A 114,325-nucleotide genomic window follows, 5' to 3' on the forward strand; every position below is an offset into this window, starting at 1 on the left:
TCGTCGGCGCAGCTGCCCTCAGCGGCTGCCAATCGACCTCGCAGATGAAGGCTACGCCTGCGCTAACCGAAACCGCGACCGCCGCCGGCAGCGATGCCGGCTTCACCTTGCCGCTGCCCGATACGGTTTCGGTGCTACCGCAATCCTCGGGCATAACACCCGTCCAGGCGGCCGAAGCGACGCCGGCCACGCCAGCGCTCGATGCCGCTGCGCAGCCGGTTGCCGCGACGGCGGCCTTTGCCGGCGCGACGCCCACGGCCCCGGCCGTGCCTGCGGTGATGGCCGCCAATGCCTGGCAGGCGCCTGCGCCCGCCAAGGCCGGACAGCCGGTCGCGGCGCAATATACGGCCGCCAGCCTTGTCATGCCGGCGACCGCCAAGGGCGGCCAGAACGCCATGCCCGGCGTGCAGCAGGTAGCCTATGTCGTGCCGCAGAATCCGGCTTCCCTGGGCCAGTTTCCCGCCGCGCCGCTCGGTCTCCCGGAAGAAGAGCATGCGACCGGCATGCGCGGCGACGTCGACCGGCTGATCCAGAAATACGCTGCTCTCTACGAGGTGCCGGTCGATCTGGTGCGCCACGTCGTCAACCGCGAAAGCACCTACAATCCCAAGGCTTACAATAACGGCCATTGGGGGCTGATGCAGATCAAGCACGCGACGGCGCGCGGCATGGGCTATGACGGGCCGGCCAAGGGCTTGTTCGACGCCGAAACCAATCTGAAATACGCGGTCAAATATCTGCGTGGCGCCTGGCTGGTGGCGGGTGGCAACGCCAAGAAGGCCGATTGGCTCTACCAGACAGGCTATTATTTCGACGCCAAGCGCAAAGGCCTGCTCGCGGCGACCGGCCTCGGTGTCGACCGCAAGCGCCGCCGGCTGCAGCCCGACGCCTGAGCGCGATGCCTGAACCGCGCCCGCCGGCTCCAAACGACATCCGGCTGCGCAAGATCCTCGACGAGACGCTCGTTGCACCGCACTGGCCGGACGGCTTTACCATGCGCTGCTTCGAACATGGTGACGCGCAGCCGTTGCATGCGCTTTTGACCGAGGTGTTCGAGGACGGCGCTGACGGCCCATTCGACGAATGGTGGCCGCGCATATCCAGCGATGCCGAATTCGACCCGGCGCTGTGTTTCCTCGTCATCGACGCCAAGGGACGGCTGGCGGCGGCAGCGCTGTGCTGGACGAGGGCCTTCGTCAAGGACCTCGCGGTCCATCCCGAAGCGCGCGGCAAAGGCATTGGCGAAGCGCTGATGTGGCAGGCTTTCAACGCCTTTCGGGATCGGGGCGCGGCCCATGTCGACCTCAAGACCAACACGGTCGAGAACGCCGCCGCGCTCCGGCTCTACGAGCGGCTGGGAATGATGCCTGTCGCCTGGGAAGGGTAAGGGCTTTTTTCTTGCCGCAATTCCCTGAGGAAAACGCTACGCGCTTTTCCCGGGAAAACCGGTTCCCACCTTTCCTGGAATTGCTCGAGCGCTGTTGAAAACCTCCGGATTGTGAACTGCTTCACATTGGCCGCCGCAACCGGATGCTACCTCACCATCCATGCCTTTCGACCGATGGCGGATCGACGACTGGCAGATGTGGGGCGGCTGCACCGGCATGTGTTCAGCCACTCCTTGGCGGGTCCCAGGCGGGGGTTTGGGGCCCGCCAGTCGTTTTACGGCAGCCCTCAGATATCGGGCGCATTGCCGATCTTCTTTTTGAGCTCAAGCGCCCAGGCGCGGCCCTCGTCGCCGCCCCACAGCAGCCAGGCGATATGGCCGGCCGATGGATTGTCCTCATTGCCGTAATTCTTGCCGCGCTTGTCGACCTCGTGGCGGGCGAAATAGCTGACCATGCGGCGGATAGTGGATGGCGCCAGCTTTTCGCGGTTCTTGAGTTCCGTCGCCCGCGCCACGCCGATCTCGGTGCCGCCCCGGCCGAATTCTCTTCGCAGCCTCAACCCCCTGGCGGCGTTGTCGGCCACCACTTGCGGGCAGCGCAGATCGATCTCTTCATCCTCTTGCATGTGTCTCCCCAGCTCCGGAAACCTAACCTGCAGACGCAATACAGGGAAGTGCAACCGGCTCCCAATGCAGCGCCGTCCATCGGGACCAGGATCAGCGCGCCATCGGCATCTGCGAGATCCTGTGGAACCTTATGGATTTCACGCCTGAGGGTCGGCCGAACTGGAACGAACAGCTGCAATATGGCGAGGCGTGCTGTCCTGAGGTTTGTCCGCCAGGGGCTCGGGACGGCTCTTCGGCAGATCGTCGCTGACGAATAGCTCTCCGGACGCAACCCTGCCGCCAATGCCGCGTTTGATTAGCCGAGGGAAATTTTCAAATCGGAGACCTCAGATGAAAACGCTTCTCACCATTGCCGCCGTCGCCTTGTTCGCCGGTGCCCCTGCCGCCTTTGCGGCCAACTCGACTGCGGTCGCGCCTGCCATGGCCGCCAGCAAGATCGATACCCCAACCTTCGTCAAGACCGTGCCTAGCTCCAACGAATTCGAAATCCAGTCGAGCAAGCTCGCCGAGGAGAAATCCAAGGCTGCTGACGTCAAGAAATTCGCCAAGCAGATGGTCAAGGACCACACCAAAGCCGGAAAGGAGTTCAAGGCGGCGCTGAGCCAGGGCCAGACCACCGGTTCAACCAAAGCCGCGGGACCGGCCCTGCAGCCGAAGGAGCAGGCAATGCTCGACGAGTTGAAGAGCGCAAGCGGCAAGGATTTTGACGCCAAGTACATCCAGATGCAGACGGACGCGCACAAGGAGGCAGTTGCCCTTTTCAGCAGCTATGCCAACTCGGGCGACGACCCGGCGCTGAAGGAATTCGCCAAGAAGACGCTGCCGACGCTGCAGATGCACGAGAAGCACGTGAAGGAACTCGCGGCGGCGCATCAGGGTTGAGGGCTGGTGACTGGCCAGCAATAGCATTCTACGGCGCCCCCCTCTGTCCTGCCGGACATCTCCCCCACGAGTGGGGAGATCAGCAGCGTCGGCGCCGTGCTTTTCTTGCGACGGTGAAAATTGGCGAAGGCTGAGGCGAGCCAATCTCCCTCCTTGCGGGGGATATGTCCGGCAGGACAGAGGGGGGCGCCGTAGAGTGCGACGGCCGATGCCAGCCGTTGGCAAGGCATTGCGGCAAAGTGGCTCTGTGGCTGCGCCGGCAGTGACATACACTGCCGCCACCAATTCAATGGAGCTCCCATGCCCAAGATCGACCTGTCCACCGTGCCTGTCCGCAAGGGCTCCGGCTACCCCGCACCCTTCGACGCCCCTTGCGCCGAGCGCACACGCCACCGCCTCGGCGATGCCGGCGGCCTGACCGATTTCGGAGTCAACTTGATGACCCTGCCATCAGGCGGCTGGTCGAGCCAGCGCCACTGGCACAGCCATGAGGATGAGTTCGTCTATGTGCTGGAAGGCGAACTGGTGCTGGTCGAGGATGGCGGCGAGACGCTGCTCAAGGCCGGCGATAGTACTGCCTTCGCCAAGAACAGCGGCAACGGCCACCACATGATCAACCGCTCGTCCACAACGGCGCGCTATCTCGAGGTCGGCTCGCGCAATCCGGATGATCTCATCACTTGCTCCGACATCGACATGATGAGCCCGAGTTCGGATGGCAGGTTCCTGCACAAGGACGGCATGCCCTATCCGGGGCAGGGGTGAGGGCTGGACCATGCTTCGGCGCTGGTGTTCGCTGGGTGGGGGGATAAGTTCCTCACGATTAAAGGTGGCGCCGGCCCCCTCATCCGACCGCTTCGCGGCCACCTTCTCCCCGCTGGGGAGAAGAGGGAAGCGCTGGCGCTGACCGGCTCCTCTCCCCTCGGGGAGAGGTCAGCCGAGCGAAGCGGAGGCTGGGTGAGGGGGCCTTGGCGCCAGCTTGGCAAACAAAGGGAGCATCACCGTGAAAAAAGAAGTCATCGAAGTGCCCGTCATGTCGGCCAAGGTGCGGGCGCTCGGGCTGTCCTGCTCGACGGCGGTGAGGGCCAACGGCTTCGTGTTCATCTCGGCGACGCCGCCGGTGGACATGGTAACCGGCGAGATGGTTCGTGGCGACATCGAAACGCAGACCGAGGCGTCGCTGAAGGCGCTGAAACACTGCCTGGAAGCGGCGGGCACCTCGCTGGACAACGTGGTGATGGTGCGCATCTACGCCGTCAATTCCGGCTTCTACAACGCCATCAACCGGGTCTATGCGAAGTATTTCAGCGTCAACCCGCCGGCGCGGAGTTTCGTGCCGGTGGCGTCATGGCCGATGGAGTTCGATATCGAGATCGAGTGCGTGGCGGTGGTTTGAACGATCTTTGGTCTCAGATGAAAATGCTGGCGTGGCTGGGTTCGCTCGGCCTTGCTATCAGATAATGTCCCTAGCAGGTTCGTTTGATGGCTTCCCTAACGACTAGCATGCGTCTATAATCTTTTGTCCAGTACAACTCGTTGAAATAATTTGATAAAATCACCCAAGTCGACAAGACCCGTCAACGATTCAATGGCGAGCGAGCAACTCGCATTTGATTTCAATGCGCCGTTGCCGAACCTGCCACAGCTTTGGACGCCTGACGATATCTTTGGATCTTGTGATCAGATCACCATCGAGCGGTTCAAGGAAGATAACCGGGTTGAGCGTAAGCGTGCCCAAGTTTCTCAACGCGACTTGGCCGATTATCTATCCATGTGGGGTAATACCCAGCCACACGGCGGTATTGTCTTTATAGGGGTCGAGAAAGACGGAACCATCACGGGCTGTGTCGGCACTGAGACAGAGCATCTGAACGAACTTCAAACTATCCAAAGGTTCTGTTCCGATGCTCGACATGAATTCAAAAAGGTCCCCGTAAAGAATGTGAAGGGGCAGGAAGACTACGTTCTTGTCCTACGGGTCTACTATCGGCAGGACAAGCTGGTCGAGATGGGGGATGGCAACGCCTATATTCGTGAGGGCGAAGAAAAGCGCAGACTGAGCGAGACTGAAAAACGGGAAATCCGGCTCAACAAGGGCGAGTTGGATGTCGAGTCCGAGCCAGCCAATCTCAAGTTTCCCGAGGACTTTGATATTCCCTTGCTCAACGATTATCGAAATCAATATTTGGCCAAACGACAACTTGGACAGCGTTTCACCATTGAGGACGTGCTGGCCCTAAGCAAGTTTGGAAAGCCAGGAAAGGCTGGCTTCATTCCGAACCTCGCCTGCGCGCTCATTTTCGCAAAAGATCCGAGGGAAGCGGTTCCTGGTGCCTATATCCGAGTTCTTCGTTATGACGGTGCAGAAGAACGCTTTGGTCGCAATCTGAATTCAGTGGCAGATCGGACGTTTGAAGGACCACTCCCATTGCAAATTTTGGGAGCAGAGCAATTTATCGAAACTCAGATAAGGAATTTTACTCGACTAGGACGAGACGGGCGATTTGTAACCAATCCCGAATACCCAAAAGAGGTTTGGCTCGAGGCGGTCGTAAACGCAGCCGTCCATCGTTCTTACAATCTTCGGCAAATGAACATCTTTGTCAAAATGTTTGAAGATAAAATTGTAGTTGAATCTCCAGGTTCTTTCATGCCACCAACAACCGAAACCACGGTTTTTGAAGCCCATAACCCTCGCAATCCGAACCTAATGTGGGGAATGTACTATTTTGATTTCGTTCAATGCGCGTTCGAAGGCACGCGAAGAATGCGGGAAGGGATGCGCGAAGCGAATCTACCTGATCCGATATTTGTTCAAAAGCAAGGCGGAACGTTTCGGGTAACTGTAACACTTGAGAACGATGTGCAGCATCGTAAACTGTTCGTAAGATCTGAGGCGGCATCTAGTATCAATCCTGAGATTTTTGCCTCTCTCACCGAGAGCGAGAAACTGATCGTCAACTATTTGGCGGAGCAAACGAAGGTGAACGTCACCGATGCCGGGCTGGTGATCGGTCGCGACTGGCGCGATACAAAATCGGTTTTGGATGCACTCGAGGCCAAGAATGTTGTTGCCCGTTCGGCGGGCAAAACCCGCAGCCGCCATCGCTTCTATTACCTAAAGCAAAGAGCTAAGGCGCCATAGGAAAGGGTGCGGGGGAGTCGAACCCCCATCCTCCCCTTTGCGAAAAGGGCGCTCGTCCAGTTGAGCTATCACCACACATGTAGCCTGACCAGCTAAAGAGTAGCGCATCAAGCTATTGGTGTTCGATTACTTGTATCATACGCCGATCTAGGCGGTCTTCAAGGTTCCAGTAAGAAGTGGGGGGAAGACAGCACTCCTCAGGCAAAATACTCCTGCAGTGGCCTGACCTCCAGGCTCCCCGCCTTCAGCGCCGCAATCGCCTCGGCCACAGCTGCCGCCCCAGACAGCGTCGTGTAATACGGCACCTTCTGCATCAGCGTCGCGCGGCGGAGCGACTTCGAGTCCGACACCGCCTTCTGGCCGTCCGTGGTGTTGAAGACGATCTGGACCTGGCGGTTGCGGATGGCGTCTTCGATGTGGGGGCGGCCCTCCAGCACCTTGTTGATCTTCTGGGCGTCGACGCCGTTTTCGGCGAGGAAGCGGGCGGTGCCGGATGTCGCCAGCACCTTGAAGCCCTGGCCGGCCAGACGCTTGACCGCCGGCAGGATGCCGGCCTTGTCCTCGTCGCGCACGGAGACGAACAGCGTGCCGGAGCGCGGCAGGTCGACGCCGGCCCCTAACTGGCTCTTGGCGAAGGCGAGCGCAAAGTCGCGGTCGAGGCCCATGACCTCGCCGGTCGAGCGCATTTCCGGGCCGAGCAATATGTCGACGCCGGGGAAGCGGGCGAAGGGGAAGACGGCTTCCTTGACCGCGATGTGGCCGGGGTTGCGCGGATCGGGTATGGCGCCGTAATGGGCGAAGGCGTCTTCCAGTGTCTCGCCGGCCATGATGCGGGCGGCGATCTTGGCGATGGGACGGCCAATGGTCTTGGCGACGAAGGGCACGGTGCGTGAAGCCCGCGGATTGACCTCCAGCACATAGACCGTGCCGTCCTTGATCGCATACTGCACGTTCATCAGGCCGCCGACATTGAGCGCGCGGGCAAGCGCCGCCGTCTGGCGCTCCAGCTCGTCGACCAGATCGGAAGGCAGCGAATGCACCGGCAGCGAACAAGCGCTGTCGCCGGAGTGGATGCCGGCCTCCTCGATGTGCTCCAGAATGCCTGAGACGAAGGTCGACGTGCCGTCGCAGAGGCAGTCGACATCGACCTCGATGGCGCCCGAGAGATAGGTGTCGAACAGAAGCGGGTTCTTGCCCAGCAGCGTGTTGATCTGGCCGGTCTTGTCGTTGGGGTATTTCTGCTTGATGTCCTCCGGCACCAGGCCGGGCACGGTGTCGAGCAGATAGGATTGCAACATGCCCTCGTCATGGATGATCTGCATGGCGCGGCCGCCGAGCACATAGGAGGGGCGCACCACCAGCGGGAAGCCGAGTTCGCCGGCGACAAGGCGGGCCTGCTCGACAGAATAGGCGATGCCGTTCTTCGGCTGGCTGAGGTTGAGCTTGTGAAGCAGCTTCTGGAAGCGGTCGCGGTCTTCGGCGAGATCGATCATGTCGGGCGACGTGCCGAGGATCGGGATGCCGGCCTTCTCCAGCGCGTCGGCCAGCTTCAGCGGCGTCTGGCCGCCGAACTGGACGATGACGCCGACCAGTTCGCCCGAGGCCTGTTCGGCGCGCAGGATCTCCAGCACGTCCTCGGCCGTCAACGGCTCGAAGTAGAGCCGGTCCGACGTGTCGTAGTCGGTCGACACTGTCTCGGGATTGCAGTTGATCATGATCGCTTCATAGCCGGCGTCGCGCAGAGCGAAGGCGGCATGGCAGCAGCAATAGTCGAACTCGATGCCCTGGCCGATGCGATTGGGACCGCCGCCGAGGATGACGACTTTTTTCCGCGCTGACACTTGCGCTTCATTGGCCAGCGCGCCGGCGAAGGGCACTTCATAGGTCGAGTACATGTAGGCGGTGGGCGAGGCGAACTCGGCGGCGCACGTGTCGATGCGCTTATAAACCGGATGAACGTCGAGCTTTTCACGAATCTTCGCAATCACTTCGGCGTCGGTCTTCGTCAGCGAGGCGAGGCGGGCATCGGAGAAGCCCATAGCCTTCAGCATGCGCAGATTGACGGCGTCTTGCGGAATGCCATGCTCGCGGATACGGGCTTCCATGGAAACGATGCCGGCGATCTGTTCGAGGAACCACGGGTCGATCTTGCACATTGCGTGCACGTCTTCCAGCGAGGTGCCCATGCGGATCGCCTGCGCCACCATGCGCAGCCGGTCGGGCGTCGGCGTGCCGAGCGCGGCGCGGATGGCGTTGCGGTCGTCGGCGTGGTTGGCAGCCACGGCACCGTGGCCGAGGCCGGGGATCTCGATCTCGTCTAGGCCGGTGAGGCCGGTTTCCAGTCCACGCAAAGCCTTCTGCAGGGACTCCTGGAAGGTGCGGCCGATGGCCATGACTTCGCCGACCGACTTCATGGCGGTGGTAAGCACCGGCTCGGCGCCGGGAAATTTCTCGAAGGCAAAGCGCGGGATTTTTGTGACGACGTAATCGATGCTTGGCTCGAAGGAGGCGGGCGTGGCGCCGCCGGTGATGTCGTTCTCCAGCTCGTCCAGCGTGTAGCCGACGGCGAGCTTGGCCGCGATCTTGGCGATGGGGAACCCGGTCGCCTTGGACGCCAGCGCCGACGAGCGCGAGACGCGCGGGTTCATCTCGATGACGACGAGGCGGCCATCGGCCGGGTTGACGGCGAACTGCACGTTGGAGCCGCCGGTCTCGACGCCGATCTCGCGCAGCACCGCGAGCGAGGCGTTGCGCATCATCTGGTATTCCTTGTCGGTCAAGGTCAGCGCGGGGGCAACGGTGATCGAGTCGCCGGTGTGTACGCCCATCGGGTCGATGTTCTCGATCGAGCAGACGATGATGCAATTGTCCGCCTTGTCGCGGACGACCTCCATCTCATACTCCTTCCAGCCGAGCACGCTTTCCTCGATCAGCACTTCGGTGGTCGGCGAGGCGTCGAGCCCGGACTGGACGATGTCGTAAAATTCGGCGCGGTTGTAGGCGATGCCGCCGCCTGTGCCACCCATGGTGAAGGACGGGCGGATGATGGCGGGCAGGCCGACATGGTCGAGCGCCTGGGCGGCGATCGCCATGCCATGGCTGATGTAGCGCTGCTTGCGGTCGCCTTCGCCGAGATTCCAGCGGGTTTCCAGCGCGTCGAGCGCGGCATCGAGGTCGGCAGGCGCCTCGGCCTTTACGGCGGCGCGCTCGGCCTCGTGCGTCTTGCGGTCGGCGTTCTTGACATCGGTGGCATTGGCAAGCATCGACTTCGGCGTTTCCAGGCCGATCTTCTTCATCGCCTCGCGAAACAGCGCCCGGTCCTCAGCCTTGTCGATCGCCGTGGCGTCGGCGCCGATCATCTCGACATTGTAGCGTTCGAGCACGCCCATGCGGCGCAGCGACAGAGCAGTATTGAGCGCGGTCTGGCCGCCCATGGTCGGCAGCAGCGCGTCGGGCCGCTCCTTGGCGATGATCTTGGCGACGACTTCAGGCGTGATCGGCTCGATATAGGTGGCGTCGGCCAGTTCCGGGTCGGTCATGATGGTGGCCGGGTTGGAATTGACCAGGATGACGCGAAAGCCCTCCTCCTTCAGCGCCTTGCAGGCCTGTGTGCCGGAATAATCGAACTCGCAGGCCTGGCCGATGACGATGGGGCCGGCCCCGATGATCAGGATCGACTTGATGTCGGTGCGTCTTGGCATCGTTGTGAGTTCCGTTCGGCGAGCGGCTTGCACGAAAAACCGGGACGGGAAGACCCGGCCGGCTTGCGATTCTGGTATCAGGCTAGGAGGGCCTTATAGGGAAGAGTTTTGGGAGATGTAACCCCGAAAATGAGGCTAGGCAGTAGGGATCAGGCAGTAGGGATCAGGCAGTGGGGATTAGGCAGGAGCGAGGTTAAGGCGCCTATTGCCCATTCCCTACTGCCTGACACCTAATCCCCCAGCGCGAGCTGATCCGTAATCTCAAACCGCTCTGATACCCCGACGCGGATCATGTTGAGGGCGCCTTCCCTTGTGAAGCGGAACTCGCTGGGCGAATCCGAGTTGGCCGGCATCCCGGCAGAGAAGGAGATGACGCGGGTGCCGCCGTCGGGCCAGGTCACGGTGATATCGGCCTTGTCAGTGCCCTTGTGGACGATGTTGACGGCGCAGCGGGTCATCGGCTGGCCGACATAGCGCGCGCAGGGGATGTCGGCGGTGGCGGGCGGGGGTTCCAGCCGTGCAACGGTTTGCGTAGCGGTCGCAGCTTTGGCCTGGTCTGGCCGTGGCGTCGGGGATAGTACCCCCGGCGCGGACGCTGTATCCGGCGCTGCTCCCGCAGACGCGGCGGCGGCGAGTTCCGGCGTCCCTGTGGCCTCCGTTGCCGGAGCCTCTGTGGCAGGGATTTCGTCCGTCGGCGGACTTTCATTCGCTGCGAAGGCAAGGCCGTAAGCATCCTGCATGGCGGTCCTGCCGATCTCGGCGGCGGACTTCGGCGCGCCTGGATCCGTACCGCCAAGGCGCTCCGTCAGGTCGAGTGGAGCCGGCGCGGGTGCAGCCGGGGTGGGTGGAGCCTGAGTGGGTGCAGCCGGAGCGGCAGAGGCGGCGGGTGCAGTCGTCCGGGGCGCTGCGGCCACATCGGCCGGCTGCGTCGGCATGTCGGGCGCGAGCGCCGGGCCGCCGGCTTCAGCGCTGGCGGTCACCTGGGGCGGCACGGCGTCAACTTCGACCACGGTCGGATTGTCGGGGATAAGATAGCGCGCGGGCGCCCAGCCTTTGACCAGTGGATTGTCAATCTCCTCGACCTTGCACCAGCGGTGGCCGTCCACTTCGTTGCAGCCGAAATTCCTGACGCTCGAGCCGATCGGCAGACGCGCCTGGGTTCTGCCCACAGGCGACGGCGTGGCGCGGATGTTGAGGAGATCGCCTGGGCCGAGCTCGGTCACTATGGAAACGATGTCGGCAGGCGCGTCCTCGGCATTGGCCGGCAAGCTCACCAACAACGGGCCCACCACCAACGGACCCGCCAACAACCGGGCTGCCCGCAGGAGCGGAGCGCCAGTCAGTCGATGCAAAATGGTTCGGATTGTGCGCCTCATCATTTGGCCGTGCGCCGATTACCCTTGCGGCAGCAGTCCTGCCGTATGCCAAGGCGGTTTTATAAGGGACGATACGCGGCCATGTAAGTCTGAAAATGCGTCCGATGTTTGGTGCCGCGAGGCGGAAGCAGGGCGCAGCCGTGCGGTCAAGCGGAGCCTTGCCAAGAGGGTTTGGGCATGAAGCCGGTCCTCAGCGCATGCGCCCATTCCGGTCGGCCCGCCTGTGCGGCCTGTCTCGCCGCCGCTTCGTGGTCGTAGTCGACGGCGATGGTCTCGAAACGGTCTGGACCATCGCCATCCAAGGTGAGGATGCCGTAGCGCGCATGCGGGCTGCCTTGCTCCGAAACATGCGCCGGGGGCGTGTCATCTTCATAGGCGGGGGCGCCGACGCTGCCGGGATTGAAGAGCAAGGGGCCGCCGGGGATACGGACCAGTTCCGCGCGGTGGCTGTGGCCGCACAGCACGATGCGGCAGGCCGGGTCCAGCGCCTGCAACCGCCGCTGAATAGCGGCAAGCGGCGCGCGCACCAGTTGGCCATCGACGATCGCGTCGAGCAGGTATTTCTCGTCATGGTCGGGCCGCGCATGGAAAGCGACCACGCCGGGAACAATCTCCAGCGTGAAGGGCAGGGCGAGCAGGGCTTCGCGCTGCGCTGATGTCAGCCGTTCCTGCGCATAGCGGTCTGAAGCCCACATCATATCGTCGGCCGGATCGACCGCGACCCGGCGGTCATGGTTGCCGCGCACCGTCGGCAGGTCGAGCGCTTCGAGCCGCTCGAACGTCTCGCGCGGCCAGAGCGGGCCGGAGACACAGTCGCCAAGGTTGACGGTGAGATCGGCGCCGCCGCGCCGCGCTAGATCGGCGAGCACGGCATCCAGCGCCAGCACATTGCCATGGATGTCGGCGAGAACGGCAATGCGCATGCGGCGGGCTCCTTGGTGCAGCCCGTTGAGGCTTGCGGCCCGTCTTCGTTATCAAGCCCCTGCCTTCATTATCAAGCCCTTGAGATCGTTCGAGACAGCCGGGAGCCCCGCCTATCGCGGAAGCACTCCATCTGCTAGCGTCCACGCCGCTCCAGAGTTCATCCGGGGGAGGACAGGCGATGACCCGCGACCAGATGGTTGCCCACCTTCGCGCCGCCAATGACGTCGCGCGCGAGACTGCCGCGCACGGGCACCATCCTTTCGGCTGCGTGCTCGTCGGCCCCGACGATCGCATCCTGATGCGGCAAGGCAACATCAACACCGTGCGCCACGCCGAAACCGAGCTCTCCCGGCGTGCCGCGGACGCCTATCCGCCGGAATTCCTCTGGTCCTGCACGCTGGTCACAACCGGCGAGCCCTGTGCGATGTGCACGGGAACGCTGTACTGGGCCAATATCGGCCGGCTGGTCTACGGCTTCGAGGAGACCAAGCTTCTCGCGCTGACTGGCAACCACGCAGAGAACCCGACGATGAACCTCTCGTCGCGCACAGTCCTCGGCTCCGGGCAGAAGCCGGTCGAGGTCCACGGACCCTTCCCCGAGATGGACGAAGAGCTCCTCGCCCCGCATATCGGTTTTTGGCAGCGCTAGGACCTTGACTTCTAAACCGGTTAGGCCGGCATTTCGATGTCGTGGCCACCGACGATGGGCAGAGCCGGATCATCTCCGGCCGCCGCAATCACGCTGTCGAGCAGGCCGGGGAAGCGGGCGTCGAGGTCGGCGCGGCGCAGCGTGATCATCCGGTTGGTGCCAGCCACTTCGGCGCGGGTGACGCCGGCCTCGCGCAGTTTGGCCAGGTGATAGCTGAGATTGGTCTTGGAGCCGAGGTCGAGGAACCGGCTGCAGTTCAGCGGCACGCCTTCCTTGCTGGCGAGATAGCGCACGATGGCGAGCCGGGTCGGGTCGCCAAGCACGCCGAGCACAACCGGCAGGCTGATCTGGTCTGTATTGGGGTGCGGCAAAGTCATGGCCCGAAACTAAGCACAGTCGGTGGCGATTTCAACGCGTCCATGTTTCGCGGGCATGCACAGTCCGCTTCGCGATTGGCCCAATGGCTGTCCTGACACAGGGCTGTCAGCAGGCTTCAGCTATTTTCACCTGGCTTCATTGACATCACGCCCTGTTATGTCCAATTGTTCAATAACTTTTGAACTAAGGACACGCCCTATGGACAAGCGCCTCTTTTGGCTTGCGCTCGGATCGTTCACGATCTCGACCGAAGGCTTCGTCATCTCCAGCCTGCTGCCTGACATCGCCACCGACGCCCGCATTTCCATTCCGCTCGCCGGCACGCTGATCACCGCCTTCGCGCTGGCTTACGCCATCGGCACGCCGATCCTGGCAACGCTGACCGGCGAATGGGACCGGCGCCGCGTCATCTTGTGGACGCTGGCGTTCTTCGTCATCGGCAATGTGGTGGCGGCGCTGAGCTCGTCCTTCGAGCTGCTGCTCATTGCCCGCATCATCATGGCGCTGTCGTCAGGCCTGTTTGCCGCTACCGCTCAAGGCACGGCGGTGGCGCTGGTCGATGACCACCACCGGGCGCGGGCCATTGCAGTCGTCGTCGGCGGAACCACGGTGGCGGTTGCGCTGGGTGCACCGCTCGGCGCGCTGGTTGCCACGATAGCCGGCTGGCGCGGGACCTTCTTTGCCATTGCCGGGCTCGGCGCGCTGGTCGGCGCCATCCTGTGGTACCGGCTGCCGCGCGGAATTGTCGGCACCAAGCTGCCGCTCAGGCGGCGCCTGGCTGCGGCGCTGCGCCCCGGCGTCATGCCGATCCTGCTGACCACCGCTCTTGCCCTGATCGGCGCCTTCTCGGTGTTTTCCTATATCGCGCCGCTGGCCATCCAGAGCGGCGGCCTCAGCCCGATTGCGCTGCCCGGCATGCTGCTCGCCTTCGGTGTCGGCGCCGTCATCGGCAACATAGCCGGAGGCCAGGCGGCCGACCGTTTTGGTGCGACGCGCACCGTCGGCTGGTCGCTGGCGCTGAGCGCCGTCATGCTGGTGATGCTCTCGGTCATCCCGACCTTCCTGCCGCAGCATCTCGCCGGGCCGGCATTGATGGCCATGATGGTGCCGTGGGGCATGGTCGGCTGGGCATTTCCGCCGGCGCAGGCCAGCCGCATCATCAAGCTGGCGCCCGACGCCGCCCCGATCGTGCTGTCGCTCAACGCTTCGGCGCTCTATCTCGGCGTGGCGCTGGGTGCTGTGGTCGGCGGCGCCGTGCTGCGCTACGGCGTGCCGGCCGATCTCGGCTTGGTCGCCGCCATCTTCCCGCTGATCGGGCTTGGCGCGGTGCTGGCCGGCCGCTGGGCGGCCCGGCCGGTCGCCATGCCGGCCGAATAGATCTTTGCAAAGGACCGGCGGCCGCTCTTTCAGCTTGAAGGGGCGGCCGCGGGCACGTCGTAGTCCAGCGCCGCGACTTCATCCAGCATAGCGCGCAGATCTGCCGCTCGTTGCGGGCCGACCAGGGCCTCGAAGCGCTGCTGGGCAATGGTCCACAATTTCGTCGTCTCCTCGAGCTTGGCCAGGCCTTGGTCGGTCAGCCGCACCCGCTTGACGCGGCGATCGTCCTTGTCAGCGAAGGTGTCGACATAGCCGTCGCGGATCAGCGGCTTCAGCGTGTGGCCGAGCGCCGAGAGATCCATGACCATCGCTTCGGCTATCGTGCCCATCGCCGGCTCATTGCTGACATGGATCTGGTAGAGCAGGCCGTACTGCGTGCCCTTCAGACCCGAAGGCGAGATTACATCGTCATAGAAGCGGCCGAGCTTGCGCGCGGCGCGCCGCAGCGTGGCGTTGTTGCAAAGGCTGAATCCCGGCAGCACGGTCTTGCTCATCACGACTCCTTGCCGGCAAAACCGCTGCCGGCCTGTCGCAGAAATAGTTTCTGCCGCCTCCGTTGACAAGATAGTGGCATATACCTACTTCCAGGATGGTGGCATATACCACTAATTGGAAGTCAGGGCGGGACGAGGGTCATCGACCTGTCTCGCCGGGCAGAAAAAGGAACAGGACAATGAGTGGACAGGACAACAAGGGTACCGCAGTCGTCACTGGTGCATCGGCCGGCATAGGTGCTGTCTATGCCGACCGGCTGGCCGGGCAAGGCTACGATCTGGTGCTGGTGGCGCGGCGCGCCGACCGGCTGCAGGAACTGGCTGAAAAGCTGCGTTATGCCTACAAGCGCAAGGTCAGCGTGATATCAGCCGACCTCGCCGACGACAATGATGTGCGCCGCGTCGAGCAGGCGATCGCAGCCGACGATAGCGTCACGCTGCTGGTCAACAATGCCGGCATTGGCGGCCAGGCCGTGGTGGCAACGGCCGACGCCGACGAGGCCGAGCGCATGATCAAGGTCAACGTCATCGCCTTGACCCGCCTGACCCGCGCCGTTCTGCCGGGGCTTCTTGCGCGCAACCGCGGCGCCATCGTCAACATCGCCTCTGTGCTCGCCTATGATACCTCGTTCGGCGGCATCTACAGCGGTACCAAGGCCTATGTCGTCAACTTCACCGAGGCCCTGCACCGCGAAGTCGCCGGCACCAATGTGAAGGTGCAGGCGGTGCTGCCGGGCGCGACCCGCACCGATTTCTGGGAGCTCGCCGGTGGCGATATCCACAATCTGCCGAAGGAGATCATCATGTCCGCCGACGATATGGTCGATGCCGCGCTTGTGGGCCTATCCAGGGGCGAAGCCGTCACCGTGCCGGCACTTGCCGACACAGCCAAGCTCGACACCTTCCTCGGCGCAAGGCAAGTCTTCTACGGCAGCCTGCACGCCGACAAGCCGGCGGCGCGTTACGCGGCTTGAGAGTAGCTGGTTCGCTTCGCGAACCAGGACCCCCACCCCGCTCACTTCGTTCGCGGCCCTCCCCACAAGGGGGAGGATAAAGTGCGCGCTCCCCTACCTCCCCTTTGTGGGGAGGTCGGACCGCAGGTCCGGGTGCGGTACTGGCGCCGACCTCTGCGTTTACGCTCCCCGCCACATCGGTATGATCGACGCAGCCAGCACCAGCGCCAGCACGATGTTGAGCGCGCGCCATTGCCATTCGGTCTTGAGCAGCCGTGCCAGCACCATGCCCGCCACGCACCAGATCGACAGCGAGATGGCTGCGGTGAAGCCGAAGGTCGAGCCGAGCAGCAGCGCGAGTTGTCCCGGACCGTCGGCAAGGGCTGCGAACGAGGCCGCCGCACCCAGTCCCATCGCCCAGCCCTTCGGGTTCATCCATTGAATGCCGGCGCCGCCGAAGAAGCTGTTGGGTTTTGCCATCGCCACATCGAGATCAGGCGGCCCGGCGCGGCCGATCTTGATTGCCAGCCAGATGAGATAGAGCGAGCCGATGATTTTCATCGCCAGTTGCAGCGACGGCATGGCCAGCAGCAGACCGGCGAGCCCGGCGGCGGCAGCAGCGGTCACGGTGGCGAGGCCGGCAGCGCTGCCGATCAATAGGGGAACGGAACGGCGAAAGCCGAACTGCGCACCTGAAGCAGTCGACAGGGTGGTGGCGATTCCCGGCGTGACGGTGGCCACGAAGGCAAACAGGATGAGCGGAAAGATGGGCTGCAACATGAGGCGTCCTCCATCGAAGGCCCTACGGTAGACTTCTGCATACTTCAGTAAATGCAATGTTTGCGATGGTTGGCATTAGTAGGTATAATGCCAACCATGATCCGTAACCTCGACACAGCGCTGATCCGCACCTTCGTCACTGTCGCCGACAAGGCCAGCATGACGGCGGCGGCGAACGCGCTGCATCTGACGCAAGGCGCCGTCAGCCAGCAGATCAAAAGGCTGGAGGAGGCGCTGGGCTGCAGCCTGTTCGAGCGCGACCGGCGTGGCTTGCGGCTGACGCGGCCCGGCGAGCGGCTGTTCGGCAAGGGCAAACGGTTGCTTGGCCTCAATGACGAGATCTGGGCCGAGATGGCGGGCACCGAGGTCGCCGGCCAGGTGCGGCTCGGTGTTCCCTATGACCTTGTCGGCACCTTGCTGGCGCCGGTGCTGAAAGCCTATGCCGAGACCTATCCGAAGATCGAGATATCCCTACTCTGCGCCGCCTCGCCGGATCTTGCCGCGGCTCTTGCAGCCGGCACCATCGACCTTGCCGTCATCGAGGAACCGGTCGGCCCGTCCGCCGGTGAGTGCCTGGCCATTGACCGGCTGGTCTGGGTGGGGGCCAAGGGCGGCGTCGCCCGCGCCAAGCGGCCGCTGCCGGTGTCGATCGTCGCCGACACCTGCGCCTTCCGCCCGGTGGTGCTGTCGGCGCTGAACGAGCACGGGCTGGAATGGCGCACCGTGTTCGAGAACGGCAACATCGACGCCACGACCGCGACAGTGCGCTCCGACCTTGCCGTCACCGCCTGGCTGGCCTCCACCGTGCCTGCCGATCTTGACATCCTGGCTTTTGATGCCGGGCTGCCGCCGCTGCCGAATTTTTCCATCAATCTGCATTTGCCGAAGTACGGCACGGCGCCGGCAGCGCAGGAGTTCGCGCGGTATATCCGGGGTGGGTTGGCACGGCGGGCTGTGGCGGCTTGACAGAACTTGCATTTCCTCTCCCCCGTCGATCGGGGGAGAGGAAAGGTGCCAAGCCTGTCCCTGTTACTTCCAGTTCTTACGCCGCTCGAGCTCGGCCTCTGACGGCTTCTGCGTAGCGAACGACCCGACCTTGACCTCACCCCCGCGTTCGTAGGTCGCCATGATGACGCCTGTGGTAGTGGCCTGCGACTTGACCAGCTTGAAAGCGGCGGGCATCGCACCACCATCGAACAGCCGCTTGCCCTTGCCCAGCAGCAGCGGGAAGATCATCAACCGGATCTCGTCGATCAGCCCGTTGGCGAGCAAAGTCTGGATCAGCTCGCTCGAACCCTGGATGAGCAGGTCAGGCCCATCTTCCTTCTTGAGGCGGCGCAACGCCGCGACGATATCTTCTCCAAGCCATTGCGTATTTTCCCAGGTGAGCGAATCCGGCCGATGCGTCGCCACATATTTAGTCGCAGGGTTGAAGGCATCTCCGATGGCATCTTTCTGATACGGCCAGTAAGCGGCGAAGATGTCGTAGGTTCTGCGGCCGAGCAGCAGGGCGAAGGGTTTGGAGAACAATTCCTCTATGGCCACCCCCGCCACCTCGTCGAAGTAGTGGAACGTCCAGCCGCCGAATTCGAAGCCGCCAACCGGGTCTTCTTCCGGGCCGCCTGGCGCCTGCATGACGCCGTCGAGGCTGACGAAGGTGGAAGCGATGATCTTTCGCATTGGATTTTCCTTTTCCAGGATCCGCGCCGTCAGGGCCGGATTTCGATCTAAGGACGGACAGGCCGGCGGCCGCCCGACAGGCGTTGGCAAAAAAACGCTGCCGGCCGACAAGGGTACCTACCGCCGTCGCCCGCCGCCAAGCGCCTGCGACGAAAACCAGACGTCGCCGATGATGGCGGTGGCGGTCCGGTCCGGCGCCCTGTCTGATGTCAGCCAGATCGAACGGCTGCGCGCCGCCTTCTGGAGGTCGGGGATTTTGGCCGCCGAACCGGCCGCCGAGGCGCCGACGCAGGGGATGAACCACGAGCGCATGAAGGGGTCGCAGGCAAAGCCCTTGTCGTTGCGGGTTACCATCACGGCCAGGCCGACGCCCTGGGACGGACGCCAGGGAAAGATCATGCGGCCACCGGGTTTCAGCGCCCGCAGCCAGGCAGCCGGCGGTGCGACGACACCGGCATTGACATAGATGATGTCGGACGGCGGCAGATCGCCGGTGACGGCATCGCCGTGGACGACGCCTACATTGCCGTAGGTTTCGAGATTCTTTGTTGCTCTGGCAGCAAGATCTGCCTCTATTTCGAAGGCGGTCACCGGGCCGGGCGCAACCAGCCGCGCCAGCAAGGCGGTGTAGTAGCCTGTGCCGGCGCCGATATGGGTGACGGCCTCGTCCAGTCTGGGGGCGATCCTGCCTATCCACATGGCGTGCAGGGAGGGTTCGCCATTGTTGATGCCCTTGTCGGCATCGAGCGCCACCAGCACGTCCTGATAGATGTGAACAGGATCGGCGCTCGGCGTCATGATCTTGCCGTTGCCGGTGGTGAGCGCCCTGCCGGCGACTACCGCCCAGGGTCCGGGACCGAGAAAGGCCTCGCGCGGAACGGTGGCGAACGCCTCTTCGAGGCGCGGATCGGCCGAGCCGGCATTGGCCGCCATCAGCTGCGCGTAAAATTTCCTGGCGTCTTCGACACTTGTCATGATGGCCGGTAAGATAGCGCAAGCCGCCGGTTTGTCGCCGTCTTGAGCAATTCCAGGAAAAGTGTGAGGCGGCTTTCCGCCCGGAATTGCGTCAAAACAAGAGATTGAGCAGTTCGCCGTTTCGGCGAAACGGCGAACTGCTCAAGAAGAAACTCAGCCGACGCCGAAGACGGTGTCGTAGAGCAGCTTGAAGTTGAGCACCAGGATGACCGCCGCGACGACCCAGGCGAGGACCGCCACGCCGCGGGGAATGGCAAGGTTGCCCATCTTCTTCTTGTCGGAGACGAACTGCACCAGCGGGATGACTGCGAAGGGCAGCTGCATCGACAGTACCACCTGGCTGAAGACCAGCAACTGGCCGGTGCCCTTTTCGCCATAGAGCGCGGTGACGACCACCACCGGGACGATGGCGATGCCGCGCGTCAGCAGCCGGCGCGCCCATTGCGGAATGCGCAGGCGCAAAAAGCCTTCCATGACGATCTGGCCGGCAAGCGTTGCCGTAACGGTCGAGTTGAGGCCGGAGGCCAGCAGCGCCACCGCAAACAGGATGGAGGCGATGCCGAGGCCGAGCAGTGGCGACAAGAGCTCGAAGGCTTGGCCGATCTCGGCGACATCCTGATGGCCGGTGCCATGGAAGGCCACCGCCGAGACGATCAGGATCGAGGCGTTGACGAACAGCGCCAGGACGAGCGCGATGGTCGAGTCCGTCGTCGCCCATTTAATGGCGTCGCGCTTGCCTTTTTCGGTCCGTTCATAGGCGCGTGTCTGTACGATCGAGGAGTGCAGGTAGAGATTGTGCGGCATCACCGTGGCGCCGATGATGCCGATGGCGATGTAGAGCATCGCCGGATTGGTGACGATCTCCGTCGACGGCACGAACATCGAATGCAGGATCGAGCCGACCGGAGGGGCAGCGGCAAAGATCTGGATGGCGAAACAGCCGAAGATGATGATCAGAAGCGCGATGACGAAGGCTTCGAGATAGCGGAAACCCTTGTTCATCAAGAGCAGCACGATGAAGGCGTCGAGCGCCGTCAGCAACGCGCCGCCGATCAGCGGAATGCCGAACAGAAGCTGCAGCGCGATCGCCGTGCCGATCACCTCGGCGAGGTCGCAGGCGATGATGGCGAGTTCGCAGGCGATCCACAGCACGAAACTGACGGGACGCGGATAATAGGCGCGGCAGGCCTGGGCGAGGTCGCGGCCGGTGGCGATGCCAAGCCGGGCGGCAAGCGCCTGCAGCAGGATCGCCATCAGGTTGGACAGCATGATGATGAACAATAGCGTGTAGCCGAACTGGGCGCCGCCGGCGAGGTCGGTGGCCCAGTTGCCCGGATCCATATAGCCGACCGAGACCATGTAGCCCGGTCCCATGAAGGCGAACAGGCGACGGAACCAGACGCCGGACTGCGGCACCGCGATCGTGGAGTTCACCTCGCGCAGGCTGGGAGGATTGTCCTCCGGCCTGTCAAATCGCCAGGATGATCCCAAGGTAGCGTCAGCTTCGGACATGGAGGGCTTTCCACTGGGTGGATCGGTTGACGTCATCCTATCTATGCCAGGGCTCAACATTATGCAATAGGCTATATTTCATTGTATGTGCTTCCTGTTGCGCCGACCGGCAGGCCGGCAGGGGATCGCAAACGCCGGTTGCGCCTGCCATGGAATGGAAATAAACGGCTGGAACAGTTAAGCCCGTGCTATGAATGGCAAAGGGCGATTGCTTTGCCCAAAGCCGATTCTTGTCAAAAGATAGGAAGGAGCGCGTGTTGGCGCTGAAGCACAGACCGGTTGGACGCGAGGAGCCGCTGCCTGACGCCGAGATTCATTCGAAAGGGTTCCGGCAGCAGCGCGAAGCGCGCCGCGGCGCGCTGGTCGAGGATTATGTCGAGCTGATCGCCGACCTGATCGAGGACGGCAATGAGGCGCGTCAGGTCGATATTGCTGCGCGGCTGGGTGTCGCCCAGCCGACGGTGGCCAAGATGCTGACCAGGCTGTGCGCCGACGGGCTCGTTTCCAGAAAACCCTATCGCGGTGTGTTCCTGACCGACGCCGGGCGCAAGGTGGCGGAAGAGAGCCGCATCCGCCACCAGACGGTAGAAGCGTTTTTGCGTTCGCTCGGTGTCAGCGCCGAGACGGCGCGCATCGATGCCGAGGGCATCGAGCATCATGTCAGCGCCGAGACGCTGGAAGCCTTTCGCAAGGCGATGATCGCGCCGGGCTGAGGGGTGCCGGGGCCGCACCACTGGAACCTCCGCACGTCAGGCTCGTTGCTCCTGACGTTGCGCGTGATTGTTGCGCGCCAAGGAGGAAAACATGGGCGTCGAACAGGCACCGACCGCGAAGGGCAAGCAGGCGGCCGAGGGTTTGAGGCAGGCAGCGGCAAAGGACGAACGCAAGACCGAGGTCGAAACCGGCCATGCGCTGAAAAAGGGCGCCGCGCGTTTCGAGGAACGCTCCAAAAGCTCGGACGGCAAAAGCGCCGGCACCAAGCAGAAGATCTGAGTTCTGTTCGCAAGCGGCAACCTGCCGCTCATTCCTCGGTGTCCTGCACCCAACTGCGCGGATGGCCGTCGACGCGGAACTGGAAGATGAAATAGGGCGGAATGCAGGAGCCCTTGCCAGGCTTGGCTGCGGCCAGATCGTCGTAGCCGGCGGTGCAGATATAGTCCTCGCGGCAGGGATGCGCCTTGTCGCAGGCGCGCAGGCCGGCGGTCTTGGTGAATTCCCTGGTGCAGAATTTGTGATCCTTGCCCGACGCGATGCAGTCGTTGAAACCGGTCTTGGCCAGGCGGCCGCAAGTCGCCTCGTCGGGAAGCTTGTCGCAGCTTGCCTTGCGCAGCATGCCCCCGGGAAAGCCACCGGTCTTCTGCCCGGGGTTGTCATAGCGTTGGCGCGCCGCGCCATAGCCGGCGAGCTTGATCACCGGTTTCTTGTCGCGCGCCGGATCGATGGCGCAGGCTTTTGCGGTGGCCGGCGACAGGCGGCAATATTTGTCGCTGCCCCAGCTCGACATCTTGATCTCGCCGAACTCGACGGGGTCGCCGACTGCGGTGGCCGCCTCGCTGACGCAGGTGCCGAAGCCCGGATGGATGTCGCTTTCATGGACGCCGGCGCAGCGCAGGCTTTCGCCGCAGCTCCAGTCCTTGAAGCTGGCGTCATCGCCGCTGTAGCAGATCGAGCCCCAGCCATTGTAGAGATCGGTGCCTTTCAGCGCTTCGGCGAGTTTGGCGTCCGGACGGGCGGCGAAGCCGCGTGAGAAATCCGGATGGCCGCCGGCGGCGAAGTCCTCGACGATGGCGCGGCGGCGCGGCAGGTCGGCGAAGAACACCGCCGAGCCGGGGACGAAGACGGCGTTGCGGCGCGGCTCGCTGGCCGGATCGGCGCCGGTGTAATGGAAGCCGGCAATGCCGTGCGTCTGGTGGCAGCCGGTGCAGGTCATTTCGTTGAGACGCAGATTGAAGCCGGCCACCGATTTCACGCTGCGCAGCGTGTTGCCCCTGGCGACATAATCCTGCAACGCCTTGTCGATGTCAGCATCGTCGAGCAGCCCATAGGCGATGTTGTTTTGCGATCTGGCCATGCCGCCGGGTGCGACCGAGACGGCGCTGGTCGCCAGGAATTTGTCGTCGATGACCAGCCGGCCGCGGTCGAGATCGTAGATGTTGCGGTCGGTGAGCAGCCATTTGGCGAAGGCCGGCCGGTCGGCCAGAACCACTTTCCGGTCGATCTGGTTCTCCATCTTCGATTCCTGGAAGGTGGACGTCGTTGGGTCCCATTTGAAAATCTTGAGGAGATATTCGGCGTGGCCACCGAAGTCGCGGCGGCTCGAGGCCGACAGCCGGAGAACCTGCATGTTCAGCTCAAGCCGCATGATCTGCGACGAATTCAGCATGGCGTTGGAGAGCGGCCCTTCGTCGGAGCGCAGCCAGGCTGCCAGTTGCTCGGGCGCAAGGTTCTTCTGGCCGGCGGCGAGCCAGCGCTTGGCGATTTCGGCACAGGAAACGGCGGTGGCGCTTGGGCGATCTCTCGAAGCGCGAGGGCGAGCCTCGCCGGGCCTGGCGTTGAAAACCAGGCTCATGGTCAGCGGCAGCCGCGACGAAATTCGCTGTGCCGTCTTTCCCATCGCCGGCTTTTCCGCCACCGAGTAATGGAAGCGGTAGATCAGCCTGATCTCGCCGCATTCGGTGTGGCCGAGATAGCCGCGGTCCATGCGGTTGACGATGCCGGTCAGGTCGAGCGTCGAACCGTCATCGTCGATGTATTTCGGGTTGAATTTCTGGCTGGGGTCCCTCGTCTTCGCCAGCGCGGCGACATAGGGATCGGGGCTATTGGTAGGCTCATCGGCGATCTCCTGCTTGACGGCGTTGCGCACCGGGGTCAGCGCGCGCACCGAAAACAGGCCGCGATTGTTGACCTCGCGCGTGAGACCCAGCGCCGGGCCGAGCAGGCGGCTGATCGAGAGGCCGCCACGCTCAAGCGCCTGCAATGTCTCGGGATCGGTTACGGCGACGCTGGAATCGAGCGTCACGGCGCGCGCCGGCGACGGGCCGAGGCATAGCACCACGGCCAGCAGCAGAAATCGACCGATCGTCCGCAAGTCCCCGACACCCCCGTTCGAACCGGATGCTACAGCGCGCATGCCGCCTCGACCAGAGTGCGAACGCGATGCCGCCGCCACGAAAAATACTGTGACTTGGCGCAACCATTGCGATAATTGTCTGTTGGGTCGGACTGGGCCACGACAATCGGCCAGGCCAGCCGAAAATTTGCATACGGGGAGTTGCCATGCTCTGGAAGGGCCGCCGTCAGAGTGACAATGTCGAGGACGAGCGCAGCGACAGCGGCGGCGGTGGTGGTTTCGGCGGCGGCAGCCCTGGCCAGTTCCGCATCCCGATCGGCGGCCGCACCGGCGGCGGCGGCAGCATATTGCTGGTCGTCCTCGTGGTGCTGGCCGGATGGTATTTCGGCTTCGACCCGTCGCAGATCCTGGGCAGCGGCGACGGCGGCGGCGTGCTGCCGGGTGGCGGTGGCCAGATTACCGACAACAGCGGCGGCCAGGACGACGGCGCCGGCACGCCTGCTTCCGACGAGATGAAGCAGTTCGTGGCGACCGTGCTGGCCGAGACCGAAGAGACCTGGACCGGCATCTTCCAGTCGCAGGGCCTGAAATACGAGGACCCGAAGCTTGTGCTGTTCAGCGGCCAGATCCGCTCGGCCTGCGGCTCCGCCTCGACGGCAGCCGGACCGTTCTATTGTCCCGGCGACCACAAGGTCTACCTCGACACCACCTTCTTCCAGCAGCTCGACCAGCAGTTCGGCGCCTCGGGGGATTTCGCCCAGGCATATGTGATCGCCCATGAAGTCGGTCACCATGTGCAGAACCTCACCGGCATCCTGCCCAAGTTCAACCAGATGCGGCAGTCGATGGGTGAGGCGGAAGCCAACCAGATGTCGGTGCGCATCGAGCTGCAGGCCGACTGCTTCGCCGGCGTTTGGGCGCATTTCACCGCGCAGAAGGGCATTCTGGAACAGGGCGACATCGAAGAGGCGCTCAACGCCGCCAAGCAGATCGGCGACGATACGCTGCAGAAGAAGATGCAGGGCTATGTCGTTCCGGAAAGCTTCAACCACGGGACGTCGCAGCAAAGGCAGACCTGGCTGGCGCGCGGCTACAAGAGCGGCAAGCTGTCGGATTGCAACACGCTGACCGGTCCGGTTTGAGGCGCTCGCAAGTTCCAGCCGACCGCGGTTCAAAGCGCATCCGTCGGCGGGCCGATTCACCACCGGCAACAGATGTCAGGAGGAGAACGCCTGAGGCGTTCTCCTATTGTTCCAAAGTGGCGCCTCGCCTATAACGGGCGCCCGCCCAAGAGCGGCTCAGGGAGCAGACGCCATCATGATCGACCCCAAAACCGCCAGGCGGGGCCTTGCGCTCGTCTTCACCACGCTGCTGCTCGACATTATCGGCTTCGGCATGATCATGCCGGTGTTGCCGGCCTTTCTCAGGGAGCTTTCCGGCGTCGGCATCAGCGAAGCGGCGATCGAAGGCGGCTGGCTGTTCTTCGTCTATGCGGCGATGCAGTTCTTCTTCGCGCCAATCATGGGTGGATTGAGCGACCGCTTCGGGCGGCGGCCGATCCTGCTTGCCTCGGTGCTTACATTCTCGATCGACAATCTGATCTGCGCCATCGCCTGGTCCTATCCGATGCTGTTCATCGGCCGCGTGCTGGCCGGCGTTTCGGGCGCCAGCTATTCGACGACGTCGGCCTTCATTGCCGACATCTCGAACGACGACAACCGGGCGAAGAATTTCGGTCTGCTCGGCATCGCCTTCGGCGTCGGCTTCGTCATTGGGCCGGTGCTGGGCGGGCTGCTCGGCACGTTCGGGCCGCGAGTGCCGTTTTACTTTGCCGCCGGGCTTGCCTTCGTGAACTTCCTCATCGCCATGTTCTTCCTGCCTGAAACGCTCGATGAAAAGCACCGCCGCCGCTTCGAGTGGAAACGCGCCAACCCGGTCGGCACGCTGCTGCAGATGCGCCAATATCAGGGCATCGGCTGGATCGGGCTCGCCTTCTTCCTGATGACGCTCGGCCACATGATGTATCCTGCGGTGTGGTCGTTCGTGTCCAATTATCGTTATGGTTGGAGCGAGCAGCAGATCGGCTTCTCGCTCGGCGCCTTCGGCCTGTGTGGGGCGATCGTCATGGCGACGGTGCTGCCGCGCGTGATCCCCAAGCTTGGCGAATGGAGGACGGCGGTGATCGGCCTGACATTTACTGCGGCCAGCGCCTTCGGCTACGCCTTCGCCTCGCAAGGCTGGATGATCTATGCGGTGATCGTCGTCGGCTGCCTCGAAGCACTGGCCGATCCGCCGCTGAGAAGCCTTGCCGCCGCCAAGGTGCCGCCATCGGCGCAAGGCGAATTGCAGGGCGCGATGACGTCGATCTTCTCGATCACCTCGATCATCACGCCGCTGCTGTACACCGCGATCTTTTCCCGGTTCACCGGGCCTAATGCGCCCGTGGTGTTTGGCGGCGCGCCCTATCTGGTTGGCGCGTGCTTCTTGACGCTTGCCGTCATTGTCTTTGTAACGAAAGTTGCGAGGCCGACGGCGGTGAAAAGCGTTGCCACCGGCGCTGCGGAAGATGGAGCCCAGATATGAGCCATGACAGCCGCATAGAGCTGACCAAGGACGGAGTGTCGCTGTCGCGGCTGGTGTTCGGCGCCTGGCGCCTGCTCGACAACGCCGCGCGCCCGGACGCCGATCAGATCGCGCGGCTGATCGGCACTGCGGTCGATCTCGGCCTGACCAGCTTCGACCATGCCGATATTTACGGGCATTACCAGGTGGAAGCTGCCTTTGGCGCCGGCTTGTCGCGCTGGAAGGGCAAGCGCGATAGCATCGAGCTGATCTCGAAATGCGACATCATTCTGGCATCGGCCAACCGGCCTCAGAACCGGCTGAAGCATTACGACACCAGTGCGGCCCACATTGCCGCCTCGGTCGACCGTTCGCTCGCCAATCTCGGCACCGACTATCTCGACCTGTTGCTGCTGCACCGACCGGATCCGCTGATGGATGCCGACGAGACGGCGGCGGCCCTTGCCGGGCTGGTCAAGTCGGGCAAGGTGAGAGCGGTCGGGGTCTCCAATTTCACGCCGTCGCAGTTCGACCTTCTGGCTTCGCGGCTGCCGTTTGCCTTGGCCACCAACCAGATCGAGATGTCGGTGCTGAAAACCAATGCGCTGGTGGATGGCAGCCTCGATCACGCGCAACGCCTCGGCTATGCGCCGATGATCTGGTCGCCGCTCGGCGGCGGCTTGCTGTTCACCGGCAAGGAAGGGCGCGAGGCGCGGGTCAGGGCGGCAATCGCGGCGGTGGCTGCCGAGATCGGCGCCGGCGATCTCGCCGCCGTCGCCATCGCCTGGCTGCTGCGTCATCCGGCGCGGCTGGCGCCGGTGCTGGGCACGATGAAGCCCGAGCGGCTGGCCGTCATGGTCAAGGCGCTGGAGATCGACCTCGACCGCCAGCAATGGTTTGCCATACTGGAGGCCAGCGAAGGCCGGCCGGTGGCGTAAGGTTAGATACTAGGCTTCGATCCATTCGCTGGGCACGTCCAATGCCTTCGACAGCATGGTGCTGGTTTGCGCCGATGGCTTGCGGCGATTGGATTCAAGGTCCGACAGGAAGCCCTGGCTGACACCGATGGCATCAGCGAACTCGCCCTGCGTCAGCTTGCGCCAGTTGCGCAGCGCCTTGAGCCCGGCTGGAACCTCGCAAAATATCCATGGTCACCTCGGCGGGCAGAGGCTTTTCCGTTTTGAACTCGGCCTTCCGCTCATCGTAGATCGCCACATCCGCAGCGTCTTCTCTGGCTTCTTCGGCGGCATGCAGCAATGCCTCGTAGTCAGCCTTCGGGATGACGACCAGTTCTTCCCCGGTTGAAGTCCTTATGATTTGCGGAGCGTTCATGATGTGCTGTCCTATGGCCGGCTGTAGGTCGTCGTTTCGCGCTTGCCGATGTAGATCGCGAGGATTGTCGTGCGATCTTCATCAATATAACGCGGTAGCAACCGATCCGAAGTCTGTAACCGTCTCGGCCGGCAAGACGTTCTACATCCCCACGCCCGCTGATGGCATAAGTGTTCAAACCCTCAGAGACCTGCTCGCGGACATCGGCCGGCAGGTTGTCGAGATCGCGAGCTGCCGACACCGAGAGGATGATCGTCTTCACTCGCGCAATACCGCAGATTTATCGCTCGAGGCTAAGCGATATTATCGCTGCTACACAGAGGGCTCAGGCCCGTTCGGCCAGCAGTTCCTCGCCGCGCTTTTCGCGGATCAGGTTGACGAAGCGGCGGAACAGATAGTGCGAGTCCTGCGGGCCGGGCGAGGCCTCGGGGTGGTGCTGGACCGAGAACACCGGACGTCCGGTCAGCGCGATGCCGCAGTTCGAGCCATCGAACAGCGAGACATGGGTTTCCTCGACGCCCTCGGGCAAGGAGTCGGCATCGACGGCAAAGCCGTGGTTCATCGAGACGATCTCGACCTTGCCGGTGGTATGATCCTTGACGGGGTGGTTGGCGCCGTGATGGCCCTGGTGCATCTTGGCGGTCTTGCCGCCCAGCGCCAGGGCCAGCATCTGGTGGCCGAGGCAGATGCCGAACACCGGAATATCGGTCTTGAGCAGGTCCTGGATGACCGGCACCGCGTATTCGCCGGTGGCTTCCGGGTCGCCGGGGCCGTTGGAGAGGAAGATGCCGTCGGGCTGCATGGCCAGGATTTCTTCCGAACCGGTACCGGCCGGAACCACGGTGACCTTGGCGCCGAGGCCGGAAAGCAGGCGAAGGATGTTACGCTTGACGCCGTAGTCGATGGCGACGACGTGCATCGACGGCTCGGCCTGTTCGCCAAAGCCTTCGTTCCACACCCAGGGCGTTTCACGCCAGACCGAGGACTGGCCCGAGGTGACTTCCTTGGCGAGGTCAAGCCCGATCAGGCCCGACCAGGCGGCGGCGCGCCGCTTCAAATCGTCGATGTCGAAGATGCCGTCGGGCGCGTGCGCAATGACGGCATTGGGCATGCCCTTTTCGCGGATCAGCGCGGTCAGCGCCCTTGTGTCGATGCCCGACAGCGCGACGATGCCGCGCTTCTTCAGCCACTGGTCCAGCCCGGTGCCGGCGCGGTAGTTGGACGGGTTGGTGACATCGGCCTTGAACACCGCGCCAACGGCGCCGGCACGGGCGACCGGGTTCAAGTCCTCGATGTCCTCGTCATTGGTGCCGATGTTGCCGATATGCGGGAAGGTGAAGGTGACGATCTGGCCGGCATAGGACGGGTCGGTGAGAATTTCCTGGTAGCCGGTGAGCGCGGTGTTGAAGCAGACTTCGGCAACGGCGGAACCGGTGGCGCCGAGGCCGCGACCCTCGATGACGGTGCCGTCGGCCAGCACCAGGACGGCGGTCGGCTTTTCGGTTGCCCAAGGCGGGGTCAGTTCGGGGGTCATCTCGGCCATGGCGACGCTCCTGTCACGCTGCGCGCTTCGATGGCGGGCCATCTGCGCAGCAAACGGCGCGGCCGATCTCTCGAGCCTGCGCGCATCAATTCTTTGTCTTATGCAAGGCCGAGTACATAGGGGAAGGCGCCAGAGCGGTCAATGATGCCGTGCCAAAACGGCGAGCATTTGTTTCAGCGAATGATATCAGAGCTTTGGCGCGTTTGATTTGCGGATGGGCCGCGGTTATTGTCCGCGCCGTTCGAAGGAGAAAGCATCATGCGCCCAAAAATCGCCGAATCCCTGAAAAGCGCGATGAAGGCGCAGGACAAGCACCGCCTGCCGACGCTCAGGCTGATCCAGGCCGCCATCCACGACCGCGACATCGCCAATCGCGGCTCGACCAAGGACCCCGCCAGCGACGAGGAGATCCTGCAGATCCTGGCCAAGATGGTGAAGCAGCGCGAGGAATCGGCCAAGGCGTTCGAGGACGGCAAGCGCCCGGATCTGGCCGCACAGGAGCGTGGCGAGATGGAGATCATCCGCGGCTTCCTGCCGACGCAGCTGGACGACGCCGCCGTAACAGCTGCGGCGCGCGAGGCGATCGTTGCGACCGGTGCCGCCAGCCAAAAGGACATGGGCAAGGTGATCGCCGCGCTGAAGCAGAAATATGCCGGCCAGATGGATTTCGGCAAGGCCAGCGGCATCGTCAAAGGCCTGCTGCAGTAGGAGCCGACACCGTTTTCAATGGCGAAGGAGAGCAAGGGGGCATTACCTCTGCGCAAGAAACGGTCCGCACCGGCTTAAGCGAGCCAAGCCTTGACCTGCCCGGTCGAGACCCACCATGATCGAAATCGTCAAACCCACGCTCGAACATCTGCCCTCCTACAAGGCGGCGCTCGAGCGTGGCTGGTCGCCGGACAATGTGCGGCTGATGGAGGCGGCGCGCGAGTAGCTTGCGGCCATCGACACGGATCCGGTGGCTTTTCTCGCCGATCTCGACGATCCCGAGGCCAAAGGAGGCCCGATTACCTTGCCGGACGGCACGACAGTGCCGCGGCTGCCGGGCTTCCGGCGCTGGATCTGGGACGGCGAGGCCGCCGGCTCGATCGGCTTTCGCTGGCAGCCGGGTACGGCCGCACTGCCGTCGCATGTGCCCGGCCATATCGGCTATGCCGTGGTGCCGTGGAAGCGCGGACGAGGCTATGCGACCGAGGCGCTGCGGCTGATGCTGGACGAGGCGAGGGCTGTTGGTTTGCCATATGTCGAGCTCACCACCGACCTCGACAATCCGGCCTCGCAGAAGGTGGTGCTGGCCAATGGCGGCCGTGTGGTCGGTCCGTTCATCAAGGACGCCGCGTATGGCGGCGCCGAGAGTTTGTTGTTTCCGGATCGATTTGTAGTCCGACGCTATTCGGCCGCTGCTTGCAGCGGCGGCGCTGCCCGGCTGCGCCCCTCCCACATGTAGGAGGCAAGTGCCACCACCACCGCCACCAGCATGGCGGCAGCGCCCACAACCGGCAGGCTGCGATAGCCGTAGCCGGCATTGAGCATGGCAGCGCCCAGCGACGCGGCGAGCGCGATGCCGACATTGAAGCCGGAGGGGATGAGCGAGGAGGCGAGGTTGGAGGCGTCCGCCGTCCAGGCCAGGATGCGGGTCTGGATCGGCGTGCCGATGGCGAAGTTGAGGCCGCCCCAGACGACGATGGCGATGACCATCGGCACGGGGTAGGGGCTGACGGCATAGATCACGCCCAACATCACCGCCTGCAGCGCAAGCATGGTGATCAACGACGGCATCAGCTTCCAGTCTGAAAGCTTGCCGCCGAGAAAGACGCCGACGGTGGCGCCGACACCGTTGAGCAGCAGCACCCAGGGGATCAGGCTCTCGTCGAGATGGGTCACCTCAAGCAGTGTCGGGGTGATGTAAGTGAACAGGCCGAACTGGCCGATCATCAACATCAGCATCAGGATCAGCGAGGTCCAGACTTGCTGGCGCGCCAGCACGCGAACCTCGCTGCCAAGGCTGGTGGATGGGCTCGATGCACCCGTTTTGCGCGGCAACAGAGCGGCCATGGCGGCAAAGGCTACCACGCCAAGCGCGCACATCACCCAGAAGGTGGCGCGCCAGCCCCAGAGATTGCCGATTGCGGTGCCGGCCGGGACGCCGATGACATTGGATACGGTGAGGCCGGAGAGGATGACGGCGACAGCCATGCCGCGCTTGTCCTCGGGCACGAGGCCGACAGCCACCACCATGGCGACGCCGAAATAGGCGCCGTGTGCGACGGCGACCGCAATGCGCAAGAGCAACATCGAGGTAAAATCGGGCGCCAGCGCGCAAGCGGCCTGGCCGATGGTGAAGGCGACGGTCAGGCAAAGCAGCAGCGTCTTGCGGGAAATGCCCTTGGTGGCGAGCGCCAGCAATGGCCCGCCAACCGCGATGCCGCCGGCATAGCCTGAGACGAGATAGCCGGAGGTCGGGATCGAAACGCCAAGGCCGTCGGCCACTTGCGGCAGCACGCCGGCAATGACGAATTCGGTGGTGCCGAAAGCGAAGGCGGCGATGAACAGGGCAATGAGCGGAAGCATGGCGCGGAAGCGATCCTTAAACGAGTTGGCCTCAAATCATGGATGGCGCTTGCCGACAATGCAGAAATTTTTGCGGCCGGTTTAGGTTTTCTTGATCAGCTCGCCTTCAACCTGGAGCCGCCGAGCAGGCCGCGCTCTTCCAGCACCGGGTAGGCCATCGACGCCAGCAGCGAGTTGATCTGCTTCAGGTCGCGGATGGTGTCGAGGTGGATGGAACTTGTCTCGACGCTCTTGGCGGTGCCGTCGCGCAGCCGCACGAAATGGCTGGCGCTGGTTTCCTTTTCGCGGTCGCGCAGCCGGTCCTTTTCCAGCACCAGCTGGCGGGCGGTCTCAGGATCGCGCGACACCAGCACGTTGAAGGCAAGCCTGGCATTGGCCAGCACCGAGGTGTGAAAGGCGAGCAGCTCGCTCCAGCCCTCGGGCGTGAACTCCAGCCCGCGCTCGAACTTCTTCTTCACATGCACCAGCATGTTGCGCACGATGATGTCGCCGACCTGCTCGAGCTTGACGCAGGCGCCTATCAGCTCCTGGCAGCGCAGCGCCTCGTCCTCTGTGAGCGAGTTCCTGGTCAATTTGGCCAGATAGAGCTTGATCGCCGCGTGCTTCCTGTCGACGCGGTCGTCAAGGGCGGCCAGCGCCTTGATCTTGTCGCCGTCGGCGCTTTCATACAGCTCAATGATGCGCTTGAGCATGATCTCGACCGTCTCGCAGACGCGCACCACCTCGCGGGTGGCGTTGGCCAGCGCCTGGCTCGGAACGTCGAGCGCGCCGTCGTTGAGGGCGGAGAGTTCGACCACATCGAGCTCTGTAGCCGGCGCCGGCTTGGTGCCCATTGCGACGATCTTCTCAGAGGCACGATAGATCAGGCTGGCAAGCGGCAGGCCAGCGAGCAGGATCAGCACATTGAACAGAATGTGGGCGTTGACGATCTGGTCGGGCACGGTGGCGCCGAGAAAGGCGACCGGCGGCTTCAGCGTCATGAACAGGATCAGCATCACCAGCGAGCCCATGCCGCGCATCAACAGATTGCCGATCGGCACGACGCGCACGCCAGGTTCGGCACTTCGGGTGAGCAGCGGCGCAATGATCGACGAGCCGAGATTGACGCCGAGCACCAGCACGATGCCCAGTTCGGGCGGGATGAAGCCGCGGCCGGCCAGCGTCACCATCAAAAGCACGGCGGCGATCGAGGAGTGGAAGAGCCAGGTAACGAGCGCGGCGAGCAGATAGGCGGTGACGTAGTCGCTGGAGAAATATTCGATGATGAGCGGCATCAGCGTGCTCTGCCGCAGCGGCTCCGAGGCCTGGCCGATCATCTCCAGCGACAGTACCAGAAGGCCGATGCCGACCAGGATGCGGCCGAACTGGCGCCAGTCGCGCCGCTCGGTGGCCATGAACATGACCGTGCCGGCGACGAGGCAGATCGGCACCAGCAGCGTCAGATCGAAGGTCAAGAGCTTGACCACCAGCGCCGAGCCGATCTCGGCGCCGCGCACAGCCAATTGGCCCGACATGCCCGAGACGATGCCGGCGCCGGCGAAGGAGCCGACGAGAAGCGTGACGGCGGTCGAGCTCTGCAGCGCGATGGACAGGCCGCAGCCGGCCAGCACCGCCATGATCGGATTGCGCATGGTGGAGCGCAGCCGGTGACGCAGCACGTCGCCATAGGCGCGCTCGACGCCTGTCTTGACCATGCGGGTGGCAAACAACATCAGCGCCACCGCGCCCGCCAGATGCAGCAGGACGACGGAGCCGCTCATTTTGAAACCCGCACGCAGACAGGGACCGCGACGCGGAGGGCGCGCAGTGCAGGGAGGAAAACGGGGCTGCGAATCATGGTCATGACAGTCTTGAACAATATCCGGAATATTTTAGCCGGGTAATAAAATCTTGTCGATTTCAAGAGCCGTCGCGGCGCGACAGGGCGTGTCGGAAAATGGACGGATGCGCAAATGGTTGCATGGCGGATCCCTGGTGATGGCAGCGGATCGTCCCGGTTTGCCGGACTCCCGGCAATCGCCTTTGCGATGATGTTCAAATATCCAGGATAAGCACAGGATTTCATTACGTAAATGTAATGCTAGTGTTCAGTTTCGGTTCATCCTTCGGGCGCTATTCCCTAGGCATCGACAACCAAGGAGCCCCGCTATGAAACGTGTTGTTCTTTCCGCCCTCGCTTTCTCGATGCTGGCCGCCACTTCGCTTACCGGCCAGGCCGCACCGGTGAACGCACCGGTCGCACCGCAGTCGAATTACACGCGGGTCGACTGGCAGAGGCCCGGCAAGCATGTCGATGTTAGGAAGCGCGTCGTGAAGAAGACGGTGGTCGTCAAGCGCAGCCATTGGCGCAATGGCCAGAAATATTCCAGCTGGAAGCGGCACCAGCCGATCCGCGATTATGGCCGCTATGGCCTGCATCGCCCCGGCCGCGGCCAGGAATGGATCCGCGTCGGCAACGACTATGTTCTGGTCGGCGTCCTGTCCGGCATTATCTTCGGCGCCATTGCCGCGCAGTAAGCCCGGCCTCGCCGGCGCAATGCCGAGACTTGAAAGGAGGCGGCCCGAAACGGCCGCCTTTCTTTTGGCTGTAGAAACCGGGCTTTTTGGCTGTGGAAACCGGGTATGGTCCGCAATAGGGGTCGTCGGATTCCGCGCGCATGATTATATGAGGGACAAACGAGTTCCCCAATGCGCTTTCCGCCCGCCTTTCTCGATGAGATACGCGACCGTGTGCCGATTTCATCGGTCATCGGCCAGCGCGTCGCATGGGACAGGAAGAAGACCAACGCCTCGCGCGGCGACTATTGGGCCTGTTGTCCGTTCCATGGCGAAAAGAGCCCCTCCTTCCACTGCGAGGACAAGAAGGGCCGCTATCACTGTTTCGGCTGTTCGGTGTCGGGCGATCATTTCAAGTTCCTGACCGAACTCGACGGATTAAGCTTTCCCGAAGCGGTCGAGAAGATCGCCGACATGGCCGGCGTGCCGATGCCGGTGCGCGACGAGCGGGAGGAACAGCGTGAGAAGGAACGCGCCAGCCTGACCGATGTCATGGAGATAGCGACTGCCTTCTTTCAGGAGCGGCTGCAAGGACCGGAGGGTGCAAAAGCCCGCGCCTATCTCAGGGATCGCGGGCTGACGCCGGCGACGCAGCAATCGTTCCGGCTGGGCTTTGCGCCCGACAGCCGCAATGCGCTGAAGGAACATCTTGCCGCCAAGGGTGTGCCCAAGGCCGACATCGAGGCCTGCGGGCTGGTGCGTCATGGCGACGACATCCCGGTCTCCTATGACTGGTTCCGCGATCGCATCATGTTCCCGATCCCGGATTCGCGCGGCAAGATCATCGCCTTTGGCGGCCGCGCACTGGCGCCCGATGCGCTGGCCAAATACATGAATTCGCCCGACACGGAGCTCTTCCACAAGGGCAACGTGCTCTACAATTTCGCCCGCGCCCGCAAAGCGCTGGCGAAAGGCGGCACGGTGATTGCCGTCGAAGGCTATATGGACGTGATTGCGCTGGCGCAGGCCGGCTTCGAGAATGCCGTGGCGCCGCTCGGCACCGCGCTCACCGAAAACCAACTCGAACTTCTGTGGCGCATGGCGCCTGAGCCGATGCTGTGCTTCGACGGCGACCAGGCCGGGCTGAAGGCGGCGTGGCGGGCCGCGGATCTCGCGCTGCCGTCGGTGCAGGCCGGGCGGTCGGTGCGCTTTGCGCTGTTGCCGGAGGGCAAGGATCCCGACGATCTGGTCAAGGCAGAAGGGCCGGACGCGTTTCGTGCCGTGCTGGCGGAAGCGCGGCCTCTCGCTGATTTGTTGTGGATGCGTGAGACATCCGGTGGCGTCTTCGACACGCCGGAGCGGCGGGCGGGGCTGACAAAGACGCTGCGCGAACTGACCAGCCGCATCCGCGATGAGAGCCAGCGCTACCACTACCAGCAGTGGATGCGCGAGCGGGAGCTGACCTTCTTCAGCGCCCAGCGCGAAGTGCGGCAAGGTCGCCAGGACTGGAAACCGGGGCAGGGCAAAACGCCCGCACCCGGCGGACAGTTCGCCAAAGGCAGCGGGGCAGGCGCGCGCGCCGCGATCACCGAAAGCCTCGGCCGCTCCGCCATGGTCAAACGCGGTGGCGAGATGATGTCGGTGCGCGAGGCGACGATCATCGTAGCCCTCGTCAACCATCCGGCGCTGATCGACGAGAACTTCGCCCATGTCGAGTTCCTCGATCTCGCCAACACCGATCTGCAGCGGCTGCACGCCGCCATCCTCGATGCGATGGCGCACGACATGGCCAATGACCGTAGCGCGGTGATCGCCACCATCGAACGTGCCGGCTGCAGCGATATCTGGGGGCGCGCCGTGGCGCTCATCCAACGGGCCAGGCAATGGCCCGCGCTGGAAACCGCAGCGCTTGACGATGCCCGCGACGCCTTCAACCAGGCGCTGCACTTGCAGCGCAGCGCGCGCACCTTACATAAGGAGCTGAAACAGGCGGAAGCAGCGCTCGCCAGCGATCCCACTGACGAAAACTACCGGCACCTCATCGAGATTCAGGCGCAATTCCGTGATGTACAAGCAACGGAAGCGCTGATCGAAGGCTTCGGTGTGTCCTCGGGCAGGGGTGGGCGCGTGTAGGTCGAAACCTGCGCAAGAATGGATGATGTACGTGCTGCGCGTCGAATCGACACCTCTAAGTCGGGTAATTGATTCGCTTTTTTGATGCGAATCATGCGAGAGGCGCTTGACCTTCTGGCAGAATGACGGAATCAGGACGATTCGAAACCTTAACCCGCGCCGGCGTCGATGGAAATGCACTGACGCGAGGTGCTGATCACTGGACAGGCTGTCAGCCTGCCACAGATATCAGGGTTAATCTGGACTTAATGCATATCGCCCAAAAGTGAAAACCGGTTTTGGGGGCACGATATGAACAAACAAAAGAGTTGATTCGGTTACCGGCCCGGTTAAGCGCCACCAGCGCATGTAGTTTGACCGGTGCGGCAGCTACGCGGCTTCGATGCTCGGCCGCTAGGAGAAGATAAAGACTATGGCGACAAAGGAAAAGGAAGAGGTCGAGACCGAACGTGAAGGCGCCACCGATGGGCCTCTGCTCGACCTTTCCGATGATGCTGTCAAGAAGATGATCAAGGCCGCAAAGAAGCGCGGCTATGTGACTCTCGACGAGCTGAACGCGGTGCTGCCGTCGGAAGAGACCGATCCGGACCGCATCGAAGACATCAATGCGATGCTGTCCGACATGGGCATCAACGTGGTCGAGGACGACGATCAGAGCGAGGAGCCCGAGGCCGCCGACAGCAATGCCGACGCCGAGGAAGACGCCAACGAACTGGCCGAGCAGACCGGCACCGCCGTCGCGGCCACGACCACCAAGAAAGAGCCGACCGACCGCACCGATGACCCGGTGCGCATGTATCTGCGCGAGATGGGCTCGGTCGAGCTCCTGTCGCGCGAGGGCGAAATCGCGATCGCCAAGCGCATCGAGGCCGGCCGCGAGACGATGATCGCGGGCCTCTGCGAAAGCCCGCTGACCTTCCAGGCCATCATCATCTGGCGTGACGAGCTCAACGAATCCAAGATCCTGCTGCGCGAGATCATCGACCTCGAAGCCACCTATGCGGGCCCCGAAGCCAAGCAGGCGCCGGTGGTCGAGCGCATCGAGGAGGCGCCCAAGGCCGAGGACAAGCCGAGGCGTGGACGCGACGAGGAAGACGACATCACCAATGTCGGCGCCGACACGCGCGGCCTGGTCGATGACGACGAGGAAGACGAGGACGAGGCGAGCCTGTCGCTGGCGGCGATGGAAGCGGAATTGCGCCCGCAGGTGATGGAGACGCTCGACGTCATCGCCGACACCTACAAGAAGCTGCGCAAGCTGCAGGACCAGCAGGTCGAAAACCGTCTGGCCGCGACGGGCACGCTGTCGCCCAGCCAGGACCGCCGCCTGAAGGAGCTGAAGGACCAGCTGATCAAGGCGGTGAAGTCGCTGTCGCTCAACACGGCGCGCATCGAGGCGCTGGTCGAGCAGCTTTACGACATCAACAAGCGCCTGGTGCAGAACGAAGGCAAGCTGCTGCGCCTGGCCGAAAGCTATGGCGTGCGCCGCGAGGAGTTCCTCAAGGAATATCAGGGCTCCGAGCTCGACCCGAACTGGACGCGCTCGATCGGCAACCTGACCTCGCGCGGTTGGAAGGAATTCACCAAGAACGAGAAGGACGCGATCAAGGATCTGCGTTCGGAAATCCAGAACCTCGCCACCGAGACGGCGATCTCGATCCTGGAATTCCGCAAGATCGTCAACCAGGTGCAGAAGGGCGAGCGCGAAGCCGCGATCGCCAAGAAGGAAATGGTCGAGGCCAATCTGCGCCTCGTCATCTCCATCGCCAAGAAATACACCAATCGCGGCCTGCAGTTCCTTGACCTGATCCAGGAAGGCAATATCGGCCTGATGAAGGCGGTCGACAAATTCGAATACCGCCGCGGCTACAAGTTCTCGACCTACGCGACATGGTGGATCCGGCAGGCGATCACGCGTTCGATCGCGGACCAGGCGCGCACCATCCGCATTCCGGTGCACATGATCGAGACGATCAACAAGATCGTGCGCACGTCGCGCCAGATGCTGCACGAGATCGGCCGCGAGCCGACGCCGGAGGAACTGGCAGAAAAGCTCGCAATGCCGCTCGAAAAAGTGCGCAAGGTGTTGAAGATCGCCAAGGAGCCGATCTCGCTCGAAACCCCTGTGGGTGACGAAGAGGATTCGCATCTGGGCGATTTCATCGAGGATAAGATGGCGATCCTGCCGATCGATGCGGCGATCCAAGCCAATCTGCGCGAGACCACCACGCGGGTGCTCGCCTCGCTGACGCCGCGCGAGGAGCGGGTGCTGCGCATGCGCTTCGGCATCGGCATGAACACCGACCACACGCTGGAAGAAGTCGGCCAGCAGTTCTCGGTGACGCGCGAGCGTATCCGCCAGATCGAAGCCAAGGCGCTGCGCAAGCTCAAGCACCCGAGCCGGAGCCGCAAGCTGAGGAGCTTCCTCGACAGCTGATACCGGCAACAGACCAGCATTCGAAAAGGGCGCCGATGGCGCCCTTTTTGTTGCCGGGTGAAGGCTCTTGTCGCCCATCTCCGTCGGGAGGATACTTGCCTGGTCGGATGCATGTTCTGGGCGAAAAACCGGATGTCCGCCCCGGCTGATGTCCTCAGCCGTGCTCCGTGGCGCCGGAGGGAGGTGTGTGATGACAACCTACATCCTGCTGATGAACTGGACGGAACAGGGCGCCAGAAATATCCGAGAGTCGCCGAAGCGGCTCGATGCCGCCAAGAAGCAACTGGCCGACATGGGCGGCTCGTTCAAGGCGTTTTACCTGACTATGGGCGAATATGACATGGTGGCGATTATCGAGGCGCCCGACGATGCTGTGCTTGCTCGTTTCGCCCTGATGCTGGCAACGGGTGGCAGCGTCAAGACGCGAACGCTCAAGGCTTTCCCGGAATTTGCCTATCGCGAGATCGTCACTTCGCTTGGATAGCGCTGGGCGCGGGTCCGTGCGGCTCGGCGTCATATTGCGGGGCCGTGCCGTCAGGGTGATAGTCGCGCCATGTCCAAGCCTGCGCTGACCGTCTGGTACAACACACGCTGCCCGGTTTGCGATGGCGGCATCACCCGGCAGAAACGGCGGCTGATCGAGGCGATCAAGGCCGGGCGGATCGAATTCCGCGACATCAACCTCGAACCGGCGGCGCTCTCTGGCTACAGCGCCTCGCTGGAGGACATACGCCGCCGGCTGCATGCCCCGATGCCGAAGGCAGGCTGCTGGTCGGCGCCGATGTCGCGGTTGCCGTCTGGCGGGCGACGCCGGGCGAGGGCTGGCTGGCGACGCTCTTCGGCAATCCGGTCGCGCTGCCGCTGACGCGCTTGGCCTATGATCGTTTCGCCGATCTTCTCTATGCCTGGAACCGGCGCAAGGGCCGCTGGTAGCGAGGCAAGGCCCGAAGATAACTGCGGGCCTTACCGTCATGGGCGTTACCGGGACGCCGGCTCGCAAAGCCAGCCGACAATGCGGCGCACCGCCGGCAGCACCATCAGCAACGTTGGGAACGCTACCAGCCAGGACAGGCCCCAGGCAGTGAGCCAGACAGCCGGCAAATCAGGTTGCAGTCCAAGGCTTTTCAGCGTCGATATGAACGAGACGATGAAGGTCATCAGCAGCGACAGCACCAGCGGGCTGACGATCGCGGCATAGCGCGCCGGCAGCTTGCCGCGCTTACGGGTCGTGGTCATTTTTGGATTTTCCTGAACATCCGGTCCGTCGCATTTGGCATCCATTGCGCCGGGTTTCCGGCGGAACTGCCCGGAAAGACCGGGGTGGATGCGTTGCTTGACGTCAGACGCTTACGGAGAGGTTTTGGCCCTCACGCGCTTTCTAGCTGCCGGCGGCGGCGAAATCAACCTTCTGGCGCCGTCTTTAGATACATCGTAAGATATATCTTGACTCATCGGCGGGGCAAGCCTAATTAAGATGTATCGTAAGATATAACTCAAGGAGCAATTCATGCACAGACATCATCCCTTTGGCGAGCGCGCCGAGCGCGCTTTCCTGCATATGGCCGGCAAATTTGGTGGCAGAGGGGGCGGCTTTGGTCCGTTCGGCCACGGCGGACGCGGCGGTGGACGCGGCGGCCCGGGCGACATGTTTCGTGCCGGGCGCATGCTGGCCGACGGCGATCTCAAGCTGATCACGCTGTCGCTGCTGGCCGAGGCGCCGCGCCACGGCTACGACATCATCAAGGCGCTGGAAGAGCGCACCAGCGGCATCTACAGCCCGAGCCCGGGCGTCGTCTATCCGACGCTGACCTTCCTGGAAGAGGCCGGCTATGCGGCTTCAGCCGCCGACGGCAACAAGAAGGTGTTTTCGATCACCGAGGCGGGCCAGGCGCATCTCAACGAAAATCGCGAAATGATCGACGGCGTGCTGGAGCATCTCGAGCGCTTCGGCCGCAAGATGGCCAAAGCGCGGGACTGGTTCGGCTGGAACGACGACGGCGAGGAAGGCGGATGGCGTGGTGGTCGCTCGGAAGCCCGCGACGAGTTCCGCGCCGTGCGCCACCGGCTGCGTGCCGCGCTCGGCGATCTCGTCGACGCGCCGGCTGAAAAGCAGGCCGAGGCGATTGCAGTCCTGGAAGCCGCCGCTGAAGCCCTGGAAGCGCTATCGCGCGGTTGACCCCTGGCGAGAACGCTTGCCCGTTCGACTGAGGAACGGTACTGAAAATCATCCTGCACCGCGAGACGTGGTGCAGGATGATTGCCGTTGGAGGAAGCCCCATGTCTTTTCTGAAGCGTCTTTTCGGTGGTGGCGGTGAGGGGGGCGAGCCCAAGAGCGCAGCACCGGCAAAGCAGGTTGAGCACAAGGGATTTTTGATCAGCGCCACGCCCTACAAGGCGGAGGGGGGCCAATACCAGACCTGCGGCGTGGTTTCGAAGGAAGTCGACGGCGTGATGAAGGAACACAAATTCATCCGCGCCGATCGCTTTGCCGGACTGGACGACGCCGTCGACATCTCGATCAAGAAGGGCATGCAGTTGGTCGACGAGCAAGGCGAGAGGATGTTCGGGTAAGGGCCGAACTGGTCGAGGCGCCGAACATAGGTTTTGCGCCGGTCATCCGTCGCCAGAATCTCGAATAACGGCAGTGGGCGGCAAGCAGAAAGTATCGACAATTGAGCGTAGCGTTTGCCAAGGAGGAAAGCGCCGAGGCAGCATCGGAAACCATCCTGCCGGCTCGCCCTGTCTCCGATCGGGTCAACCTTGTCACGGAAGCGGGCCTCAAGACGCTGCAGGTTGAATTGACTCGCGCCCAGCAAGCTCTCGAGGCCGCTAGCGTGCTGGAAGATGTCAATGAGCGGCGACGCCAGTCAGCGGTTCCGGTTCGAGATATGCGTTACTATGCCGAGCGCGTCCGTACGGCACAGCTTATGCCGGTGCCCACCTCTAATGAGGTGATCGCCTTCGGGCACACCGTTACCTTCAAACGTGATGATGGCCGCACTCAGACCTTCCGCATCGTCGGAGAGGATGAGGCCAACCCGTCTGAAGCTTCCATATCGCATGGTTCGCCGGTTGCCATCGCGCTGACCGGAAAAACCGTTGGCGACTTTGTCCAGCTAGGGCCGCGCGAACTTGAGATCCTGTCCATTTCCTAGGACGCAGGTATGATGCGCGACCGAGGCCGGTGCACCTTGAGACGTGATCAGATGCCCGCAATTGCCAAAAGCCAAGCCAGGATGTCGAGCAGCAGAAAAACCAGCGCAATCTGCAACGCCAGCCGGAGCCGCTGGATAATTCGCCAGTTGCCGGCCATGTCCGCCTTGATCCGAAGGGCAAGCGCGCGGCGCATGGCCGACATTGTCGTCGGCCTGTCGCCGTCGACATATTGATCAAGCAGATCTTCCGGATCGAAGCGGAATGTATATTGGTGATAGGGCCAAAGCATGAAGACGATCAGCCCGCCGATGCCGAACAACAGGGCCACTGCGGTCCAATCCCAAAGCCCAAGCCCGTTGGAAAGCGCCGCACCGCCGAGTAGCGAGTTGGCAAATGCGATGGCAAAGACAAGGCTGCCGGCGCGGGTGCTCATGTTCTCCACAAGCGTCTGCTGTTGAGTGAGACCTCTCACCGCCTCCTGATAGATGAACGCGAGACGCGGATCATCGTCGGCAACAGCGCTTGCGACAATTCCGTTGTTCTCTCCTCCACTCGGACATTCGGCCATAAGTTGCCTCTCTGTTTTGACAGGGTTGCACGAGTTTAGCCCGATCCGTCGGTGCAAAAACAGATTGGCCGTGGACCAACGGCAAATCCGATGGCGATGCCGGGGGCTCCAAGCCTATGAGGGCCAGCTGATGAACGGGCAAGAATAGTTGGCAGCCATCGAAAACCCCGCCACGAACACCACGCCATCTGCCGGTGGACCCTGCTCTCGGCCTCGGACAGCAAGAAGGCAGGCGCCGAAGCGCCCGCCTTTTCAATGCGAATGACGGGGTGTGCTTACGCGGCGATTTGCGCGCTCGCGGTCTTGGCCACCACGGCATCGACCTTGGCGGTCGCCTTGGCAAGTGCGGCGGTGACGGCATCAGGGCCCATGCCGACGCCTTCGATGCGGATGACGTCGACATCGGTCATGCCGAGAAAGCCGAGCACGCCGCGCAGATAGGGGATGGCGTGATCGAACTGCACGGCCGCACCTTCGGAATAGATGCCGCCCGAGGCGAGTACGATATAGACCTTCTTGCCGGTGACGAGGCCCTTGGGACCACCCTCGCCATAAGAGAAGCTCTTGCCGGAGCGGGAGATGTGATCGACCCAGGACTTCAGGGTTGAGGAGATGTTGAAGTTGATGAAGCCGGTGGCCAGGATCACGGTGTCGGCTGCGAACAGTTCGTCAAGCACGATGTCGGAGACGCCGACGACTTCGGCCTGGCGCGGCGTGCGGGCTTCAACGGGGGTGTAGATGCCGGTCGCATAATCGGTGTCGATGTGCGGCAGCGGGTTGGCCACGAGGTCGCGTACGACGAGCGTATTCGACGGGTCGGCGGCGACGAGCTTTTCAGCGAATTCGGTAGCGATACGGGTCGAGTGCGAGGCAGCGCCGCGCGGGCTCGAGGTTACAAGCAGGATAGACATAGCGGTTCTCTCCAGTGGGAATTGATTTCTCCCGCCTGATATGGGCCTACCGACCCATTCAAAAAACTGGTATATTTTCTATACGATCCATCCATAAAGTAGGTATGCCGTGCAACCCAATCCGACGCTCGACCAATTGCAGATCCTGGTTGCGGTCGCCGACACCGGCAGCTTCTCAGCCGCCGGCCGCAAGCTTAACCGCGCGCAGTCCGTCATCAGCTACGGCATCGCCAATCTTGAAGCGCAGCTTGGCCTGAAACTGTTCGAGCGCGAGGGCACGCGCGAGCCGCAGCTGACCGAAATCGGCCGGGCGATGCTGGAGGACGCCCGGCGCATGGTCGGCGTGCTGCAGCGCATCCGTTCGCGTGCCGACGGTCACCATCAGGGGCTGGAGGCTGAAGTTGCGCTATCGGTTGACGCGGCGCTGCCCTCGCCGGTGCTGGTGCGGGTGCTGAAGGCGTTCGAGGCGCAGTTCCCGACCGTGATGATGCGACTGCATATCGGCACGCTCGGTCTGATCCCCGACCATGTCGTCAGCGGACAGTCGGATCTTGGCATCGGTGGCTTGCTGGGCGAGGTCGACGTGCATCTCGTGCGCATCGGCTTCATGTCGATCGTGCTGGCTGCCGCCCCCACCCACCCTCTGGCACTGCTGCCGAAACCGGTGGCGCTCGAGGATGCGCGAGAGCACACCCAGCTGGTTGTCAGCGACCAGTCGGAACGCACCAAGGGACGCGACTTCGGCGTCTTTGCCTATCGTACATGGCGGCTGACAGATGTGCGTATCAAGCATACGTTGATGCGCGAGGGGCTGGGCTGGGGCGGGTTGCCGCGCTGGCTGATCGCGGACGATTTGGCCAGCGGCAGGCTGGTCGAACTCGACCTTGAACCCTTTAGCGAGGTGCGCTCATCGCTCTATGCCATGCACCGCGCCGACCGCAGCCCGAAACCGGCGGCGGCCTGGCTGATCGACCAGTTCAAACGCCAGCTCGGCTGCTTCAACGAGTTCGACCCGGACGACCTGCCTGAGGATGAGCCGGAGACAGCCCATCGATCAGAGCCATGAGCACGGCGCGATAGTCTTCGGCCGAGGCGCCGGCCTCGACGGCAAGTGCTGCGCGGTCGAAGGCAGCGGCGAGCAAAGCGGTCAGCGGATCGGCCGGCAGTCTGGTCATCGACTGTTCGCGCATTGCCGCAACCAGGCCTTCGCGCAGCGACCGGTTGCCGTGGCGATTGTCGATCGCATCCATGGCGGCGCGGCCAAGCACGGCCGGCCCGTCGAGCAGCAAAAGCCGCGTGCGGCCGGGCGCGCGCATGGCGGCGAGATAGGCGTCCGAGCCGGCAATCAGCGCATTGCGGGCAAACAAAGAAGGCGGCGAGGCGCGCTCGATCTCTTGCGCCACCGCCGCCGCCTCCTGCTCGACCACGGCGGCAAACAGCGCCTGCTTGTCGGCAAAGTGGTGATAGAGCGCGCCGCGGGTGACGCCGGCGGCCGCAACGATCTCCGGCGTGCCGGTCTCGGCATAGGACTTTTCGATGAACAGTTTGCGCGCCGCAGCGATCAGGTCGGCGCGCGTCGCTTCGGTGCGGTCGCGGTTGGAGCGGCGCGGGGTTTCTCGTTGCATACATGCAGCCTGTATGTTATTTTTAATTACATGCAAACTGTATGTTGGCTGACGGGAGAAAGAAAGATGAAGACGACGAGCTATTATCCGGTGCTGATGACGGGCGACGTAGCCGGCACAAAAGCCTTCTATATCAATCACTTCCGCTTCAAGCCGCTGTTTGCGAGCGACTGGTATGTGCATCTGCAGTCTGCCGAGGATCGCCGGGTCAATCTCGGTATCGTCCAGGGCGACCACGAGACGATCCCCGAGGGGGGGCGCGGCTGCACATCGGGGCTGCTGATCAATTTCGAGGTGAGGGATCCTGATGCTGTCTATGAACGGATCGTTGCGGCCGGCCTACCGATCCTGTGCCCGCTGCGCGACGAACTCTTCGGCCAGCGCCATTTCATCACCAGGGATCCCAATGGCGTGCTGATCGACGTCATCAAGCCGATCCCGCTCAGCCCGGAATTTCAGGCGCAATTCGCGGCGGGCGCGGCGGGCGCCTGAACAATGGCAGCAAATGTCGGCAGCGGCTCCGGCCGCTGTGGCCGGACCCGCACCATGCGGTCTATGTTGGTGATGTTGAAGCTGGGCCTGCCGCATGCGTGACATCTGCCTTGTTCGTGCGCCATCCAATCTCGGCCTTCGGCCCTTGGAGCCGGGCCATGTGCCCGGCACCTGGCGTGCGCCGCAGGCGCTGAGCGAAGCTGGTTTGATCGAGTCGCTGGCGCCGGGGCGGGTGGTCGATCTCGACAGACCCGCCTACAGTACCGAACCGCAACCGGGCACTAGGCTGCGTAATGGTCCGGCGATCCGCTGCTTCAACCTCGATCTTGCCGAGATCGTCACCGGTGCGCTTGGGCAAGGCGAGTTCCCGCTGATCATCGGCGGCGACTGCTCGATCCTGCTTGGCGCACTGGTCGCCGCGCGGCGCTCGGGCGCGGTCGCCCTGGTCCATGTCGATGGCCACAGCGATTTCCGCCATCCCGGCAACTACGATGTCAATGCCTCACTCGGCTCGGTTGCCGGCATGGATCTGGCACTTGCCACCGGACGCGGCGATGCTTTGCTGGCGCAATGGCCAGGTGTTGTCGGTCCGCTCGTCGCCGACGAGGCGGTGGTTCAGATCGGCGAACGCGAGAGCCGCGATGCCGATTTTGCCTGGCCCGACATCAATGCGACCGCCGTGACGCGCATCGACGTCTTTGCCGCGCAGGAACTCGGCGCGGCTGGAGTGTTGCAAAAGACAAGAGCGACGCTGGCGCGCGCCGGCTGTCCCTACTGGCTGCATCTCGATGTCGATGTGCTCGACCAGACGGTGATGCCGGCGGTGGATTCGCCCGGCAGCCCCGGCATCGACCCCGATGAACTCGTTGCCATTCTGTCGGCGCTGACAGCGGACCAGCGCTGCACCGGCTTGGACATGACGATCTACGATCCCGACCTCGACCCGACCGGTGACCTTGCGCGACTGCTGGTGTCGCTGCTCGGGCGGGTGCTCAACCCTCGATAAGGGCTCAACTCGCCCTTGCTACCGGCGTCACCGTCACCTGGCTGACGCCGGTGCGGCGCACCACGGTGCACAGCGTCTCGCGGCCGATGCGTTCGGCGTCGAGCATGCGCACGAGGTCGTCGACGCCGGTGACCGGGCGACCGTCTATTGACGCGATGATGTCGCCTTCCCTGAGGCCGGCCTTCGCCGCGGGTCCGTCTTTCTCGACGCTGCGCAGCCGTACCGCCGTACTGGTGGTCACCTGCGACAGAAGGGCGGCGCGGCGCGGCAAACTGGTGGTGTCGGCCGAGATGCCGATGAAGGCACGGCGCACGCGGCCGAAGCGGATGATCTCCGAAATGACGAAATTGGCGGTGTTGGAAGCGACCGCGAAGGCGATGCCTTGCGCGCCGTGGATCATGGCGGTGTTGACGCCGATGACCTCGCCTGCCGACGACACCAGCGGTCCGCCGGAATTGCCGGGATTGAGCGCGGCATCGGTCTGGATGACATCGTCGATCAGCCGCCCGGTCGAGGCGCGCATCGAACGGCCAAGTGCGGAGACCACGCCTGACGTTACGGTCCATTCGAAGCCGAGCGGATTGCCGATGGCAATGGCGATCTGGCCGCGCCGCAGCCGCTTGGAATCGCCGAGCGGCGCGACTTCGGTGAAGCTGCCATCGGCGCGCACCAGCGCGATGTCGGTGTCGGGGTCGCGGCCTAGCACACGGCCTTCGCTGGAGGCGCCGTCGGGCATAGAGACGCGCACCGTTTTGGCATCGCCAACGACATGGAAATTGGTGACGACCAGCCCGTCCGGGGTGATGACGAAGCCGGAGCCATGGCCACCTTGGCCACCGACGCGCTCGATGCGGCAGACGGCTGGGCCGATGCGGTCGACGGCGTCGGCGACTGTCGTCGAATAGGCGTCGAGCAGTGTGTCGTCGGTTTCGAACTTGTGGGCGGCGAGGGCCATTGGCGGGGCTCCGTGTTTTCAGGCGCGATGATGACTATATGTGCGGAGCGGCTCGAACTGCCGCGACCTGACCAGATGGCCAGTCAAACCAGTAACTAGCCGTCAGACGAGTACCTCCGGGCGCACTGCCGAGCGATATCTGGGGCATGAGAAAACCCAGGAGATCATCATGAGTGACTTCAACCTTAATGCATTTTCCGAGGCCATCGCCGATCTCGCCGCCAAGGCTGCGCCGGCAACGGCAAGTTTCACCACCCATCACCATCGCACCGCCAGCGCCTTCCACTGGCGTGACGGCTGTTTCGTCACCGCCGAGGAAGCTGTCGAGGCCGGTGAGGAGATCGAATTGACATTGGCTTCGGGCGAAGCGGTGAAGGCCGAACTGGTCGGTCGCGATCCGTCGACCGGCGTAGCGCTTCTGAAGCCGGCCGGCGCGGCCGCGGCGCCTGCGCTCGCCAAGGCGGATGGGGTGCGGCCGGGCAACGTCGCCATCGCTGTCGGCAGCAGTCAGGGCTCGGCGCTGGCTGTCTCGGGCTCGGTCGGCGAGGTCGGCCCCGCCTGGCGCTCGATGCGCGGCGGCACCATCGATCGGCGCATCAATCTCGCCGTCAATGCCGGCGGCCGTTTCGAGGGCGGGCCGGTGCTTGACGCCAAGGGCGCGCTGATCGGCATGCTGCTGTTTGGGCCACGTGGTCGTGCGCTGGTCATGCCTTATGAGACGATCGAGCGGGCCGTGGCGACGCTGCGTGAAAAGGGCCATGTCGCGCGCGGCTATCTCGGCGCCGGCCTGCACCCGATCCGTGACGGCGCGGCGCGCGGCGCCATGGTCATGAGCCTCGACGACAATGGTCCGGCCAAAGCCGCCGGCCTTGCGCTGGGCGACATCATCGTGGCGTGGAATGGCGAGGCCGTGCACGGCCCGCGCGAACTGATCCGAAAGCTTGGGCCGGATAGCGCGGGCGCTGCGGTGACGCTCGGCGTGGTGCGCGGCGGCGAGCAGCGCGACGTCGCGCTGACCGTCGGTGAAAAACCGCTGAGCTGAGAGGGCCGATGGAAAGCGACACGCTGACAAGGCCGGAGGCGGGTGGGCCGGAGGCGGGTGGGCCGGAGGTGGGTGGGCCGGAGGTGGCGGGCGGCGGACGCCAGCTCGTGGTGCTGATCGCGCTGCACGATGCCGCGCGTGCCGAGCGCCTGTCAGCTTCGCTTGCCATGGCGGACGATCTGCTTCCGGTCGTAGCCGGCAGCGGGATTGCCGACGTCGCTGTCGTCGATGACGCTGTTGCGAACAGGGCGGCCTGGCTCGATCGGGCCGATGGTGGCAACAGCGCAATCCCACGGGTGCTGCTATCCGCGAGCGCTGGCCGGCCGGAAAACCGGGTGCTTGCCGTGCTGCCTTTGGCGTCGGATGCGAATCTGATCGCGGCTGCCGTCAGACTGGCGGCGGCCGGCTACCGGGTGTCCAGGGATGGGCGTTCGACGCCCGCTCGCCACGACGATTTCGATGCCGCCGCCAACGGCGGAAGCCATAGCGGGCTGTTCGGCGAGGAGCCGTTGGACGATGGCGCTACCGCCCGTCCGGCGCTGTCGCCGCGCGAGGCCGAAGTGCTGGCGCTGCTGGCCGAAGGCGCACCCAACAAGGTGATCGCGCGGCGGCTGAACATCTCCGTGCACACGGCAAAGTTCCACGTCGCCGCGATCCTGATCAAGCTGGGTGCTGCGAACCGCACGGATGCCATCGCGATCGCGATGCGGCAGGGCCTGGTGCTGGTCTAACCCCCTTTTCCGTTTGAGCCTACGTTGCGTAACCCGTTGCAGGCTGCCGAGGCCTTGCGCAGTGCATTGCCGCCGCGCAATGGTTCGCGTCAGTGATGTAGCAAGGGAGGTGCCAAGACATGTCGCTCAAGGGAAAGACGCTGTTCATCTCCGGCGGGTCGCGCGGCATCGGTCTTTCGATCGCGCTGCGAGCTGCGCGCGACGGCGCCAATGTGACGGTCGCGGCCAAGACCGCCGAGCCGCATCCGAAGCTGCCGGGCACGATCTACTCGGCAGCTGAGGAGATCGAGCAGGCCGGCGGCAAGGCGCTGCCTGTTTTGTGCGACATCCGCGAGGAGGCGCAGGTGGCTGAGGCGGTTGCCAAGACCGTCGAAAAGTTCGGCGGCATCGATATCTGCGTCAACAATGCCAGCGCCATCCAGCTCACCGGCACGCTGGAGACGGACATGAAGCGCTACGATCTGATGCACCAGATCAACACGCGCGGCACCTTCCTGGTGTCGAAAATGTGCATTCCGCACCTGAAGTTGGCAAGCAATCCTCACATCTTGAATCTGGCGCCGCCGCTCGACATGAAGGCCAAATGGTTCAAGAACCATGTCGCCTACACCATGGCCAAGTTCGGCATGTCGATGTGCACGCTGGGGATGAGCGCCGAGTTTGCCAAGGACGGCATCGCGGTCAATTCGCTGTGGCCGATCTCGACCATCGACACGGCTGCGGTGCGCAATCTGCTCGGCGGCGCGACGGTGGCGGCGATGAGCCGCTTACCCGACATCATGGCCGATGCCGCACACGCCATCTTCCTGCGGCCATCGCGCGAGACATCAGGCAATTTCTACATCGATGAAGAGGTGCTGCGGGCCGAGGGCGTGACCGATTTCGCGGTCTATGCGCCGGGCGCGACCGGGCCGCTGGCCGGCGACTTTTTCGTGCCGGACGCGGTATTTGCCAATTCGCCGACGAACGTCAAAAGCATCTACTGACGGAAATCACGGGCCGACGGCGCTGCTTCCTCATCCACCTGCCGGCGTTTTTCGAAAAACCAAGCAATTGGCTTTTCGCCCGCTGTGCGGACCAGCCTCACCTCCCCATGAACGGGGAGAAAGGGGCTCATCACTCCTCGCCCTTCTTGCCTTTGCTCAGTCCCATCAGCCGGTCGATATAGGCCAGCATCAGCGCCGAGACGACGAAAGCGAGGTGGATGATGGTCAGCCACATCAGCTGGTCGATCGTATAGGAAGACGAATTCAGGAACACCTGCAACAGGTGGATCGAGGAAATAGCGACGATGGTCGAGGCGACCTTGACCTTCAGCGAACCGACATCGATCGTACCCAGCCAGTGCACACCGCCATCCTGGTCGTCGAAGCGGCTGACGAAATTCTCGTAGCCGGAGATGATCACCATCACCACCAGCGAGGCGACAAGTGCGGCGTCGATGAGGCCGAGCATCTTCAGGATGGTGTCGGTGTCGTCGAGTGTGAAGGCGACCATGACGAACTCGTAGAGTTTTTTGCCGAAGGACAGCGCATAGACGGCGAGCGCTAGGGCCAGCCCGATGTAGAAAACCACCAGCAGCCAGCGTGAGGCGAGGATGATCGATTCGATGGCGAGTTCGAGACGTTTCATGCAGCGGTTCCGGTCAGCTTTCTGAGGTCGACTGGGGTATTTCGATCAGCTTGCCGCAGTTTGCAAGGCAAATTGCGACGCAAAAAAACCCCGCCGGGAGGGCCGGCGGGGTTCAATGCATCCCGCTGGAGTCGGGACGGGGCAGGGAACGCCCAGGCTTGAATCTGGGGAGGGCGGCCGCTCTATTCAATGAGCCGGTTCTAATACCAGTACAATTCTTGCTGAACCGGGATTGCTGTCCGCAGCTCGACCCATCCCGATCTGCCGGGATGGGTCCTTGTTGTCGATCTGATTCCAGAAAGCTGCTCAAGCCATTGGAAAGCAGATCAATTGTTACTCGCCACCGGTGCCACCAGCGAGGTGATGCGACGGATGCCGACACGGCGGTTCTCGCGGTTGGGCGCCGTGGTGTTGACCTTCAGGTATTCCTCGCCATAGCCCTGAGTGGTCAGGTTTTCCGGCGGGATCCCGAAGGCATTGGTCAGCGCTTCGGCGACAGACTCAGCGCGCCGGTCGGACAGAGCAAGGTTTGCTTCCGGCGTGCCAACCGCATCGGTGTGGCCTTCGATCAGGAAGGTTTCGGCCGGGTTCTTCTTCAACAGTTTCTCCATGGCCGTGGCGACGCCTTCCAGTTTCTGCACTTCGGTGTCGGATATCGAGGCCGAGCCGAACTCGAAGTTCAATGTATCGAGGTCGACGCGACGGGCAATGTCGCGCACGCGCGCCGAACGCTTCACTTCGTCGATGGAATAGAGGCGCTGGACCTTCTCCACCGGCGGTTGTTCGAGGAACTCGTAATAATCGTCCGGGCTTTCGACATCTTCCGAATCGAGGATGTACTCGCGGCGCGGGATGGTGAGCCGCATCGGCGGCAGGTCGTCACCGGGATCGCGCCAGTCATTGTCGTCGTCATAGCTGCGCTCGTCGACATAGCTCAGCACATATTCGTGCCCATCCGGCGTGATGCGCGATCGCCTGATGACGTCGCCATTGCGGTTGCGGATGGTGACGATCTGGATGCCATTGTCGCGCTCGACGATTTCCCGAGAGCGATCGCCCGACAGTTCCTCATAGTAAACATTCCTGGCGCCGCGGTGCATGCGCGGAGCGTCATTGCTTTCCACGATCGTCTGGTTGTTGAACTGCAGGATGACGCGGTCGCCGAGTTCCTTGACGACGTCGACGCCTTTCGGACGCCGGCGGTCGCGGACGTTCTCATCGGGTGCACGCTCGACGCGTTTGCCTTTTTCCTCCGTCACCGGGGCGATCTTTTCTGGCTGAATTGCCTGCTGAGCTGACTTGTCGTCGGTGGGCGGCGGTCCCTGGTCGACCGGAGCCGGCTTCGGGGCTTGCGCCTCGGTGCCGCCCTGCGCGGGCTGCTCGCCCGTCTGGCCGCCAGCATTCTGGCCGTTCCCATTTTGGCCGTTCCCATTTTGGCCGTCGCCATTCTGGCTGTTGCCGCCCTGGTCCTTGCGGTGCTTGCGCCTGGCATCCTTCTGGCTGTCCAGGATGGGTGCTTCGTCGGGGTTGGCCGTGGCTTCGCCTTGCGCCGGCGTCTCACGTTGCGCGGGCTGCTCGGCATTGGCCGGTTGCTCCGCAGGCTGTGGTTCACCGGTCGCAGGCTGCTGTTCGCCCGTCACCGGCTGTTCGCCGACAGTTTTTTTGCCGTGCTTTTTCGCCTGATCCTTCGGCTGTTCACCTTCGGCGGGAGCCGCTTGCTGATCGGCCGGGGGCTGAATCGGCTCGGCCTGCGGCGCGGGCTCTTCGGCAGGCGCAACTTTGACGTCTGGCGCTTTGTCGGCAGGCGCGGCCTCGATCTGCTGATCCTGCTTGCGCTTTTTCTTGCCCGACTTGTTGTCGTTTGCCGGCGCCACCTGTTCGGTGGGCGCTGCCTGCTCGGCAGGCTGCTGGGCCGGCTGTTCAGCGGGCGCCGCTTCGATCTGCTGTTGGTCGCGCTTCTTCTTGCGTGGCTTTAGCGGCTGTTCTTCATTTGCCGGAGCTACCTGTTCGGCCGGTTGTTCAGCCGGTGCTGCCTCGATCTGCTGCTGGTCACGCTTCTTCTTGCGTGGCTTGAGCGGCTGCTCATCGGTCGCCGGCGCTGCCTGGGCGCCGCCCTCATCCGCAGGCGCCGCCTCGATCTGCTGCTGTTGATTGCGCTTCTTTTTGCGCGGCTGCTGTTCCTCGGCGGCAGGTGCGGCCTGTTCGGCCGGGGCCTGCTCGGTCTGCTGCTGATCCCGCTTCTTCCTGCGCGGCTGTTGTTCCTCGGCGGCAGGGGCGGGTTGCTCTGCAGCCGGTGCAGGCTGCTCGGCGGCCGGCGCTGCCTGTTCGGCCTGCTGGCGTTTCTTTTTGCGCGGCAGTTCCTGGTCGGTCTGCTGACCATCTGCAGCAGGGTCGTCCTGGACCAGGATCAGTGGCGCGGCCGTGTGCTGCAAGGGGCCGAAAACGGCGTTGCCCTGCAACGGGGATGCGCCCAACGGCGCGGATGCCATAAGCAGGCCAAGTGCCGTACCTGCCAGTACCCGTGGTTGGCGTTTCATCTTAAATTCTCCTTGTGGGGTCCCATCCCTGCCCAAACTGTCCTTGACCGGATTGGTTCCGGTTTGCGGGCATTACCCGCACCCAAGGACGATTGACCGGCGTTTTGAAGGCAACTTCATGTTTTTCCTATGGTGCGGCCGGAACTTGAAGTCACACAACAGCTTGACCTTGCCGCATGCGGAGGCCACATCTCGACCCATAATGGAAACGCCGTTCTGGAAGACCAAGACGCTGGAAGCGATGACGCCCACCGAGTGGGAATCGCTGTGCGACGGCTGCGGAAAATGCTGCCTGTCTAAACTCGAGGACGAGGACACCGGCGAGATCTACTGGACATCAGTCGGCTGCCGGCTGTTCGATGGGCAAAGCTGCCGCTGTTCGGACTATGCCAACCGGCTGGCGCGCGTGCCGGACTGTGTCGGGCTGACGCCGCAGAATGTGCGCACCATCACGTGGCTGCCGAAAACCTGTGCCTACCGGCTGGTTGCCGAGGGGCACGACCTCTATTGGTGGCACAGGCTGGTGTCGGGAAGTGCCGAGACCGTTCATGATGCCGGCATCTCCATGCGCGGCCGCGTCCGCGCCAGTGAGACCGATCTGGCCGAGCCGGACGACTATTTCGACTATATGCTCGATGACGAGCCCTGAGCATTCTGGAACGGACGCTGCCATAGGGCGTTCTGCGCCATTGGACGTTTTTGACGGTCAGGGTCGTTTGCAGCGGTGGAAGGGGCGGTTGCTTTCAACCTGTCGGGCAGATTAACCGAAAATGAACGGCCGGTTCGCGAAGAGTTCAGATTGCAAGGAGCATTCTCCCCCCATCGGTTCGACCAAGACGGGCGCAAGCCCTCAACAAGGAGAGAAGACAATGTTCAACTCATTCAAGACGGCAGCCCTTTCGGGTCTCGTAGCTCTCGGCACGCTTGCCGCAGTGCCCGCCCAGGCGGACTCGATCTATCTCGGCTTCGGCAACAACCATGACCGCCGCGTCGGCGTCTACACCGGCGACGATGAGGACGGCTTTCGCCGTGACCGCAATTGGCGCCGCTGCTCGCCGGATCGCGCCCTCGACAAGGCCGAGCGCATGGGCCTGCACCGCGTCCGCATCGTCGATGTCAATCGCCGCGTGGTGAAGGTCGCCGGCCGTCAGTATGGCGATCGCGTTGTGATCGTGTTCGCCAATGAGCGCGGCTGCCCGGTTATTTATCGCTAAGAGAACCAGACTGATCTTCTGCGAAGATCAGTCTGGGATACGACCTTCTGCGAAGGTCGATCCGGAGGCATGTTCCTCCGCGAGGATCAGCCTGGAGTAGCGGCATGACCCTTCTAGGGTCAGCCAGGAGCCCCTTTCCCTCCGCGGAAAGGTGCGGCTCGAAAAAACCCCGGAGGCCAGTCCTCCGGGGTTTTTCATGTCGGCGATAGCGGTTCCGGCCGACGGGTTCAGCAGAACCGCACCCGGCCCGGCGGCCTGCTACTTAAGCTCGAATGTCACTGTTACCTGCACGGCGTAGGCATTCTCGCCGGCCTGCACGGGAACCGCGGCGCCTGCCGCATCGAAGGCCTTGGCATTGATCGGCATCGGCGCCGGCGCAACGTTCTGGTCGGTGATTTCCAGCACCCGGCCGATGCTGACGCCGGCGGCTTCGGCCAGCGTCTTGGCCTTGGCCATGGCATCGGCGACCGCCTTCTTGCGGGCTTCGGTGACGGCAGCCTTCGGATCCTCGTTGGAGAACGAAATGCCGCCGCCCTGGTTGACGCCGAGCGACACAGCCTTGTCGAGAACCTCACCTGTTTTGTCGATGTCGCGAATGCGCACCGAGAGTGTGTTGGTCACCTGGTAAGCGACAAGCTCGGCTTCCTGGCTGCCGTCGGGCTTGTTGGTGTAATTGTAACGCGGGTTGATCTGGATGCCGGCGGTCTGCAGGTCGCGATCCTTGATCCCTGCCGACTTCATTGCCGCGATCACGGCGGCCATGGCGTCGTTGTTGGCGTCGAGTGCCGCGCGTGCGGTCTTGGCCTCGCGCATGACGCTGAGCGTCAGCAGCGCCAGGTCGGGCGCCACGGTCGACTGGCCTTCACCCGACACGATGATGCGGGGCGGGGGCAGCGAATCGGCAGCGCTTGCCATCGCCGGAAAAGCGATCGCGGCGGCAAGTGCGAGCGGCAAAATATGTCTGGTCATGAAAATCTCCTCGATGTGCGATCCAGTCGCGCCTGTCGACTAGGGCGCGAATATGGGCTGATTTGGGCGATCTCGGCCAGCCCGTCCGGAAAGCCTTGTGCCGCGCAAGGAAAAACACTAATCCAGCGCGCGTGGGGCCTGTAGCTCAATGGTTAGAGCCGGCGGCTCATAACCGCTTGGTTGGGGGTTCGAGTCCCTCCGGGCCCACCATTATCGTTATTTATCAATGTGTTATAGGGTGATTCGCCACGAGGTTCGCCAACAGGTTCGCCAAGCATCGGCTTGCGCGTGACCAGCCGCACGACTCGATCCCCTGGACCGCCAGCCGTACCTGCTATGCTCGCGCGAATAGAGCTCCGCATGATCGATATCGTCGTGACCGAGGACGTCCATCATCTGCCTGGTGGAGGCCTCGGCCTCCGCCAGATAAACACCGAGCGATTTCCTCAAACCATGCAGGGTAAGGCCCTTCGGAAGACCGGCAAGCTTGCACCAATGCGCCATCATTCCAGTCAAGGACTTGGCGGAGAAGGGCTCCCCATAGGCGTTGACCAAGACGGTCTCGCCGCGCCTGTCAGCCGCATCCAGGATCTCGGACAGCATCGGCGTGATCGGCACGAAAAGCCGTTTGCCGCCTGTTCGTCCCTTGTTCTTGGCCTGGACGATATCAAACCCGTCAAAGTGACGCTCGACGCCATCGATGAAGACACGGCTGGTGACCCTCTGGTCCCAGCGCAGGCCCGCGACGTCGCCGCGGCGGCTGCCGAGCCAAAGCGCCAAACCATAGCAAGTGCGTGCTGCGGTGCCCAAGTGCCAACGGTTTTCAAATTGCGCCATCGCTTCGCGCGACCAGGCTTTCCAACCGACATAGGCCGGGCGCCACTCGACCGCTGCTGTGGGATCGATTTGATCCAATCTTGTCGCAGTGCTACATAGACCAGCTTGCGTATGCCCACCAGCAGGTGCTTGGCCTTATGGGGTGTGGCGATGAAGCGGCCAAGAAGCTCTTCAATATGGATACGTCTAAGGTTCTTAACCGGTACGTCGCGCCAAATCAGTGGGTGATCTGGGACCACCCGCAGTTCCAGAAATTCTTCAATCAGCCGCGTGTTCTTGCGCTTGCTGGCTTCGTCAAGCGCCAACCACTTGACTGAGATCTTCAACCGTTGAAAGGCCGCTCCAAATGTGCCTGGCAGGGCGGCACCAGGCATTTGGACGACGGTTGCCTTGGGGACTTTTCGGCCTTCGACCGCTGCCTGGTCTGCGTCCTTAAATCCCGGCTGATTGGGAGTAGGCAGGCTGACCAAACGCTCCTTCGTCCGATAGCGCCAGGGCGCAGGTGGATCTGGTTGCTGAGCGAGCCTTGCGTGAGCCCCGGCGTTCTTGCGGGCGCGGCGCAGGATGGCCCCGAGTTGTTTTTCGTTGCGAGCGATCTGGTCTGTCATGATGGGTCTCCACGTCTGCAATATACGCGATCGCGTATTAGTCGTAACATACGGGGTTGCGTATAAAATTGATGTATACGCGATCGCGTATGACGCCGATCGGTCAGCTGGCAAGCGGCGGTCTTATGCCGCCAGCCCGGCGGGCTGTCGCTGAGCGCGAAGGCGAGCGTCTGCGGCTTGGTCGCCTGCAGCGACGCATAGACGCCTTCCTCGGTCGAGAAAGCGACGCCGTTATCCAGGAACGCCTGCTCCTCGGCAGAATCGGCGGCGATCCCGGACCGGTCCCTGGGCGGAAGCTGCCGGGAATGTAGTTCAGGTGAATCCCAAACAGGCTCCCCGGGTGGCCGCGCGCCAGCCACACGCTTGTGGGAGTTGCGCGAGGCGAGTTGCTCACGCTCAGCTAACGCGGCCCTCCCGAGGAGTTAGGCATCTTGCTGTGGTATCAGTGGTCGATGACGGTACCTCTGCGGCATGCATCGGGCAGTTACTCGCAAATGCGCCGAACGCGTCGTAGCGTTTAGTGGGGGATGATGGTTTTGAAAAGGCCCACCGACGATTGGATGCATCGTCCGTTTTTCACAGGATGGACAACGCCTGGGATCAGTTTTACGAGTCAGCCCAACCAGCGGAGATGTTCGCGTCCCCAAATGAACAAGATGGACACCCAAAACAGCAAGGGCGGCGACGAGCGCTCGACCGCCACCAGCCTTCTGCGGCTCGGCATACGGTTGAAACTCTCCCGGCAGACGCGTGGGCTGACCTTGAAGGCGCTAGCTGCCGCCGCGAACTGCTCTGAAAGCCTGCTTTCCAAGGTCGAGAACGGCAAGGTCTCGCCCTCGCTTCCCATGCTGCACCGGCTTGTCGAGGTGCTTGGCACCAACATTGGCTGGATGTTCGAGGAATCCGATGGTGAGGAAGGCATCGTCTTTCGGGCTGGATCGCGGCCGTTGATCGCGCTCGATCCGCTTCGGCGCGGCGAAGGCATTTCGCTCGAGCGCGTCATTCCGTATTCGCCCGGCCATCTCCTGCAGTGCAACATCCACCACATCGAGGCGGGAGGTGAGAGCGCCGGCCCGATCCAGCACGCTGGCGAGGAAGTCGGCTACCTCCTGGAAGGTGCGATCGAATTGATGGTCGGCGAAAAGACGTTTCGCCTGTCGGCCGGCGATTCCTTCGTCTTCAATTCCGAACTGCCGCACTGGTACCGCAATGTCGGCGACGAACGCGCCAGCATTTTCTGGGTGAACACGCCGGCAACATTCTGATCGGGCGAGCCCCTCATTTGTCTTCGTTGATGCCAATTCAAGTCACTTGACAAGAAATCAAGCATCTTGAAATATGCTCTGCGCTCAGGCGCCAGGTGAGCCCGATCAAGGGCCTTTTCGAGAAAACCAAGGGGAACCGGAATGCGTCTTACCAAGATCCTTTCAGGCTGCGCCGCAGCCATCGCCATGACCCTCGCCATGACCCTCGCCCTCGGCTCTGCTTCCGCCATGGCCGAGACCTATGCGCTGGTGACCATCAACCAGCAGGCCCTGTTCTTCAACCAGATCAATGACGGCGCAACGGCTGCCGCAAAGGCTGCCGGCGTGGACCTCGTCATCTTCAACGCCAACAATGTACCAAGCGCGCAGAACGACGCCATCGAGAACTACATCACCCAGAAGGTCGACGGCATCATTCTCGTCGCCATCGATGTCAACGGTGTGAAGCCGGCCATCACCGCGGCCAAAGCCGCCGGCATTCCGGTCATCGCCATTGACGCGCAGATCCCAAATGGCGACAACGTCGCCTTCGTCGGCGTTGACAACACCAAGGCAGGCGAGGATATCGGCAAGTTCTACGCCGAATACGTGAAGACTAAGCTGAGCGGCACCGCCAAGATCGGCGTCGTTGGCGCGCTCAATTCGTTTATCCAGAACCAGCGCCTCGACGGCTTCAAGAAGGCTGTCACCGACAGCGGCCAGAAGGTCACCTTCCTCGACACGGTCGACGGCCAGAACGTCCAGGACGTGGCCCTGTCCGCCTCCGAAAACCTGATGACCGCCAATCCTGACATGACGACGCTTTACGCGACCGGCGAGCCGGCTCTGCTCGGCGCGGTTTCCGCTGTCTCCAGCCAGGCCCGTACGGGCGACGTCAAGGTGTTCGGCTGGGACCTGACCAAGTCGGCGGTGCAGGGTCTCGAAGAGGGCTGGGTGGTCGCTGTCGTCCAGCAGGATCCGGCCGGTGAAGGCAAGGCTGCCATCGAAGCTTTCGTCAAGCTCAAGAAGGGCGAGAAGATTGACCCGATCATCAACGTTCCGATCACCATCGTGACCAAGGAAAATGTCGGCCAGTTCAAGGACATGTTCAAGTAGTATCCTCCCCGGACCGCTGGGCTGCGCATTGACCCGAGGGTTGCCTGCGCAGCCCGGCGACCAATTGAACATGTCGCGCCCAGAGAATTGGAACCATGATGAGCGATGGCGAGACCTACCGCGTCAGGATGACCGGTATTTCCAAACGGTACGGCCCTATCCAGACGCTGGACGATGTCTCGCTGAACCTGAAGCCTGGCGAAGTGCTCGGTCTGGTCGGCGACAATGGCGCCGGCAAATCCACCTTGAGCAAGGTGCTGTCCGGTGCGGTCATTCCTGATGCCGGCACCATCGAGATCAATGGCAAGGCGGTGTCTTTCTCGTCGCCGGCCGATGCCCGCGCCGCGCGGGTGGAGATGGTCTACCAGGACCTTTCGCTCTGCGACACGGTGGATGTGGCGGGCAATCTCTTCCTCGGCCGCGAGCCGCGTCGCCGCGTTCTCGGCGTCCCCTTTCTCGACAACAAGCGCATGCATGGCGAGACGCGCCAGATGCTCGACCGGCTCGGCATCGTCATTGCCGATACCAAGCTCAAGGTCGAAAACCTCTCCGGTGGGCAGCGCCAGTCGATCGCCATCGGCCGCGCGGCTTCCTTCGATCCGTCGGTGCTGATCATGGACGAGCCGACGGCCGCCCTTGCGGTAGCGGAAGTCGAGGCGGTTCTGGAACTCATCCGCGCCGTCAGCGCCCGGGGCGTCAGCGTCATCCTCATCACCCATCGCCTGCAGGATCTGTTCCTGGTCTGCGATCGTATCCAGGTCATGTACGAAGGCCGCAAAGTCGCCGAGCGCAAGATCGGCGAGACCAGCATCGAGGAGGTCGTCAACCTGATCGTCGGCCGCAAATTCACCGCGCGCTCGGCCCGCGCAAGCCGCGATGAGGGGGTCCAACCATGAACGTTACCTCCGCCGGTGTTGGCGCCTCACCCAAACGCGCTCACAACAGCACGTGGAAGGATGTGGCGTTAGCCAATGGCAGCGTCGTCTCGATTGCGCTGTTCTTCATCGTCGTCTGCCTGGTCTTCTCGCTGATCACCGGTTCCTTCCTGACGACGCCCAATCTGCTCAACATCGCGCGCCAGTCGGCGCCGCTGCTGATCGTTGCGGCCGCGATGACCTTCGTCATCACCACCGGCGGCATCGACCTCTCGGTCGGCTCCGTGCTGGCGCTGACGGCAACGCTGTCGGCGGTTTTCCTGCAGGCCGACCTGCCATGGCCGCTGGTCGTCATCGCCATGCTGGCGCTTGGTGCTGCGATCGGCGCCTTGCACGGCTTCTTCATCGCCTACGAGCGGATACCGCCCTTCATCGTCACCCTTGCCGGGCTCTCCGTCATCCGCGGCGTGGCGTTGCTGATCACCGGCGGCTATTCGATCCCGGTCGAACCGACCAGCTTCTTCGTCAACATCGGCAGGGCCTGGTTTCTCGGCGTGCCGGTACCGGCGCTGCTCGCCCTTGTCGTGCTGATCATTGCCTATCTCGCCTTCAACCAGACGCCGTTCGGCCGCTATGTCACCGGCATCGGCGCCAATACAGAGGCCGTGCGCCGAGCCGGTGTCGATACGCGCTTCATGACGCTCTTCGTCTACATCCTGTCGGGCATGGCGGCGGCGGTGGCCGGCATCATCCTCGCCGCTCGGCTCGGTTCCGGCTCGTCGAATGCCGGCCAGGGTTTCGAGCTCGATGTCATCGCCGCCGTGGTGCTTGGCGGCACCAGTCTGTTCGGCGGGCGCGGTACGATCATCGGCACTGTGCTCGGCGCCTTGACCGTCGCGGTCATCGGCAACGGCTTGATCCTTGCGCATATGTCGCCCTTCCTGACGCCGATCGTTACCGGCACAATCATCCTCGTTGCCATCTGGCTGAATTTCCGGCTGTTCAAGGGCGCAACGCGGAGCCGCTGACATGGATCATCTGTTCGACGACAAGCCAAGGGAACGGGCACCGATCGGTGTTCGCTCCGGCACGGTGATGACCGTTACCGGCCCGGTTGCGATTGTCGATATGGGCGTGACGCTGATGCATGAACACATACTGCTCGATGGCGCGACGTCGTGGAAATGCCCTTGCCATCCCGACGAGAAGAAGATCGCCGAGCAGCCGGTCAGCATGGAGATCATCGGCGAGTTGCGGATGAACCCCTACATGAACCGCGACAACGTCTCGCTCGACGACAGCGACCTAGCCCTTTCGGAGTTGGCGAAATACCGGGCGCTCGGCGGCCATACCGTGGTGGATGCGACCAACATTGGCATTGGCCGCGATCCGGTGAAGCTGGCGCGCATCGCCCGCGCCTCTGGATTGCGGATCGTCATGGGGACGGGCTTCTACCTGCAGCACACCCATCCCGTCTGGCTGAAAGCGATGGACGTTGACGACGTCACCGAATTCCTCGTCAATGATGTCGGCGGCGGGTCGGCGCAGCCCGAAATCATTGCCGGCATTATCGGTGAGGTTGGCGTCAGCAAGGATTTTACCGACGAGGAGCGCAAGTCGCTGCGGGCCTCCGCCCGTGCGGCCAAGATGACCGGCGTGCCGCTGACGATTCATCTGCCCGGCTGGGAGCGGCTGGCGCATGATGTGCTTGACGTGGTCGAGGCAGAAGGCGCGGATCTCCGGCATACGGTGCTTTGCCACATGAACCCCAGCCACAACGATCTTGCCTACCAGCAAAGCCTCGCCGCGCGTGGCGCCTTCCTGGAATACGACATGATCGGCATGGATTTCTACTATGCCGACCAGGATGCGCAGTCGCCGTCCGACGAGCAGAATGCGCGGGCGATCCGCTCGCTGATCGATATGGGACTGCTCGACAGGATTCTGCTGTCGCAGGACGTCTTTCTCAAGATCATGCTGACCCGCTTCGGCGGTTTCGGCTACGGCTTCATCCTCAAGCATTTCGTGCCGAGACTGAAACGCCATGGTGTCGAGCAGTCGGCAATCGACACGATGCTCATCGACAATCCAAAGACTGTGTTCGCCGAGGGCCTCTGAGCCGCGGCTCCAAAACAAGATAGGGAGACTACATGTCCAGGAAGAAGGTTCTTCTCGCAGGCGAGTCCTGGGTCTCGACCGCGACCCACATCAAAGGCTTCGATCAGTTTCCCACCGTGACCTATCACACCGGTGCCGATGAGTTGCTGGCCGCGCTGAAGGACAGCCTGTTCGACGTCACCTTCATGCCGGCGCATGAGGCACAGCGGAACTTCCCGCAGACCATGGAAGCGCTTTCGGCCTATGACGCGGTCGTGCTCTCCGATCTTGGGGCCAACACGCTGCTGCTTCACCCCGATACCTGGATCCACTCCAAACCGACGCCGAACCGGCTGCGCCTGTTGCGCGACTATGTCGGCAATGGCGGCGGCCTGTTGATGTTCGGCGGCTATTACAGCTTTCAGGGCATCAATGGCGGCGCGCGCTATCACAAGACGCCGGTTGAGGACGTTTTGCCGGTCATCTGCCTGCCGGTGGACGACCGTGTCGAGGTTCCAGAAGGCTATGCGCCGGTCGTCGTCGGCCCGCAGACCCATCCGATCCTCAAGGGCCTAGGCAAGGATTGGCCGATCCTGCTTGGCTTCAACGAGGTCACGGTCAAGGACGGTTCGGAAGTTCTCGCCACCGTGTCCTCCGACTACCGTTCGCTGCCACTGCTGGTGGCCGGCAAATATGGTCGGGGCCGCACTGTCGCCTGGACCTCGGATGTAGGGCCGCATTGGCTGCCGCCGGGCTTCATCGCCTGGAATGGCTACAAGACGTTGTTCGAACAGATGCTAGGCTGGGCAACGGCCAGGGATTAGCCATGCGCGTCCATGTCGTCGGCAATGTTTGCGTCGATACAACGTTTCGGTTGGACCGGTTTCCGGCGGCAGGCGAAACGCTGAACGCATCGGAACATGCTGACGGACTTGGCGGCAAGGGTGCGAACCAGGCGCTGGCCGCGGCGCGCACCGGAGCCGATGTTCGCTTCCGTGCCGCGATCGGCAACGATCCCGCCGGAGCCTGGATCGCAGAGCAGTTGAGCCGCGATCTCGATGCCAGCCATCTGGCGGTACTGGCACTGCCCAGCGATCGGTCGACGATCATGGTCGATGCGCGCGGCGAAAACCTCATCGTCACCGGAGCCAGTTGCGCCGCCGCGTACAATCCTATGGCCGACAGCGGTTTTGCCCGATCGATCGCACGCGGCGATATCGTAGTATTTCAGGGCAATCTGGGTCCGGATATCACGGCCACTTGCCTGAAGGTGGCGCGGGGCGCGGGAGCGATGACGATCTTCAATCCGAGCCCGCTTGCGGCCGACCACACACCGGGCTTGAGCGACGTCAGCGTCGTCATCGCCAACGCGGGCGAAGCGGCGCAACTGACCGGGGCTGGCGACCCTGCCATGGCGGCCCGCGACTTGATCCGTCAGGGCGCCGGCGCTGCCATCGTGACGCTTGGCGCACTCGGCTGCCTGGTCGCCGATGGCGAAGGACGGATCGACCGGATCGCGGCGCCCAGGGTGGCCGTGCTAGACACCAGCGGCGCGGGCGACGTCTTTTGCGGTTGCCTCGCTGGTTGCCTTGCGGCCGGCATGGAGCTCCCCGCGGCAGCGCGGATTGCGGTCCGCGCCGCAGCCATCTCGGTCGGGCGCGCCGGCACGCTCGGTTCCTGCCCCGACAGCCGGGAAATGAAAGTGCTTATGGAAACGACGGAAGCGAAAACCGCATGACAAATTCCCCTAACTCCAAACCCATTGGCCAGGTCGCGGATGATGTGCTGCAGTCGATCTTCGGCAGAAGCAAGGTGGTGATCGGCGTGGTTCATCTCGCCCCCCTGCCGGGGGCGCCGCGCTACCATGGCGAGGCGATCGAGGCCATCTATCAACGCGGCCTCGACGACGCCAAAGCCTATTTGCAGGGAGGGTGTGACGGCGTGATCGCCGAAAACCATGGTGACGTGCCGTTTTCCAAGCCGGATGATATCGGGCCGGAAACCTCCGCCTACATGTCTGTCGTCTCAGACCGGATCCGCAGAGAACTCGGCCGGCCGATCGGCATCAATGTGCTTGCCAATGCCTCCATTCCCGCGCTTTCGATCGCCAGTGCCTCCGGTGCTTCCTTCGTGCGCGTCAATCAATGGGCCAACGCCTATGTCGCCAACGAGGGCTTTATCGAAGGCGAAGCGGCGCGCGCCATGCGTTTCCGCGCTAAACTTCGGGCCAACGGAATCCGCATCTTCGCCGACGCGCATGTCAAGCATGGCGCCCACGCGATCGTCGGCGACCGGCCGATCGAGGAGCAGGTCAAGGACCTCGTGTTCTTCGATGCCGACGCGGTGATCGCCACCGGCCAGCGCACTGGCCACGCCGCCGACCTCAGCTACATCAGGATGATCAAGGACGCCGCCGGACTGCCGACGCTTGTCGGCAGCGGGGTGACACCCGACAACGCCACCGATATCTTGGACATCGTCGACGGCGTCATTGTCGCCAGCTCGCTGAAATATGATGGAGTGTGGTGGAATCAGGTCGATCCGCAACGGGTAAAGGCCTTCATCCGCGGCCTCAAGCGGTGACTTCAGTGCCGGAGATCGACGGCGAGCGGCTGCTGGGCCGGCTCGATGCCTTCGCCCGGATCGGCGCGACGCCAGCCGGTGGCGTAAACCGACAGGCGTTCAGCATCGAGGATCGCGGCGCCCGGCGCCTGTTGGCGGAATTGGCGCTCGCGCGCGGCTTCGCGGTTTTCCAGGACGCCATGGCAAACCTTTTCATCCGCCGCGAGGGCACGGATGCCACCCTGCCGCCGCTGCTGATCGGCAGCCACCTCGACAGCCAGCCGACCGGCGGGCGCTTCGATGGAGCGCTCGGCACGCTTTCCGCCTTCGAGGCGCTCGAAGCGCTGGAGGACGCGAGGGCCGAGACTCGGATGCCGATCGAGGTCGTCGCCTGGGCCAATGAAGAGGGCAGCCGGTTTACGCCGGGTGTCATGGGCTCCATGGCCTTCACCGGAGCCGACATTTGCGCATGGCGGTCCATAGTCGGCAGCGACGGTGCGTCCCTCGCAGAGGAGCTCGGGGCAACGATCTCCGCCTTGCCAGAGGCAACCCTTCGCCCCCTCGGCATGCCGATATCCGGCTACATCGAGCTGCATATCGAACAGGGACCATCGCTGGAAAAGGAGCGGTTGCCGATCGGTATCGTCACAGCCGTGCAAGGTACGCGCTGGCTGGAGGTCTGCATTGAGGGCGCCGCCGGTCACGCCGGTACAACCGACCTCGCCTACCGTAGGGATCCGATGGTCGCGGCCGTTGCCGCGATTCACAGGCTCCAGACGACGATCATGCCGTTCGACAGCAGGGCAAGGCTGACGGTGGGCCGGGTGACCGCCCAGCCGGGATCGATCAACGCCATACCGCAGTCTGTGGTCTTCGCCGTCGATATCAGGCATCCGCGGGTAGAGCGGCTCGATGCCATCGAAGCAGAACTGCGCCAGGTGTGCGCGGCGGAGGCAGAAGCTCAGCATTGCACGGTAACGATCAGGCGGTCGTTCGACATGCCGGGGGCGGCATTCTCTCCCGATATGGTCAAAACCGTCGAGGAGGCCGCCAATTCCCTACAGCTGCCGCACAAACAGATGATCTCGGGTGCATTCCATGACGCGCTGTTCCTCGCCCGGGTGGCGCCTGCCGTGATGATCTTTGTGCCGTGCCGTGACGGGCTGAGCCACAACGAGGCGGAATATGTCGAGCCTGCCCACGCGGTTACCGGCGCGCGGGTTCTGCTTCAAGCGGCCACCGTCGCCGCCTCTTAGGCAGCGACGGTGGCACAGGCGTGCTGGCGTGAAGAGGCAACCCGTGGGACTTCCTGGTGCCCGTCCGTCATTTCGTGACGTCGGCGGGCTGCAACGGGTGGTCAAGGCCGCCGAGCTGCGGCGGATTGATCGCGGACGTACGATCGGCCCACATTCAACACCTGACCCAGCAGAAAAGCCCACCAGATCCCTGGGCCGTCATTGACGCCGTGGGTGCTAGGCGGTGACGATCTCGTCGACTTACCGAGATGGACGATCTGCTGGGCTATCGCCTCGGCCACCGGCAGGAAATCCCCACGCCCGCCATAGAGCTTGCCCGTGTCGATCGCGAGCAACTGGCGCCGTCCAGCCGTCCAGCGCTGCTGGACGTTGTCGCACTCGAGGCGTCCACAAGGATGCGTGTGTCCCAACTGTCGCTGCGGTTAATCCTAAAGCCAATGTCGCGCACCATGGAAAGAGACAATCCCGATTGGGCACCCAGAAACTGGTGATGTCGCCGGCAAGGGAAGCCGCTTCGTAGTATTGCGCGACGGCGACGCCAGGCATCATGGCAACGAACCTTATTGCCCAAAGGCATCGGCGCTTTCAAAAATGTCGATAGATGACTGCGAGCCGTTTTGATCCTTCCCGGCCATCGCCAGATGGACGTTGCTACCGCACATTAGCAGAACCGGATTTTTCTCGCCAAAGGCGAAAAATCGAAACGTCGTTCCTTATCTCTATAGATTTTGTCGAATATCGTCTGCCCCGGTTTGGAAATGACCGATGCGCATGCAGGGTCTGGGAGATTGACGAGTTGGCAAGGCTATCGGTTCTCGGAATATCCGGCGGCGTAAGCACGCCATCGCGCACAACCGCGGTGGTGAACGCGCTGGTCAAGGACGTCGCGCTGCGCGTCCCGGCAGACACGGGCCTGATCGAAATCACCGAGGCGGCGCCTTCGCTTTTCGTCGGACTGTCCCGTGGCGCCCTCGGCGCGTCCGGCGAAGCGATCATCCAGCGTGTCGAGAAGGCCGATCTGCTCGTGGTCGGAACGCCTGTCTATCGGGCTTCCTACACCGGCGCCCTCAAGCACCTGTTCGACCTCGTCGACTATCGCGCGCTCGCCGGCAAGACCGTGCTTCTCGCGGCGACAGGCGGAAGTCCATACCATGGCCTGGTTCTCGAACATCAGTTGCGGCCATTATTCGGCTTTTTCGGCGCCGTCACCGTACCGACCGGCGTCTATGGGGCGCCCGACGATTTCATCGGCGCCGAAATCGTCGGCGAGGCGATACGCGAACGCATTTCACGGGCCGCATCCGAAGCGGTTTCACTGCTCAATTCCAACCATGCAAATGCCGCCGCCGCAGCGCGCGTCGGCTGAGCCAACCAAAAAGGGAACAACGACATGACGTCTCATTCCGACGGCCTGAAATTCGCCTACTGGGTTCCGAACGTCTCCGGCGGCCTGGTCATCTCCAACATCGAGCAGCGGACCGGTTGGGACATCGACTACAACCGCAAGCTCGCCCAGATCGCAGAGGCCAACGGCTTCGACTACGCACTGAGCCAGATCCGCTTCACCGCCGGCTACGGCGCCGACAACCAGCACGAATCCGTGTCGTTCAGCCACGCACTGCTGGCCGCCACCACAACGCTGAAAGTGATTGCCGCCGTCTTGCCCGGTCCATGGAACCCGGCGCTGGCGGCCAAGCAGATCGCCACCATCAACCACCTGACCAATGGCCGCGTGGCCGTCAATGTCGTCAGCGGCTGGTTCCGTGGCGAGTTCGCCGCCATCGGCGAGCTGTGGCTCGACCATGACGAGCGCTACCGCCGCTCGGAGGAGTTCATCCGCGCGTTGCGCGGCATCTGGACCGAGGACAATTTTACGCTGAAGGGCGACTTCTATCGCTTCACCAACTACTCGATGAAGCCGAAGCCGATCGATCCGCAGCCCGAGATCTTCCAGGGCGGCTCGTCGCGCGCCGCGCGTGACATGGCTTCGCGGGTGTCCGACTGGTATTTCACCAACGGCAACACGCCCGAAGAGATCAGGAAGCAGGTCGACGATATCCAGGCCAAGGCGAAGGCGAATGGCCACAAGGTGAAGATCGGCGTCAACGCCTTTGCCATTGCTCGCGAAACCGAGGCGGAAGCACGCGCCGTGCTGGACGAGATCGTCGCCAAGGCCAATCCCGAAGCGGTGCAGGGCTTTGCCGACCAGGTCAAGAATGCCGGCAAGGCCTCGCCGGAAGGCGAGGGAAACTGGGCGAAGTCGTCCCTTGAGGATCTGGTGCAATACAATGACGGCTTCCGCAGCAATCTGATTGGCACGCCGGAACAGATCGCCGAACGCATCCTCAAGCTGAAGGATGCCGGCGCCGATCTGATCCTGCTCGGCTTCCTGCATTTCCAGGAAGAGGTCGAGTTCTTCGGCAAGCGCATCATCCCGCTGGTGCGCGAACTGGAAGCGGCGCGTGACAGGGAGCTTGTCGCCGCCGAATAGGCCAGGGCGTGGCCTGCGGGCCGCGCACTCCTTCAAAATCAGGAACGTGTCATGATTGGTGCTTCGCTGGGAGCCGCCGCATACGAGCGTGCGCCCGAAATCCCCGGCATTCTTGCTGGCGCTGGTCCACTCACGGACACGCGCCCGGCGCGCCTGTCGGCAAAGGTCGATGCGATCCTGACTCTGAGCGGGATTGGCATTTCGTTCGGCGGCGTCACGGCGCTGAGCGATGTCGATCTCGAGGTCAAGAGCGGCGAAATCCGCGCCGTGATCGGCCCCAACGGCGCAGGCAAATCCTCGCTGATCAACATCATCAGCGGCCTCTATCACGCCGACCACGGCAAGATCGCGATCGCCGGCCAGTCATTCTCCCGTGTGCCCGCGAACCGTCTGGCACGTCTGGGCGTCGCGCGCACCTTCCAGAACCTGGCGCTCTTTCCCGGGCTTTCCGTGCACGACAACATCGCGTCGGGCCGCGTCCACACCAGGCGCGCCAGTTTCGTCGAACATATTGCCGGCCTGCCACGCGCCAGGCGCGAAGACGCGGCGATTGCCGAAAAGGTCGACCAGACAATCGCCTTCCTGCATCTGGAAACGGTCGCCGATCAGCTGGTCGCGACGCTGCCCTACGGCTTGCAGAAGCGGGTCGAACTGGCGCGAGCGCTGGTTGCCGAGCCGAAGATCCTGCTGCTCGACGAACCGATGGCGGGCATGACGGCGACCGAGAAAGCCGAGATGGCCGGGTTCGTGCGCGCCGCGCGCGACCGGCATGGCGTCACCATCATCCTGATCGAGCACGACATCGGGGTCGTCATGGGCCTATCCGACCGCGTCGCCGTGCTCGATTACGGCCGCAAGATCGCCGACGGCACGCCGGCCGAAGTGCGCGCCGATCCGGACGTGATCCGGGCCTATCTCGGCACCGCCGAGGGCGAGGATGGCGAGGGCATCTGATGAGCTACTATGATTTTCTCTTCGTCGTCGAAGTGCTGGTCGGCGGCCTGTTGTCGGGAGTCATGTATTCGCTCGTCGCCATCGGCTTCGTGCTGATCTACAAGACGTCGGGTGTGCTGAACTTCGCGCAAGGGTCGATGGTGCTGTTTGCGGCACTCACCTTTGTCAGCCTGGTCGAACGCGGCATCCCGTTTGCGCTTGCGCTGCTGATCACCTTCGCAGTCATGGTCGCGCTGGGTTTCACCATCGAGCGAACGGTGCTCAGGCCGCTGGTCAACCGCTCGCCGATGACACTGTTCATGGCCACGCTTGGCCTGTCCTACATCATTGAGGGCGCTGCCCAACTGATCTGGGGCACGCAGGTGCACGGGCTCGATCTCGGCATCGACGACACGCCTTTCGAGGTCGGCGGCATCCTCATCTCGTCGTTCGATCTGCTCGCGGCCGGCATTGCCGCGGTGATGGTGGCCGGCTTGAGCGCATTCTTCTACTGGACGCGGATCGGGCTGGCTTTTCGCGCCGTCGCCGATGATCAGTTCGCGGCACTTGCCGTCGGGCTGCGGCTGCCGCGGATCTGGGGAACGGTGTGGACGGCTGCAGGCTTCGTGGCGCTGGTCGCGGGACTGCTGTGGGGCGCACGCCTCGGCGTCCAGTTCTCGCTATCGCTGATCGTGTTGAAGGCGCTGCCGGTGCTGGTGCTTGGCGGCTTCGATTCCATCCTTGGCGCCATCGTCGGCGGCCTCATCATCGGCGCCAGCGAAAAGCTCGCTGAGGTCTATCTCGGACCCTTCGTCGGCGGCGGCATCGAAGGCTGGTTCGCCTATGCGCTGGCGCTGGTTGTCCTACTGGTGCGCCCCTCCGGCCTGTTTGGCCAGAAAATCGTCGAAAGGGTCTGACCGATGGCCGTGCAAGCGCTCGATGCCGCAAGGGCTCCAATCGACTGGCTGAGGTTTGCCCGGAAATTAGCTTTGCCGGCCGTGGCGATCGTCGTCGTCTACGGCCTGGTCCCGGCCTTTGCGTCGAGCTATCTGGTCGAGGCGATCCTGCTGCCGTTCCTTGCGCTCAGCCTGGCGGCAGTCGGCCTCAACCTCTTGACCGGCTATTGCGGCCAGCTTTCGCTTGGCTCCTCCGCTTTCATGGCGGTAGGCGCCTTCGCCGCATACAATTTCAACCTGCGGGTCGAAGGACTGCCGCTGGCTGCGACCATGATCCTGGCCGGGATTTCGGCCGCCGGCATCGGCGTCATCTTCGGATTGCCGAGCCTGCGCCTGCGGGGCTTCTATCTCGCCGTCTCGACGCTCGCCGCTCAGTTCTTCGTGCAGTGGGCGCTGACCAAGTTCGGCTGGTTCTCCAACGACAATCCGTCCGGGGTGATTTCCGCGCCGCACCTTGCCGTCGCCGGGTTTTCGCTCGACGGTGCCGCCGGACGCTATTTACTTTCCGTCACCACCGTCGCCTTGCTGACGGCACTAGTCTGGCGGCTGGTCAACAGCGCCACCGGCCGCAATTTCATCGCCGTGCGCGACAATGAAACCGCCGCGCGCATCATTGGCGTGCCGGTGCTGCGGACCAAGCTGCTGGCGTTCGCCATTTCGTCCTTCATCATCGGCGTCGCCGGCGTGCTGTGGGCCTTCACCTATCTGCGCACGGTCGAGCCGGCCGGCTTCAATCTCGACCGCTCGTTCCAGATCCTGTTCATCATCATCATCGGCGGGCTGGCTTCGATACGCGGTGCGTTTCTGGGCGCCGCATTCATCGTCGTCTTCCCGCTCGTTCTGTCTCGGCTCGGCGCCTTCGTGTTCGGCGGCCTGTTCGATTCTGGTGTGCTCGATATGAGCCAGCGCATCGTGCTTGGCGCCCTCATCATCATATTCCTCATCGCGGAACCGAACGGGCTGTCGGCCCTCGTCGACCGCCTGAAACGACGGATCGGCTCAAGGTCCAGCTGAGCGCCGCTCGACATTCTCTCACGGACCCAAAACCTCAGGAGACGCAACTCATGACCTTCTTCAGTCACCTCAAGAAAGCGGCGATCGCCACCGCTTTCGTGCTCGGCGCGACAGCCGTCCATGCCGACGAACAATATTTCCCGCTGCAGAGCTACCGCGTCGGCCCCTATGCCGCGGGCGGCACCGGCTTCTTCGGCGGCTTCATCGACTATCTCAACCTGATCAACATCCGCGACGGCGGCGTCAATGGCGTCAAGCTGACCTGGAGCGAGGGCGAAACCCAGTATGAGGTCGAGAAGGGCGTCGAGGTCTACGAACGGTTGAAGAGCAATCCCGGCATCGCCGCCTGGAACCCGCTCTCGGTCGGCATCGCCTACGCCATGATCGACCGCATCACCGACGACAAGGTGCCGCTTATCACCATCAATCACGGCCGCACCGACACCACCGACGGCCGGGTATTCCCTTACGTCTTCCCGCTGCTGCTCAACCCCTACAGCGAAACATCGGGCATCGTGAACTACATCGCCTCCAAGGAAGGCGGCCTCGACAAGCTCAAGGGCAAGAAGATCGTCGTGCTCTATCACGGCTCGCCCTACGGCAAGGAGACGATCCCGATCTATGAGCTGCTGTCGCAGAAATACGGTTTCGAACTGTCGCAGATCGAGGTCCCGCACCCCGGCAACGAGCAGCAGGCACAGTGGCTGACGATCCGTCGCGATCGTCCCGACTATGTCGTGCTGCGCGGCTGGGGCGTGATGAACCCGGTTGCGCTGAAGACCGCGCAGAAGACCGGCTTCCCGGCCGATCACATCGTCGGCAATGTCTGGTCCAACTCTGAAGAGGACGTCATCCCCGCCGGCGACGCCGCCAAGGGCTACACCGCCATCACCACCCAGGCGTCTGGCGCCGACTACCCGGTCGTCAAGGAGATCGTCAAGACGGTCTACGACGCCGGCAAGGGCAATCTCGAGGACAAGAGCCGCATCGGCTCGGTCTACCACAATCTCGGCATCGTCAACGGCATCCTAAATGTCGAAGCCATCCGCATCGCGCAGGCCAAATTCGGCAATCGCACGCTGACCGGCGATGAGGTCCGCTGGGGCTTCGAACACCTCAAGCTCGACCCGGCGCGCGTCGAGGCGCTCGGTGCCAAGGACCTGTTCCACTCGATCAACGTCTCCTGGGACAATCACGAAGGTGATGGCTACGTGACCTTCCAGCAGTGGGACGGCAAGAAGTGGAACGTCGTGTCCGACTGGATCGCGCCGGACTGGAAGCTGCTGCGCCCGATCATCGAGAAGTCGTCCGAGGCCTATGCCAAGGAAAAGGGCCTCAAGATCCGCACGGCCGAAGACGCCGATGCGGTGGTCAGCAACTGAGTTTGAAGAGCTCACGGCCGGCCCGCGGGCCGGCCGTGCCATCCATCTTCGCAGCGGAGTTATCGATGTCCAGCCCGGAAAATCCGATCCTGTCGGTCAGCCGCGTCGAGGCCGTCTACAATGGCGCCATCGCCGCTTTGCATGGCGTTGACCTCTCGGTCGGCAAGGGCGAGATCGTTGCGCTGCTCGGCTCAAATGGCGCCGGCAAGACGACGTTGTTGCGAGCCGCATCCAATCTTCTGCCGGCAGAGCGCGGCGCCGTTACCGCCGGCCGGATCATTTTCGATGGCGAGGATGTTTCAAGGGCAAGCCCCTCGCACCTTGTCCGCAAGGGCCTGGTCCAGGTTCTCGAGGGCCGGCACTGTTTCCGCTCGCTGACGGTCGAGGAGAACCTTCTGACCGGTGCGCTCGGGCGTTCATCCTCGCGCCTTGGCGTGAAGGCCGACCTTGAGCGTGTCTACGCGTTGTTTCCGAGGCTTCTCGAGAAACGCCGCACGCGGTCCGGCCTCACCTCCGGCGGCGAGCAGCAGATGACGGCGATCGGTCGCGGGCTGATGTCGCGGCCGAAACTCTTCGTGCTCGACGAGCCTTCGATGGGACTGGCGCCGCTGATCGTCGACGAGATTTTCAGCGCTTTGAAGCGGCTCAATCGGGACGAGAGTCTTTCGATCCTTGTCGCCGAGCAGAATTCGGCGGTGGCGCTGAAATATGCCGACCGCGCCACCGTGCTCGAAAACGGAAAAAGCGTGCTGGAAGGGTCGGCTGCCGACCTGCGCCAGCGCGACGACATCAAGACCTATTATCTTGGCGGCGCGCCGCTCCCATTGCAACACTTTCCCCAGGAGACAGCAGCATGACCATCCAATCCAAGCAGCCGTCCGACGCGCGCGTCGCCGTGCCTCCGGTCGAGCGCCCCTCGGCCAAGGCGCATATCATCAAGACCGATGCCGAGGCGATCGCCATCGCCGAAAAACTTGCCATTGAATTCACCAGGGAAGCCTCGAAGCGGGATCGCGAGCGCATCTGGCCGAAGGAAGAGCTGGATGCATTTTCGCAGAGCGGCTTGTGGTCGATCAATGTGCCGAAGGCCTATGGCGGGCCGGAGGTTTCCTATGTGACGCTGTCGAAGGTGATCACCATCATCTCGGCGGCTGATCCCTCGCTTGGCCAGATTCCGCAAAACCATCTCGGCGTGGTCGCCGCCATCCGCACGGTTTCGGACGAGGCGCAGAAAAAGCTGCTCTTCGCCGAGGCACTGTCCGGCACGCGCTTTGGCAACGCGTTTTCCGAGTTCGGCTCCAGGCGTGCCGCCGACTTCGAGACCAAGTTCGTCGATGCCGGTGACCATGTCGTGGTCAACGGCCAGAAATTCTATTCAAGCGGCGCCCTGCTCGCCCATCTGGTGCCGATTGTGGCGCTCGATGACGAGGGGCGCGCCTGGTATGCCATCGCCGATCGCGGCGCGCCCGGACTGACCGTCATCGATGACTGGTCGAGCTTCGGCCAGAAGACGACGCTCTCCGGCACGGTCCTGCTCGACAATGTGAAGGTGGCGAAGACGCATCTCGTCCCCGGCTACAAGGGGTACGACAAACCGACAGCCGACGGACCCATCTTCCAGATCATCCAGGCGGCGGTCGATCTCGGCATCGCCAAGGCGGCGATCGACGAGACGGTCAGCTTCGTGCGTACCAGGTCGCGCGCGTGGATCGACAGCGGCGTCGATCATGCCTGGCAGGATCCCTATACGATCCAGGCGATCGGCGACCTTCGCCTGCGCGCCAATGCGGCCGAGGCTATTCTGGAAAAGGCCGGCCTTGCGGTCGACCGCGCCGTGGCCGATCCTAACGAGAAGACGGTCGCGGAAGCGCAGATCGCGGTCGCCGAATCCAAGATCCTCACCACCGAGATCGCCATAAACGCCACCAACAAACTGTTCGAACTTGCCGGCACGCGATCCACGCTGGCCGAGCACAATCTCGACCGCCACTGGCGCAATGCGCGCACCCACACCCTGCACGATCCGGTGCGCTGGAAATACGCGATCCTCGGCAACTATTACCTGAACGAGGTCAACCCGCCCCTCCACGCCTGGAGCTGAGCGGGAACGCCGTAAAGTCACAAAGGACTATTCATGAGCACTGCCACCCCCGACAGGATCAAGGTCCTGTGGTTCTTGCCCACCCATGGCGACAGCCGCTATCTCGGCACCTCCGAGGGCGGCAGGGCGGTCGACCTGCCCTATCTCACCCAGGTCGCCAAGGCGGCCGACGCCATCGGCTATTATGGCGCGCTGCTGCCGACCGGGCGCAGTTGCGAAGACAGCTGGGTGGTGGCGTCGGCGTTGGCGCCGCTGACGCAACGACTTCGCTTTCTCGTTGCGGTCCGTCCAGGGCTGCAGTCGCCGACGCTCGCCGCGCGCATGACCTCGACGCTCGACCGCATTTCGGGCGGGCGCTTGCTGATCAACGTGGTCACGGGCGGCGATCCGGTCGAGAACAAGGGCGATGGCATATTCCTCAGCCATGACGAGCGTTATGAGGTGACGCGGGAATTCCTCGACATCTACAAGGCCGTGCTCAGCGGCGAAACCGTAGCCTTCGAAGGCAAGCATTTCCACATCGAAGATGGCAGGTTGCTGTTCCCGCCGGTGCAGACGCCGCACCCGCCGCTCTATTTCGGCGGCTCGTCGGACGCGGCCAATGCGGTCGCCGCCGAGCAGATCGACAAATACCTCACCTGGGGCGAGCCGCCGGCGGACGTCGCCGCCAAGGTCGAGCATGTGCGCGGCCTTGCCGAAAAGGCCGGCCGCGAAGTGAGCTTTGGCATCCGATTGCATGTCATCGTTCGCGAGACCAATGACGAGGCCTGGGCCGATGCCGATCGGCTGATCAGCCGCCTCGACGACAAGACGATCGCCGAGGCACAGAAGGTTTTCGCCCGCATGGATTCGGTTGGCCAGTCGCGCATGAGCCGGTTGCATGGCGGCAGCCGCGACAAGCTCGAAATCAGCCCGAACCTTTGGGCCGGCGTTGGCCTCGTGCGCGGCGGCGCCGGCACCGCCTTGGTCGGTGACGCGGCGACCGTGGCAGAACGGATCGACGAATACCGAAGGATTGGCATCGATACCTTCATCCTGTCCGGCTATCCGCATCTGGAGGAAGCCTATCGCTTCGGCGAACTGGTGCTGCCGCTGCTGCCGCTCGATCACGAAATCTCGACCCGGCCGACGACGGTGAACATGGGACCGTTCGGCGAAACGGTGGCCGGAGATCATCGACCATCGGCGCTGCGCGCGAGCCAGTCTTGAGCGCTTCCCGCAGGGCTGGGAAACTGACGGTCGCCATCATTGGCGGCGGCTTTTCCGGCGCCGCAACCGCGTTTCACCTGGCGCGGCTGCTGCCCGCCGATGCAGCCGATATCGTGGTCGTCGAACCGCGCGAGGCGCTCGGCTATGGTCTGGCCTATTCGACGGCCGATCCCTCGCACCGCATCAACGTGCGGGCGTCCAGGATGACGCTGATCTCAGGTGAGGAGGGCCATTTTTCCGACTGGCTGGAGCAGACCGGCGCTATTCTGGACGATACGCAGGCCATCGCCGCCAGCGGCGCGATTTACCCGCAGCGTCGGGTCTTCGGCCGCTATGTCGAATCCCACCTGCAGCCCTTCCTGCAAAGCAAGGCGATCCGCCATGTCAGGGCCGAAGTTGCTTGGGTCGAGCGCAGTGGCGAGGGCTACCGGCTTGTCCTGTCCGATGGCGCAACGCTTTCCGCCGATGCTGTGGTGATCGCGGCGACGCATCCATTGCCGGCCCTCCCGGCGCTGCGCAGCGTGGCCTCAGTCGCCGGATTGGTGGCCAATCCCTACGATCTCGAACGGCTGCAGGCGATCGGCCGCGACGACCGTGTTCTCATTGTTGGCACCGGTCTGACCTCGGCCGACGTCATTGCAGCCCTCGACCGTAGAGGTCATCGCGGCCGCATCACGGCACTGTCGCGCCATGGCTATCGCTCGCATGTGCAGGCCGCCATGCAGGGCGACCCGATAGGCGACTTCACCAGCCTGCCTTTACGCAGCGCCACGGTGCTGCTCAGGCGCATCCGGGCCACGATCGCGGCAGCGACGCGACAGGGCGAAGACTGGTATCCGGTCCTCGACGCTGTCCGGCGTCAGGGGCAGTTGATCTGGCAGGCCTTGCCGCTCGCCGAGCAGCGCCGCGTGGTGCGCCATCTTCGCGCGCTCTGGGACGTGCATCGTTTCCGCATCGCGCCACAGGTAGCAGTCGTGCTGGATCGCCGCCTTGACGAGGGGACGCTCGCTTATCGCGCCGGATCGATTGTCGAGGCCGAAGAGGCCGACGGACGTATCCGCGTCACGCAGCGGTCAAGGCGCCGACACGAGCTCATCGTCGAGACGTTCGACAGCGTGATCGTGACGACCGGGCCGGCGCATGCCGACATTCTTCGCACCAACACGGCGATTGCCGCCCTTGGACATCTGGGCCTGGTCCGTCTTGACCCAACCGGCCTTGGTCTCGACACCGACAGGCACGGCCGCGCGGTCGGTAAGTCAGGTCACCCGGCCGACACTATTTTCGTCAGCGGACCGCTGGCGCGCGGCAGCGTCGGCGAGCTGATGGGCATCCCTGAAGTCACCGCCCATGCCGAGAGCATCGCCACCGAAATTCACCAATGGTTGGGATACCAGACGGCGTTGCGTCGCAGGGCGTCGTGAAGCTGCAAACACGATGAGGCTATCCAGATGACACTAAGCGAACGCATTCTCCCGGATGAAACCCGGATCCCCCTGAAATTTGCGATGCGACACCTGGCCGGAGCCGTGTCCGTGGTCACCGCAGGCATTGGCGACGAGCGGACAGGCGCAACAATTACCACCGCCCATTCCCTGTCGGTCGAACCGGAGGTAATGGTCGTCAGCATCAACCTGAGTTCGTCGACATGGGCAGCCATCAGCCGGCATCGGCACTTCTGCGTGAATGTGCTGCGTGCCGACCAGATCGCGATTGCCGACCGTTTTGCTGGTCGAGGCGGCCTCAAGGGGCAGGCTCGCTACGAGGGTGCACGCTGGTCCACCCTTGCAAGCGGCGCATTGGCGCTCGAAGGTGCGCTTGCCGCAGTCGATTGCACCGTCGAGGATACGATAGTTCGCCATAGCCATGCGCTAATCCTCGGCAGCGTCCGGCATGTGGTGAGCGGAGAGCCTGGCCCGGCGTTGATCTATCATCGCGGCGCCTATGGATCGTCGTGAGCGGGTTGGTACGTGTCGTTTTCTGACAGCCATGAAATTCTTGGTCTCATTCAAGGCGGCGAAAGGAACGAAATACGAATTCTCCATAGCCCTTCGCCGAGACGCGCCGCACACACCCAAAATGCGAAAACGCGACCGAGATGGCGCGGGAGCACTATGTGCGATTGTTTGGATGTGAGCCAATACGGGCTTTGCGCGTTGTTGTTGAACTTGCGGAAGCCCTTTTCCAGCCAAGAGGCTTGAGAGGAACAATTCTTCCGTGGCGCGTAGCGGCCAGGCACTGCCGTTGGGCAGCCGATTGCGATTGCTACGGCAACGAAGAAGTCATGCCCGCGCGCATGCGGTGCTTGCCGTTGAAGGCCCGACCGATCTGCCACTGGCGCCCGGCGCCGTCGGTCGCTGCGGTCCAGAGTTGCCGACCAGTAAGGACAAGGCAAAATCTGGTGTTCTCGCGAAAAATGGCGACAAGGCGCGGGTCGCAGGATATCACGCCGAAGCCGAAGAAACGCTAGATTCGCGCCGGCAGCCCTAACTAGCGCTGGCGAGACTGGCATGTCCCGCAGCGGCTTCTTGCGCTTCGGCGGCACATAGGCATCGCTCCGATCTTCTGCTCGAGTGGCTTAACTAGGATTTGCAGTCGCCGTGTTTCTACGTTGTGGTTTCGGCGACATCTGTCGTTCGCAACATCAGTAAGTAAACCAGCTAAACGAAATCAATGAGAAAGATCAGGAAATTGCCCGGTCATTCAATCAGGAATCGTTCGCGTTGTCCTTTGCAGAAGGCCAGCGGATACGCCTATGGCTAGCGAAGGTCGTGCGCCTGTAGGGCGCTGTGGGGCGGCATTGTAGGCATCCAAGCATGAGCGGAACCTAATTTGCAGCCGCAAATTAATGTCCAATGAATGAACTCCCAAACCGGAAAAAACTCGTGCCTGACCCTCAACCTCGGCGGGGCTCCAACAAAGGTGTGTTGCTAGCGGCTGCAGCGCTGCTGTTTGCCTTTCTCGCTCTTATTCTGTTTGGGTTTTTTCAGTAAGTGCGCGCGGCGCCGGCGTCCCAGAGAGGGCAGAGCACCTGCCGACGTGATCTTCGATCCGCTCGCGTCCCAGCGGCGGGCCGATCATACAAGCCGGCTCGGTTCGTCGCTCCTGACGGGTTGATCGGTCCCACAGAGCAGGTTGATCATCGGCAATTTCTTGGCAGCGCCGGTATTCAACTCACGCCCAACGCGATTGAAAACTGAAGCTGGCCGTCCATCGTGACTGACGCAGCACGAGCCGAACAGGCGAGGCAAGCGCAAGCCTTGAGGCCCAACCTCGGACAGACGAATCACGCTCGTGCAGTCTGGAGACAGCGCAACGAGTTATTCATTCGGGCGCCTTCGCATCACCAGCGGAACGAAAGAGTTAATTGACGATTTACTAGGGAAGGATTGCAGGACGGAAAACATTGAGGATTGCTGCCATGACAATGTTGTTCGAACCACTCGACTCTGAAGGTTACAAGCGCAGTGTGGTCTACCATGCCGCACGCTTGTCCATGCTCCACAATCGAATGCTGAAGCGTTTCGACAAGGTCGATAAAGCGGCCGAAAAGGTTGAAGCCGAGGTGGAGCTGTTTGATGAAGCTGTTCGCACTCTCTACGAATGAGCGGCATGTTGACCGCCGACGTTCCTGCTAGCGCGTATACGGGCGCGGGGTTCACCGTTGCGTCACCAGGCGATGTCGCGCCGCGGATTTGGGCTTGATAAGCATGATCTAATGTATACGATTCACCCAGCCGGCCTGGCTCCCCCGCCATCGGGCCGGTCAGGCCCGACGGTTCAACGCACCACCCCAAACGACTGTCGGGCCGCCAGGACGCTCACTGCGCAGCCGGGTTCATGCTTTGCCTTTTTTTCTCGAAAAGCGCGAGCTTGGTCATATAACCAATTCTGATTTTTGCATGGCATTGGGTGCAGTTGAAGTTGGATATCACCTTCAACCACGATCCCTTTTTTATGATGACATGAGAACAGTTTGGACATTCCAGTTCCAGGTACTCGTCCCCCATATCGTTTGAAATCGGCACTACGACACTCCCCAACAGTTGCCCGTGAAACTTGCGCTTCGAGATCGGCCGGCACCTCCGTGCTCAAACCCCGAACGTGGGTCCTTGGCAGATGTTCCGCAATCCGACCTCTGGCGACCGGGATCGGACCTAAGTCCAAATCGCCGCCAACAGGCCGAGAAGTGGAACCCCGGCGGATGCTTTTTGAACGCTGAATTTCCGTCCTCGCCGGTCGTAGTCCGCCGTCCTCATGGCCAAAGCGCCAATGTTGCCCTTTGTGAGACTGACCTCGTCCGGCCTACCAGGTCGCCAGGGCGCAACTCCGGTAATAATGCGGCGGAGCGAATGTCAGCGCGAAGCTGTGCGCAGGGACGCCAACTCGCTGACAGCAGCAAGGATGACAGCATCGGTTGCCGGCTTCGGCAGGAATCTGCAGTCGCGGAAAGCCGCGGGAACGTCGGCGGGGCCAAATCCCGACAAGAAGGCAAAGGGGATGCCTCGCGCCTGCAATATCCTCGCCACCGGCAGACCCGTTTCACCGTTCAGCTGGATGTCTAGCAACGCCACGTCAATCTTGTCCGATTCGACAAGACGCAGAGCGGCGGATACCGACGGCACAGGTCCGACCACCTGATAACCGGCGCGACGCAGCCGCGCGGCAGTGTCCTGCGCGACTAGCCATTGATCCTCAACAATCAGAACACTCACGCTTTCGCTCACGGCCCCTCTCTGCGATTGACCGGAAATGAGATGTCGATCCGAGACCTTCGGACAGTTGTTTCGACATGTCCGCAAACCTATAGGTAACCTCTCCATGCAGCAAGGTGAGGCTGATGCTGGAGCGGAGGCGCTTCCACCGACCACTTGCTGAATTACCGGAGCCGAAGATTAGCGCGTCAATGGAGCTGCGGTCCGCGCCTCCGCTCCATCAGAGTTGGATAGGCGTTTACCCCTCTCCACGATCCACAAAATCTAAAAGCCGCCGTACCGCGCCATTGGCTCTTCAAAGCATGAGCAGCACCTCTCTCTCCATCTTTGGCGACCTGAGATTGCAATCGGTCAATGAGCGTCAGAAGTGCGATGCACCGAGTTTGTGCCTGCAGTTTTTCGAAGGAAAGGCTTGAGAATTCATGATTTCGGAGCAGGTTTGGCTGGCGCATGAGCGCCGCAGATCTATACTGGGGAGATCAAGCGATGGGGTCGGCCATGAGCAAAGAGTTCAGTGTAGCTGATGCCTATGGCGCCGGCCGCGCCATGTTCATGGGACTTGAACTGCTGGTTTCGCCCGGTGCGCTCGTCCCCAGACCTGAGACCGAGTTGCTCGGCAAGACCGCGCTTGGTGTGTTGCATCAGATGAACCTGCCGGCTCCGCGCATAGTTGATATGTGCTGCGGCACTGGGAATCTGGCGTGCGCGATCGCCTACCATGTGCCCAGCGCCCTTGTCTGGGCAAGCGATCTCACCGATGAATGCGTCGAAACGGCACGCCGCAACACCTCACATCACGGCATGGCTGAGCGTCTTTCGGTGCTTCAGGGCGACTTGTTCGACTCTCTCATCGGCCTTGGGTTAGACGGAACTATCGACGTAATCGTCTGCAATCCGCCTTACATTTCTGAAAAGCGGCTCGAGGGCGACCGCGCCCATCTGATCGAGCTTGAGCCGCGCGAGGCGTTTGCAGCCGGCCCTTACGGCCTGAGCATTCATATGCGCGTACTGAAAGACGCACCGCGATACCTGCGGCGTGGCGGCATCCTGCTCTTCGAGGTCGGGCTTGGCCAAGACCGACAGGTAGCGGGTCTGCTGGAACGCAGCAAGGCATTCGAGAACATCCGTTCGGTCTCGAACGAAGCGGGCGAGGGCCGGGTGGTTCTGGGGCAAGTCAAGACGCAGGCATGAATCCTGCGACAATCAGACCAAATACGGGGCTGCTCTGGGCGTTACGCTTACCCATCAGTTCATTTTGCGGATGATGTATTGCTCGATCCCCTGGATGGAATCGAGGTTTTCAGGCAGAAGTTCGCTATCCTCGACGGTAATGCCAAAGGTCTCCTCGATGAAGCCGATAATCTCAAGCACACCCGTCGAGTCGACAATGCCTTGATCGAGCAAGGATGCGTCATCCAGCAATGCCTTGACGTCGCTGACGTAGAAATTCGAAACCAAGAAACTACGAATCTGCTCGCTGTAGATTCCGGTGCGTTCCTTGATGGTCAACATGAATTCGTCCTCCGTGGCGTCACCATTAAATAAGCGACTTGGTTCTGGCCCCGTATCATGACAGCGCCGTTTTCTTGAGTTTTCCCGTGTCCGTCATCGGCAGGTTCGCCACAACGACGATGGATTTCGGGACCATGAAGTTTTCCAGACGCTTCTGGCACTCCTTCTGCAGTTCCCTTTCGCCAATGGCTCTTCCATGCTCCATCACCACAAAAGCTTTCACCGCTTGCCCGAGGAGCTCGTCGGGAACACCGATGACAGCCGCTTCTCGGACTCCTGGAATGTCCATCAGTACGTTTTCCACTTCCCTTGGCGCCACCTTCTCGCCTCGCGACTTTATGATCTCATCCCCACGGCCAACGAAGTAGAGGTAACCCTCCGTATCCATCCGGCAGTAGTCGCCGGTGTATAGGACCTGCTCGCCGGGCAGCGGGCCGGGTTTGAGTTTCCTGGCCGTTGCCTCGGGCTTGCCCCAATACCCGTTCATCACCGTTGCGCCGCGAATGACGAGTTGGCCGACAACGCCTGGGCCTATCCGCCTGTCATGCTCGTCAACGATCCACATCTCCGTATTCGGGATTGCGATCCCTACGCTCAATGGCTTTCGCTCGAGGTCCTCTGGCGGCAAATAGGTGCAACGTTTGCATTCGGTGAGACCGTACATCGAATAGATGCGTGCACCCGAAAACAGCTCGCGAAGCATGAAAATATGCTTGAGGGGTAGGGCTGCCGCAGTGTTTGTGACGTAGCGGATGCTCGAGAAATCCTGGTCTTTGAGGGACCTGAGTTCGGAGAGTGCGGCAAAGATTGTGGGCACGCCGGGAAAGCCCGTAACTCCCTCCTGCCTGATCAACCCGAGGATCTGTGCCGGGAAAGCGAACGAGCGTTCGAGCACCAGCCGGGCGCCGGTACGAAAAGCCATGATCATCTGGTACAGTCCATAATCGAAGGCGAGGGGTAGGACATTGAGGATCACCTCGTCCTCGGCAATCGCCAGGTAGGAAGCGACAGACGCGCACGCGGCCATCATGTTTCTGTGCGTCAGCATCACGCCCTTGGGTTCGCCCGTCGACCCGGACGTGTAGATGATGGCTGCCAGATCAACATCGATGCACTGCCGTGCCGGCGGCGTATCGGCGCCATTGGCGAGGGCGGCGTCCCAGCGCACGGCAAACGGCAGCTGGGCGAGTTCGACGTCGTCGATAGGTCCCGATACGATCACCCGCAGAAGTGACGGGCAGCCGCGCGCCGGCTCGCGGAAGATCGCTTGCAGATGGCCGTCCGTGATGAGCGCCGTCGGCCGGCAGTCGTTGAGCAGATAATCGAGCTTGTCGCTCTTGGTGAGCGGGTTGACGATGCACACCACCGCATTCGCCTTTAGCACCGCCCAGAAGCTAACCACCGTCTCGACGGTGTTGTCGGCGAAGATCATCACGCGGTCACCGCGAACGACTCCGGATGCGGACAGGTCCCAGGCGATCGCGTTGGCTCGCGTTTCGAGTTCGAGGTAGGTGACACGCTGCCTGTTGCACACCAGCGCCACCTTACTTCCGTGTCGGACGGCGGAATGGGCGAGGTAGTCATGCAGCAGTGGTACGGCATCATGCAACATACAGGCGCTCTTCCCGATGTTCGCAGTCGACGTCGACGCTGAGCGTGCATTCGAGCGTTGCACTGGGACAACCCGCGACGAACTGCTGATGAAGAAGTTGGGTCGACAACACGCCGACCAGCGCCATGTTGTCGGCATTGGACAGGTCGCCATCGCCAGTTCTGGCCTGGCATTTGGCAAGCAGGTGCGTGACCGCCTTTGGATCGAAGACATTCGCCTCGCGCAGGGCCGTCTGCGAAACCGCCTCGCGAGCGTAATCCGGAGCGTCTGCGCCGACGAAGCAAAGCGCGTTGGGCGCACGGAAGGGCTGCTTCTTGCGGGCTATGATCTCGGAGGGCAGGATGGGTGCCGCCATGCGCTTCAGCACGTGCTTCTCATCGAGGCCGCGGAGTTTGAAGGAGGGCGGCAGCGAATTCGCGAGCCTCACAAGTTCATCGTCCAGGAACGGGAAGCGGCCCTCGACGGAGTGAGCCATCAGCATCCTGTCGCCTTGCGAGGAGAGCAGATAGCCCGACATCAGTGTTTGGACCTCGAGATACTGGTCCTGCGCAAGAGGGCCCCAACGGGCAAACTGCGCGGGCAGACGGGCGAGCAACTCGGACACGGCGTCGCGGCCCTGCGTTTGAGCGCGCATGTCGGTCGTAAACAAGCGCTTGATGGCCCTGGTGGTTTGCCAGCGCGTTTCATGAGCAAAGCCCGGCGCGTCGTAAGCCTGAATATTTCGCCCGAAGAACTGACGCGCCATCGCCTGCTGTTGCACCGGCGAGCGGGTGAGATAGGGGTAAAGGCGTTCCAGGAGCCGAGAGCGGCGTGTCGATGTCGGGTGGCGCCCCCAGAAGCGGCGGACCTTGCCTTCGCGGAACAGGTCGTAGCCGGCGAACATTTCGTCAGCGCCTTCGCCGGTCAGCACGACCTTGATGCCACGCTCGCGCACCAGGCGCGAGAGCAGGAAGAGCGGCGCCGGGGCAGTCCTCAGTATCGGGCGCTCGGTGTGTTGGATTACCTCCGGAAAGATTCCGGCGATATCTCTGCGCGAAACGACCACTTCATGGTGCTCACTGCCGATCGTCTCGGCAACCATTCGCTGGAAGCGGGTCTCGTCATATTCGGCGTCGGCAAAACGCAAGGAGAAGGTTTGGAAGCGATCGCCCGCGAAGCGCCTCGCGAGCGCGGCCACAAGCGAACTGTCCAGCCCTCCGGAGAGGTAGCACCCGACAGGCACGTCGGCGCGCACCATTCTGAGCGCCGTCGCGGCCTCAAGAGCGCTAGACACGCGGTCCACCGCGTCGTTGGAGGACCCGGGGAACTCGCCCTGCCGCGATCCGAAATTGTCGGGATAGGAAGGCTGCCAAAAAATCCGCTCACGAACGGTGCCATCCTGATAGATGCGGACACGACCCGGCTCGAGTTCGTTGATTCCGTGGAAAACTCCTTGCGGCGGAACGACCGTCCAGAGCGTGAACGTCTGATCGATGCCGGCGGGATCAAAGGCGCGAGGGATGGTTCGATCGGCCGCGAAAATGGCTTTCACTTCGCTGGCGAAATAAAGCCGGTGCGCATGCTCGCTGAAATACAGCGGGCAAATGCCGAAGCGGTCGCGCGACAATACGAGACGATTGGCCACTGAATCCCAGATCGCAATTGCCCATTGGCCGTTCATCCGCTCGAAGGCCGTTTCTCCCCACTCACGATAGGCGTGCAGCGCGACCTCCGTGTCGCTGCGGGTTCGGAAGCGGTGGCCGAGTGCCGTGAGTTTTTCACGCAATTCGACGTAGTTGAATATCTCGCCGTTGAACACGATCCACGTCGTATCGCCTGTATCCGCCATCGGCTGCTGGCCACTGGAAAGATCGACGATGGACAGGCGCACATGCGCCAGCCCCGCGCGTCTGTCCCGGTAGAGACCGCGCCCGTCGGGACCGCGATGCGCCAGCGCGCCCATCATCTGCATCAGCGCCTGCCGCGAAGGAGAAGCCGCTGTGGCATTCAGCGCCACGATTCCAGCGATGCCGCACATGCTCGGTCAATCTCCGCCTTCCGCGGACAGCAAAGGCCGCGCGTGAAGATAGTGGGCCGCCCTTCGTTTCGCTTCGATGTCCTTGAACACTTTCTGAAGCTGGGGCTCGGTGAGGCCAGCAACCGCCGCGAGCTCATTGCTGGCGACCCCGTGGTTCAGGCCGTAGAGGCATAGATCCATCAGGTGATAGGGCAGCGCGAAATAGAATTCTTCCTGGCTTTGGGCCATGGAAAAAGTGTCGGTGGTCGGTGGCCGCCGCCGGATTTCATCATCCACCTCGAGATATTCCGCGAGTTGATAAACCTGGGTTTTGTAAAGGTGAACGATCGGCATCACGTCGGCGGCTCCGTCGCCCTGCTTGACAAAAAAGCCCTGGTCGTACTCGAGGCGATTTGGAGTGCCGACAACCGCGTATTTGAGGCGGTCGGCGTGATAGTATTCCGTCATCTTGCGCAGGCGCTGCTTGTAGTTTGTCGCAGCAACGATCTGCAGATAGGCAGCTGGCGGCAGACGCACGGTATCTACTTTACCCTGCGGATCCTGGACCGTGAGGCGGGTTATATTGAGCCCGCTGCTCTCCAGAACCGACGCGATCACCAGCTTGCATTTCCACCCTTCCCCATAATCGGGAACGACGGTCTGGATCGCCTCGATCTGCCGGCGGTAGGCCCCAATGGCCTCCAGTGCCGGTGCTATGTCCTCAAGGACGCTTTCGATGCCAAGCTGTGCCGCGACGCGGCGGCCAAGTCTCAGGGAGTCACCGGAAGAATCCCGCTCCGGCATGAACAGTCCCAGGACCTTGTCTTTCCCGAACGCGCGCATGCACAAGGTCGCGACGACGGAGCTGTCGATACCGCCGGAAAGACCGACAACCACGCCGCGACGATGCAGGGTGCCGAGAACCTGAGTGCGCAAGGTGTCAACGATGCGATCGACCTCCGCGCCGGCATCGAGCGCCAGCATGTCCTTGCTGAATTCCGGAATTATGTCGATGACAAGTCCTCCCTTTTGCGAGATTCGGCGGGGGAATAGGTCTGCACGATGGCCGTCTCGATAAGCGGACGGTTGGTGGCAAGGTTTGGTTCGACGACAAGGTCGATGTGGCTGCCCTTGATCGAAATGACATCCAGGTGTGCCAAGACGCTGTCCCAGCCCAAGGCCCGCGGCATTCCCTCTCTGCGACATCGGAACAAGGTACCGGAGAGGGGCAGAGCCGGTTTCGGTGCCTCAAGCCACTGGAAGAATGACTTCGCCCTTAAAACCTCCTGCAGTTCCAGTTTGGTCCTGAAGATCGTCGGGTTGAACTCTCCATTGGCAAATCTGTCTAGAATCCTGGCCAGACGCGCTTCGCCGCCCACGGCGACGGTGATCTTCGCAAGGGCTCTGCAAGCCATCCGGTGCGCGGATATGCGGTTGGTGCGAATACGATAGAACGTACGGGTAAGTGTCTCCCCGTGGTTGCTCGGCTCGTGCAGGAGGCTCGTGTCGAGGATGCCCAGGAACCGCACCGTTCGCCCGGCCTTCATGAGCCGTGCGGCAACCTCGAATGCAACCGCGCCACCCAGAGAATGGCCGAGAAGTCGCACGGGGCCCGCAGGTTGGATGCGGCTTATCTGCTCGAGTGCGGCGCCAGCCATGGCGCTTAGGCTGTTGTGTCCGTCCAGTATCGCCGCAAGGCTCGGATATCGGATCGGGCTTACACGGGCGACTTTCGCCATGGCGGCTGCGAACGCAGCCAGGCTCGGACCATAGCCAACGGACCCTGGAAACAGGAAAAGAACCGGGGGGTGGTGCTTCTTTTCGCGCCCTTCGCCCAACCGTGCAGAGACGACCGCCTCAACCATCTCGTCCAAGCTCATGCCCACGGTGAATGCCTCGAGGCCCAGCTCTTGCCCGATGGCGTTTTCGATCGCCATGACGCAGTGCAGCAGCTGCAGCGAATCTCCTCCAGCATCATCCCAGTTTCCCGTGGCAGTGCCTGTGTTGAGAACCTGCGTCCACGCGTGCTGCACTATTTGACGCGTGTCCTTTGCTCCTCCGGCGGGCGGAGCATCGAGAGTGGACGACCGGGCGGCTCGCGCCCTCCTTCCGTGCGAACGATCTATCTCGGCCAGTGTTGCCAAATCGACCTTACCTCCCGACAGGCGTGGGATTGCGTCAACGGTGTGCAATCGCAAGGGACGCAATGGTGCCGGCAAGGTCATTCTGAGGAGCTGGCGAAGGTCGTCTGCAAAAGCGCCGCCTGCGAAGCGCTGGGGAACCGCGAAGGCGATGAGTTCCTGCGCGGCCGTTACCATCACCACGGCATCCGCCACCGAAGGCGCGCAACGCAAGACCCGTTCGAGTTCGGCGGGCTCGATGCGTCGACCATTGATCTTGATCTGGCGCCCTTTGCGGCCGACGATCCTCAAGATGCCATCATCGTCGAGCCGAACGAGGTCCCCGGTCGAAAAAAGCCGAGCCTCGGGATCGTCGGGGTCCGGCTGCGCGGGAACGACCACACCGTTCTCCCAATGACCGAGCAGGACATAGCGGCTTTTGATCAGAAGCTCTCCACTTTCGCCTGGCCCTACATTGCGCTCCGCTTCGTCGACGATAGCGAATGCCATACCAGGGAGCAGCCTGCCGACGGGAACCGACGCGTCTTGCTCGGGCCAGTCAGGCGGCAAGAACCATTGCGAACCGATGGTTTCAGTCGATGAGTAACCGACCTGGATCAGGCACTGGTCCGAAACGGCTTTGCGCAGCAAAGCGATGTCCGTCCATGACACTTTCTCCCCACCGATCCGGGCCACTCTGAGCGGCCAGGAAGCGTCGGCGGGCGCCTCAGCCAGGAGGGCTCGAAGCAGTGCCGGCACAAGATAGGCGATCGTCACACCTTCGGACTGCAATCGAGCGCGCGTAGCGCGCAGGCCGACAGCCTCCACCTCGAGAAGATGCAACGTGGCGCCCGTCAGCAGCGCCGCAAAGATCTCCCGGCAACCGGCGATCGTGGCTGGCCCGGTCAGCGGCAGGAAAACGTCATCCGCGCTGATATGGCACGCATCGACATATTGCCGGACCCGCCATAGCAGGCTTCGTTGGCTGTTGACGATTCCCTTGGGGCGCCCGGTGCTACCTGAAGTGTAAAGCACCAATGCAGGCGCATCGACCGAAACGATAGGGTGCTTATGCTGCTGTTCCGGGTGTTGATCGTTGGGCGCCACGGCGGCGGCAATATCGATCCAGACGATCTCCTGGGCCAATTCGACCGGGCGAACATTTTCGGCGCCTATAATTGCGCCGAGCCGCGCGGCACTGACTATATCGAAAATGCGAGAGGCGGGATCTCTTGTGTTGAGCGGAACCGAAGGCCGTCCCGCCGTCATGGTCGCCAACATCGCCACAGGATACCAAGCGGAGTTTGCTTGCAGGATGCCGATGGCCTGCCCTTCGGGGACGACGGCACCGATATGAGTTGCCAGCGTCTCGACCGCCCGGAAAAGCTCAGAAAAAGTCAGGCGGTTGGCGCCGTCGCTGATTGCGAGCTTGTCAGGATACCGCCTGGCGACATCTCCAAGGTGATCGAAGATTGGAATGTCCGCAAATTTGGCACCCATCTGTCGGTAACGGCGCCAGACTGGCCCCCCTTGGTCAAGATCATATTCGGGAACGACTGACCACCTTCGGGTGGGTCGCAGATCCACCTGTAGGTTTTGATTTGCCACTTCCGAATGCAAACACACTGAGGACATTCAGGGCCCCGCCAAGCTGACGGTCGAACATCGCTCGCCGCGGAGATCTTTTCATCAATCATTCGGATGATGCCTCGATCTTGCCTAGCCAGCGCTTCCCGAGCGTCCTTCAGATGTTTTGCCATTTGTGTCCAGCGCCGGTCGTTTTTCCTTGCAAGCTCCGTGGAGCGCAAGACGGCTTGCCCAGGCGAACGGATGCGATCGGCATCTCCGCTAGAATCCGGGCTCGGTGCCCAGATTCACTGACTGGAACAATCATTCAAATGAACGTTGGTGTGATCTGAAATCCGGCTAAGCTTGATCGGTAGGGGAATGACTGCTCGTTCGGAGACGAGAGCATATGATCATCGAGTTGTTTGGGCCGCCTGGCGCGGGTAAAACCACGCTGCTTCGCGGCCTCTGCCAAGGGCTGGCGAGACACGGCATCAATGTGAAGACAGTAAATGGGTATCGCCTGATTGAACCTGGATCGGTTCAGGATGACGCTCCGGAAATCCGCCACGGCATAGGGCGAATTGGCAAGAAGATTGCCACATCCGGTCCTATCTTGCTGTCGACCTTGCCGAAGGACAGTGTCGCGGCCCGGCTTCTGGCATCAATCCCTCTTCGAAGCCGCGTGTGGTCATGGCGAATGAAGGTCGACATCGCCCAACTGTGCCAGTCCTGGCGCCAAGCGCGGGAGTCGCCCGGTTGCTTCATCTTCGAAGAGGGCATGATTCAGGCTTTGTGTGCGCTGGGTGTGCTGGCTAGAACTCCAAGCCTCGACGCGGTCCGCAAGTGCCTTGCGTTCCTGCCGCGGCCGGATCTCGTTGTGCAACTCGACGCGCCGCAGGAAACGTTACGCCGCCGTCTTGTGGATAGGCATGCGCAGCAACCGCTCCTCGAGGTTATGCTGTTCGAACTTGGCGTGGACAAAGGATTAAGGCAGGCCGAAATCTCAAGAGAGGTCGGCGAGTGCCTGCGCCAGGACCGATGGCCCTTGATACAAGTCAATGGTGCTGAACCTCACGACGTGGACGGGGTCGTCGCGCGCGTTCTGGGAGAGCATGTTGGTCATGCTACCCCCAGGCTGGCCCATGACCTATGATCCATGACACATTTATGCATTTGGCGCCAAGCCGGGCAGCATCTGCCGCCAAAGCGCGCAATCATGTCGAATCGTGCTGATCGAGCACTTCGAGCATGGTCGTCAACATGCTTCCGACTTCCTCAGAGATTTCCTCGGGGCGGATTCCCGCTCTGATGGCATCCGCCGTTGCTTGGTCCGCAAGTTTCGCCGCAAGAACCGGATCGGCCTTGGTGTAGAGTGGGATCTTGTCCTCTACCCATTTCTGCAGGAATTCGATGCCGCGCGCGCTCATACCAAGTACAAGCTCGGCGGGGCTTCTTGGTTCCGTCAGCCATATTCAAGAACGTCAGACCATCTCGCTCAGGCTGACGTTCCCACGGTCACGTCACGATGAACGAGGACGCCGTCAGAGCCAGATGTGGCGATAGAGTGGCAAATTGGATCTGATGTGCGCCGCCCGAGCCGTCGCTGTCAAAGGAAAGCGCGCCGGTCGTGCTGTTATAGACGATGTGATCGCCGCTGTCGTGCGCGGCCCTGCCGGCGTAGAACGCCGAAGAGGGAAGGGTGCCGGTATGCAGGCCGGCAAACACAGTGTGGTCGAGTTGGATCTTGTCGTGGCCCACTTTGAAATCGGTGACCTTGTCGATATTGCCGACCTTGAGAGCCGAATCGAAGACAAAGACGTCGTTGCCGCCATGTCCGGTCAGAACGTCTCTCCCACCACCGCCGTTGATAGTGTTGCTCCCGGAATTGCCATCGATGGTTTGGGCGAATTCGTTTCCCGTGAGCTTGATAGCGGCAGTTCCCAATTTGCTGGTGGTCGCAAGATGCTCGACCTGCGAGCCGGCCGACAGCGCGTAGCTCACCGATGCCAGCACGCTGTCGTTGCCGCTGTGCCGCAGTTCCACCACCTTGTCGCCGGCGTTGTTGACATAGTAGGTGTCGTTGTAGCCGCGGCCCATCATCGTGTCCGCGCCAGCGGTGCCGCGAAGCACATCCGCGCTACCCGTGCCGTAGAAAATGTGATCGCCGGTGCTGGTCGGAGGGACACTTGTGGGCGGAGGCGCTGTGCTGGTAGGCGGCGGCGTCGGTTCGCTGGCCGAAGGACCGCTTGCGGTGCTCTGGTTGTGTTGAAGGAACAGAGCCTGCAGCGTCGGCGAGCTCTCAAGCGCCGTGTCGCCCTGTTGAGAACCCCAAGCATAGGCATAGTCGAAGGCCGGCGAAGGCGCTACCTTGGCCCAGTGGTCCAACATGGTCTTTTCCTGAGCAACGCTGGGCAGGACATAGCGACCGCCCGTGTCGGTCGTCCAGTCGCCGCCGCCGAAGGTCTGATACACGGGAACGACCTGACTGAGCGGGATGCCCGAGGCGACGGCCGCCGCCACAGTCCTGTCGATCATGTTGTAGTCAATCGTGCTTGTTCCGGTCCGTACCGGGTAGGGATCCAAGCCGTAATAGTCGATATGCGTGTTGGCAGGATTGAAGGTGTTTGAAAAGTCGGGGTTAGCGGAAGACCCCATGTTCATCATTGTTATGAAGGTCTTGGCGCCGGGCAGGTGGCTGTGGATCCAGTCTGACTCCGCCTTCAGATCAGCGGCGGTGGCATAAGTTCCCCATTTGCCGGTCGGGTCCGGCTCATCGACGAGGAAGAAGCCAAACACTTTCGGATTGCCGATGAAGGGCGTGACCTTCTGGATAAAGGAGGAGGTTGCACCATCTGCTTCATTGAGCCACACCAGGCCTTTCTGGCCGGCCGGCAAGGCGTTGAGCTGGTCCAAGGAAGATACATCAACAAGATTGAATCCGGCTTTCGCGACCTCGGAGGCCGACCCGCCCGAGGCGTAATGGAGTGTTGTCATTGACATACCCTTCGTCCGATTCGGTAGGCGCCCCACACCTGCCTAGGGAAAGGATCCATTAGCGACAAATCAAATACCGGCGTCCCTTGATAGAATCTTTGATCATGGTCCGGAAAACACAACAGCCTCGATGCTACGCTTGCGTCAGAGGTTTGTAGATGATCCAAGTATGTCGGGCGCTCAAGCCTGCAACGAAAGCATTGCAGCGAAGTCTGCCGGAGCGCTTGCGCATTTGCAGTGGCGGCAATCGGCCAATGCGCGCTTCGGTTGCGCGAGCCACCGCCCAAATGCGCGCTTCCGCAGGATTTATTCGAGCTCAGACCGCAAAGGAACCGCGTCCTCGCGAAGCCTCCCATTGCAGCCGCTCGATGCTCCTCAACGCGGTCGCCTAGCCGCGGGAAGATGCGGCTGGTGGGTCCGACCATATCCAGAGACCGGGTGAAAGCCTGTTTCCAGACGAAGCGGTCGGGAGAACTGGCGGTGCGAGTCATCACACCGCCTGGTCGCGATGTTGATCCGGCGAGAGAAGGCGGGCGGAAGTTGCTTTGAACGCGGCGCGCGGACCTTTCGAACACAGCCCTTTTCTATATCCGGCCCGCCGTGTTGTACGCGAAGATGTCGTCCTTGCACCGTCAGACCGGATGAATCCAACTCACTGACCGAGGCGACAGCGGTTGTGGCTGCATTGCCGCATCGTTGATCAGCTTGCTTCATGCAAACAGACGAGGACAGCACGAAAGCGTGCTCCTAGCGTGGGACTGGCTGTTGTGTGTTCAGGGGCGATGAAACCGGCCATGGAAACCGCGGATAGGATCAGCTGTTTTAAGCGATTGGGATCGCATCCAGGAGCGACAGGATGAGTCCGCATCTGGTTTGCGTTGGAGGCGAGGATCATAGACTAAGAATCCCGTTCCTTTTGGCGCTTCGCGAAAGGGGTTTTCAAGTCACTGCCGTTTCGAGTGATCTCGGAGCCGCCTTCTCACCCCATGGCATTGCCCATCGCCGATTTGGGTTCGACCGCTTTGGCAGCGGCGGTGCAGAATGGGGTGCTGTCAGCGCGATCCGTGAACTGATGTCCGAACTGCGTCCGGACATCATTCAAAGTTTCGACACCAAGCCCAATATCCTAACTCCACTGGCGGTGCGCGGGCACGTTCCCGTCGTTCGCACCATCAACGGGCTTGGTTGGACATTCTCGTCGCGGGAGCCGCGGGCCCTGGCATTGCGTCCTTTCTTTTGCGGCCTTCAGGGGGTGGCGTCTCGTTGGACAGCCATGACCGTCTTCCAGAATAGTGATGATCAGGCCTTCTTCGAGCGCTACCGGCTGGTGGCTCGCGGCAAAGGGCGACTGATCCGGAGTTCTGGCATCGACCCCGATGCATTCTCGATGGCAAGGTATCGTGGTCCTTCGGCTGCCACGATGCGCGAGGAACTTGGCCTTCAATCGGCCCAGGTCATAATATTTGTCGGCCGGCTCACGCGGCAGAAGGGGATTCCAACCCTCATCGAGGCGGTTCCTCGCGTTATCCGCGAGAGGCCCAACGCGCGTTTCGTACTTGTCGGCCCGCAAGACTCCGAAGGTCCGTTTGCCGTCAGCAGAGCCGATATCGAGCGCCATGTTCCCCACGTTGTCGCATTGGGGCCAAGGCGCGACATTCCAGCCCTCCTTGGGATGGCGGATCTGTTTGCGTTTCCGACGCAATATCGCGAGGGAATTCCGCGTGTCCTGCTGGAGGCGGGATTGTCCGGATTACCGATCGTCGCCTCGAACATGCCGGGCTGCAACGATGTGGTTGAGGATGGCTGGAACGGCTATCTCGTGGCGCCGCGCGATGCGGATGGCTTGGCCTCCCGGATAGTCGATATTCTTTCCGACCCCGCCCGTGGCAAGACCATGGGGAGCCGTTCCGTCGGATTCGTGCGGGAGCGGTTCTCGTTGGCGTGGGTCATCGACCAGTATTGCGACCTGTACAAGACAATCCTGGGTGGCAGATATCGCAGCAGGCTTGTTCAAGCTGCGCAGGCGAATCCGAGGGAAGAGGCGGTGCCGAGCCCCCATCGACTGGGCGAGGCGCGGCAATGATGCGTGATGCGCTTCTGGCCTTCGGCGTCGCGATGTCCTACGCGGCGCAACTCAGCATCCCAGGGCTGCCCTTCGGCTACAGCGAACTATGCCTCACGCTCTGGATAATGCTGTCGATGACGCGAATCCTTGCTGGCGGCCAACTGGAGGTTACGCCGGCCCTGGCCAAGCTTGGGCTTTTCTGGCTGATCCTGGCGCTTGCCATGGGCGTGGGTTACATCATCGGTTTTCTGACAACCACGTTGTTCCTGGATCCGTTGTTGCACGACACGCTGGCCTATGTGCTGTTGGCGTGCGTCACCTGTCTGGCCGCTGCGGAGCCCAACGCGTCTTTCCGTTTGCGTCGTATCGCCTGGTGGATGGTTGCTATCGCGAATGCGGGCTTCATCATTCAGGTAGGGCTTGGCTTCGGCTGGCTCCATCAGGCTGGGGTCGAGCCCTGGTACTGGGACCGCTTCTGCGGATGGTCCGACAATCCGAACCAGCTTGCGCTCTACTGCGCCCTACTCGGTCCACTGGCCTTGCATCTTGCCACAACCACCAGCAATAAATGGGGAAGATGCCTTGCCCTATGCAGCCTCATATTCACCGTTTACGTCGGAAGGCTGACAAAAAGCGATACCTACCTTTATACCACGGTCCTGGCTTGTCTGATCCTTCTCGGGCTGCGGGTCCGGGCCTGGCTGACGAGCGACGGCAATAAGGCGAGCCTTTCAAGGCAGCTTGCCGTCCTGATGGCCGTTGGCTTCCTGCCGCTGGCCCTGTCTATAGCGCCCTATGCCCTCAGCGAGGCCTCCAGCGCCGAAGACTTCGCCAAGAGCCTGACCAAAGACAAGGGCGGGGAAGCGACTGCCCAAACCGCGGCGCTTCGCCTCTACCTCTGGAATGCAGCCTTGGAAAAGGGGGCACGATCGGGATCGCTTGGACTGGGTCCGGGCCCGCACCTAGATAGTCCGCCCGTGGTCAATCAACAGTTTTTGCCGCGGCCCTTCGAGGCGCACAGCACCATCCTGGATCTCTACACTCAGGGCGGCCTGATTTCGGTTCTAGCCCTGATGTGGATCTTCGGCTCGGCTGCGTTGTCCGCCTGGCGGGCGAAGCTGGACGCTCTGGTGGCGCTCGTGGCATCGATCGCCGTTTTCAGTGCTCCGCATTTGGTCATCCGCCATCCGATCGTGTGGTTCTGTCTGACCCTCTGCCTTGCCGCTGGGACGCCGGAAGCGATCCCCGCGATTGTTCGCCAGAGGAGATGCTAGAATGTGTGGGATCGCCGGAATTTTGTTGGCGCCCGATGCAGCCAACGCAAGTGCGCTCAGGGCCATCGGACCGATGGCGACGGCGCTTCGTCATCGCGGACCTGACGGTGAGGCCTTCTGGGTGAGCCGTGAAGGGGGAGTAGCCTTCGGCCACCGGCGACTGGCCATCGTCGACCTGTCCGAAGCGGGTCGCCAGCCAATGCTCTCCGCGAGCGGTCGGTATGTCATCACCTTCAATGGCGAGATATACAATTTTCGCGATCTGCGCCGTGAACTGGAAGGGGCGGGCCATCATTTCCGCGGCGCCAGCGACACGGAGGTCATGCTGTGCGCAATCGAAAGCTGGGGCCTTGATTCAGCCCTCGCGCGCTTCGCTGGCATGTTTGCTTTTGGGCTGTGGGACCTGAAGAACCGAACGCTTCAGCTTGCCCGCGACCGAATGGGGAAGAAGCCACTCTATGTCGCCTTGACACGTGATGCGCTCGTCTTCGCCTCGGAGTTGAAGGCGATCACTTGCTTCCCAGGCTTCACCCCGGAACTCGATGTCGATGCGGCGACGACAATGGTTTCCAAAGGCTGGGTGCCGGATGACCGTTGCATTTGGCAGGGCGTGTTCAAGCTGCCACCTGGATCAGTCCTGTCGGTCACTGCGGCCCAATTCGCCAACGCCCGAGGCACCGGTTCGCTTGCGCATCGCATTCACCCTTGGTGGTCGCTGGCCGATGTCGCCTGCAAGGGACAGCGCGATCCGATAGCTGCCAGCGACGAGGACCTCGCAACCGAGCTCGACAGCCTGCTCCGCCTGGCCGTCAAGGAACGAATGATTGCAGATGTGCCGCTGGGCGCCTTTCTGTCGGGCGGAATCGACAGCTCGACTGTCGTCGCGCTGATGCAGGCACAGTCCCGAAACCCCGTTCGTACGTTCACCATAGCGTTCGGCGAAGGTGGGTTTGATGAAGCTCCCCATGCGGCCGCGGTGGCTCGGCATCTGGGCACCGATCATACGGAACTTCATCTCTCGCCGGCCGCCGCGCTTGAGGTCATTCCGGAGCTGCCCCGGATTTGGGACGAGCCGTTTGCCGATGAATCGCAGATACCGACGCTGCTGGTGTCGCGGCTCGCGCGGCAACATGTAACCGTGGCCCTTTCAGGCGATGGTGGCGACGAGTGCTTCGCAGGCTATTCTCGACACTTCCTGGCAGCCCGCCTCACAAAGCAGCATGAGCTGCCATTGTCATTTCGCCGGCTGTTGGCATCGGGGGCTGGGTTGCTGGCCCAAGCCTCTCAGAAAGATATCTTCGGCAATCTGCCGCTTTCATCGAATATGCGGCATGGCTTGCGCGGTGACCGCCTGGCTCGCCTTGCCCGCCTGCTCGCGGCGCGAGATGAGGACGAACTCCTTCTGCAACTGACCAAATCTTCAGCCAACGACCTTGTTCATCGCAAGCCGTCGACAGCACCTACCGACACGACAAAGCTCGACGGCCTGCTCTCGCGGCTCCTATTCGCCGACATGACAGGCTACCTACCGGGCGACATTTTGGTGAAGCTCGATCGAGCCACTATGGCCAACAGCCTCGAGGGGCGATGCCCGATCCTGGACCATCGCGTCGTTGAATTCGCCTGGCGCTTGCCAGCCCGTGCCAAAGTCCGAAACGGGAAGGGCAAATGGTTGCTTCGCCGACTGCTTGATCGTTATGTACCACGCCGACTGGTCGACCGGCCCAAGCAAGGTTTCGACGTTCCGGTCGGGACTTGGTTGAAAGGGCCCTTGCGCGGCTGGGCAACCGATATCATTGCCACGATCGGCCGCTCCGGGGACGGGGTCATCGACCGTGAGAAGGTCGACGCATGCTGGCGCAATCATCTGCATGGAAGCCAAGATAATTTCCGCGACCTGTGGCCGGTGCTCATGTTTCAGGCGTGGCGCAACGAAGCCATGCGGCCATCGACGGTCGCCACGCACCCTTCTTACCATATCGAACTGACAGGGGATTGAGATGGAAGGTTCCATAGCCAACCGCGCCCGGCGTCCGCGCGCCAAGCAGATGGAAGCTGGGACACTTGAAACCAATCTGCGCTTGATGCGGCCGCCACGCGAGCCAACGCAATCGTCACCCTTCCACCAGCTCGTCATCATCCTGACGACGCGAAAATGGTTCTTGCTTGCCATGGCCCTTCTGGGCGGCATCCTGGCCGGACTGGCAGGCTTCACCCGCCCGGTGCTGTTCGAGGCAACGACGCAGGTCATTATCGACGCCCCGAGCAGCAGTGCTTCGGGTGGCGTGGCATCCGCCCAGGACTCGCTGGAATCGAACATCGATGATCATCTGACGATGCTCTCCTCGCAAGGCCACCTGCGTCGGGTCCTGGCAGCACTGCGCAAAGCCCAACCAGTCGACGGTAACGGAAAGAGCGTCGTCAATGCCGTCCCGCCCGCGGCTGGCTCGTTCCTCATCGACCTCCTGAACAGGGCCTGGAGACAGGATAAGACAGTGGCGGAAAATCCGGACGCAGCGGACGCGCCCGAGCTGAAGGCGCTACGCAAGGGAATGAGGGTCGGACAAGAGCTGCGATCACGCGTCATCACCATCGGCTTCACCGATCCAAGTCCGGCGCGTGCGGCACTTGTCGCGAACACGTTTGCCCAGGTCTACATTCAAGATCTGGTACAAAAAAGCCGGGCATCGGATCAGGTTAATCTGGATTCGATAGTCGCCAGCCTTCCGCAAGTACAAAGGGATCTTGTCGAAGCGACAGATCGGCTGGAGACATACCGGCTCACGCATGGCGCCGTCGATCAGACTGCGGCCAACAACGCAGCCAGTGAGACAGCGGAACTCGGCCGGCAGATATTCCTATCGAAAGCCAGTCTTTCCGCGTCGGAAGCGCGCCTTCGCCGTATTGAGGACCTGCGCAAGGCGGGCGCCCCGGTCACGGCCATCGCTGAAGAAATCGGGTCGCCCGTGTTGACGGACCTGGTGACACGCCAGTCGGGTGCCGCCGCCGACGGCGATCTGCGCAACGCGATCGCCCGCGAAATGGAGCAAAGCGTTGCCCGAATCGCTGCCGAGGCAAATGTCTACCGGTCCCAGGCTACGGCTCTTGAAAGTCGCAAAGCGATGCTCGACGCGGCCGTGGCCGACACGGCGAGCCAACTTTCGGGGCTGCGTTCCCTTGAGCCTCGGGTAGCCATCGTGACGCAGCATTACAACGAACTCCTGAGCCGGCAGCAGGACTTGACACGTCGCATCGCCGCTCCTTCCCCAGGCGTAGCGGTCCTTTCGACCGCCTGGCCGCCGTCGACCCCCATGACATTGTCGCCAATTTTCCTGATTCCCCCCGGCATGGTCGTCTTTGGTCTCATGGGGGCGGTCATTGTCCTAGTCCGCAACGGTTTCAACCAAACCTTGCGCAGTGAAGCCGAAGCCGAGGCCGAGCTTGGGGTCCCGTGCGTAGGACTGCTTCCCAGGGTTGCGGGACTTAACGCCAGAAAGCTACGGCATCTGGTTCTGAGCCAGCAGAACTTGCCGTTCAGCCGCGCCGTGACTTCGCTGCTCGTCACTGCGGCGCCAACTCAGGGGAAGGGGCAGCCGCCGCATATCATTCTCGTGACGTCCAGCATCCAGGACGATGCGAAGACCGAGTTGGCATGGAGCCTGGCGCTGGCGGCAACGCGGCTGGGAGGAAGAGTGCTTTTCCTCGATCTCGATCGCAAGGATGTACGGCTCACGAACGGGTTTCGTGGTGAATTCAGCACCGACAAGGCCCGGAACTCCTTCGGCGACTATGTGAATGAACGTTGCGTGCTGAAGGATGCAATCACGAGGATGCCGGAAATCGGTATCGACCTCATGGCCGCTCCAGCACCTTCCGATGATCTCCTGACGCTTCTGTCCACCGTCGACAAATGCCAGTTCACCGAGGAGCTGCGTTCGGCCTACGACGTGGTCATCATGAACGGTCCCCTGGGCCTCGGGGGGCCTGAAACCAGGCTGCTTAAGCGCTGGGCCGATTCGGTGCTTTTTGCCGTTCGCTGGGCAAGGACGAGGCGCAGCATTGCCCGTGGTGCTCTGGATGCAATAGGGGCCGGCGGATCCGCCACCGTTCCAGTAGGGAGTGTGCTCACCCGGGTGAACCTGAAGAGGCTAGCCGGCTCCAGGCTCGGAGACAACGCCGATCTTCTGTTGGAGAGGGTTTGAAGATGCGTCTGCGATCTTCAACAGAATCTCCAGGGAGCGATCGCGTCCCTAAATCGAGCCAGCTACACGATGATCATTGAATTTTTCGGACCTCCAGGATCCGGCAAAACAACCTTCGCACATGCGCTTGCGCAGCAGCTGCGCGGGAAAGGCTATCACGCCAAGGTCGCCCTCAGCTACAAGCCAAGCACCAGGGCCGCCAAATATGATCTCGGAATCTTTCTGTTCATATCACGGATCGTATCGGCGATATTTTCAACAGCCAGAATATTGCTTTTTTCGGCAGGGCGAGCCGATGATATTTCCAATTCCTTTGCAATGGTGAGGATGATACCGCCAAAAAACCGAATATGGCGCGCGCGAATCTGGCGATACATCCTGCACCTTTCGCGTTGCTGGAAGTCTGCGGAGCAATCGCCCGAAATTACGATTTTCGATCAAGGATATGTTCAAGCGATTGGTTCGCTTGCGATGTTCAATGGGAGCACCAACCCCAGAACGCTGGAAAAGGCGCTCAGCCTCGCACCGGCGGCCGATCTCACCATCAGGCTCTTGGTGCCAGCTGCGGTCGTGGAAAGTCGCCTTCGTAGGCGGATGGAGCTTGAGCCGCCGGCGGAACGGATTTTCGAGGCCGACTTGAACGTGAACATGCGCTCGTTCGCCGTTTTTGAAGCGATGCATGACCTCCTGACAACATCTGGCCGGGAAATCATCTCCGTCGAATACACCGATGGTCCATCGACCTTTAAAAGTATTTGTCGGATTGAGAGACAAATACTTTCTGCATTGTCGCGCTTCGATAGGGCGGTCGGCGAAAAGCAAATTGAGTTGCCATCTCATCGCGCAGACGTAACAACTGGTTCAGCAACCACACCGCCGCGCAACAAGGACATGGGATCGCGGCTCGCTTGGGCAAGCATCTTCGCCTTGTTGATCTATATTGGTGGCGCTGGTTTGACCAGTCTTGCCCAGTTGGCAATTGCACGCCTTATCGGACCTCACAACTACGGCATCTATTCCTACGTTCAGGCTTGGACGTCAGTGCTCGCCTATCTGGCAACGCTTGGCTTTAATGTATCATTGTTGCGTTTCCTCCCGGCCTATAGGGCCAGTGGCAGGCTTGATCTGGCCCGCGGGGTGATAAGATTTGCGCTGCAGAGATCGCTGATAGCGGCAACCTTGTTCGGGATGATCGGCGCTGCGTCAGTCCTGTTCCTTTCAGATCCAACGGAAAGAGGGCTTGAGACAAGCATCGTGCTCGGCATGATGGCTGTGCCCTTGGTTACCGCCTATGCTCTCGGAGCCACGCTTGTGCGTGCTTTCGGCGGCGTTGTCTCGGCGTTGTTGCCGGAGCGCATCATGCGAGACGGGCTCCTGCTCGTGTTGGTAGCCCTCCTGGCATTGTCGGGATTTCGAACAGTGGATGCGCCCTCGGTGACGCTGGCGGTGCTTGTGAGTTCCGCTTTCACAGCGGCCCTGGTGTTCATCATCGCGAGGAGGTTTGAACCACCCGACCTGGGACACGCCAAGCCAAGTTACGCCTCGAGGGAATGGTGGCTTGCCGTCCCCCCGCTCATGCTCATCACCGGGCTCGATGTTTTCGTCAGTCGGGCAGGAGTCCTGGTTTTGGGCTGGACAAGCCATATTGCTGAAGCGGGTATTTTCGCGCTGGCCTTGAATGTCGCGATGCTCGTAGGCCTGTCCCGTATCGCCGTGGCAACCATGTTTTCGCCAACAGCAGCCGATCTCTACGTCAGAGGCGATCGCAGAGGCCTACAACAGCTGTTCGCGCGCGCAACCCTGCTTTCTGCTGGCGGTGCCATCCTGGTGGCCGTCCCGATGATGGTGATCGTCGAGCCGTTCTTGAGCTATTTCGGTGAGGGTTATAGCGCGGGAGCGCCGATCGCACGGGTTCTGATTTTGGGATATGTCTTTGTCGCGCTGTGCGGGCCCCAACAGAATCTCCTGACCATGACTGGAAATGAATGGGCTGCGGCAACGACGATGGTAGCGGGTGCTGTGGCCAATATAATTGCCTGTGCAGCCGGAGTTGCGGTGTACGGCCTGCTTGGCGCTGCGGTGGGTGTGGCACTTGCACTGAGCATCTGGAGCATTGCCATGGCCGTCTATATCCGCAAGCGACTGAAAATCATGCCAGGCTTGGTTTTTGCCTTGCTGTCGATGAGGCCGAGCGCGGTCGATGCCCGTCAATGGCATTGGTTCTTGAGGGCGAGCAAATGAGAGCACTGTTTTGGCTACGGTGATCGCCGTCGTTCGGGCAGGAAGTCACGAAGCCCGGATCGCACAAAGGCCATAGGGCTGCACAGACGCTTCGGCGTATCTCTGTTCCGGACACCCGCGCGGGCAGCCGATACTTCGCGGGCTGTGTCCGTCATTTGAAGGATGCATCAGTTTCGGAGGCGCCCCAGGGTGTGCTCACAATCTGCGGAGCATCCATGGAACAAGCCCGAATGGCGAGCGCCTCGGCGCCTGCAGTGCGCCGTCGCTCGGAGAGATCGACGCCTGTCGAGCGCAGCCAACGCGAAACCCTCACCCAGGTCCAGGTCCTGCGCGCCCTCGCGGCTAGTTCGGTCGCGCTGCGACACGCCCAGCATGATGCGGCCACCCTGGAATTACAGGCCGGCCGCACCTTTCAGAGCTGGAATCCGATACCATGGAGCGCTGGAGTCGATATTTTCTTCGTGATTTCCGGCCTTATCATGGTGCATACGTCGCGACAGCTGTTCGCAAAGCCCGGGGGCGCGCGTCTCTTCATTTCCCGCCGGATCGCGCGAATTGTCCCGCTATATTGGGCGCTCACCTCGCTCTACATTGCGGTAGCGGTGGCCGCCCCAAATCTTCTCAACCAGAGCTACGTCGATTTCAGGTTTGTAGTCGAATCCTACTTATTCGTTCCGGCCAGTCGCCCTGACGGCGTCGTTCAGCCGGTCTACGAGTTGGGTTGGACGCTCAATTATGAGATGCTGTTTTACGTGCTGTTCACGGCGACGATCGTGCTGCCCATGCGGTGGGCAGTTACGGTCCTGCTCACGATCCTGGTTGGGATGGTGCTCTTGGGCGCTCTTGCGGCTCCTTTGCCAGAGCCTTGGGGTTTCTGGACCAATCCGATCATCCTCGAATTCGCTTTCGGCGCGATGATCGGGGTCATGTGCGCCTCGGGCCTGCGGCCTTCCGGCCCAATCAGGGCCTGTGTCGCCGCAACGGGACTGGGTGCCCTGATGCTTGCGGCGGCGTTTCCCGATATCTCGGCCGGCCTTGGTCGCCCTGTCGTGTATGGCATTCCGGCGTCTCTAATTGTTTGGAGTGCTGCCCTGGCAGAGCCGGGTAAACTGAGGCATGACAGCCTGGCGGCGAGGTGGGCCGCTGGCGTTGGCGATGCGTCATACGCTCTTTACCTCATGCATCCATTCGTGATCCGCGCCATGCGCATAATTTTCTGGCGTACAGGCTTGATCTTTGTACTCGGCCCGTGGGCTTTCATCGGTTCGGCCTTGGCGATAACCCTGGGCGTGGCATTTATCACCCACCGTCTGTTCGAGAAGCCGCTCACCCGCTATGCGCGGCGCCTTTTGGGGGTCGGGCACAGCACAGGGCGGCAGCTTGGGTCCCTTCCATTGCCGGCGTATCCCAAGACAGATTGAAGGCGAGCCGCGACCCTGCCACACCAAGGAAATGCCGCTGTTGTGCTCACTATGCCGTTGCCGTAAGGCCGGCTGGTCGCACCTGTCCGACGGGGCATGCATGGAATTCCCGATACCATTCCACGAAACGTTGCACGCCGTCCTCCAGTGTTGTCGCCGGTGCGAAGCCAACGGCGCGGCGGAGGTCCCTGACATCGGCGCGGGTTTCCAGGACGTCACCTGGTGGTAAAGGTACGTTGACGCGAAGGGCGCGGCGGCCAAGGGCCGTCTCGATGAGCGCGATCAGATGGTTGATTTCTTCAGGCCGATCATTGCCGATATTGTAGAGCCGATACGGCGCCGAGCTGGTGGCAGGATCGGCAGCGCGACCGTCCCAATCGGGATCCTGACACGGTGGTTTGGCGAGCACGCGAACAACCCCCTCTACGATGTCGTCGATATAGGTGAAATCCCGCCATACGCGCCCGGCATTGGCGATTTCGATCGTTCGGCCCTCGGCGATGGCATGGGTGAAAGTATAGACAGCCATGTCGGGCCTGCCCCAGGGACCATAGACGGTGAAGAAGCGCAGTCCGGTTACGGGCAAGCCGAACAGATGGCTGTAGGAATGCGCCATGCATTCGTTGGCGGCCTTGGTGGCGGCGTAGAAGCTCACCGGATGATTGGCACCATGATGTTCGGAGAAGGGTATGCGTCGATTGGCGCCATATACGGAGCTCGACGAGGCATAAACGAGATGGCTGACGCCGGCGTGTCGGCAGCCCTCCAGAACGTTGAGAAATGCGACAATGTTTGACTCCACATAGGCATGCGGGTCGACGAGCGAATGACGCACCCCGGCCTGGGCGGCCAGATGCACGAAGAGCGATGGCTGGAATTCGCAGAACAGCGCTTTCACCAGCGACCGGTCCGCCAGGTCGAAGCGCATCGGCGTGAACCTCGGCTCGGCGCAGAGCCGTGTAAATCGCGCCTCCTTCAGCTTCAGGTCGTAGTAAGGCGTGAAGTTGTCGACGCCGATGACCTCGGCGCCGAGCCGCAAAAGGCGTGACGCAACATGAAATCCGATGAACCCAGCGGCGCCCGTGACGATGATCGGCCCCGTGTGCGTAAGGTTCGACGCAGCACCATCCTGCAGCGCGTGAACGATATCCGCCAGCTTGTTGACCTTCGAATCTGCTTCGGCCATGGCAAGTCACTCCCGTTTCCAGGTTCCGCGTTCTGCGCTATCTCGGCAGCGCCTTGAACGATCGGAAATGGCGCCGCCGGCCTTGTGATCTACGCGACAGCGCGCTCAATGCGGGCCGCCGCTGTCCGAATCAAAGCGGATGCAGACAGCAGTCGATTTCTCATGGCAAAACCGAAATGCGCCCCAAAAGAGCCACTAGTTCCGCCTGACGCCTCGTGTCGGTCTTGGCGAACAGTGAGGCAAGCTGAGAGCGGATAGTCGTGCGACTGAGATGCCAACTGCGGGCGATCTCCAGGGGCGCGTCGCCATGGGCGAGGCGTAGCGCCAACTGCGTTTCCGCGCTGGTCAAACCGAACATCCTTTGCAACGTGCGAGGGTTGGCCGCCGATTTGTTATCCCGGTCCAGCAATGCGACCACGGTTGTCCCGTCCGGTGTAACGACGCCCGTCTCGTTCATGGTCACCGGCCTGTCGCCTCTGCTGTGGATCACTACCCATGAGAGTGAGCCCGGCTGGAGGTGGACCGGAACATTCGCGACCAGCCGCCTCAACCCGGCGGCAAGCTCGACGGCTGTATCAGTTGCTTCGCCCTGGCGTGCGAGGGTGTCCCGAGCGGCAGCGTTCCATTCTATTACTTTCTTGTCTCGGTCCAGGACGAGATAGCCGCAACCCATACGATCAAGCATGCCGGTGATGGATTCCAGGCTGCGTCGTCGAGATCCGCCGACCCTTGCGTCCGGTCGGTCCACAAGGCTTATCGGCCGTTCGTGGCGGGTATCGTTCAATACAATGTATTGCCTGCCTGCGAGCGTATCGTTTCGCGTTTCAATCAGTGTCATCGCTTCCACCCAACCCATTGCTACTGACGCAAATCAAATCGGTTGAAGTTGCTGCTTCAACTTGAATTTCCACATACTGCGAGAAATCTGCGAATGGTTTTTCCGCAGCGTCTCTTGGATATACCTTTCTGAAGAGCGCTCCTGACACATGATTTTATTCGCCGGCAAAGTCATGGCAATCGGGCATTGGGATTAGGTGCCACCCCTTCGGCCTAGTCTCGACGGACTAGACCGAAAGTTGTAGTCTTTGCGCATGGGTGCGGACCTGCGCTGGCTCAAATCGAATGTGTCGAGCACTACGTTGGCTCATCTAGCTTCGCTGTTGGTGTTTGCAGCATCGATAGCATTCGAGGCGATAAGTACGGTATATGGCGGCCAGCCGTTGCCGCTTGTTGCGTTTATCCCCATAACCGTTGTCATCGTGTATCTTGAGGGCCGTTTTGTTGCCATCGCAGCAACGCTTCTGATGGCGGTCGCCGGCTTGTGGATGCGACACCTGCTGGACGGTCACCTCACTGGTGGAGACTGGACCGGGGCCGTCTTCCTCCTGGGTTCGGGTAGCCTGATCGCAGCTGTGTTCCACCGCCTGCGACAAGATCTGCACGGTGCGCTCAGGGTGGCAGAAGCGAGGCTCGCTGCCATCGACGCTGCCGCCTTGGGCTTTGCTAATACCAATCGCCATGGCGAACTGCTGCAGTCGAACAGACGGCTTTTGGAGATGACCGGCTACGCGCACAAGGAACTTGCCCAACTCGAGTTGCAGGAACTCATTGTCCCCGACGATCGAGGTACTGTGCGGAAACTTTTGGAAGATTTGGGCAATGGGACCGCGTCTGCGACGGATATCCGCGTTTTGCGCAAGGATGGCACGGCATTCTGGGCTCACCTGGCCCTGTCTTCGTCGCGGCCGGACGAGGCGCCAAATGAGAGCGTATTCGTGGTGGTTGACGATATTTCCGAGCGACAAGCGGCACGCGAGGCCCTTCGGGCTCAGAAGGAATGGCTTGATCTCGCCGTGTCTGCCGGGCGCCTGGGAACATGGCAAATAGACATTGACGATGGGACAGTCGCCGGCTCGAGCAAGTTCTGGGACATTCTTGGTCTGCCTCCGGCCCCAGTCCGCCGCTTGGAAGAACTCTCGGCTGTAATCCATCCCGTCGACTGGCCGAAGCTGTCCGCCTCGGCAAAGCCTTCATCGGCATTGAACTATGACGTCGAGATCCGTGTCCGGCAAGTGGATGGTCACACACGCTGGATTGCTTTGCGTGGACGGCAGGAAGAGCACGGCGACCGCAAAATGCGCATCGGGGTGGCGGCGGATCTGACCGAACGTCGACAAACAACTTTGCTTCGCGCCGCCGTAAAGAGACGCGAGCGCATAATGCGCGAAGAGCGCCATCGGTTTAGCAATGTGTTTCCAGTGATCAGAGCTCTGGTCAACATGATCGATATTCCCGACAATGACGTTGCCAAATACAAGGAGATGTTGATCGATTGGATTCGAACGCTGGAGGCGACCCATCGCATCCTTTCTCGTCACGCCAACCTGTCAGGGATGCTCCATGAGCTCGTGGACCGGGAATTGCAGCCCTTCAAGGAGACACGCGACATAACGATCAGTGGACCTTCCCTCACTGTGCCAAGCGGCGCCGCCGAGGGCTTGGCGATGATCCTTCACGAGTTGACGACAAACTCGGTGAAACATGGTGCGCTGGGTGACCCGAATGGCAGGGTCGAAGTTAAGTGGCGATTTGCATCCGAGGACGAAGGTGACGACCTCGTGTTCGATTGGGTGGAATCGGGCCGACGGAAGAGTTCAAAAGTCGTACGCCGCGGGTTCGGGTCACTGATAATCGGTGTGGACAGCACGCCGCTTGTCGGTCATTCCCCGAATATGGAAATAACCGAAGATGGCCTTCGATATTCGCTGCGTGTATCGCGCAAAGAAATTGAGGAATTTGGATTGCAATAGAGCCCCTCCAAGTCGAAGCCGAATTGGCCAATTAACGGATGGTGTGGGCCCTTTGCTGCGATTTCCTGCAAGCAAACTCGGGCCGGTTCGAGGGGCATACGTCAACTCGCCTGTCTCGTCAGCCAGCTTTGGAGCAACACAGCTGCTTCGGTACGGTTTCTAACCCCAAGCTCACGCAGCACGGCCGCGGCATGGATTTTCGTTGTCGCCTCGGCAATGTCCAGATTGCGGGCAATCTCCTTATTCGAGTACCCCTCTGCCATCAGCTTGAGGACGTCCTTCTGTCTAGATGTCAGCCTAGCGACGTCGCCCGAGCCCTCGTGCCGGCGGCTGGCATTTTGTACCGGAGGTGGGGGGGCATGCGATCTCTGGTCGGCAGACGTTCGAGATAGGAGAGATGGCACATAGATCCGGCCAGCGAGGATTTCGTTTACAGCCAGCACGACTTCTTCGTCGCTCTGCGATTTGACGATATACCCGTGAAGTCCGATCGAAAGCGCGGTCAGTATCTCCGAGCGGGAATCATCCCCGGAAACGATCGCAAAGCGAGTGTCAGGATAGGCAGCCATAAAGTCGCTGAGCACTTCCTGATGGAACAGCCCAGGCATGTTCAGATCGAGGATCGCAAGATCGATGGACGCCTGCTCCTCTAGAAGATTGACCGCGGCATCGAAACACGAAGCTTCGAATATTTCGGCGCTTGGAATTCCAGCCATGAGTGCCAGCCGGAGACCACGCCGATATAAGCCGTGATCGTCGGCAATGACGATCCGAGCCATGCAACTACCCCAACGCGTTACTCGGTTCCCGACGAGAAAACCCGCTGGAACCTCCCATTCGCCTATGATCGACAATCCGTGGTGGTCCTAAAATGGCGGCCATCCACTGGTCAACGCATCACAGTGATGTCCGCAGCGTCCCATCCACGCACATCCAGAACGTCTAATATAATACTAAATTGCGAAGCTCATCCATAGATTTTTAACCCGGGCGTGCGGTGCCTGTCCGCAAAACGATGCCGGTTCCCCATTTGTGGGTCCAAAGCCAGCTGTTCAGGACCATTTCTGTTATGTCGCCACCCGCTGTCGCTGGACCTGTAGGCCGGCCCGGCCCGGGCGGATCGCAGCTTTTTTGAAAGCAACTGCTTTCGTTTTATCGCCGTCATGATCAGTGCCCAATCGCGCTTCTATCGGCTGTTGATCTCGTGGCCATCTAATACCTTGAACGTTTTGAATCCCTACCATTCGAATGCACGACGACAGCCGCCCCGGCTGTCACATACCTTTTCACATATGATGTTCGGATTGCCGCCGAGGTTTGGCCGGATTTGAGGGTATGCCCTGGCCGGACAATGGAACACCGATCCCGAACAAAGCCAACTGCAGATCAGGAGGATCGAATGAAAGCGGTGATTCAATGTGGTGGGATGGGTACGCGCCTTCGACCGTTTACATCGGTCCTGCCGAAACCATTAATGCCGATAGGGGCCCGGCCTGTTCTTGAGTTGCTTTTGAAGTGGCTGCGGCGCAACGGCATTGAAGACGTGTATATTACGACAGGGTATCTAGGGCATTTGATCCGTAGCGTCTGCGGCGACGGATCGCAATGGAACTTGAAGATCAAATATACCCAGGAAATGGAGCCACTCGGCACCGTCGGACCTCTCTCTCTGATTAGGGATGAACTGAACGAAACATTTGTCGTTCTGAACGGCGATGTCCTCACAGATCTAAGCCTGAGCCGGTTTGTAACCGCGCACCGCTTGCATAGGGATCCCGTTACGATTGCCACGGCGTGCCGTCATATCAAGATGGACTTCGGGGTCATCGACGAGATCGACAATACCGTCCAGCTCTTCCGGGAAAAGCCGACGCTTTCCCATCTCGTCAGCATGGGGATTTACTGCATGAACCCAGATGTCCTGCGGTTCATTCCGTCCGGGATCCCATTTGGGTTCGATGACCTGATGCTGCAGATGATGCAGGGCGGCACGACCGTGCATGTTTACAAGCATGACGGTCTTTGGCTCGACATCGGTCGTGTCGATGACTTCCAGAATGCACAGGCAATTGCCTGGGAAGATCAGTCGTCCTCAATCGAGGTCGCGGCTGCCGCCGCAGCCGCATGAAAGTCTGATGCAGAGGTCTAGCCACTAACAAGGCTTTCAGGAGGTCAAGATGCTCTTGGTGAGCGCCCCGATCCTAGGCGTGCCAGAGAAGGCAGCCCTGTCGCAGGTGATTGATAGCGGCTGGCTTACGATGGGGGACAGGGTACGAGAGTTCGAACAGGCCTTTGCCAGCATGCATGGCGCGCGAGATTGCGTTGCGGTTGGTTCCTGCACCGCAGCGCTCCATCTTCTCCTCCATGCTTTGGGCATCGGCCCTGGCGACGAAGTACTGGTTCCTTCGCTGACGTTCGTGGCGACGGCGAATGCGGTGCTGTATGTAGGGGCGACGCCGGTCTTCGTCGATATCGAGTCCGTCGACGTGCCGTTGATCTCGGTTGCGGAAGCCGAAGCGCGGTGCACGACGCGCACGAAAGCGGTCATTCTCGTTCACTTCGCCGGGTATCTCCCCGATCGGGAACAATGGCAGCGGTTCGCCCGGCTTCGCGGGCTGCATATCATCGAGGACGCTGCGCACGCGCCCGGGCTTAGGGAAGTCGGGACCTTCGGCGCCGCGGCCGCGTTCAGCTTCTATGGCAACAAGAACATGACAACGGCCGAAGGGGGCGCCGTGATTGCACGTGACCCCGATCTGCTCGACAGGGTTCGCCTGGCCCGCGGGCACGGAATGACAACGGGGACGCATCAGCGGCTGAACAGTCGTACGCCGCAATATGATGTCACGATGCTCGGGTTCAACTACCGAATGGACGAGATGCGAGCGGCAATAGGGCTGGTTCAGTTGCAGAACCTGCAAGAGTGGAACGAAATCAGGCGTATCATAGCTGTCTTGTACCGACGCCTGATCGCGGACCGTTGCCCAGCCATTGTCATTCCATTTAGCGAACCCCGGACGTCGGCTTACCACATCATGCCGATCGTCCTGCCGCGCTACGCGAGCCGGCAGGATGTCATCGACGAGCTGCGGACACAGGGCATACAGACCACCATCCACTACCCGCCGGTGCACCAAATGACGTTCTACCGCGAGCGCTTTCCCGGCGTGAGTTTGCCCCGAACAGAGGATTTCGCTGAGCGAGAGCTCACAATTCCGCTGCACCCCCAGATCACTTCCGCCGCCGCCGAATCAGTCGTGGCTGCCCTGGCAGCCGCGCTCAAAACAGGCGCGCTCAAAGCAGGCGCCCAAAGAGGAACTGCTGCATGAATGCGTTAGACCCTGCCTTTCACCGGATGTTCGTTCCAAATCCTGATCACGGCTTTGCGAGACGCGCAATCGATCTTGCGGTGGCGGGCATCGCTACCGTCGCATTGGCGCCATTGATGCTGCTGATCGCCGGAGCGCTTCTGCTCGAGGGCGGTGGCTCGATCTTGTTCGCTCAGACCCGCATCGGGGCCGGCGGCCGAACCTTCCGCATGTACAAATTTCGCAAATTCGGTGTGAACTGCGGCTCTCAAGGCCTTGCGCTGACGGTCGTGGGCGATACACGCATGACCACCGTTGGCCGCTTTCTCGCAGCGACGAAGCTGGACGAACTACCGCAGCTGTGGAATGTCCTCAAAGGCGAAATGGCGATCGTCGGCCCACGGCCCGAGAGCCTGGCTTTCGCCGATTGTTTCCGGGGCGAGCTTAGGGCCGTGCTGCAATACAAGCCGGGCCTGCTGGGACCAGCCCAGGTCGTTTTTCGGCACGAAGCGCATTACTTCCCCCAATCCGTAGATCCGATCGTGTTCTACCGGGAGGTCATGTTCCCCGCCAAGGCAACACTGGACCTCTCATATTATCCGCGACGCACCATCGTCTCCGACCTCGCGTGGATGGTGCGGGGAGTGCTGGCAGTGGTCGGTTGGGTTCCGGTACCGCCGATCGACGTTTGAATATCCAAGGGAAGCGTTCCAAACAGCCAAGGGAATGCGCAGTGATGAGCTACAATGGAAAGAAAGTCCTGGTGACCGGCGCGGACGGATTCATCGGTTCGCATGTCACGGAGGCGCTTGTTCGCAACGGGGCAGATGTCACAGCCCTTGCCCTTTACAATTCCTTCGACAGCCATGGATGGCTAGACGATCTGCCGGACACCATCCGCAGCCAGTTGAGGCTCGTCCGTGGTGACGTCCGCGACAGTGCGTTCCTTAACCGGATCATGCGCGGCCAAGTCGCGGTTTTTCATCTGGCGGCGCTTATTGCGATTCCATATTCCTACGCCGCTGCCCAGTCCTATGTGGAAACCAACATCCTAGGCACGGTGAACGTCCTCGAAGCGGCGCGCCTATGGGAGACGGAGCGGGTGATCCATACCTCCACGAGCGAGGTCTACGGAACTGCCCAAACCATGCCGATCGGCGAAACACACCCCCTGCAGGGACAGTCACCATATTCGGCATCCAAAATCGGCGCCGACATGATGGCGGAGTCTTACGCCAGGTCGTTCGATGTCCCTGTGGTCATCATGCGACCCTTCAACACGTATGGCCCGCGCCAGAGTGAACGCGCCATCGTGCCGACCATTATCCGGCAGGTCCTCGACCCGAAATGTCCTGCAATCATGGTAGGGGATACCAGCCCGATCCGCGACCTGACTTATGTCGAAGACACCGCGACAGCGTTCCTGACCGCAGGTCTCGCCCAGCTCGAGTTCGGCCACGCCTACAACGCTGGCAGCCAACGCGCTGCGACCGTCTCGGACGTATTGGCCATTGTTCTTGAGTTGACCGATTGCAAAAAGCCGGTCCGTCGTGATGAAAGCCGCCTGAGGCCGCAAAATTCCGAAGTTCGCGCCTTGCTCGCCGACTCCTCGCGCTTTGAACGTGAGACTGGATGGCGGACACAGACCAGCCTGCGCGATGGGCTGGAGCGAACAATCACGTGGTGGCGCGAGCGCCTTAGTGAAGGCCGGGTACGGCGCGAAGTGGGTTACATGACATGACCCTGGGCGGCCGTCATGCGTTGGCGCTGTTGCTGGCTGCCGGTGCCATATCTCCCAACATCTACGTTGCCGGCGGCCGTCAAAGCAAGGCAGCGGAGGTGGCGGCCACAGCGGTCGTGAACAACCTGCCGGGCTATGTGCGCCAAACAAGGGATCCTTGGTCTGGGATGGTTTTCGCACGGATCACCAGACCGGGCGTTCTCGGCCGGGCGGGTGTATGCGGGAAGAAGTACTGCACCCACCGTTACTCAAGCGCACAGGCTTGGAATGCCGACCAGAGCCTGCTCCTGATCGCCAATGGCTGCGGTGGCCTGTGCTTTCTCGACGGACAAACCTACTTGCCTTTGTTCCACCGCAACCGCGCGACCGAATGCGAATGGCATCCCACTGATCCCGAGTTGATGATCTGCGTCGGGGGCCGGCAGATTGCGACATGGGCCCCACGTACCGATCATGAGGACGTCGTGTTCGCCTCCGGAGCGTACTCCAACCTCAAATTTGGACCCAACAAAGGCAATCCGAGCCGCGACGGCAGCCGGATTGCGGTGCGTGCAACGAACAATGACGGCCGAGCGGTGGTTTTTGGCTACGATCTCAAGCAACGGCGGAAATTCCCGGATATCGATCTTGCCGAATTCCCGGGAACGACCGGCTCCTGCTCGATCTCACCACTCGGAATCAACATAGTGTGTTCCCAGCAATTACCGGACGGAATCGAAGCGAGTTTCGTCTTCTCCATCGACGGCATATTGCGCCAGAAGTGGATGGAGCACCATCGACCGGGCCATGGCGACATGACGGTCGATTCCGACGGAAGCGAAATCTATGTCGGGATCAGCAAATCGGATCCTGACAAATATCAGGTGATCAAGCGCCGCTTGGCTGATGGCAAGGCTACCTCGCTGATGAAATATGGCGAGGCCATGCATGCGTCACTCAGGTCGCTCGGCAGGCCCGGCTGGGTGTTTCTGAGTTATGGCGGCACGCCAGCCGAACTATCGCAGCACCCGGATTGGGCGCCTTACGCTCAGCAAGTCATTGCTCTGCGTCTAGACG

The 114,325-nt window shown here is 62.1% G+C and carries 106 protein-coding genes, 2 tRNA genes and 1 pseudogene (2 of these 109 cut by a window edge); 71 read left to right on the top strand and 38 right to left on the bottom strand.

Features of this window, described 5'->3' with window-relative positions:
* Together NKI31_RS10030 and NKI31_RS10035 are read left to right on the top strand one after the other, a co-directional pair.
* Positions 1–893: the 3' portion of a transglycosylase SLT domain-containing protein gene (locus NKI31_RS10030; protein WP_352651432.1), read on the top strand. It extends 37 nt beyond the left edge of the window; the window shows 893 of its 930 coding nt (coding positions 38–930); its start codon lies beyond the left edge, outside the window; the stop codon is at positions 891–893.
* Between the two features lie 5 nt (positions 894–898).
* Positions 899–1,387, top strand: a complete 489-nt coding sequence (locus NKI31_RS10035; RefSeq protein ID WP_023711187.1) for a GNAT family N-acetyltransferase — start codon at positions 899–901, stop codon at positions 1,385–1,387.
* A gap of 287 nt (positions 1,388–1,674) precedes the next feature.
* Here NKI31_RS10035 and NKI31_RS10040 read toward each other — a convergent pair whose 3' ends face one another.
* The gene (locus tag NKI31_RS10040; RefSeq protein ID WP_352651433.1) at positions 1,675–2,013 is read right to left on the bottom strand and encodes a hypothetical protein; all 339 of its coding nucleotides are present in this window, start codon (positions 2,011–2,013) and stop codon (positions 1,675–1,677) included.
* Positions 2,014–2,344: 331 nt separating this feature from the next.
* Between NKI31_RS10040 and NKI31_RS10045 the strand changes: the two genes are divergently transcribed.
* From NKI31_RS10045 to NKI31_RS10060, 4 genes are all read left to right on the top strand, one after another.
* The gene (locus NKI31_RS10045) at positions 2,345–2,896 is read left to right on the top strand and encodes a DUF4142 domain-containing protein (protein WP_352651434.1); all 552 of its coding nucleotides are present in this window, start codon (positions 2,345–2,347) and stop codon (positions 2,894–2,896) included.
* Positions 2,897–3,196: 300 nt separating this feature from the next.
* Positions 3,197–3,661 (top strand): cupin domain-containing protein, encoded by a 465-nt coding sequence (locus NKI31_RS10050; RefSeq protein ID WP_352651435.1) that lies wholly within the window; start codon positions 3,197–3,199, stop codon positions 3,659–3,661.
* Positions 3,662–3,899: 238 nt separating this feature from the next.
* The gene (locus NKI31_RS10055; protein WP_352651436.1) at positions 3,900–4,292 is read left to right on the top strand and encodes a RidA family protein; all 393 of its coding nucleotides are present in this window, start codon (positions 3,900–3,902) and stop codon (positions 4,290–4,292) included.
* 192 nt (positions 4,293–4,484) lie between these two features.
* Positions 4,485–6,041 carry an RNA/DNA-binding domain-containing protein gene (locus NKI31_RS10060; RefSeq protein ID WP_352651437.1) on the top strand — a complete coding sequence of 519 codons (1,557 nt, stop codon included), beginning with the start codon at positions 4,485–4,487 and terminating at the stop codon, positions 6,039–6,041.
* A gap of 2 nt (positions 6,042–6,043) precedes the next feature.
* Here the strand turns inward: NKI31_RS10060 and NKI31_RS10065 are convergent.
* The 4 genes from NKI31_RS10065 to NKI31_RS10080 form a co-directional block, all read right to left on the bottom strand.
* A tRNA-Ala gene (locus tag NKI31_RS10065) sits at positions 6,044–6,116 on the bottom strand.
* Positions 6,117–6,238: 122 nt separating this feature from the next.
* Entirely contained in the window at positions 6,239–9,742 is a 3,504-nt protein-coding gene (gene carB / locus NKI31_RS10070; protein WP_352651438.1) for a carbamoyl-phosphate synthase large subunit, read from the bottom strand.
* Positions 9,743–9,972: 230 nt separating this feature from the next.
* Positions 9,973–11,016: an SH3 domain-containing protein gene (locus NKI31_RS10075; protein WP_348625477.1), complete on the bottom strand. Its 1,044-nt coding sequence runs from the start codon at positions 11,014–11,016 to the stop codon at positions 9,973–9,975.
* Positions 11,017–11,264: 248 nt separating this feature from the next.
* Positions 11,265–12,041, bottom strand: coding sequence for a metallophosphoesterase family protein (locus NKI31_RS10080; protein ID WP_023672422.1), 777 nt, complete (start codon positions 12,039–12,041; stop codon positions 11,265–11,267).
* A 179-nt stretch (positions 12,042–12,220) separates the two neighbouring features.
* On the opposite strand from NKI31_RS10080, the gene NKI31_RS10085 reads away from it, so the two are divergent.
* Positions 12,221–12,691 carry a nucleoside deaminase gene (locus NKI31_RS10085; protein WP_023691527.1) on the top strand — a complete coding sequence of 157 codons (471 nt, stop codon included), beginning with the start codon at positions 12,221–12,223 and terminating at the stop codon, positions 12,689–12,691.
* Between the two features lie 20 nt (positions 12,692–12,711).
* Here NKI31_RS10085 and NKI31_RS10090 read toward each other — a convergent pair whose 3' ends face one another.
* The gene (locus NKI31_RS10090; protein ID WP_023683780.1) at positions 12,712–13,068 is read right to left on the bottom strand and encodes an ArsR/SmtB family transcription factor; all 357 of its coding nucleotides are present in this window, start codon (positions 13,066–13,068) and stop codon (positions 12,712–12,714) included.
* Between the two features lie 199 nt (positions 13,069–13,267).
* Here NKI31_RS10090 and NKI31_RS10095 point away from each other — a divergent pair, with 199 nt between their 5' ends.
* A complete protein-coding gene (locus NKI31_RS10095) occupies positions 13,268–14,446 on the top strand; it encodes an MFS transporter (RefSeq protein WP_023817667.1) in 1,179 nt (392 codons plus the stop codon).
* A gap of 29 nt (positions 14,447–14,475) precedes the next feature.
* Here the strand turns inward: NKI31_RS10095 and NKI31_RS10100 are convergent, their stop codons facing one another.
* Positions 14,476–14,940, bottom strand: coding sequence for a MarR family winged helix-turn-helix transcriptional regulator (locus NKI31_RS10100; RefSeq protein WP_023691525.1), 465 nt, complete (start codon positions 14,938–14,940; stop codon positions 14,476–14,478).
* 179 nt (positions 14,941–15,119) lie between these two features.
* On the opposite strand from NKI31_RS10100, the gene NKI31_RS10105 reads away from it, so the two are divergent.
* A complete protein-coding gene (locus tag NKI31_RS10105; protein ID WP_023683784.1) occupies positions 15,120–15,914 on the top strand; it encodes an SDR family NAD(P)-dependent oxidoreductase in 795 nt (264 codons plus the stop codon).
* Positions 15,915–16,073: 159 nt separating this feature from the next.
* Here the strand turns inward: NKI31_RS10105 and NKI31_RS10110 are convergent, their stop codons facing one another.
* Positions 16,074–16,673 carry a LysE family translocator gene (locus NKI31_RS10110; protein ID WP_023683785.1) on the bottom strand — a complete coding sequence of 200 codons (600 nt, stop codon included), beginning with the start codon at positions 16,671–16,673 and terminating at the stop codon, positions 16,074–16,076.
* Positions 16,674–16,769: 96 nt separating this feature from the next.
* Between NKI31_RS10110 and NKI31_RS10115 the strand changes: the two genes are divergently transcribed.
* Complete coding sequence (locus NKI31_RS10115) at positions 16,770–17,639, top strand: LysR family transcriptional regulator (RefSeq protein ID WP_023683786.1); 870 nt, start codon at positions 16,770–16,772, stop codon at positions 17,637–17,639.
* Between the two features lie 63 nt (positions 17,640–17,702).
* On the opposite strand, the gene NKI31_RS10120 is transcribed toward NKI31_RS10115, so the two are convergent.
* The 3 genes from NKI31_RS10120 to NKI31_RS10130 form a co-directional block, all read right to left on the bottom strand.
* Positions 17,703–18,353, bottom strand: coding sequence for a dihydrofolate reductase family protein (locus NKI31_RS10120; protein ID WP_023833487.1), 651 nt, complete (start codon positions 18,351–18,353; stop codon positions 17,703–17,705).
* 117 nt (positions 18,354–18,470) lie between these two features.
* Positions 18,471–19,328 carry a protein-L-isoaspartate O-methyltransferase family protein gene (locus NKI31_RS10125; protein WP_023825083.1) on the bottom strand — a complete coding sequence of 286 codons (858 nt, stop codon included), beginning with the start codon at positions 19,326–19,328 and terminating at the stop codon, positions 18,471–18,473.
* Between the two features lie 153 nt (positions 19,329–19,481).
* Positions 19,482–20,840: an Nramp family divalent metal transporter gene (locus NKI31_RS10130; protein ID WP_023672432.1), complete on the bottom strand. Its 1,359-nt coding sequence runs from the start codon at positions 20,838–20,840 to the stop codon at positions 19,482–19,484.
* Positions 20,841–21,097: 257 nt separating this feature from the next.
* Here NKI31_RS10130 and mntR point away from each other — a divergent pair, with 257 nt between their 5' ends.
* Together mntR and NKI31_RS10140 are read left to right on the top strand one after the other, a co-directional pair.
* On the top strand, positions 21,098–21,553 hold the full coding sequence (gene mntR, locus NKI31_RS10135) for a manganese-binding transcriptional regulator MntR (protein WP_023740198.1): 456 nt from the start codon (positions 21,098–21,100) through the stop codon (positions 21,551–21,553).
* 91 nt (positions 21,554–21,644) lie between these two features.
* On the top strand, positions 21,645–21,833 hold the full coding sequence (locus tag NKI31_RS10140) for a hypothetical protein (RefSeq protein WP_023672434.1): 189 nt from the start codon (positions 21,645–21,647) through the stop codon (positions 21,831–21,833).
* 28 nt (positions 21,834–21,861) lie between these two features.
* Here NKI31_RS10140 and NKI31_RS10145 read toward each other — a convergent pair whose 3' ends face one another.
* The gene (locus tag NKI31_RS10145) at positions 21,862–23,928 is read right to left on the bottom strand and encodes a hypothetical protein (RefSeq protein WP_352651439.1); all 2,067 of its coding nucleotides are present in this window, start codon (positions 23,926–23,928) and stop codon (positions 21,862–21,864) included.
* Positions 23,929–24,116: 188 nt separating this feature from the next.
* On the opposite strand from NKI31_RS10145, the gene ypfJ reads away from it, so the two are divergent.
* From ypfJ to NKI31_RS10160, 3 genes are all read left to right on the top strand, one after another.
* Positions 24,117–25,052, top strand: a complete 936-nt coding sequence (gene ypfJ / locus NKI31_RS10150; protein WP_023672436.1) for a KPN_02809 family neutral zinc metallopeptidase — start codon at positions 24,117–24,119, stop codon at positions 25,050–25,052.
* 175 nt (positions 25,053–25,227) lie between these two features.
* Complete coding sequence (locus NKI31_RS10155; protein WP_352651440.1) at positions 25,228–26,493, top strand: TCR/Tet family MFS transporter; 1,266 nt, start codon at positions 25,228–25,230, stop codon at positions 26,491–26,493.
* On the top strand, positions 26,490–27,410 hold the full coding sequence (locus NKI31_RS10160; RefSeq protein ID WP_023825080.1) for an aldo/keto reductase: 921 nt from the start codon (positions 26,490–26,492) through the stop codon (positions 27,408–27,410). The genes NKI31_RS10155 and NKI31_RS10160 overlap by 4 nt, the downstream gene beginning before the upstream one ends.
* Positions 27,411–27,419: 9 nt before the next feature.
* On the opposite strand, the gene NKI31_RS10165 is transcribed toward NKI31_RS10160, so the two are convergent.
* The 3 genes from NKI31_RS10165 to carA form a co-directional block, all read right to left on the bottom strand.
* Positions 27,420–27,617, bottom strand: a complete 198-nt coding sequence (locus NKI31_RS10165; protein WP_348524580.1) for a helix-turn-helix domain-containing protein — start codon at positions 27,615–27,617, stop codon at positions 27,420–27,422.
* Positions 27,544–27,804: a hypothetical protein gene (locus NKI31_RS10170; RefSeq protein ID WP_245260143.1), complete on the bottom strand. Its 261-nt coding sequence runs from the start codon at positions 27,802–27,804 to the stop codon at positions 27,544–27,546. The genes NKI31_RS10165 and NKI31_RS10170 overlap by 74 nt, the downstream gene beginning before the upstream one ends.
* A gap of 325 nt (positions 27,805–28,129) precedes the next feature.
* On the bottom strand, positions 28,130–29,347 hold the full coding sequence (carA, locus tag NKI31_RS10175) for a glutamine-hydrolyzing carbamoyl-phosphate synthase small subunit (protein WP_352651441.1): 1,218 nt from the start codon (positions 29,345–29,347) through the stop codon (positions 28,130–28,132).
* A gap of 258 nt (positions 29,348–29,605) precedes the next feature.
* Between carA and NKI31_RS10180 the strand changes: the two genes are divergently transcribed.
* Positions 29,606–30,055, top strand: a complete 450-nt coding sequence (locus tag NKI31_RS10180; protein WP_352651442.1) for a GatB/YqeY domain-containing protein — start codon at positions 29,606–29,608, stop codon at positions 30,053–30,055.
* Between the two features lie 250 nt (positions 30,056–30,305).
* On the top strand, positions 30,306–30,794 hold the full coding sequence (locus tag NKI31_RS10185) for a GNAT family N-acetyltransferase (RefSeq protein ID WP_502899114.1): 489 nt from the start codon (positions 30,306–30,308) through the stop codon (positions 30,792–30,794).
* On the opposite strand, the gene NKI31_RS10190 is transcribed toward NKI31_RS10185, so the two are convergent.
* Positions 30,737–31,918: an MFS transporter gene (locus NKI31_RS10190; protein ID WP_352651443.1), complete on the bottom strand. Its 1,182-nt coding sequence runs from the start codon at positions 31,916–31,918 to the stop codon at positions 30,737–30,739. The genes NKI31_RS10185 and NKI31_RS10190 overlap by 58 nt on opposite strands.
* A 95-nt stretch (positions 31,919–32,013) precedes the next feature.
* On the bottom strand, positions 32,014–33,678 hold the full coding sequence (locus NKI31_RS10195; protein ID WP_023672443.1) for a Na/Pi cotransporter family protein: 1,665 nt from the start codon (positions 33,676–33,678) through the stop codon (positions 32,014–32,016).
* Between the two features lie 388 nt (positions 33,679–34,066).
* Between NKI31_RS10195 and NKI31_RS10200 the strand changes: the two genes are divergently transcribed.
* From NKI31_RS10200 to NKI31_RS10220, 5 genes and pseudogenes are all read left to right on the top strand, one after another.
* Positions 34,067–34,435, top strand: coding sequence for an RcnB family protein (locus tag NKI31_RS10200; RefSeq protein ID WP_352651444.1), 369 nt, complete (start codon positions 34,067–34,069; stop codon positions 34,433–34,435).
* A gap of 171 nt (positions 34,436–34,606) precedes the next feature.
* On the top strand, positions 34,607–36,547 hold the full coding sequence (gene dnaG / locus NKI31_RS10205; protein WP_352651445.1) for a DNA primase: 1,941 nt from the start codon (positions 34,607–34,609) through the stop codon (positions 36,545–36,547).
* A 412-nt stretch (positions 36,548–36,959) separates the two neighbouring features.
* Positions 36,960–38,984 carry an RNA polymerase sigma factor RpoD gene (gene rpoD / locus NKI31_RS10210; RefSeq protein ID WP_023672446.1) on the top strand — a complete coding sequence of 675 codons (2,025 nt, stop codon included), beginning with the start codon at positions 36,960–36,962 and terminating at the stop codon, positions 38,982–38,984.
* 190 nt (positions 38,985–39,174) lie between these two features.
* Positions 39,175–39,468: a GYD domain-containing protein gene (locus NKI31_RS10215; RefSeq protein ID WP_023672447.1), complete on the top strand. Its 294-nt coding sequence runs from the start codon at positions 39,175–39,177 to the stop codon at positions 39,466–39,468.
* A gap of 69 nt (positions 39,469–39,537) precedes the next feature.
* Positions 39,538–39,917 (top strand): annotated as a pseudogene (locus NKI31_RS10220) (thiol-disulfide oxidoreductase DCC family protein).
* Positions 39,918–39,962: 45 nt separating this feature from the next.
* On the opposite strand, the gene NKI31_RS10225 reads toward NKI31_RS10220, so the two are convergent.
* Positions 39,963–40,220, bottom strand: a complete 258-nt coding sequence (locus NKI31_RS10225; RefSeq protein WP_023672449.1) for a DUF2798 domain-containing protein — start codon at positions 40,218–40,220, stop codon at positions 39,963–39,965.
* 271 nt (positions 40,221–40,491) lie between these two features.
* Between NKI31_RS10225 and NKI31_RS10230 the strand changes: the two genes are divergently transcribed.
* The 3 genes from NKI31_RS10230 to greA all read left to right on the top strand — a co-directional run bounded on the left by NKI31_RS10230 (position 40,492) and on the right by greA (position 42,139).
* Positions 40,492–41,160, top strand: coding sequence for a PadR family transcriptional regulator (locus tag NKI31_RS10230; protein WP_352651446.1), 669 nt, complete (start codon positions 40,492–40,494; stop codon positions 41,158–41,160).
* Positions 41,161–41,261: 101 nt separating this feature from the next.
* Positions 41,262–41,555, top strand: coding sequence for an HlyU family transcriptional regulator (locus NKI31_RS10235; protein ID WP_023672451.1), 294 nt, complete (start codon positions 41,262–41,264; stop codon positions 41,553–41,555).
* A 101-nt stretch (positions 41,556–41,656) separates the two neighbouring features.
* Complete coding sequence (gene greA, locus NKI31_RS10240; RefSeq protein WP_023683799.1) at positions 41,657–42,139, top strand: transcription elongation factor GreA; 483 nt, start codon at positions 41,657–41,659, stop codon at positions 42,137–42,139.
* Between the two features lie 47 nt (positions 42,140–42,186).
* Here the strand turns inward: greA and NKI31_RS10245 are convergent, their stop codons facing one another.
* Positions 42,187–42,765 carry a hypothetical protein gene (locus tag NKI31_RS10245; RefSeq protein ID WP_245260622.1) on the bottom strand — a complete coding sequence of 193 codons (579 nt, stop codon included), beginning with the start codon at positions 42,763–42,765 and terminating at the stop codon, positions 42,187–42,189.
* A 218-nt stretch (positions 42,766–42,983) separates the two neighbouring features.
* Complete coding sequence (locus tag NKI31_RS10250; protein ID WP_023689756.1) at positions 42,984–43,619, bottom strand: FMN-dependent NADH-azoreductase; 636 nt, start codon at positions 43,617–43,619, stop codon at positions 42,984–42,986.
* Positions 43,620–43,728: 109 nt separating this feature from the next.
* Between NKI31_RS10250 and NKI31_RS10255 the strand changes: the two genes are divergently transcribed.
* On the top strand, positions 43,729–44,685 hold the full coding sequence (locus NKI31_RS10255) for a LysR family transcriptional regulator (RefSeq protein WP_023683802.1): 957 nt from the start codon (positions 43,729–43,731) through the stop codon (positions 44,683–44,685).
* Here the strand turns inward: NKI31_RS10255 and NKI31_RS10260 are convergent.
* Positions 44,618–45,244 (bottom strand): TetR/AcrR family transcriptional regulator, encoded by a 627-nt coding sequence (locus NKI31_RS10260; protein ID WP_352651447.1) that lies wholly within the window; start codon positions 45,242–45,244, stop codon positions 44,618–44,620. The two genes, NKI31_RS10255 and NKI31_RS10260, sit on opposite strands and share 68 nt — an antisense overlap.
* Positions 45,245–45,310: 66 nt before the next feature.
* Here NKI31_RS10260 and NKI31_RS10265 point away from each other — a divergent pair, with 66 nt between their 5' ends.
* Together NKI31_RS10265 and NKI31_RS10270 are read left to right on the top strand one after the other, a co-directional pair.
* On the top strand, positions 45,311–45,736 hold the full coding sequence (locus NKI31_RS10265; protein ID WP_352651448.1) for a VOC family protein: 426 nt from the start codon (positions 45,311–45,313) through the stop codon (positions 45,734–45,736).
* Positions 45,737–45,830: 94 nt separating this feature from the next.
* Positions 45,831–46,742 carry an arginase family protein gene (locus tag NKI31_RS10270; RefSeq protein ID WP_352651449.1) on the top strand — a complete coding sequence of 304 codons (912 nt, stop codon included), beginning with the start codon at positions 45,831–45,833 and terminating at the stop codon, positions 46,740–46,742.
* A 4-nt stretch (positions 46,743–46,746) separates the two neighbouring features.
* Here NKI31_RS10270 and NKI31_RS10275 read toward each other — a convergent pair whose 3' ends face one another.
* The gene (locus tag NKI31_RS10275; protein WP_352446394.1) at positions 46,747–47,697 is read right to left on the bottom strand and encodes a S1C family serine protease; all 951 of its coding nucleotides are present in this window, start codon (positions 47,695–47,697) and stop codon (positions 46,747–46,749) included.
* Between the two features lie 169 nt (positions 47,698–47,866).
* On the opposite strand from NKI31_RS10275, the gene NKI31_RS10280 reads away from it, so the two are divergent.
* From NKI31_RS10280 to NKI31_RS10290, 3 genes are all read left to right on the top strand, one after another.
* On the top strand, positions 47,867–48,739 hold the full coding sequence (locus tag NKI31_RS10280; RefSeq protein WP_352461910.1) for a S1C family serine protease: 873 nt from the start codon (positions 47,867–47,869) through the stop codon (positions 48,737–48,739).
* An 8-nt stretch (positions 48,740–48,747) separates the two neighbouring features.
* Positions 48,748–49,470 carry a helix-turn-helix transcriptional regulator gene (locus NKI31_RS10285; RefSeq protein ID WP_352651450.1) on the top strand — a complete coding sequence of 241 codons (723 nt, stop codon included), beginning with the start codon at positions 48,748–48,750 and terminating at the stop codon, positions 49,468–49,470.
* Between the two features lie 119 nt (positions 49,471–49,589).
* A complete protein-coding gene (locus NKI31_RS10290; RefSeq protein WP_023697090.1) occupies positions 49,590–50,456 on the top strand; it encodes an SDR family oxidoreductase in 867 nt (288 codons plus the stop codon).
* A gap of 130 nt (positions 50,457–50,586) precedes the next feature.
* Here the strand turns inward: NKI31_RS10290 and NKI31_RS10295 are convergent, their stop codons facing one another.
* Positions 50,587–51,102, bottom strand: a complete 516-nt coding sequence (locus NKI31_RS10295; RefSeq protein ID WP_023672463.1) for a TIGR00645 family protein — start codon at positions 51,100–51,102, stop codon at positions 50,587–50,589.
* A gap of 326 nt (positions 51,103–51,428) precedes the next feature.
* Complete coding sequence (locus NKI31_RS10300) at positions 51,429–53,639, bottom strand: OmpA family protein (RefSeq protein ID WP_023697091.1); 2,211 nt, start codon at positions 53,637–53,639, stop codon at positions 51,429–51,431.
* A 202-nt stretch (positions 53,640–53,841) separates the two neighbouring features.
* On the opposite strand from NKI31_RS10300, the gene NKI31_RS10305 reads away from it, so the two are divergent.
* Together NKI31_RS10305 and NKI31_RS10310 are read left to right on the top strand one after the other, a co-directional pair.
* On the top strand, positions 53,842–54,288 hold the full coding sequence (locus NKI31_RS10305; protein ID WP_023672465.1) for a YcgN family cysteine cluster protein: 447 nt from the start codon (positions 53,842–53,844) through the stop codon (positions 54,286–54,288).
* Between the two features lie 220 nt (positions 54,289–54,508).
* On the top strand, positions 54,509–54,853 hold the full coding sequence (locus NKI31_RS10310) for a hypothetical protein (protein ID WP_023713887.1): 345 nt from the start codon (positions 54,509–54,511) through the stop codon (positions 54,851–54,853).
* 258 nt (positions 54,854–55,111) lie between these two features.
* Here the strand turns inward: NKI31_RS10310 and NKI31_RS10315 are convergent, their stop codons facing one another.
* Positions 55,112–55,822, bottom strand: coding sequence for an SIMPL domain-containing protein (locus NKI31_RS10315; protein WP_023705824.1), 711 nt, complete (start codon positions 55,820–55,822; stop codon positions 55,112–55,114).
* A gap of 134 nt (positions 55,823–55,956) precedes the next feature.
* Here NKI31_RS10315 and NKI31_RS10320 point away from each other — a divergent pair.
* Positions 55,957–56,032: transfer RNA gene (locus tag NKI31_RS10320), tRNA-Ile, on the top strand.
* A gap of 21 nt (positions 56,033–56,053) precedes the next feature.
* Here the strand turns inward: NKI31_RS10320 and NKI31_RS10325 are convergent.
* Positions 56,054–56,602: a tyrosine-type recombinase/integrase gene (locus tag NKI31_RS10325; RefSeq protein ID WP_502897163.1), complete on the bottom strand. Its 549-nt coding sequence runs from the start codon at positions 56,600–56,602 to the stop codon at positions 56,054–56,056.
* A gap of 137 nt (positions 56,603–56,739) precedes the next feature.
* Between NKI31_RS10325 and NKI31_RS10330 the strand changes: the two genes are divergently transcribed.
* From NKI31_RS10330 to NKI31_RS10440, 23 genes are all read left to right on the top strand, one after another.
* Positions 56,740–56,976: a hypothetical protein gene (locus NKI31_RS10330; protein WP_031195849.1), complete on the top strand. Its 237-nt coding sequence runs from the start codon at positions 56,740–56,742 to the stop codon at positions 56,974–56,976.
* A 938-nt stretch (positions 56,977–57,914) separates the two neighbouring features.
* On the top strand, positions 57,915–58,532 hold the full coding sequence (locus NKI31_RS10335; RefSeq protein WP_023672469.1) for a cupin domain-containing protein: 618 nt from the start codon (positions 57,915–57,917) through the stop codon (positions 58,530–58,532).
* A gap of 141 nt (positions 58,533–58,673) precedes the next feature.
* Positions 58,674–59,627, top strand: a complete 954-nt coding sequence (locus NKI31_RS10340; protein ID WP_352651451.1) for an ABC transporter substrate-binding protein — start codon at positions 58,674–58,676, stop codon at positions 59,625–59,627.
* 95 nt (positions 59,628–59,722) lie between these two features.
* Complete coding sequence (locus NKI31_RS10345; RefSeq protein ID WP_502896657.1) at positions 59,723–60,523, top strand: ATP-binding cassette domain-containing protein; 801 nt, start codon at positions 59,723–59,725, stop codon at positions 60,521–60,523.
* On the top strand, positions 60,520–61,530 hold the full coding sequence (locus NKI31_RS10350) for an ABC transporter permease (RefSeq protein ID WP_023817709.1): 1,011 nt from the start codon (positions 60,520–60,522) through the stop codon (positions 61,528–61,530). The genes NKI31_RS10345 and NKI31_RS10350 overlap by 4 nt, the downstream gene beginning before the upstream one ends.
* Before the next feature lies 1 nt (position 61,531).
* Positions 61,532–62,620 (top strand): phosphotriesterase family protein, encoded by a 1,089-nt coding sequence (locus NKI31_RS10355; RefSeq protein WP_023817711.1) that lies wholly within the window; start codon positions 61,532–61,534, stop codon positions 62,618–62,620.
* Positions 62,621–62,652: 32 nt separating this feature from the next.
* The gene (locus NKI31_RS10360) at positions 62,653–63,423 is read left to right on the top strand and encodes a glutamine amidotransferase (protein WP_023817713.1); all 771 of its coding nucleotides are present in this window, start codon (positions 62,653–62,655) and stop codon (positions 63,421–63,423) included.
* A 2-nt stretch (positions 63,424–63,425) separates the two neighbouring features.
* The gene (locus tag NKI31_RS10365) at positions 63,426–64,337 is read left to right on the top strand and encodes a ribokinase (RefSeq protein ID WP_352651531.1); all 912 of its coding nucleotides are present in this window, start codon (positions 63,426–63,428) and stop codon (positions 64,335–64,337) included.
* Positions 64,334–65,182: a BtpA/SgcQ family protein gene (locus NKI31_RS10370; RefSeq protein ID WP_352651452.1), complete on the top strand. Its 849-nt coding sequence runs from the start codon at positions 64,334–64,336 to the stop codon at positions 65,180–65,182. Before NKI31_RS10365 ends, NKI31_RS10370 begins: the two co-directional genes overlap by 4 nt.
* Complete coding sequence (locus NKI31_RS10375) at positions 65,179–66,417, top strand: Zn-dependent hydrolase (RefSeq protein ID WP_352651453.1); 1,239 nt, start codon at positions 65,179–65,181, stop codon at positions 66,415–66,417. The genes NKI31_RS10370 and NKI31_RS10375 overlap by 4 nt, the downstream gene beginning before the upstream one ends.
* A 248-nt stretch (positions 66,418–66,665) precedes the next feature.
* Entirely contained in the window at positions 66,666–66,908 is a 243-nt protein-coding gene (locus NKI31_RS10380) for a hypothetical protein (protein WP_023701792.1), read from the top strand.
* A gap of 305 nt (positions 66,909–67,213) precedes the next feature.
* A complete protein-coding gene (gene msuE, locus NKI31_RS10385; RefSeq protein ID WP_023670623.1) occupies positions 67,214–67,783 on the top strand; it encodes an FMN reductase in 570 nt (189 codons plus the stop codon).
* Between the two features lie 24 nt (positions 67,784–67,807).
* Positions 67,808–68,908, top strand: coding sequence for a dimethylsulfone monooxygenase SfnG (gene sfnG, locus NKI31_RS10390; RefSeq protein WP_023739635.1), 1,101 nt, complete (start codon positions 67,808–67,810; stop codon positions 68,906–68,908).
* A 51-nt stretch (positions 68,909–68,959) separates the two neighbouring features.
* A complete protein-coding gene (locus NKI31_RS10395; RefSeq protein WP_023670621.1) occupies positions 68,960–69,862 on the top strand; it encodes an ABC transporter ATP-binding protein in 903 nt (300 codons plus the stop codon).
* Positions 69,862–70,758 (top strand): branched-chain amino acid ABC transporter permease, encoded by an 897-nt coding sequence (locus NKI31_RS10400; protein WP_023670620.1) that lies wholly within the window; start codon positions 69,862–69,864, stop codon positions 70,756–70,758. The genes NKI31_RS10395 and NKI31_RS10400 overlap by 1 nt, the downstream gene beginning before the upstream one ends.
* 3 nt (positions 70,759–70,761) lie before the next feature.
* Positions 70,762–71,811: a branched-chain amino acid ABC transporter permease gene (locus NKI31_RS10405; RefSeq protein WP_023670619.1), complete on the top strand. Its 1,050-nt coding sequence runs from the start codon at positions 70,762–70,764 to the stop codon at positions 71,809–71,811.
* A gap of 50 nt (positions 71,812–71,861) precedes the next feature.
* Positions 71,862–73,193, top strand: a complete 1,332-nt coding sequence (locus tag NKI31_RS10410; protein ID WP_023701787.1) for an ABC transporter substrate-binding protein — start codon at positions 71,862–71,864, stop codon at positions 73,191–73,193.
* Between the two features lie 65 nt (positions 73,194–73,258).
* Positions 73,259–74,050: an ABC transporter ATP-binding protein gene (locus NKI31_RS10415; RefSeq protein WP_023723373.1), complete on the top strand. Its 792-nt coding sequence runs from the start codon at positions 73,259–73,261 to the stop codon at positions 74,048–74,050.
* Positions 74,047–75,294 carry an SfnB family sulfur acquisition oxidoreductase gene (locus NKI31_RS10420; RefSeq protein ID WP_352651454.1) on the top strand — a complete coding sequence of 416 codons (1,248 nt, stop codon included), beginning with the start codon at positions 74,047–74,049 and terminating at the stop codon, positions 75,292–75,294. The genes NKI31_RS10415 and NKI31_RS10420 overlap by 4 nt, the downstream gene beginning before the upstream one ends.
* Positions 75,295–75,327: 33 nt before the next feature.
* Positions 75,328–76,503: an FMNH2-dependent alkanesulfonate monooxygenase gene (gene ssuD, locus NKI31_RS10425; RefSeq protein ID WP_023686773.1), complete on the top strand. Its 1,176-nt coding sequence runs from the start codon at positions 75,328–75,330 to the stop codon at positions 76,501–76,503.
* Positions 76,500–77,927 carry an FAD/NAD(P)-binding protein gene (locus NKI31_RS10430; RefSeq protein WP_352651455.1) on the top strand — a complete coding sequence of 476 codons (1,428 nt, stop codon included), beginning with the start codon at positions 76,500–76,502 and terminating at the stop codon, positions 77,925–77,927. Before ssuD ends, NKI31_RS10430 begins: the two co-directional genes overlap by 4 nt.
* 27 nt (positions 77,928–77,954) lie before the next feature.
* On the top strand, positions 77,955–78,461 hold the full coding sequence (locus NKI31_RS10435) for a flavin reductase family protein (protein ID WP_352513855.1): 507 nt from the start codon (positions 77,955–77,957) through the stop codon (positions 78,459–78,461).
* A 1,463-nt stretch (positions 78,462–79,924) separates the two neighbouring features.
* Complete coding sequence (locus NKI31_RS10440; protein WP_023681021.1) at positions 79,925–80,110, top strand: hypothetical protein; 186 nt, start codon at positions 79,925–79,927, stop codon at positions 80,108–80,110.
* Between the two features lie 173 nt (positions 80,111–80,283).
* On the opposite strand, the gene NKI31_RS10445 is transcribed toward NKI31_RS10440, so the two are convergent.
* Both NKI31_RS10445 and NKI31_RS10450 read right to left on the bottom strand, forming a co-directional pair.
* Positions 80,284–80,487, bottom strand: a complete 204-nt coding sequence (locus NKI31_RS10445) for a hypothetical protein (protein ID WP_155921622.1) — start codon at positions 80,485–80,487, stop codon at positions 80,284–80,286.
* A 371-nt stretch (positions 80,488–80,858) separates the two neighbouring features.
* Entirely contained in the window at positions 80,859–81,230 is a 372-nt protein-coding gene (locus NKI31_RS10450) for a response regulator (protein ID WP_023670881.1), read from the bottom strand.
* Between the two features lie 486 nt (positions 81,231–81,716).
* Between NKI31_RS10450 and NKI31_RS10455 the strand changes: the two genes are divergently transcribed.
* A complete protein-coding gene (locus tag NKI31_RS10455; RefSeq protein ID WP_023689767.1) occupies positions 81,717–82,409 on the top strand; it encodes a N5-glutamine methyltransferase family protein in 693 nt (230 codons plus the stop codon).
* A 54-nt stretch (positions 82,410–82,463) separates the two neighbouring features.
* On the opposite strand, the gene NKI31_RS10460 is transcribed toward NKI31_RS10455, so the two are convergent.
* The 5 genes from NKI31_RS10460 to NKI31_RS10480 are packed head-to-tail and all read right to left on the bottom strand — an operon-like array spanning position 82,464 to position 90,093.
* Entirely contained in the window at positions 82,464–82,730 is a 267-nt protein-coding gene (locus NKI31_RS10460) for an acyl carrier protein (RefSeq protein WP_023670883.1), read from the bottom strand.
* Positions 82,731–82,785: 55 nt separating this feature from the next.
* Positions 82,786–84,342, bottom strand: coding sequence for a class I adenylate-forming enzyme family protein (locus tag NKI31_RS10465; RefSeq protein WP_023830100.1), 1,557 nt, complete (start codon positions 84,340–84,342; stop codon positions 82,786–82,788).
* Complete coding sequence (asnB, locus tag NKI31_RS10470) at positions 84,332–86,359, bottom strand: asparagine synthase (glutamine-hydrolyzing) (protein ID WP_023817746.1); 2,028 nt, start codon at positions 86,357–86,359, stop codon at positions 84,332–84,334. Before asnB (NKI31_RS10470) ends, NKI31_RS10465 begins: the two co-directional genes overlap by 11 nt.
* A gap of 6 nt (positions 86,360–86,365) precedes the next feature.
* Positions 86,366–87,352 carry an NAD(+) synthase gene (gene nadE / locus NKI31_RS10475; protein WP_502899118.1) on the bottom strand — a complete coding sequence of 329 codons (987 nt, stop codon included), beginning with the start codon at positions 87,350–87,352 and terminating at the stop codon, positions 86,366–86,368.
* Positions 87,343–90,093 carry a non-ribosomal peptide synthetase gene (locus NKI31_RS10480; RefSeq protein ID WP_023817750.1) on the bottom strand — a complete coding sequence of 917 codons (2,751 nt, stop codon included), beginning with the start codon at positions 90,091–90,093 and terminating at the stop codon, positions 87,343–87,345. The genes nadE and NKI31_RS10480 overlap by 10 nt, the downstream gene beginning before the upstream one ends.
* A gap of 340 nt (positions 90,094–90,433) precedes the next feature.
* On the opposite strand from NKI31_RS10480, the gene NKI31_RS10485 reads away from it, so the two are divergent.
* Positions 90,434–91,180, top strand: a complete 747-nt coding sequence (locus tag NKI31_RS10485) for an AAA family ATPase (protein WP_023817751.1) — start codon at positions 90,434–90,436, stop codon at positions 91,178–91,180.
* A 61-nt stretch (positions 91,181–91,241) separates the two neighbouring features.
* Here NKI31_RS10485 and NKI31_RS10490 read toward each other — a convergent pair whose 3' ends face one another.
* Positions 91,242–91,454 (bottom strand): DUF768 domain-containing protein, encoded by a 213-nt coding sequence (locus NKI31_RS10490; RefSeq protein ID WP_023817752.1) that lies wholly within the window; start codon positions 91,452–91,454, stop codon positions 91,242–91,244.
* A gap of 88 nt (positions 91,455–91,542) precedes the next feature.
* On the bottom strand, positions 91,543–93,021 hold the full coding sequence (locus tag NKI31_RS10495) for a M10 family metallopeptidase C-terminal domain-containing protein (protein WP_023817753.1): 1,479 nt from the start codon (positions 93,019–93,021) through the stop codon (positions 91,543–91,545).
* An 856-nt stretch (positions 93,022–93,877) separates the two neighbouring features.
* Here NKI31_RS10495 and NKI31_RS10500 point away from each other — a divergent pair.
* The 6 genes from NKI31_RS10500 (at position 93,878) to NKI31_RS10525 (ending at position 104,224) form a co-directional block, all read left to right on the top strand.
* Complete coding sequence (locus tag NKI31_RS10500; RefSeq protein WP_352651456.1) at positions 93,878–95,104, top strand: glycosyltransferase family 4 protein; 1,227 nt, start codon at positions 93,878–93,880, stop codon at positions 95,102–95,104.
* Positions 95,101–96,360, top strand: coding sequence for an O-antigen ligase family protein (locus NKI31_RS10505; protein ID WP_023681031.1), 1,260 nt, complete (start codon positions 95,101–95,103; stop codon positions 96,358–96,360). Before NKI31_RS10500 ends, NKI31_RS10505 begins: the two co-directional genes overlap by 4 nt.
* A 1-nt stretch (position 96,361) precedes the next feature.
* Complete coding sequence (asnB, locus tag NKI31_RS10510) at positions 96,362–98,359, top strand: asparagine synthase (glutamine-hydrolyzing) (protein ID WP_023741167.1); 1,998 nt, start codon at positions 96,362–96,364, stop codon at positions 98,357–98,359.
* A gap of 1 nt (position 98,360) precedes the next feature.
* Positions 98,361–100,562 carry a GumC family protein gene (locus NKI31_RS10515; RefSeq protein WP_352651457.1) on the top strand — a complete coding sequence of 734 codons (2,202 nt, stop codon included), beginning with the start codon at positions 98,361–98,363 and terminating at the stop codon, positions 100,560–100,562.
* Between the two features lie 69 nt (positions 100,563–100,631).
* Positions 100,632–102,803, top strand: a complete 2,172-nt coding sequence (locus NKI31_RS10520) for a polysaccharide biosynthesis C-terminal domain-containing protein (protein WP_352651458.1) — start codon at positions 100,632–100,634, stop codon at positions 102,801–102,803.
* Between the two features lie 215 nt (positions 102,804–103,018).
* Positions 103,019–104,224, top strand: a complete 1,206-nt coding sequence (locus tag NKI31_RS10525; protein ID WP_050589855.1) for an acyltransferase family protein — start codon at positions 103,019–103,021, stop codon at positions 104,222–104,224.
* Positions 104,225–104,273: 49 nt separating this feature from the next.
* Here the strand turns inward: NKI31_RS10525 and NKI31_RS10530 are convergent, their stop codons facing one another.
* Together NKI31_RS10530 and NKI31_RS10535 are read right to left on the bottom strand one after the other, a co-directional pair.
* Positions 104,274–105,410 carry an NAD-dependent epimerase/dehydratase family protein gene (locus NKI31_RS10530; protein WP_352651459.1) on the bottom strand — a complete coding sequence of 379 codons (1,137 nt, stop codon included), beginning with the start codon at positions 105,408–105,410 and terminating at the stop codon, positions 104,274–104,276.
* A gap of 160 nt (positions 105,411–105,570) precedes the next feature.
* A complete protein-coding gene (locus NKI31_RS10535) occupies positions 105,571–106,248 on the bottom strand; it encodes a helix-turn-helix transcriptional regulator (RefSeq protein WP_023706589.1) in 678 nt (225 codons plus the stop codon).
* Between the two features lie 253 nt (positions 106,249–106,501).
* On the opposite strand from NKI31_RS10535, the gene NKI31_RS10540 reads away from it, so the two are divergent.
* The gene (locus tag NKI31_RS10540) at positions 106,502–108,220 is read left to right on the top strand and encodes a sensor histidine kinase (RefSeq protein ID WP_352651460.1); all 1,719 of its coding nucleotides are present in this window, start codon (positions 106,502–106,504) and stop codon (positions 108,218–108,220) included.
* A 101-nt stretch (positions 108,221–108,321) separates the two neighbouring features.
* On the opposite strand, the gene NKI31_RS10545 is transcribed toward NKI31_RS10540, so the two are convergent.
* Complete coding sequence (locus NKI31_RS10545; RefSeq protein ID WP_023681040.1) at positions 108,322–108,999, bottom strand: LuxR C-terminal-related transcriptional regulator; 678 nt, start codon at positions 108,997–108,999, stop codon at positions 108,322–108,324.
* Positions 109,000–109,619: 620 nt separating this feature from the next.
* Between NKI31_RS10545 and NKI31_RS10550 the strand changes: the two genes are divergently transcribed.
* The 5 genes in view from NKI31_RS10550 to NKI31_RS10570 are tightly spaced (at most 49 nt apart) and all read left to right on the top strand, a layout consistent with a single transcriptional unit that may run on beyond the window.
* The gene (locus tag NKI31_RS10550) at positions 109,620–110,348 is read left to right on the top strand and encodes a nucleotidyltransferase family protein (protein ID WP_352536730.1); all 729 of its coding nucleotides are present in this window, start codon (positions 109,620–109,622) and stop codon (positions 110,346–110,348) included.
* 49 nt (positions 110,349–110,397) lie between these two features.
* The gene (locus tag NKI31_RS10555; protein WP_023706592.1) at positions 110,398–111,549 is read left to right on the top strand and encodes a DegT/DnrJ/EryC1/StrS family aminotransferase; all 1,152 of its coding nucleotides are present in this window, start codon (positions 110,398–110,400) and stop codon (positions 111,547–111,549) included.
* Positions 111,550–111,575: 26 nt separating this feature from the next.
* Positions 111,576–112,220, top strand: a complete 645-nt coding sequence (locus NKI31_RS10560) for a sugar transferase (RefSeq protein WP_023670905.1) — start codon at positions 111,576–111,578, stop codon at positions 112,218–112,220.
* Between the two features lie 44 nt (positions 112,221–112,264).
* A complete protein-coding gene (locus NKI31_RS10565; RefSeq protein WP_023748029.1) occupies positions 112,265–113,269 on the top strand; it encodes an SDR family NAD(P)-dependent oxidoreductase in 1,005 nt (334 codons plus the stop codon).
* A protein-coding gene (locus NKI31_RS10570; protein ID WP_352513646.1) for a hypothetical protein crosses the window boundary here: on the top strand, positions 113,266–114,325 show its 5' portion. Its footprint extends 218 nt past the window's final position; 1,060 of the gene's 1,278 nt are visible here — the first part of the coding sequence; its start codon is at positions 113,266–113,268; its stop codon lies off the right edge, out of view. Before NKI31_RS10565 ends, NKI31_RS10570 begins: the two co-directional genes overlap by 4 nt.

It is taken from the genome of Mesorhizobium sp. M0659, assembly GCF_040320605.1.
Taxonomy (GTDB): domain Bacteria; phylum Pseudomonadota; class Alphaproteobacteria; order Rhizobiales; family Rhizobiaceae; genus Mesorhizobium.

Coding starts and splice junctions, on each gene's coding strand:
- NKI31_RS10465 (WP_023830100.1), bottom strand. CDS start 84,342: ATGTTGCATGATGCCGTACCACTGCTGCATGACTACCTCGCCCATTCC.
- NKI31_RS10305 (WP_023672465.1), top strand. CDS start 53,842: ATGGAAACGCCGTTCTGGAAGACCAAGACGCTGGAAGCGATGACGCCC.
- NKI31_RS10260 (WP_352651447.1), bottom strand. CDS start 45,244: ATGCAACGAGAAACCCCGCGCCGCTCCAACCGCGACCGCACCGAAGCG.
- NKI31_RS10480 (WP_023817750.1), bottom strand. CDS start 90,093: ATGTCCTCAGTGTGTTTGCATTCGGAAGTGGCAAATCAAAACCTACAG.
- NKI31_RS10400 (WP_023670620.1), top strand. CDS start 69,862: ATGAGCTACTATGATTTTCTCTTCGTCGTCGAAGTGCTGGTCGGCGGC.
- NKI31_RS10285 (WP_352651450.1), top strand. CDS start 48,748: ATGGAAAGCGACACGCTGACAAGGCCGGAGGCGGGTGGGCCGGAGGCG.
- NKI31_RS10490 (WP_023817752.1), bottom strand. CDS start 91,454: ATGAGCGCGCGCGGCATCGAATTCCTGCAGAAATGGGTAGAGGACAAG.
- NKI31_RS10435 (WP_352513855.1), top strand. CDS start 77,955: ATGACACTAAGCGAACGCATTCTCCCGGATGAAACCCGGATCCCCCTG.
- ssuD (WP_023686773.1), top strand. CDS start 75,328: ATGAGCACTGCCACCCCCGACAGGATCAAGGTCCTGTGGTTCTTGCCC.
- NKI31_RS10225 (WP_023672449.1), bottom strand. CDS start 40,220: ATGACCACGACCCGTAAGCGCGGCAAGCTGCCGGCGCGCTATGCCGCG.
- NKI31_RS10270 (WP_352651449.1), top strand. CDS start 45,831: ATGCGTGACATCTGCCTTGTTCGTGCGCCATCCAATCTCGGCCTTCGG.
- NKI31_RS10340 (WP_352651451.1), top strand. CDS start 58,674: ATGCGTCTTACCAAGATCCTTTCAGGCTGCGCCGCAGCCATCGCCATG.
- NKI31_RS10405 (WP_023670619.1), top strand. CDS start 70,762: ATGGCCGTGCAAGCGCTCGATGCCGCAAGGGCTCCAATCGACTGGCTG.
- NKI31_RS10090 (WP_023683780.1), bottom strand. CDS start 13,068: ATGACTTTGCCGCACCCCAATACAGACCAGATCAGCCTGCCGGTTGTG.
- NKI31_RS10080 (WP_023672422.1), bottom strand. CDS start 12,041: ATGCGCATTGCCGTTCTCGCCGACATCCATGGCAATGTGCTGGCGCTG.
- NKI31_RS10110 (WP_023683785.1), bottom strand. CDS start 16,673: ATGTTGCAGCCCATCTTTCCGCTCATCCTGTTTGCCTTCGTGGCCACC.
- NKI31_RS10565 (WP_023748029.1), top strand. CDS start 112,265: ATGAGCTACAATGGAAAGAAAGTCCTGGTGACCGGCGCGGACGGATTC.
- NKI31_RS10310 (WP_023713887.1), top strand. CDS start 54,509: ATGTTCAACTCATTCAAGACGGCAGCCCTTTCGGGTCTCGTAGCTCTC.
- NKI31_RS10335 (WP_023672469.1), top strand. CDS start 57,915: ATGAACAAGATGGACACCCAAAACAGCAAGGGCGGCGACGAGCGCTCG.
- NKI31_RS10120 (WP_023833487.1), bottom strand. CDS start 18,353: ATGCGAAAGATCATCGCTTCCACCTTCGTCAGCCTCGACGGCGTCATG.
- NKI31_RS10115 (WP_023683786.1), top strand. CDS start 16,770: ATGATCCGTAACCTCGACACAGCGCTGATCCGCACCTTCGTCACTGTC.
- NKI31_RS10235 (WP_023672451.1), top strand. CDS start 41,262: ATGTCTTTTCTGAAGCGTCTTTTCGGTGGTGGCGGTGAGGGGGGCGAG.
- NKI31_RS10540 (WP_352651460.1), top strand. CDS start 106,502: ATGGGTGCGGACCTGCGCTGGCTCAAATCGAATGTGTCGAGCACTACG.
- NKI31_RS10535 (WP_023706589.1), bottom strand. CDS start 106,248: ATGACACTGATTGAAACGCGAAACGATACGCTCGCAGGCAGGCAATAC.
- asnB (WP_023817746.1), bottom strand. CDS start 86,359: ATGTGCGGCATCGCTGGAATCGTGGCGCTGAATGCCACAGCGGCTTCT.
- NKI31_RS10395 (WP_023670621.1), top strand. CDS start 68,960: ATGATTGGTGCTTCGCTGGGAGCCGCCGCATACGAGCGTGCGCCCGAA.
- NKI31_RS10085 (WP_023691527.1), top strand. CDS start 12,221: ATGACCCGCGACCAGATGGTTGCCCACCTTCGCGCCGCCAATGACGTC.
- NKI31_RS10040 (WP_352651433.1), bottom strand. CDS start 2,013: ATGCAAGAGGATGAAGAGATCGATCTGCGCTGCCCGCAAGTGGTGGCC.
- NKI31_RS10525 (WP_050589855.1), top strand. CDS start 103,019: ATGGAACAAGCCCGAATGGCGAGCGCCTCGGCGCCTGCAGTGCGCCGT.
- NKI31_RS10410 (WP_023701787.1), top strand. CDS start 71,862: ATGACCTTCTTCAGTCACCTCAAGAAAGCGGCGATCGCCACCGCTTTC.
- NKI31_RS10350 (WP_023817709.1), top strand. CDS start 60,520: ATGAACGTTACCTCCGCCGGTGTTGGCGCCTCACCCAAACGCGCTCAC.
- NKI31_RS10100 (WP_023691525.1), bottom strand. CDS start 14,940: ATGAGCAAGACCGTGCTGCCGGGATTCAGCCTTTGCAACAACGCCACG.
- NKI31_RS10280 (WP_352461910.1), top strand. CDS start 47,867: ATGAGTGACTTCAACCTTAATGCATTTTCCGAGGCCATCGCCGATCTC.
- NKI31_RS10265 (WP_352651448.1), top strand. CDS start 45,311: ATGAAGACGACGAGCTATTATCCGGTGCTGATGACGGGCGACGTAGCC.
- NKI31_RS10360 (WP_023817713.1), top strand. CDS start 62,653: ATGTCCAGGAAGAAGGTTCTTCTCGCAGGCGAGTCCTGGGTCTCGACC.
- NKI31_RS10035 (WP_023711187.1), top strand. CDS start 899: ATGCCTGAACCGCGCCCGCCGGCTCCAAACGACATCCGGCTGCGCAAG.
- NKI31_RS10190 (WP_352651443.1), bottom strand. CDS start 31,918: ATGCTTCCGCTCATTGCCCTGTTCATCGCCGCCTTCGCTTTCGGCACC.
- NKI31_RS10365 (WP_352651531.1), top strand. CDS start 63,426: ATGCGCGTCCATGTCGTCGGCAATGTTTGCGTCGATACAACGTTTCGG.
- NKI31_RS10230 (WP_352651446.1), top strand. CDS start 40,492: ATGCACAGACATCATCCCTTTGGCGAGCGCGCCGAGCGCGCTTTCCTG.
- sfnG (WP_023739635.1), top strand. CDS start 67,808: ATGACGTCTCATTCCGACGGCCTGAAATTCGCCTACTGGGTTCCGAAC.
- NKI31_RS10195 (WP_023672443.1), bottom strand. CDS start 33,678: ATGAGCGGCTCCGTCGTCCTGCTGCATCTGGCGGGCGCGGTGGCGCTG.
- NKI31_RS10560 (WP_023670905.1), top strand. CDS start 111,576: ATGTTCGTTCCAAATCCTGATCACGGCTTTGCGAGACGCGCAATCGAT.
- NKI31_RS10505 (WP_023681031.1), top strand. CDS start 95,101: ATGATGCGTGATGCGCTTCTGGCCTTCGGCGTCGCGATGTCCTACGCG.
- NKI31_RS10290 (WP_023697090.1), top strand. CDS start 49,590: ATGTCGCTCAAGGGAAAGACGCTGTTCATCTCCGGCGGGTCGCGCGGC.
- NKI31_RS10180 (WP_352651442.1), top strand. CDS start 29,606: ATGCGCCCAAAAATCGCCGAATCCCTGAAAAGCGCGATGAAGGCGCAG.
- dnaG (WP_352651445.1), top strand. CDS start 34,607: ATGCGCTTTCCGCCCGCCTTTCTCGATGAGATACGCGACCGTGTGCCG.
- NKI31_RS10295 (WP_023672463.1), bottom strand. CDS start 51,102: ATGAAACGTCTCGAACTCGCCATCGAATCGATCATCCTCGCCTCACGC.
- NKI31_RS10215 (WP_023672447.1), top strand. CDS start 39,175: ATGACAACCTACATCCTGCTGATGAACTGGACGGAACAGGGCGCCAGA.
- NKI31_RS10050 (WP_352651435.1), top strand. CDS start 3,197: ATGCCCAAGATCGACCTGTCCACCGTGCCTGTCCGCAAGGGCTCCGGC.
- NKI31_RS10520 (WP_352651458.1), top strand. CDS start 100,632: ATGATCATTGAATTTTTCGGACCTCCAGGATCCGGCAAAACAACCTTC.
- NKI31_RS10045 (WP_352651434.1), top strand. CDS start 2,345: ATGAAAACGCTTCTCACCATTGCCGCCGTCGCCTTGTTCGCCGGTGCC.
- NKI31_RS10515 (WP_352651457.1), top strand. CDS start 98,361: ATGGAAGGTTCCATAGCCAACCGCGCCCGGCGTCCGCGCGCCAAGCAG.
- NKI31_RS10445 (WP_155921622.1), bottom strand. CDS start 80,487: ATGTCCAAACTGTTCTCATGTCATCATAAAAAAGGGATCGTGGTTGAA.
- NKI31_RS10105 (WP_023683784.1), top strand. CDS start 15,120: ATGAGTGGACAGGACAACAAGGGTACCGCAGTCGTCACTGGTGCATCG.
- carA (WP_352651441.1), bottom strand. CDS start 29,347: ATGGCCGAGATGACCCCCGAACTGACCCCGCCTTGGGCAACCGAAAAG.
- NKI31_RS10415 (WP_023723373.1), top strand. CDS start 73,259: ATGTCCAGCCCGGAAAATCCGATCCTGTCGGTCAGCCGCGTCGAGGCC.
- ypfJ (WP_023672436.1), top strand. CDS start 24,117: ATGCTCTGGAAGGGCCGCCGTCAGAGTGACAATGTCGAGGACGAGCGC.
- NKI31_RS10170 (WP_245260143.1), bottom strand. CDS start 27,804: ATGAACGCTCCGCAAATCATAAGGACTTCAACCGGGGAAGAACTGGTC.
- NKI31_RS10530 (WP_352651459.1), bottom strand. CDS start 105,410: ATGGCCGAAGCAGATTCGAAGGTCAACAAGCTGGCGGATATCGTTCAC.
- NKI31_RS10300 (WP_023697091.1), bottom strand. CDS start 53,639: ATGAAACGCCAACCACGGGTACTGGCAGGTACGGCACTTGGCCTGCTT.
- NKI31_RS10315 (WP_023705824.1), bottom strand. CDS start 55,822: ATGACCAGACATATTTTGCCGCTCGCACTTGCCGCCGCGATCGCTTTT.
- NKI31_RS10545 (WP_023681040.1), bottom strand. CDS start 108,999: ATGGCTCGGATCGTCATTGCCGACGATCACGGCTTATATCGGCGTGGT.
- NKI31_RS10130 (WP_023672432.1), bottom strand. CDS start 20,840: ATGTCCGAAGCTGACGCTACCTTGGGATCATCCTGGCGATTTGACAGG.
- NKI31_RS10355 (WP_023817711.1), top strand. CDS start 61,532: ATGGATCATCTGTTCGACGACAAGCCAAGGGAACGGGCACCGATCGGT.
- NKI31_RS10275 (WP_352446394.1), bottom strand. CDS start 47,697: ATGGCCCTCGCCGCCCACAAGTTCGAAACCGACGACACACTGCTCGAC.
- NKI31_RS10200 (WP_352651444.1), top strand. CDS start 34,067: ATGAAACGTGTTGTTCTTTCCGCCCTCGCTTTCTCGATGCTGGCCGCC.
- NKI31_RS10370 (WP_352651452.1), top strand. CDS start 64,334: ATGACAAATTCCCCTAACTCCAAACCCATTGGCCAGGTCGCGGATGAT.
- NKI31_RS10420 (WP_352651454.1), top strand. CDS start 74,047: ATGACCATCCAATCCAAGCAGCCGTCCGACGCGCGCGTCGCCGTGCCT.
- carB (WP_352651438.1), bottom strand. CDS start 9,742: ATGCCAAGACGCACCGACATCAAGTCGATCCTGATCATCGGGGCCGGC.
- NKI31_RS10345 (WP_502896657.1), top strand. CDS start 59,723: ATGATGAGCGATGGCGAGACCTACCGCGTCAGGATGACCGGTATTTCC.
- NKI31_RS10555 (WP_023706592.1), top strand. CDS start 110,398: ATGCTCTTGGTGAGCGCCCCGATCCTAGGCGTGCCAGAGAAGGCAGCC.
- asnB (WP_023741167.1), top strand. CDS start 96,362: ATGTGTGGGATCGCCGGAATTTTGTTGGCGCCCGATGCAGCCAACGCA.
- NKI31_RS10060 (WP_352651437.1), top strand. CDS start 4,485: ATGGCGAGCGAGCAACTCGCATTTGATTTCAATGCGCCGTTGCCGAAC.
- NKI31_RS10440 (WP_023681021.1), top strand. CDS start 79,925: ATGACAATGTTGTTCGAACCACTCGACTCTGAAGGTTACAAGCGCAGT.
- NKI31_RS10380 (WP_023701792.1), top strand. CDS start 66,666: ATGGACGATCTGCTGGGCTATCGCCTCGGCCACCGGCAGGAAATCCCC.
- NKI31_RS10500 (WP_352651456.1), top strand. CDS start 93,878: ATGAGTCCGCATCTGGTTTGCGTTGGAGGCGAGGATCATAGACTAAGA.
- NKI31_RS10140 (WP_023672434.1), top strand. CDS start 21,645: ATGGGCGTCGAACAGGCACCGACCGCGAAGGGCAAGCAGGCGGCCGAG.
- NKI31_RS10155 (WP_352651440.1), top strand. CDS start 25,228: ATGATCGACCCCAAAACCGCCAGGCGGGGCCTTGCGCTCGTCTTCACC.
- NKI31_RS10495 (WP_023817753.1), bottom strand. CDS start 93,021: ATGACAACACTCCATTACGCCTCGGGCGGGTCGGCCTCCGAGGTCGCG.
- NKI31_RS10485 (WP_023817751.1), top strand. CDS start 90,434: ATGATCATCGAGTTGTTTGGGCCGCCTGGCGCGGGTAAAACCACGCTG.
- NKI31_RS10455 (WP_023689767.1), top strand. CDS start 81,717: ATGAGCAAAGAGTTCAGTGTAGCTGATGCCTATGGCGCCGGCCGCGCC.
- NKI31_RS10460 (WP_023670883.1), bottom strand. CDS start 82,730: ATGTTGACCATCAAGGAACGCACCGGAATCTACAGCGAGCAGATTCGT.
- NKI31_RS10250 (WP_023689756.1), bottom strand. CDS start 43,619: ATGTCTATCCTGCTTGTAACCTCGAGCCCGCGCGGCGCTGCCTCGCAC.
- NKI31_RS10160 (WP_023825080.1), top strand. CDS start 26,490: ATGAGCCATGACAGCCGCATAGAGCTGACCAAGGACGGAGTGTCGCTG.
- NKI31_RS10095 (WP_023817667.1), top strand. CDS start 13,268: ATGGACAAGCGCCTCTTTTGGCTTGCGCTCGGATCGTTCACGATCTCG.
- rpoD (WP_023672446.1), top strand. CDS start 36,960: ATGGCGACAAAGGAAAAGGAAGAGGTCGAGACCGAACGTGAAGGCGCC.
- NKI31_RS10550 (WP_352536730.1), top strand. CDS start 109,620: ATGAAAGCGGTGATTCAATGTGGTGGGATGGGTACGCGCCTTCGACCG.
- NKI31_RS10125 (WP_023825083.1), bottom strand. CDS start 19,328: ATGACAAGTGTCGAAGACGCCAGGAAATTTTACGCGCAGCTGATGGCG.